The organism is Novosphingobium sp. 9, from assembly GCF_025340265.1.
Lineage (GTDB): Bacteria > Pseudomonadota > Alphaproteobacteria > Sphingomonadales > Sphingomonadaceae > Novosphingobium.
Genome location: NZ_CP022707.1, coordinates 57,672 through 171,610, shown reverse-complemented (window position 1 = coordinate 171,610; position 113,939 = coordinate 57,672). Strand labels below are relative to the sequence as shown.

Sequence of the window (113,939 nt, the reverse complement as noted above, 5' to 3'; positions counted from 1 at the left end):
GATTTCTCCGGCGTCGATCTCGACGATGAGGGCAAAGCGCACCTGCGGCATCACTTCGTCGGCGAACTGCCTCAGGAAAGACTTGGACTTCCACCATCCCGTCACGGGATGCACGGCGAGCAGATTACGCCTTGCAAGGTCGGACGCCTTACCCGTCAATTCGTCGATATGGAGCGAACCCACATCCCGACGGTCGCTGCCAAACGTCCAGTTGTCCTCCTCGCTCGTCGTTGGGCCGTTTACCTGTTCGGCAAGCTTGCTAATACGTGCCTTGAACTGAAGTGCCTTCTCCCCTGCGCGGTTGAGCTTGAAGCGCAGATTGTGCGACGCATAGCGATAGCGGTTGCCGCGCGCATTCTCCGATGGGTTGGGCGCCACGAAGGAACTCAGAGCGACCCGCAGCTTGATCTGGGCATCATTGAGTTTGCGAAGCGCTTCCACCGGCCAGGGTAAGGTAAAGAACTTCATCTCGTTGAGAACGTCGCTGCCACTATCGGAAAACCCATAGGGGCGGATCGTATCTTCGACCACCAGCGTAAGCGCATTGGAAGCGCTGCGACGCGCCCGTTCGAGGTCGGGAACCCCGTACCCGTAGCGCTGGAAAAGACGGGCGTAGCTGCCCTTGGAAGGTGAGTGCGGCAAATGCGAGCGCATCTGCGGCGTCCAGCGGGCCGACGAAACGTACAGGCCGCGGATCGTCTCAGGCCAGAAAGCCGGATAATCCGTCCAGAGCTCAGTGATTTGCTTGGCCGCAAGAGCGGTCGCCGCGCTCGTATCGAACGTGAACTGGAACGAGCGTTCCGGGTACAAGTGATGCGTCGTCAGCAACGATAGCCAGCCATGCCGCATCGGCGGCGGAGAACTCGCAACCGCCCAGTTTCCCCCTTCCATCACGATGTCGGGCTTAAGCGGCCATTGCGACGTCCACGACGCAGTCCGCGAGGCAGGCGAGAGGTCCCCAAACGGTGCGAGATGCGACAGGCTATCCGCCGCAGGTAATGCCGTCTTCTCGGTATAAGCGCCCACGCAGATCGCATTCCAGGCCTGCGCCGGAGACTCGATCTCATTGTCGGCGTGATCGCACGTCGCGAGATAATCTCCCGCACCAAACTTGAAGTTGTCCGTGTTGCCCGCAGAAACGAGGATCAGACGCTTGTGCGGGATATTGCCGGAGATGCCTGCGCAAAGCTGGTCCACCTCACTCGACCACGATGTCGGCGCTCCGTCATGCGGACTGTCCTCGCCCGTGGTGGTTGCCATCGTGAAGGTCCGCCGCCGCGGCCAAGTGACTTCGACCGCGTCAACCGCCTGACGCGTGACTGCGCCAAGCAGGTGATGCGGGTTCACGCCCGCATCAGGCAAGAGCTTGACCGACTCCAGTCGGTTGCGGACCGTCACCGGTCCGGATTGCTGCAGCGTAAAGGTGAGGTCACCGAACAGGGCGAGACCTGCAAGCTGCGTGCCGTGACCTTTCACGTCCTCGACCCCCCACGCAAAATTGGCCGCGAACCGGTCGTCCGGGTGGAGGGCCGGCTGCAGGAGCGGGTGCGCCCGGCTGACGCCGGTATCGAGCAGGGTCACAAAGCCCGGATCGGGATCGACGTCGTACTGCGTGCGCCTCGCCATCTCTCCCACCCACGCGGTCTGTTCCTGGACCGGAAGGCCATCGAAGAAGTCAGCGGTGGTCGCCGGGACCGCCAGCGCCCTTGTCCCCTGCGCGCGCCGGATCAGAAGCGCGAGGACATCGCGGGTGGCCTGCGCAAGGACCACGATGTCTTCCGGAAAAAGCAATCGCTCGGCTCCGATGGTCACCCCGAAGGCCGGTGCCTTTTCCACAAATGCAGCGGCGCACTCAGGATCGAGCCAAATTTCCCAGAACTGCGCCCCTTCATCAGCCGGAAAAGCTGCCGCAGGACTGCGCCACAGGCCTCGAAGTCCGGCCTCAGTGATGGCTCCAAGGCTTTGGACAAGGTCCGCGTTCTTGGGACGCCCGGGAATGATGACGCCGTCCTTCTCCCGATCCGGCATGTCTTCCGAACCAAATTGTTCCACCTTCTGCCGAAGGTTCGCAATACCCTTGGGCGTCGCGAACACCGTGGCCAGCTCGCGGTCCCCCGTCTCGGTGGACCCAGACTCAAATTTCAGGAGCGAAAGCCCGCTCGCATCAAGGCTTCCTCGCTTCAACGGCTCATTTGGCCGTCCGGCAATTTCGAGGTAAATTCCCGGCTCGCCTTGGCCCCGAAAATTCGGAAGAGCGTCGATTGCACTGAGCAGAGCTATCGCATGTCCAGCGCGGTCCGCGACGTCGCTGGGAGGCTTACCCCTGCCCGGAATTTTTGACCGGAACTTTTCGGGCGCGCCCCAGCCCTGAAGTTGGAAATGCGGCAGATTTCTCGGCAAACTCATCACCCCCTAATGCCTGAAGCGTGCGTCTGCGGACCAGCGCTTCAAGCAACCCCCCGGTTGCAATCGCTTCCTTGTCCGCGATGACCGCGCGCCTCGCTGCATCTTCCGCTGCCGAAACCACGTCGGCGGTCGAGAGGCCCGAGGCCAACTCGAGAACCTTCTCCCAGCGCACTCGGGACGTCGAGAACCCCACGAGGCGTCGCTCGATCGCTTGGCGGATGGCCTTGCAATCAGGCAATTCAAACGGCATGACCATGTCGAAACGGCGCAGAACGGCGCGGTCTAGAATTGCGGCCAGGTTCGTGGTTGCAACGACGATCGAAGGACCGGTATCCTCGTCGAGAAATTGCAGGAACGAGTTCAAAACACGGCGCGCTTCGCCCACATCGTTCCCGTCACCCCGCGCAGCGGCAAGTGCATCGATCTCGTCGAAAAGGTAAACTCCCCGGGTGGTCTTGATGGCGTCGAAGACCATCTTCAGTTTCTGCGCTGTCTCGCCCATGTACTTGGTGATGAGACCATGAAGCATTACGGAAAATAGCGGAAACTGGAGCTCGCCCGCCAGCGCCGAGGCGCTCAGTGTCTTACCGGTTCCTGGAGGCCCCGACAGCAGCAAGCGCCGGCGTGGCTTCAGCCCCTTCTCCTCGAGCTTTTCGCGCAGACGCGTCTCGACGACGATGTGGGCAAGCTCATCCTCGATATGCGATGGCAGGATGACATCGCCAAGGCGGGTGCCCGGATAGGATGCGACCAATAACTGCGCCAGATCACCGCGAGGCGCTGCAATCGGTGTCGGGACAGGAACCCGGCTTGCCGGGGCCTCCTGCCCAGCCTCGGCCCACTGCCTTAATTGCTCGGCGAGCCGCTTGTGCCCCTTCTGGTCCTCAGCCGCAGACAATTGCATCGCAAGATCGAAAAATCGATCGGCATCGCCTTCCGCGTGGCTCTTGACGAGACCTATGAGTTGCTGTGCCGATGCCATTATAAAACCTTCTGTACCGAGCCGAGCGGGCCGATACACCCCCAATTCGAAGCGAGCCTATGGCTTTTTGCGATTTATAGCCATCGATTTTCGTCAATCCACTCTACTTCCGTGGCCTCGCACAGACCGCTCCCGCCTGATCCGCTCGCTCGCCAGCCAACTCGAGCTAGTGGCCAACGGGCGCACCAAAATCATCCGGAGCCGGGCGCTGGACGTTATCGCTGACCTCACAGGACCCCATGCGCCGCACACTGCATGCGGCAAGGCTTTTATTGAGCTGACCAGATCAGACCCGGTCAGTGCCAACATCATTATCGAGGAGGCGTGGGCGGTACTGAAGCTTTAGGCGCCCGTCGATCGAACTGCGCCCAACTGAGCACTAGGCCGTCGGTGACTGAGCGGACGCGCATCGCGCATGCCAGTCCATCGTGATCCTAAGATGTTTTAGTCGGTGACCCATAGCATCGAAACATACAGTCTCGCCGTTCCAGGGTCCGCTATTGCCACTTTGGCGCTCCAAACCGGACCGAGCACAAAGTCCCAGTCCAGGCGTTGCGTTCTAGAAAAACTGACCTTTCTCCGACATTCAACCGCCGATGTTGCACGACCAGTCCTTATCATCGCCAGCCGCCGACACGGACGCCTCCCTAAGTGTTTTTTACACCTTCATTGAGTGGCTTTCTCCCCCACAAACCACCGGGAGAGAAGCCGGTTTTGGTTCTGTAACCGCAATTCCCTGATAGCCGTCATCGGCGATCTTGCGTGGTTTAGGGCTGCGGGCCGCCCTAGATTCCGAGCCAATCCCGAGAACAGCGGAAAACGCTGGCGGGTATTATGGAGGATCTGACATGGCAACCGCCCCGATCAATACTGACACGCGCAATCCGCGCAGCCGCTACCAATATCTCACCGACACCAATTCCGGCACGCTCGCAGGCGAGTTGCTGCGCCGCTACTGGCAGCCGGTCGCGCTGGTGACCGACCTGCCCGAAGGCGCCGCGCCGCTGCCCCTGCGCATCATGGGCGATGATCTCGTGCTGTTTCGCGATGGTTCGGGCAAGGTCGGAGCGCTCGATCGCAAATGCGCGCATCGCTGCGCCGATCTTGCGCTGGCCCGCGTCGAGAGCGACGGGCTACGCTGCCCTTACCACGGCTGGCTGTTCGATGGCGCCGGCAGCGTGCTCGATCAGCCCGCCGAAGCCTCGCCCACCGCGAAGCACCGCATCAAGGCCCGCGCCTATCCGGTGCATGAGGCGGCCGGCGCCTTCTGGCTCTATCTGGGGCCGGGCGAGGCGCCGCCGTTTCCCGATTTTCCGGCTCTGCGCGGCGATCAGGCCTATCGCTACACTTGCCGCTGGTTCGGCGAGTCCAACTGGTTGCAGGCCAGCGAGGGTAACATCGACCCGGTGCACACGTCCTATCTGCACCAGATCGAGCTTGGCAGCGCCGACATGCAGGCGCGCTGGGGCATCTTCTCGAACACCGCCCGCCCGCAAATCTCTGTCGAGGACACACGTTTCGGCATCCGCATCTACACCACGCGCGCCTTGTCCGAGGGTGGCAATTCGCTGCGTGTCACCAATTTCGTGATGCCCAATGCCTGCGCGGTGGGCGGCTTCGAGGGTGATCTTGGCGAGGGCGGCGCGACCATGTTGTGGGACGTCCCGGTCGACAACGAGCATCACTGGCGCTGGGAGTTCATCTTCCACCGCAGTGGCGAACTCGCCAAGGAGGCGCTGGATACCCAGTATCGCGCCGAAAAGCTGCCCGGCACCGATCGCATGACCCGGACCGCCGAGACGCTCTACGGCCAGGATCGCGCCTCGATGGAGGCCGGTTATTACCTTGGCCTCGGCCCGTGCTTCTCGGTGCATGACGTGGTCATCACCCAGAGCCAGGGCCAGGTGCACGATCAGAGAGACGAACACCTCTCCTCTTCGGACATCGCCATCGTCCGCGCCCGCCGTATGCTCGACGAGGGCTGCCAGGCCGTGGCCGCCGGCGAAGACCCGCGCGGCGTGTTCCGCGACGCGGCAGCGAGCGACCTGACCGACGTGGTGGTGATTACCGCCAACCTGGCAGAAGGCGAGAGCAAGGAGGCTTTCGTCGAGAAACTCGCGAAAGACCCAGCGCTTTTCGCGCTCGCGCCGCTCTGATGCATCCCGGGGCGCCGTGCCCGCGCGGCCGGCGCCCTACAGAACTGGAAATCCCATGAACACTACCCAGATACCGCTGCGCGTGGCACGCAAATGGGCCGAGGCGGACAACGTCTCCGGCTTCGAACTGGTCGCCGACGACGGCGCCGAATTGCCCGGCTTCACCGCCGGCGCCCATATCGATGTCGAAGCCGCGCCCGGACTGATCCGGCAGTATTCGCTGTGCAACGCGCCGGCCGAGCGCCACCGCTATGTCATCGCCGTGCTGCGCGAGGTCGCCTCGCGCGGCGGCAGCGCGAGCATGGCGGAAAAACTGCATGAAGGCGATGTCCTGCATGTGAGTGCGCCGCGCAACCATTTCCCGCTCGCCGCCGAAGCACCGCATCACCTGTTGTTCGCCGGCGGCATCGGTATCACCCCGATCCTCGCCATGGCGGAAACTCTGTCGGCACTGGGCACGCCTTTCGCGCTGCATTACGCCTGCCGTAGCCGGGCGAGCGCCGCCTTCCTCGACCGGATCACCGCGTCCCCCTTCGCGGAGCAGGCCCAATGCCACTTCGACGACGAGGCCGGCGGCCCGCTCGATCTGGCCGCGGCGCTGGCGGAGGCGCCTGAAGGCGCGCATGTCTATGTCTGCGGCCCGGCCGGCTTCATCGACGCGGTGCTAGGCGCGGCGCAGGCCGCCGGCTTCCCCGAGGCTGCGCTGCACCGTGAATTCTTCGCCGCGACAGCGCATGAAGCCACGGCGGCGGATGGCGCCTTCACCGTCGAGATCGCGAGCACCGGCCAGCGCATTGCGGTCGCCGCAGACCAGCCGGTGATCGACGCGCTGGCGGCTCAGGGCATCGATTTGCCGGTCTCCTGCGAGCAAGGCGTGTGCGGCACCTGTGTCACCCGCGTGCTCGAAGGCATCCCCGATCACCGCGACATGTTCATGACCGCGGCGGAACACGCGAGCAACGATCAGTTCACGCCTTGCTGCTCGCGCGCGAAGACGCCGCTGCTCGTCCTCGACCTGTGATCAGGCGGAGCCATGCCATGACCCAACCCGATTATCACGACATCCCCGATTATCACGACATCCCCGGCACCACCGTCTTCGACGGCGGACAGACGCGCCGGGGCTATCACCTCAACCAGTTCTGCATGTCGCTGATGGACCCGGCGGCTCGGACTCGTTTCCTCGCCGACGAGCGCGGCTATCTCGATACCTGGCCGCTGACCGAGGCCCAGAAACTGGCGGTGCTGGCCCGCGACTACAACGCGATGATCGCCGAGGGCGGCAACATCTACTTCCTCGGCAAGATCGGCGCGACGGACGGCAAGTCCTTTGTCCAGCTCACCGCCGGCATGAGCGGCATGACCCCTGAGGCCTATACCGCGATGATGGTCGCTGGCGGGCGGCCATGGCACGGCCTTCCTGCGCTCACCCCGCATGAGAAAGGAGCGAGTTGATGGCCCGCATCACCACCGGCATCGGTTGCAGCCACGTTCCCGCGATCGGCGCCGCGATCGATCACGGCAAGACCGCCGAGCCTTACTGGCATCCGCTGTTCGAGGGCTTCGCCCCGACCCGTGCGCGGATCGCCGAGAACACCCCCGATGTGGTCATCCTTGTCTACAACGATCACGCCTCGGCCTTCAGTCTCGACGTCATTCCCACTTTCGCGCTCGGCTGCGCGGAGCGCTATCGGCCCGCCGATGAAGGCTGGGGCCGCAGGCCGGTGCCCGATGTCGAAGGCGCGCCCGATCTCGCATGGCATCTGGCGCAGAGCCTGATCCTCGATGGTTTCGATATGACGCTGGTCAACCGCATGGATGTCGATCACGGGCTGACGGTGCCGCTTTCACTGATGTTCGGCACGCCCGATCGTTGGCCGGTGCAGGTGATTCCACTCGCGGTCAACGTCATCCAGTTTCCCCCGCCCACCGGCGCGCGCTGTCTCGCTTTGGGTGAGGCGATCGCACGCGCGGTCAAGGCTTTCCCCGAGGATCTCGACGTGCAGGTCTGGGGCACCGGCGGGATGAGCCACCAGCTTCAGGGCCACGCGCCGGCCTTATCAACCGCGATTTCGATATCGGCTTCCTTGATGCGCTGACGGCCGATCCCGCAGGCCTCGCTGCGCGCCCGCATGTCGATTACCTGCGCCATGCAGGCTCGGAAGGTATCGAACTGGTGATGTGGCTGATCATGCGCGGTGCCCTGGGTGCGGCGGCAAGCGAACTCTACCGCTTCTACCACGTGCCTGCCTCGAACACGGCGGTTGGCCATATCGTGCTGCGCCCGGACTGAAACGGGCGCCTGCCGGGTGATTCAGGCCACGCCGAGATGCGGCCGGTTCTGGATCACCCGTGCGACGATCCGGCGCAGCCATTGCAGGCGGGGATGCCCGTCATAACGCTTGTGCCAGAGCTGCTTGATCTCCAGCGCCGGCACCGCGAAAGGCACCTCGAAGACGCGCAATGCGCAGATCCGCGCGAACTGCTGCGCCAGCGGCTGTGGTACCGTAGCCACCAGATCGGACGCCTCGACGAGAAACGGCAGATTGATGAAATGCGGAATCTCCAGCGCCACCTCCCGGTGCAGATGCTGCGCGGCGAGCGTTGCCTCCACCACATCGCGCAGCCGCCCGGCCGGCGCCACGGCGATATGACGCGCCGCCAGATAGTCCTCCAGAGTCAAAGTCTTGCGGATCGTCGGATGGTCGTTGCGCACGATACAGGCGCTGCCATGGCGGAACAGCAGCTGCTGCTTGAACACAGCGGTGACCAGATCGGGGAAATAGCCGATAGCCAGATCGACCTCGCCTGCATCCATCATCGCCGCGAGATCCTGCGGATTGGCCACTACCGAGCGCAGCCGCGCGCCCGGCGCCTCGGCCTCGAGCAGGGCCAGCAGGCGTGGCAGGAACTCCAGCTCGCCTATATCCGAGAGGCTGAGCGTGATCGTGCCATGATAGGTCGATGGCGCGAAATCCGCCTGCGCCAGCACATCGCTGCGCACGGATTGCAGGATGCCGGTTATGGCGGGCCGCAAGGCCTGCGCGCGTGCCGTGGGCTGCATGCTGCCGCTCGCACGGATGAACAGCTCGTCCCCCAACTGGCTGCGCAGTTTGGCAAGCGCCGCGCTGATGGTGGGCTGGCTCAGCCGCAGCCTTTGGGCGGCGCGCGTCAGCGTGCCTTCCTCGAACAGGGCATCCATCACCAGTAGCAAATTCAGGTCGAAATCGCGCAGTTCCACCGCATCTGACCTCTCACTATCGCCGCGCGGGTGGTCCCGCGTCTTGCAGCATCCTCTTGGCCGGGCAAGCTAGGGGATCAGGCGTGGCAGCGTAAACCCGTTGTCGCGAATAATCACTATCTACTTTTTTCGGTTCTTTGGGCGTGGGAAAGGCCGTGCCAAGTCTCCCCCGCGCTGGGCAACACTCACGCCGGTACGGTGACCACCCGACTCTCGAGATAGGCTTCCAGCCCTTCCGGACCACCCTCGCGCCCTATACCCGATTGTTTCGTGCCGCCGAACGGCACGCCGGGCACGATCTCTAGCCCGTTGACGGTGACCGCGCCTGCGTCGATCCCCCGCGCGAAGGCGGCGCCGCGCGCAGGGTCCTCGGTGAACACCGTGCCGGTCAGGCCGTAATCCGTCGCATTGGCGATGCGCAAGGCATCGGCTTCGTCCTCATAGGCCATCACCACCACCACAGGGCCGAACACCTCCTCGCGGGCGATCCGCATGTCGGGGGTGACATCGGCAAAGACAGTGGGTGAGAAGAAGAAGCCGCGATCGAGACCCTTGGGGCGTCCGCCGCCACAGACCAGCCGCGCGCCCTCGCTCTGGCCGATGCCCACGTAATCGGAAACGCGCGTGAATTGCCGTGCATTGGCGAGCGGGCCGAGATGCGTGGTTTCGGCCCAGGGATCGCCGACCGTCAACCCCTGCATGACGCCGGCATAGGCCGCCACCACTTCATCATAGCGCGTGCGCGGCGCGAGGATGCGCGTCTGCGCGAAGCAGATCTGCCCCGAAAGCGGCATGGTGAAGGGCGCCAGCACCGGCAACACCTTGTCCAGTCGTACATCGTCCAGCAGCACCGCCGCCGACTTGCCGCCCAGTTCCAGCGTAAAACGCGCCATGCGCTCGATGCAGGCCCGCGCAACCGCCTTGCCCGCCGTGGTGCTGCCGGTGAAGCTGATCTTGTCGATCAATGGCGAGGCGACGATCCGCTCGCCCTCGGCGCGGTCGCCGGTCACTACATTGAGCACGCCTGCCGGCAGCCCCGCCGCGGCCGCTATCTCGGCAATCACCAGCGCTTCGAGCGGCGTCTCGACCGGCGCCTTGACCACCACTGTGCAGCCCGCCGCCAGTGCCGCTGCCAGCTTGAAGGACAGAAGCGGCAAGGCAGCGTTCCACGGCACGATCAGCCCGGCGACGCCCACCGGGTCGCGCCGGATATGGGCGGTGCCGGTCAGCGAGGGTCGGGTCTCCTCGAAGGCGTAATGGCCCGCGAGATCGGCGAAATAATTGAAGACCGGTGCGGCGAAGCCTGCAAACATCCGCGCAAAGCTAACTGGTGCGCCGATCTGCGCGGTCCACAGGCGGGCCAACAGGTCGGCGTGCGCGCGCAGGCCTTCGGCGATGCGGGCGATTACCTCGCCGCGCTCGGCGCCGCTCATGCGCGGCCAGGGACCATGGTCGAAGGCCGCACGCGCGGCGCGGATCGCGGCATCGACATCGTCCGGCCCGGCAAGCGGCAGGCGGAGCAGGCACTCGCCGGTATCGGGCGAAACGATGTCGACCTGCCGCCCTTCCTTCGGGGCCTGCCAGGCGCCATCGATCAAGAAACCGCCGCGCAGGGCTTCGCTAAGTTCGGCCTCGGGCCGGAATGGTGACATGATTATGCTCCTCTTGGCAGGGACAATGGGCTCGGCAGTCAGGGTCAGCCGGACATCATCAGATCGACGCCTTTGTCGGCGGCGGCCATCACCGTCGCATTGGTGTTGGCAGAAGGGATCACCGGCATCATCGAGGCATCGAAGACCCGGAGACCCTCGATGCCGCGCAGCCGCAGCCGTGCATCGAGCACCGCCATCGGGTCACCGTCACGCCCCATGCGGCAGGTGCCGACGGGATGATAATTGCTCTCGGTGCTGCTGCGGATAAAGGCACGCAGGCCCGCGTCATCGGTGACCTGTGGATCGGGCAGGCGCGGGGCGGAAATGATCGAGGCGAGCGGGTCGGTCGCGGCAATCTCGCGCAGATAGCGCAGTGCCCTGAGCAGCCGGTCCTCGTCCGAAGTGTCGCGCAACCAGCCCAGGTCGACCAGGGGGTCCTCGGCCGGATCGGCCGAGCGCAGCCGTACCGCCCCGCGCGAGAGCGGCTTGACCAGATTGGCCATCAGCGTCAGCCCCGGCTTCTGCTGCTCGGCGGCAAGGCCCGGCCACATCACGCCAAGGCAATAGAGCTGGATATCGGGATCGGCCGAGGGATCGGTCAGATTGACGAAACCCATCGTCTCGGCGCCGTTCGAGGCGATGGGGCCGCCGCCGAACAGGCCGTAATGCAGCAGGTTGCGCACAAGATTGCGCCCCTTGTCGGCACGGTAATACCCGTAATTTCCCCGCGTCTCGGCGGTGAGGAAGGTGACATTGTGATCCTGCAGGTTCTGCCCGACGCCGGGAAGATCGGCGGCGACCGCAATGCCATGCTCGCGCAGGTGATCAGCCGGGCCGATGCCGGAAAGCATCAGCAGCTTCGGCGTAGCGAAGGCGCCCGCTGCAAGGACCACCTCGGCTGAGGCGGTGGCGCGGTGCAGTTTGCCGCCCTCGGCATATTCGACGCCAATCACGCGGGAGCCCTCAAGCAGAAGCCGCGTCACCTGCGCCTTGCATACCAGCGTCAGCCGCGCGTCGCCCTGTACCGGGCGCAGGAAAGCGTCGGCCGCGCTGCACCGTTTCGCTCCGTCGATGGTGGTGGGGATATACCCGATGCCATGCAGGTCGCCACCGGCGAAGTCATCGCGGAAAGGCAGGCCCAGGCGCTGCATTGTCTTGAGGAACACACCGGCAATTGGCGCGAGGTAATTGGGATCACGCACCTTGAGCGGTCCCGATCCGCCATGCGCCACGTTGTCGAGCCGCACATGCCCCTCCTGCCGGCGGAAATAGGGCAGCAGCCCCTCCCAGTCCCAGCCTGAGCCACCGCCCAGCGCCTCGTCCCAGCGCTGGTAATCAAGGCGCGAGCCGCGCGTATAGGCCATGACATTGACCGAACTACCGCCGCCCACGACATTGCCCTGCGGCACCGAGACCGAGCGCCCTGCGAGTTCGGACTGCGGTACGCTGGCATAATGCTTGACGAAGGGGCTCGGCGCGAAAAGCATTTTGAAGCTGCCCGCCGGCATCCGGATAACGGCATGGCTGTCACCCGGCCCCTGTTCGAGCAACAGCACCCGCGCGCCATGCTCGCCGACCAGCCGCCCGGCGGTGACGCAGCCCGCGCTGCCGGCACCGACCACGATATAATCGAAGGCCCCGCTCATCGGCGGCACCCCGGCCCGATCGCCAGTCGGATGATGGCACGGGTTCTAGATAAGTCCGGTTTCAGCATCGCTCGTCCCTTTTGACCATCGCTTGGGCAATGGCGCCTGTTTTCGCTGCCCGATGCCTCGCCCGCACTACCGAAAGACGCAATGCAAGCCTGCCGATAGTCGCTATCGGCATTGGCCGCTCCCCTGCCATCCCAGAAATGCCGATAGTCATTATCGGGTCACGCCAGCTTGCGCGAAATCGCGCGCTACGGCTCATTTGAGCGAGACGATCGACGAGGGACAATATCTCGATCGACGCGCAAAGGCGGCCATGCAAGGCCGCAGGAGAGGGCTGCCGAAATGAAAAGGTCTTCCGATGGAATCCCGAGCCATGCCCTGATTGGCCGCGCCGGTGCGAAGGCAGCGATGCGGATCGGGGGGCGGTGCAAAAGCCGCAGGCTGGTGCTGGGCGGCATACTCGCCATTCTGCTGCCCACCGGCGCACAGGCGAGCGAGAACGGTCTCAGCCATTATCCCAACGGGGTGAACACCGTGCTGACTGGCATATTGCCAGCCCCTGGTGACCTCCAGTTCTTCAGCTACTCGCAATATTACGATGTCACCGGACTGCCCGGTGAAAATGGCAAGCCGGTGGTTCCCGATTTCAAGGCCGACATAAAGGTCGAAGCGCCGCGCCTCGTTTATACCTATCCGGTGAACATCTCGAAGAACATCCACCTTTCCAGCGGCATCATCACGACTTTCGTCGGCCAGAGCATCAATGCCGCGGGCCACCGCGACAGCGCCACCGGCTTTGCCGATATCGATATTGAACCGCTCTACGTCACTTATGCCAATGACCGGCATAATTTCTTCATCTACGGCGGGATGGATATCTGGGCGCCGACCGGCAGCTACAACAAGAATCGCCTAGCCAATCTCGGGTATAATTATTGGACCTTCGCGCCGGATATTTTCATGACCTGGTTCCCCAACCCGAAGGTCGAGATTTCCACGGCGATCGTCAGCGAGTTCAACACCACCAACAGTGCCACGCATTACCATTCGGGCTCGGCGATCAATATTGATCAGAGCGTTCACTTGCGTCCCTTCGACAGCCTGCCGAAGTTGCGGCTCGCGGTTCAAGGCTATTGGCACCAGCAACTCGGCGACGATACGGTCGATGGGATGCCTGTCGATGGCGGCTTCAAGGGGCGCGAGTTTGGCATCGGTCCGCAGATCGAATATGATCTATTCAAGAAGGGGGGAATCCTTTTCAAGTATGACCGCGAAGTCGGGGTGGTCAATCGCCCGGCGGGAAACCGTTTCTGGTTCGAACTGACCTTTCCCGTCGCCGGCCCGTGATGCCAGCGAGAAGCCTCGATAGGTTAGAACTACTTTGGCAGAAGTGTGATTTTAAGACTTGTATGAGGGGTATGTGTGCTTCACTAAGAGCTTACTTTTACGAAGGCTGGCAAAGGATGTGGATGGCAGCTGTATTCAATCCATGCATTTGGATCGGGAGAAAGCGGCCGCAGGGCATCTAGAAGTTTTGCTCGGAGTTGGCCAAACCCCAAAGCTCTCCTCGCGTTACGCAAGCGACTGATGGCGGTCTACCACCCGCTACTTTTGCCCCTGGGGAATTGAAGGTGTCGCTTTGCCAAGCAAACGAACTAAGGCTATCGAGATCACTAGCATCGTTCAAAATGACGATACTGGGAGGCGTTGCCGTTTTCAAGCAAGAGGCTTCTGCAGTTCCGTGAACGGCGGCTTTGCTGGGCCGGTTTTTCAGAAGCCGACTGTCGCGAATGTCCCAGCCTGGTTTATCGGCCAGAGCTCGCGGGAGCCGCTGAGCTCAACGCAGGGTAATCCGCTTCCTTTGACCCATGGGGCGTGATATTGACCTATACGTGAACCAAGCCATTCCCCACCGGTTTTTGATCGGCATCGAGCCTAGCGACATCGACTTTATGGGGCATGTCAACAATGCCAGCTACCTGAAATGGGTGCAGGCTGCAGTCATCGATCACTGGCGAGCCTTGGCTCCTGCCGAGGCGATCAGCCAGCATCTGTGGGTGGCGATCAAGCACGAAATTACCTACCGCAAACCGGCTTTTCTCGAGGACGATGTCATTGCAACCGTGCTTCTGGAAAAGGTTCAGGGCGCCAGAGCGTTTTACGAGACGGTGATCCGGCGCGGGGAAGAAGTTCTGGCTGAAGTCAAATCCAGCTGGTGTTGCCTCGATGCGGCGACCATGCGGCCAGCACGTCTCGCGAGGGATGTGATCAAGCGGTTTTTTGCGGCCGACGAAGCCAGCGAGTTGTGAGACAAAAGCCCAAGACTTCAAGGGATGGGGCCGTATCAGGGCAGGGCATAGCTCTCCTTCATGAGCCTTTGCGGATACGCACCGGGTGGTTTCTCGAAGTGATACACGATCGTTTTGATCGTGGCGGACACTGAAGCCATCGCCGGTCGCCTGCCGTCAGGGAGGTCTGCCATGGGGCGGTCGTCATGAGGACGGCCTCCATCAGATCGAGCATGCCTTCTGGCTGTCCGTCGATCTGACGCCGGCAAAGGCGGACAGTGAGCCTGAGTTTGCCGATCGTGCAAGTCTCCTTCAACGGGGCAATGGAACTTCAGCTTCAGGTGCCGAATTTCGGCCGCAATACCTCGGCTCCGTCCCTCAGCTTTGTCAGATAATCCGACCACCAGTGCGCCATGCGGACGCGCTCGTCCCAGTGGGCGCCGCGATGATAGGCGCCGCGCACCTGATCGCGTTCCCGATGAGCGAGCGAGCGCTCGATCGCATCGGGGTGCCATTGGCCGCTTTCGTTCAGCAGCGTGCTGGCGATCGCCCGGAAGCCGTGAGAGGTCATCTCTTCGCTGCTGAAACCAAGGCGGCGCAAGGCGACGTTCAGCGTGTTTTCGCAGATCGGCTTGAGCCAGGTCTTGTTCGCAGGAAACAGGAAGGTCCCGGAGTTTCCGAGTGAGCGAAGCTGCCTGAGCAGGGTGAGGGCCTGCGCGGAAAGCGGCACGGCGTGGAGTTGGCGCATCTTCATCCGTTCGGGCGGTACGCGCCAGATGGCGGCCTCGAAATCGATCTCGGGCCATTCCGCCTTTCGCAGTTCGCCGGGGCGCAGGTAGACGTGCGGGATCAGCTGGAGTGCGATCTTCGTCTCGATCTTACCGCCATAGCCGTCGATGGCGCGCAGCAGTTCGCCGACCTTGACGGGTTCCAATATGGCGGCGTGATGCTTGACCTTGGGTGTCACCAGCGCGCCGCGCAGAATGTCTGCGGGATTATGCTGCGCACGCAGGGTCGCGACAGCATAACGGAAGATCCGGCCCGCGAACGAACGCATGCGGATGGCCGATTCATGATGGCCTTTGCGCTCGAGCTTCTGGAGCGCCTTGAGAAGTTCGTGGGCAGTGATCTCGCTGATCGGGCGATGGCCGATGGCAGGTTCGAGAAGATCGCGGAACCATCGCGCTTTCTTGATTGTCGCGGGTGCCTTGCCTTCTTTTTCCATCTTCTCGATGAATTCGTCGGCGACGACCCGGAAGGTGGTGTGGGCGGCAAGCTCGGCCTCAAGCTTGGCCTGCAGGCGAATGGCCAAAGGATCGAGGCCCTCCGAAAGCTGCTGGCGTGCCTCTTCGCGCTTCAGGCGTGCATCCTTGAGGCTGAGGTCGGGGTAGCGCCCAGCGCCATCTTCTTCTCAATACCATGGAATCGGAATTTCACGCGCCACAGCAGCGATCCGGAAGGCGATACCAACAGGTACAGTCCCTTACCGTCAGCCACTTTGTAGGCTTTTTCCTTGGGTTTTAAGGCGTTTATCTGGATCGTTGTCAGCATTTGGGGGCCTCGACTCGAAATTGTCGAAAAGGCCCCCAATTCGGGGCCCCCAAATTGCCCGGATGTAGATGGATAAAGGGGGACGTCACCGGATGGCCGATGCCCGATTATGCCTGATTTCCGGGGATTTTTGGAGTAAAAAAGCGCTTGACAAAGGACGCAATGGTGCCGCTTACGTGACTCGAACACGTGACCCCATCATTACGAATGATGTGCTCTACCAACTGAGCTAAAGCGGCATGCCGGTTGCGTGCGGGTGATCGCATGCGGGGCAGGGGCGCCTTTAACGGGGGGCGATGCATCGCGCAAGGGAATTTGCATCGATCGTGACGGGTTGTGTGGCGATGAAGTGGTTTCCCGGATCGGACGGGCGGCGTCGGGCGGGGAAATGGGCCGGCGCGCGCGGCATCCGGCTTTATCGGGGGTATCGGGCGCCGGGGGCACTTCGCTTGCTGCTGCGCAACGAGCCGTCTAGCAGGTGCGCATGGAAAATGCCGCTCTATCCGTTCGTCCCATTGCCGCAGTCGAGCCGTTTCATGCGATGGCCATCGGTCGACTGGCACACGAACTGGCCGCCGCCGGGCGTTCGGTCATCCATATGGAATATGGCCAGCCATCGACCCCGGCGCCGGTCGCAGCGCTGGAGGCCGCGCGCGAATCGCTGAATGGCGCGCCGCGGGGCTACTGGGAAAGCACCGCGCTGCTCGATCGTATCGCCCGCTATTATCGCGAGGCCCACGATGTGGAGATCGATCGCGAACAGGTGATCCTAACCTGCGGCGCCTCGCCTGCGCTGGTGCTGGCGCTTTCCAGCCTGTTTGCGCCGGGCGCGCGGGTCGCGTTGGCGCGGCCGGGCTATGTCGCCTATCGCAACACGCTGCGCGCGCTCTATCTGGAGCCGGTCGAGATACCGTGCGGCCCGGACGAGCGATACCAGATTACCGCCGAGGCGCTGGCGGCGCTTGATCCGGCGCCCGAAGGGCTGATCCTGGCGAGCCCTGCCAATCCGACCGGTACGGTGATCGCGGCCGGGGAACTGGCGGCGATTGCTGGAGTCTGCCGGGCACGGGGCATCAGGGTGGTTTCGGACGAGATCTATCACGGCCTTGCCTATGGCGAAGGGGATGATGCGAAGCTGCACTCGATGCTGGAGTTTCTGGACGAGGCGGTGATCGTCAACAGCTTCTCCAAGTACTACTCGATGCCGGGATGGCGGCTCGGCTGGCTGGTGGTGCCGCCGCATCTGGTCGGCGCCGCGCGGGCGCGCATGGGCAATCTGTTCCTGACGCCGTCCGAGATGGCGCAGCATGCGGGCCTTGCCGCTTTCGATGCACAAGCGGAACTGGAGGGGCATGTCGCCAACTATCGGCGCAACCGGGAGATGCTGCTGGCGGCGATGCCGCGTCTCGGCCTCAGCGAGATCGCGCCGCCGGACGGAGCCTTCTACATCTGGGCGGACATCGGCCATCTGACGCAGGACAGCCTCGGCTTCTGTCGTGCATTGTTGCAGGATACCGGCGTCGCCACGGCGCCGGGAATCGACTTCGATCCGGTGGACGGACATCGCTTCATGCGCTTCAGTTTCGCCGTTTCCCCGGCGGAAGTGGCCGAGGCGATCGCGCGCATGGAGCCCTGGTTTGCACAGCGGCGGAAAGAGGCCGCGCCTGCTCCGTAGGCATGAAGAACTGGCGTTCGTCCCCTATCGTCCTGAGATATAAGGCGTGATCCTGTGATCGCGGGCGAGTTCCCGTTCTCGCGCAGCAATTGCAGACTGTCGCAACGCGGGACGGGTACTTAGGGGCCTATTTCTGCCCATTGACGATGATGCGATTCAGGCGTTCATTTCCGCCATTAAGGGACGCACAAGAACAAAGCGACGAAGACCATGAAGACCGCACACGAAGTGCAGGGCTGGACCACCAGTCTGGACGGTCTGCGCAGGGCATGCATGTCCTGTGCAGCCGGTGAGGAATTGCAACGCCTGCATGAGGCGCTCGATCTGTTGCGGCGCACACCCCGCGAACTGGGGCCGTCGCTGAGCCGGGCCGAGGCGGGCAAGATCGAGATCATGCTGGCCTGCGGAGCTGCCGAGAGCGCGGCGCTGCATCTGATCGGGCCGCAGACTTCCGTGATGATGTCACGCGGGAGTCACGGCCAGTGCCTTGCCAGCGCGGTGACGGAGCCGGATGGTCTGGAACTGATGTGCGAAGGGGCGACTGTCAGCCTCGCGGTTCTGGCGGCGCATCTCTCGATGGTGATGGAGGCGCTAGGCCTGCCCGAAGTCCAGATGGGCGAGCGGCTGGTTTCCGGCTGGGACGATCCGGTGACGCTGCACTGAGATTGCACCTCACCGGTCTGGAGATAGCCGGGGCTTCCTCCTAGGGCCTATCGACATTCAGCCCTGACAGCCTGCAAATGGCGATTTTCCGAGCTTCCGGTGCTCACGTACAGAAAGTACGCTGCGCTCCGGGTCTCGAAAAATCACCATTTTCGGCTCGCCATCATCTGAATGTCGATAGGCCCTAAAAGCGCTGTATAGCTTGCAGCTTGGCGGCAGGGAGGTGCGCGGGTGATCGATCGTCGGAACTTCACCTTGGGGGCAGGGGCGATGGTGCTGTCTGCCTGCGTCGGCGCACGGGCGCCGAAAGAGGACCCGGCGCTTCGCCTCAGGGCTCTGGAAAAGGCGGCCGGGGGACGGCTGGGCGCTTTCGTGTACGATACCGGAAGCGGGCGCAGCTTCGGCTGGCGTGTGGACGAGCGGTTCTGCCATTGCTCGACCTTCAAGCTCTCGCTGGCGGCGCTTGCCTTGCGTGAGAGCGATGCCAGGCGGCTGGACCTTGCCGAAAACCTCTCGTTCGGGCGGGCCGACATTCTGGGATATTCGCCGGTCGTGGAGGCGCATCTGGCGCAGGGCCATCTGACGATCAGGGCTCTGGCAGAGGCCGTGCAGACCGTCAGCGACAATGCGGCGGCCAATGTCCTGATGCATCGTCTGGGAGGTCCGCAGGCCGTGACGGCGTTCTGGCGCCAGATCGGAGACGGCGTGAGCCGGATCGACAGCTATGAGCCCGGCGTCAACGTGATCCCCGCCGGGACGCAGGAGAACAGCACCACGCCAAGGGCAATGGCACAGACGGTCAGGCGGATCGTGCTGGGTGACGTGTTGCATCCGGCCAGTCGGGACGTACTGCGCGGCTGGATGGCCGAGACGCAAAGCGGCTTGCAGCGGATACGCGCCGGCATCCCGCCAGACTGGCGCGGCCTCGACAAGACCGGCACCGGCATGCGCAAGGGCGTCGGCAACAAGACGAACGATCTGGCGGTGCTGATGCCGCCGGGCGGCAAGGCGCCGCTGATCGTGGTCGGTTACTTCGAAAATCCGGTGTTTTCGGAAGACGTGCATCCCGGTGACGAGGCGGTGCTCAAGGCGTTGGGCGATCTTGCGGTTCGCTGGGCAAGCTGACGCGGGGCAGCCTCTATGGCGCCTGCGATGTTCACGACACCAGCGATGCCTCGATGGCGATGCGGATTGCGTCCGAGGTGTGGTTGGCGCCCAGCTTGTTGAGCATGTTGGCGCGGTGGATCTCCACGGTGCGCGGGCTGATCGAGAGCTTTTCCCCGATCAGACGGTTGGAAAGCCCGCTGGCGACGCCGCCCAGCACTTCGCGTTCGCGCCGGGTCAGCCGCTCGATCCGGGCGCGGGCCATGACCTCGCGCAGCTTGGCATTGCCGATCTGGTCTGCGCGGCCCATCGCGCGGGTGAGGATCGTGGCGAGTTCGACCGGGCTGATCGGCCAGCCGACATAATCGATCGCGCCATCGAGAATGGCCTCGACCACGCGGCCGGTGGTGGCGTCTTCGGAAAAGGCGATGATCGGAAACCAGTCCCCATGCGCGGCCATGCGTTCCACCACATCGGCGATCGCGCCGGGGGCATCGTGGATCAGGATCACGCCCGAGCGCGGCCAGCTGCCCGACAGTTCCGACGTGCTTTCGAAAGGCTCCACATGGATGCCGGAAGACGACAGCGCGTGGCTGATCGCGGCGCGGCGGCGCATGTCGGCATCGATCAGAAGCAGATTCGAAAGACGCTCCACGGACATTCTCCCTATCGGTTTGTCCGTATGGGGTGCCTTTTAATTGTCCGGCATGCTTGCCCTACAAGGTCCGGTTCCGAGGCAAGTTACCGGTATGGCTGGTAAAGACATGGCAATCAGGGGTTTTGCGGTGCCGAAATGGTGGCGTATTCACTCTGAGTAAATGTTGTCAATTAACCCGCATGGCACTGGCGATTTCGAGAAAATCATCGCGCAATGCTCCGACGCGGTGGGCATCGAAAGCAATGGCACTGTCGAGAATTGTCCTGCGTGCGGATTCGTACATATGGCGCAGGGCTTCGGCGACGCCGCCTTCGCCGGACACCCCCATGCGCAGCGCGGTGATCGCGGTCAGCGCGCGGGTCATCGAGCGGCTTTTCAGGGCGTTGTCGCCGAGGCCCTCGGCATGGACGGCCGTGCCCAGCGCGCCGACGAGATGCTCGTAGCAGACGTGGACCAGCTCGGCCGGCGCGGCGCCGCGCACGCGGGCGTCGAAATCGACACTGCGATAGGCCTCGTGGACGGTGCGGTGACGGTGGATCATCGGCTCAGCTCGACTTGTTCCACTGCGCGATCTGGTTCGTCAGCATCGACATCGTCGACTTGATCGAACTGATCCGCGTTTCGGAGGCGGTGAACTGGGTGGCGAGGCGCGAGCGCAGCGCTTCCTGCTGTTCGGCAAGGTCGCTCTGGTCGGTGGCGATCTGCGTCAGCTGCTTGGTCCAGGTGCTGATCGAGGCGCCCAGCGAATAGGTGCCGGTGGTGGAGGTCGCATCGCGATAGACCTTGTCGACCGTGGCGAAGACGCCGTTGACGCCGTTGGTCCACATCGCCGCCACGCCTTCGGGATCGCTGGCCACGGTGGCGTTGAGACGGCTGGTGTCGAGCGCGAAGGTGCCGTCGCGCTGGGTCTTGAGGCCAAGGTCGGCCAGCGTGCGCGCGGTGCCGGTGGCATTGGGCATCACCGTCTGGCTGCCGATCGCCATCAGCGAGCGCTTGAGCGTGCGCGCGCCCGCATCGTTGGCAAGGTCTCCGCCGAGCGAGGTCGCGGTGTTGAGCGCGCCCATCACCTCGTTCAGCGCATCGACCAGATCCTGCATCGAGGTGCCGATGGAGGACGTGGGATCGGCAAAGGTGATCGTCGTCGGCGCGCCGACATTGGTCGCGGTCAGTTGCAGCTTCACGCCGTTGACGGCGGTGGAAACGCTGTTCGAGGTTGCGGTCATCGGCAGGCCGTCGACCTTGAAGGCGGCGTCCTGCGCGGTGGTCATCAGGGTGCTGCTGCCGGAGGAGGGGCTCCAGGCGAGCTTGGCAAGGCCGCTGCCAGAGGCCGCATCGGTTTCCAGCGTGAAGCCGTTGGCGGCGCCTTCTGTACCCTTCATCACCAGCTGCGCGCCGTTCACCGTCTGCGCGACATAGGCGCTGACGCCCGCGTTCGCGCCGTTGATCGCGCTGGCAACATCGGCCAGCGTTGCGCCTTCGGGGATGGAGATGTTGACCGCCGAATGGCTTGGGTCCTCCGCGAAGGACGAGCCCGAGGTTGTGCCAAACCGCAGCGTCAGTGTGCCCGCGCCGACCGTTTCGGTGCTTGCACCAAAGGCCGCGCTGGCCAGTGTCTGGTTCGCCGCCAGTTGCGAGACTTCCAGCGAATAGCTGCCCTTGGGCGCGGTTGCGCCGGTCAGCGTGGCGGTCGCGACAGCCGCATTGGCGACCGACGGCGTGCGCGCCAGATCGCCCGAGCGCACCAGCGTGCCCATCGAGGTGTCGAGGGCCAGCAGCATCGATTTGATGTTGGAGGCAGTGGAGACCTTGGTGTTGAGCGTGTCGGTCTTCGTCGAGAGCTGGCTGGTGCGGGCAGAGAACTGCGCGGTCGCCAGATTGTTGGCCAGCGCCAGCATGTCGACCCCGCTGCCGCCGCCGAGAAGGGTGGCGAGCGAGGTCGTGGTGGGCGAAGTCGTCGTCGTGGACGCAGAGGATGTGCTCGTGACCATGCCGGATAGAACGGCGGGGCAGGGAACGGTTTAAGAGTCTGTCTGGAAAATGCCGGTAAGGCATTTTCTGAAGCAGCACCGGCCCGCGCCCCACCCATCACCCGACAAGAGTATGCTGAACGGGTGGTGGGTGGGGGCGCGGGCCGGTGCCGCGCAAAATTCGGTCACGCCGAATTTTCAAACCTGAGCGATCTTACGCGAAACTGCCGGGGTCGGGGCGCCCTTCGGCATCGAAGCGCACCGTGACCGGCACCGAGACGTGGGGCCGCTCGCGCCGCTCGCCGCGCTTCAGCGACATCACGAAGGCGAGGATCGAGGCGACCGCGACATAATGCTCCTCGCGGATCATCTGGTTTTCGCGCGTGGTGTAGAACACCGAGCGGGCGAGCGCGGGATATTCGAGCATCGGCACCCCGTATTCCAGCGCCAGCGCGCGCATCGCGGCGGCCTTTTCGTCGCGCCCCTTTGCTAACAGCACCGGCGCGGGCGCCTTGAGCTGGTCGTAGGTGAGCGCGACGGCGAAGTGGGTGGGGTTGGTGAGGACGAACTGCGCCTCCTTCATGGCGGGGACGAGGCCGCCCATGGCGATCTTGCGCTGGCGGTCGCGGATGGCGGCTTTCTTCTCGGGCGAGCCTTCGCTTTCCTTGGATTCGTCGCGCACGTCCTGCAGCGTCATCTTCAGGCGCGACATGCGGCGCACCAGTTGCACCGGCAGATCGACGAAGGCGATGGCGAAGAGGCCGGCGGCGAGCAGGAACAGCAGCATGACCACCGCATGCCAGGCATAGGAAAGCTGGCCGCCAAGGTCTCCGCGCCCCAGCCGGGCGAAGGTCTCGACCCGCGTGCTGGCCCATACCCAGACGATAGTGCCGAGCAGCGCGACCTTGGCGAGGCCTTTGCCGATCTCGATCAGGCCGTTGGGGCCGAACATCCGCTTGAGCCCCTGCGTTGGGTCGATCCGCGAGGGCTTGGGGGCAAGGTTGCCGGGCAGCCAGCGCCCCTCGTCAAAGCCCAGTTGCGAGAGCAGCGACAGCGCGATCACGGGCAGGCCGAGCAGCAGGATCGGCGGCAGGGCGGCCCACATCGCGCGTATCAGCAGGGGGCCGGGCTCGAAGCTGTCAAGATCGGCGCGGCTGAACCGGAAACCGCCGCGCAGCACCTCTTCCAGCAGCCCGAACACCCACGGTCCGGCCATCAGCATCCACACCGCGCCGACCAGCATCGAGGCGGCGGTCGCCAGTTCGCGTGAGCGCAGGACGTCGCCGCGTTTGGCGGCCTCGCGCTTGCGCTTTTCGGTGGGGGCGAAGCTCTTCTCGCCGCTGCTTTCGCCGCCGCTCATTTGAGCACCGCGCCTGCATTGGCGATGGCGTCGGCGGAAATCCGGGTGACGAGATCGGTCAGCACCGGAGCGGAGATCACCAGCGCGGCAAGGCCCGCCAGCACGCCTGCCGGAAGCCCCAGCGCGAACAGGTTGAGGGAAGGGGCCGAGCGCGAGAGGATGCCGGTCGCCACCTGCATCACCAAGAGGATCAGGCACACCGGCAGCGCGATGGTGACGGCGGTGACGAACATCTGCGTGGCGTACCCGGCGATCAGCGCGAAGCGCTCCGGCCCCAGCCAGGTATGGCCCGGCGGAAACACGCGGTAGCTGTCCACCACCAGCGCGAACCATTGCAGGTGGGCGCCCAACGCCAGGAAGATCACGGTGACGACCACCGAGAAATACTGCCCCAGCGCGGGCGATTGCGTGCCCGAGTTGGGATCGACGGCGGTGGCGATCCCCATGCCCATCGCGCCGCCGACAAGCTCCGCCGCGATCACTGGCGCGGCGAACGAGAGTTGCAGCACGAAGCCCAGCGACAGCCCGACCAGCGCCTCCCCGGCAATCGCCAGCAGCCCCGGCAGCGAGAGCAGCGCGGGCGGTGTCGCCACTGGCGTCCACACGCAGACCAGCACGGCGACAGCGCCCGCCACGATCACCCGGATCTGCGCAGGCACGGCAGCATTGCCGAACAGCGGCGCGGCGACCAGCGCGGCGCCGATCCGCGTCATCACGAAGACCAGCCGCCAGAACTCGGCTTCCAGCGGGCCGAAGCCGAAGCTCATCTGGATCACGGCGCCACCTGCTGGGCCTGCGAGATGTTGGCGATCTGGGCAAAGATGTCCGAGGCGAAGTCGCCGATCAGCGTCATCATCGAGCTGCCCAGCACGATCAGCATGAAGGCGATCACCGCCAGCTTGGGCACGAAGGTCAGCGTCTGCTCGTTCACCGAGGTCGCCGCCTGCACCAGCCCGACGACAAGGCCGACCGCAAGGCTGGCCAGCAGGATCGGCCCTGCGACCAGCGCGGTCGTCCACAGCATCCGGTCGGCAAGGGCGAGCAGCCCGGTGATGTCATCCATCGCGCGCGGCCTCCCTAGCCGAAGCTCGCCGCCAGCGAGCCCATCAGCAGCGACCAGCCGTCGATCATCACGAACAGCAGCAGCTTGAAGGGCAGCGAGACGACGGTGGGGCTCATCATCATCATGCCAAGGCTCATCAGCGCAGAGGAGACGACGAGGTCGATCACCAGGAACGGCAGGAACAGCATGAAGCCGATCTGGAACGCGGTTTTCAACTCGCTGGTCACGAAGGCGGGCAGCAGGATCGAGAACGGCACATCGGCGCCCGAATTGAAGCGCGGCGCCTTGGCCATGTCGGCGAACATCGCCAGATCGCGCTCGCGGGTCTGGCGGATCATGAAGGCGTGAAACTCGCGTCCGCCGTTCCGGATCGCCTGCTCGGCGTTGATCCTGCCCGCCGAGTAGGGCTGGATCGCGGTCTGGTTCACGCGGTCCAGCGTGGGCGACATGACGAACAGCGAGAGGAACAGCGACAGCCCGATCAGCACCTGATTGGGCGGCGATTGTTGCAGGCCCAACGCCTGCCGCACGATCGCCAGCACCACCAGAATGCGGGTGAAGCTGGTCATCATCAGGATCAGGCTGGGCAGGATCGTCAGCAGCCCCATGACGAGCAGGAGTTGCAGCGACATGCTCAGGCTTGGCCCGCCCGGACCCGTGCCGCCGCCGTTCAGCGAGCCGAGCGCGCGGTCCAGCGCACCGGGCAGCGCGCCTCCGCCGGGCGCGCCCTGTGCCTGTGCGGCCACGCCTTGGGCATGGGCCAGCGTCGCCCCGGCAAACGACACGCACGCCGCGCCGAAAGCAGCCAGTCTGGCGAAACGTGCCCTCACGCGTCGTCCTTTCGGAAGGACGGCATCTCGAAGCCGGGACGGGGCGTGGGGGGAGTCTGCGTCGAAGGCACTGCAAATTCAGGCCTAGCCCGCGCGGGGGCTTCGGCGAGCCGGGTCAGCCCACCGCGCGAGGCCGAGACGAGGATCTCGCGCCCGTGAAACTCGATCACCGCCAGCTTGAGCGTGGGCGAAAGCATCGTCGTCTCGATCACCCGGACGGACTTCGTGCCGCTGCCGATCCCGGCCTTCTCCTGCATCCGGCGCGCCAGCTTCAGCGAGCCCCAGATCGCCAGCGCGATCAGCGGCAGCATGATCGCCAGCTTGAGAACATACCAGAGCATCAGAACCGGCCGACACCGGGCATCGCCGGGGCATCGCTGTCAGGGTCGTCGTTGCCCCCGGCCTCGCCCTCACCGATCATCTCGACGATGCGCAGGCCGAAGCGACCGTTCTGCGAGACGATCTCGCCGCGCGCCACCGGCTTGCCGTTCACCAGCACGTCGAGCAGGTCGTCGGTCATGCGATCGAGCGTGACAAGGCTCTCGGGGCCGAGCGCGAGCACGTCCTTCAGCTTCATCTCGGTGCGGCCCAGTTCGACAGACAGGCGCACATCGACATCGCGCAGGAAATCGAGCGTGCGGACAGGGGATGTCATGGTCTTTCGGTCCTTTCGGGGAAGGCGATCTGCACGGCGACGCGATCGTCGATCTCGCCGATGGTGCCGGTGGCGAACGTGCGGCCACCGATCTGCAGGGGAACGTGGCGCGCGACCGTGACCGGCAGCACGTCGCCCGGCTTCAGTTCGGACAGGCGCGCAAACGCTATCGGCATGTCGACCAGCACGGCGGTCAGCGCGATCGGCAGCGAGGCGAAGGGCTCGAGCGTGGGATCGGATGGGCCGGCATGCCGCTCTGGACGCAGGCTGGGGATGACCCTGCGGCGCGGCGGGGCGAGCAGCGCCGCCAGCGTGGGTTGCGGAAATGCGACCGGCAGGTGCCAGCGCTCGCCATCCAGATCGCGGACCTCCAGCGAGAGCACCAGCATTTCCTCGTGCGCCGGAAAGGCGTCGATCAGCCGCAGTTCGCTCTCGCGGCGCAGCGCCTGCACGCTGTCGCCCGCCACGCCCAGCGCCTGTGCCAAGGCGAGCGTGAGCACCTCTTCCAGCCGTGCCAGCAGCAGTTCGGCGGAGAGCGGCAGGGCAGGCCCGGCAGTGGTGTGCAGGCGCCCGCGTCCGCCGAACAGCCGGTCGATCATCCGCAGCAGCGCCGCGCCCTCGAACGAGGCGAGCGCGCGGTGCCCGGCCACGCCGATCGCCAGCTGGACGTGGATACCGGGCAGCGCGGGCGGCTCTACCAAGGCGGCGGCGGCGGCCAGATCCTGCATCCGCGCCTCGTGCGGCATCGCGGCGCGCACTTGCGCGGCGGCCCCGGCATCGAGCTTGGCCAGCCCTTCGGCAAAGGCGCGGGCCAGGCGCTCGCCCGCCATCGCCAGTGCGGGGGCGAGTTCGCCCAGCGAAGGCCCTTCGCCCAGCAGTTCGGGGCAGTGGCGGGCAGTGCGCCTGCCCGCGGCATTGCCGTGCGGGCGGCGGGGCGGCGGCGGGGGACTGGCAGCGGCGTTCATGGCAGGCACCGGGGCATCACTGGATGATGAAATTGCGGAAGTAGACCGCATCGACGCCGCCGAAGCCCTCGTTCTGCTTCAGCACCGTGTTGATTTCGGCGGTCATCCGCTTTTGCAGGCGGTCCTTGCCCTCGACGGTGGTGATCTCGTCCTCGGTGGTGTCGGCGAGGACCGCCAGCAGGCGCGAGCGGATCGCCAGTTCGTGCTTCTTCAGCCACATCAGCACGCGTCCGTCACGCCGGGTGGAGCAGGCGAGCGAGACCTGCACCAGCGCATCCGAGCCCTTGAGATTCGAGGTGAACTCGTCCGCGAAAGTGTAATAGGCGACGCGGTATTCGTCGCCGCCTTCGCCCTCGACTTCCGCGCCGCCGCCTTCCTCGCCGCCTTCGGCCTTGGGGGCATAGGGGTCTTCCTCCCCCTTGCGGATGAGCTTGGGAACGTCCGGTTCCTTGACCTTGCCGTGCTCGCCACCGCCCAGCAGCCCGACCTGCATCGCCCCATAGGCCCCGCCGCCGCCCACGCCGAGCAGGACGAGCGCGCCCAGCAGCAGCGGCAGCTTGCTCTTCTTCTTGGCAGGCTTGTCGTCCTGAGGGGCGGCGTCACTCACGATCGGTATCCTTCATGAAAAACAGGGGAGGTCAGGCGTAGAGGCCGCTGGCCAGCGGGCCGCTGCGGGGCGAAGACGGCGCGGTGTCGCTGCCGGGGAAGCCGGTGCCGGAGCCACCGTTGCGCGCCGGGCGGGTGTCCGCCGCAGCGTTCCCGCGCGCGGTGTCGCGCTGCTGCTGGCCGCTGTTCGAGGCGGCGGTATTGCCGGACGGGGCGCCGTGGGCGGACGCAGAACCGCCGCCGGAGGTCGCATTGCCATCCTGCCGTTGTTGGTTGCTCTCGCCGCGCGGTTCGCTGCCGTGGCGCGAGGGCGCCTGCTGCTGCGCCTCGCCCTGCATCCGCTCGCGCGCGGTATCGGCTCCGGCGGCGAGCGCGGCCTGAACGGCGGGCGCAAACGTCGGGTCGAGGCTGGCCATGGTGACGCTGAGCCCGCCGTCCTCGTGGCGCAGGGCCAGGTTCACGCGCCCGAACTCGGCATGGACCAGCGCGGTCTGCACGACCTGCGGCGTCACCGCCTCGCGCGCTTCGTTGAGCCTCTGGACCAGCGTGGCGAAGTCCTGCGGGGCTTCGGGCGAGGGGGCGATGGTCGTCGGTGCCGTGGTGGGTGCGAGAGTTGGAGCGGGGGCGCTTGCCAGCGGCGCCGTCGTGACGGGATCGGTGGCAGGTTCGGGGTCATGCGGGCGTGATGGCGCTGATGGCACGTCCTGTGTGGCCGTCGAGGACACCGACATCGGTGCGGACGGCGTCTGCGCTATCGGGGCATCGACGGGGGCTTCCGGCGCTTGCGGGACAGCAGCAGTAGTCACTTCCGGCAGGGGACGGGCGCCTGCCTTCAGCATTTCCGAGGTCGCGGTCATCGGGGCGGGACCCGGTGCGACGACCGGCGCGGTCAGCCGTACCTCCGGCATGTCCGCAGTACGGCCTTGCTCCATGGCGACAGGCTGTGCGGAAGGCGGAAGGCCGGTTGGTGCAGGGATGTTCGGAGCACGGCCTTCCGGCGGAGCCTCGGGCAATTGCAGCGGCAGGGCGACAGGCCCGGTATTCGCGGTAGGCACCACAGCGGGCACTGCGGCAGGCGGGGCCGCACGGATCGGCGACGGCGTGGAAGGGGACGTCGGAGCCGCCGTCGCGACCATGGGCGCGCGCGCGTTTCGGGTCTGAAGCAGCGCCAGCGCTCCTGCGGTCCCGGTGTTCGCGGCAGGCTGCGGATTTTCGGGGAGCGAAGGTTCCGGCACTGGGGTCGGCGTCTCGCTGTTCGCCATCTGCGGTGCGGCAATCGGCGTTTCGCCCGATATCCCGTGCGATATCTTGTCTGTCGTTTTGCCAGAGGGCTTCTCGGCGGACCTGTTCTGCTCCGCCTCCCGTATCGCGTTTGCCGCGACTTTTTCGCGCCCCGGCAAGATCTTGCCGCCCTTGCCGGAAGGCTCCGCAGGGCTTGCCTTCGGGGCCGCGCTTTCGGGGGCGGGGGCAGGCGGAATCTTCGCGGCAGGTTCGGCAGCAGGTTCGACGGGAGCGGCCTGCAAAGCATTGCCGCCGATCTTTGTCGGAGCCGGTGCGCTGGCGTCCAGAACCTGCGAAAAATCGAGCGGCGCGGTGCCTGCGGACGATCCTGCGGGCGCTGGAAGGCCCTCTGCCGGACCGGCTTTCACGCCTGCTTTCAGCAGATTGGCGCCGGGAAGGGACGGCAGGGCAGGCGAGGGCGAGGAGATCATGTGCGCACAGGTCCTTGGGGTCAGTCGAGACCGATGCTATTCACGATCCGTGCCAGATTCCTCGGCGCTGCTTTTACGCATGCCGCCCAGCACTTGCGGCTGGGTGGTGCGGGCGATCAGGCGGGCCTGAAGCTGGGCGCGTTCCTCCACGGCGGCACGACGGCGTTCCGCCTCGCCCAGCTGTTTCATCCGGGAATCGGCAATGTTCTGGGCGCGTTGCGTGTCGTGCTCGGTGCTTTTCACAAGCCGGTTCAGACCGGACACAAACGCCCCGAGACGCACCAGAGAAGCTCCGTCGGCCATGTCCGTGCGGCTGGCATAGCCTTGCGCCATGGCCTGCGTGCGTTCGCTCAGCGCGCGCAGCTGGCCCAGCGTGCCTTCCGCTGCCGCCGCCTCCAGCATGGCGGTCCGCTTGGCCACTGCGCGGACCTTTTCCAGCCGGTGCAGCCGGGCCAGCTTGGCGCGTGCCTCACGGCTCATGACAGCACCTCGTGCCAATGCATCATGACAGCAGCCCGGCGAGCTGGCTGGCGCTGGTGGCAAGATCGATCGTCTCGTCGGCATCCTGTTTCAGGAACTGGGTGAGGCTGGCCTGCATGGCGATGGCGCGGTCGAGCTGCGGGTCGGCCCCGGCGCGATAGGCGCCCATCAGCACCAGATCGCGGTTCGCCTCGTAACTGGCGGTGAGCGCGCGGAACGTGCCTGCAAGCCGCCGGTGCTCGACGGGTACGATATCGTTCATCACCCGGCTGAGCGAGGCGGCGATGTCCACTGCCGGGTACTGCCCGCGCTGCGCCAGTTCGCGCGAGAGCGCGATGTGCCCGTCGAGGATCGCGCGGGCGGTATCGACCACCGGATCGTCCTGGTTGTCGCCGTCCGCCAGCACCGTGTAGAGCCCGGTGATCGAGCCGCCGCTGGCTTTCGAGTTGCCCGCCCGCTCGACCAGCTTGGTGATCGTCGCCAGTGCCGAGGGCGGATAGCCCCGCGCCGCGCCCGGCTCGCCCAGGAGGAGCCCGATCTCGCGCGCGGCATGGGCGACGCGGGTGAGGCTGTCGAGGATCAGCAGCACGCCCTTGCCCTGCGCGCGGAAGTGCTCGGCCATGGCGGTCGCCAGCATCGCCCCGCGCAGGCGCAAGTTGGGCGCGTGGTCGGCAGGCACGGCGACGATGGCGGTCCGGTGGCGGATTTCGCCCTCCATGTGCCGCTCGACGAAATCGGATACCTCGCGCGCGCGTTCGCCGATCAGGCCGACGACGATCGCTTCGGCGCCCCTGGCCTTGGCGGCACCGCGCGCGATCATGTCGATCAGCACCGACTTGCCGACGCCCGATCCCGCCATCACCCCCACGCGCTGGCCGACGCCGAAGGTGATCATCGCGTTGAGCGAGCGCACCCCGGTATCGAAGGGAATGCGCACCGGGCTGCGATCGAGCGCGGAGGCGCGGATGCCGCCTGCGGGGGCCTCGTCGCGCCAGGCGATGGGCAGGCCGCCGTCGATCGGGTGGCCCTCACCATCGACCGCGCGGCCGAGGAACGCCTCGCCCACCGGCAGCATGCCGGGGCGGCCTTCGGGCACCACGCGGGCGCCGGGGCGCAGCGAGACGGTATCGCCCAGAAGCATCATCATCGTCTTGCCGCCGCGAAAGCCGATGACTTCGGCGGCCAGCGGCTTCTCGCGGCGATAGGCAACGCGGCAGATCGCGCCGACCGGCACCGAAATGCCCATCACTTCGAGCAGGCCGCCGTCGCAGGCGGTGACGACGCCGTAGCGGCGCGGGGCCAGATCGAGCGCGGTCTCGCCGATTTCGGCGAACAGGGTGCCGAGCATGTCGTTCTGAGAAGTGCTCAGCATGGGCGCGTATTCAGCACTGGTGGAGCGCTTCGCGGATCGCCTCGCGCCACAGGGCGGGGCTGTCCTCGACGCCGCCGCAGGCGGCCTCGACGCGCACGGTGCCGCGCTCCAGCGAAGGATCGGGCTCCACCTTCCAGTCGGGCGAGAGGCGCTCGGCCACCAGTTTCAGATCCTCGGGATGCAGGCGCACCACGCGCTCGTCGTCGGCGCGCGCCAGCATGCCTGCGGCCTTGGCGACGCGGCGGGAGAGCGCTTCGGGATCGAGGGTCATCGGCGCGATCGCGGCCTCGCACAGCGCGGCGACCGTTTCGCGCAGGCGCAGGCGCAGTTCCTCTTCCATCCGCGTGTTCATCCGCGCGAAGGCGAGGGTGAGCGCTTCGACCGCTTGCGCCGCCTCGGCCTGCTGCGCGGCGGCTTCGGCGGCGGCCTGATGGAAGCCCGCCTCGAACCCCTGCGACCAGGCATCGGCAACCGGATCGCTGAGCGGCGCAGGCGCGATCCCCGGCGGCAGCTGGCCTTCGGGCAGCGGGCGCGCTGTGGTGAAGCGCGGCGACGCATCGAAGCGGTTGTCGGCGCGGAACCCGCGCGAAACGGTAAGCTCGCCCGACAGCGAGACGGGACGGGGCGTGAAGCGGAACCCGAAGTCAGACATAGTCGTCGTCTCCCGAACCGAACACCAGCACGCCTTCGGTGGCGAGGCGACGGGCGGTGGCGACCACCGCTTTCTGCGCGGCGACCACATCGGCCAGCTTCACCCGGCCGCGCGCGGCGATCTCGTCCTTCACGCCATCGGCGGCGCGGCTGGACATGGCGCGGAAGAATACCTCGCGCTCGTCTTCGGAGACGCCTTTCAGCGCATCGATCAGCGTCTCGTTCGGGGTGTCGCGCAGCAGCGCGCCCATCGCCTGCGGATCGAGCACGAAGAGATGCTCGAACTTGAACATCTCCTCTTCGATCAGCCTGGCCAGCTTCTTGTCGGCCTTGCCGATCTCGCCCATCACCCGCTTTTCCACCAGCTTGCCGACGCCGTTGATGATGCCCGCGGCCTCGCGCACACCACCCATCGTCAGCGCCTGACGGCCATGGCACTTGGTGATGCGCCGGGTCAGCAGGTCGTCGAGCATGGCCAGCGCATGGGGGCGACCGGGCCGAGCGTGGCAACGCGGTGGACGATCTCGGCCTGCTCCGCCTCGGGCAGGGCGTGAAGCACTTGCGCCGCGATTTCGGCTTCCAGCTGCACCAGCAGCACGGCGATGACCTGCGGATGCTCGCCCACGATCAGCGGCACGATGGCAGACGGCACCAGCCAGCGCGCGAGTTCCAGCGGCGAGGTGCGCGGCGCCTCGGGGGCAATGCGGTGCATCAGGTTGTCAGCCTTCACCTCGCCCACTGCACGCGTCATCATCGTGTGGACCTGCTCGCGCCGGGCGTGCGCGGTGATGCCCATCGCCTCGCTGGTCTCGACGAAGCCGGTGATGGCGCCCGCGATCACGTCCGGTCCGATCTCGCCCAGCGCGACCATCTTCTCGCCCAGCAGCCGCAATTCGCGCGGGTCGAGTTCGGAGAGGATGCGCGCGGAATGCACCTCGTCCAGCAGCATCACCATGATCGCGGCTTTATCCGCCGTAAGGTCCGCCGTCAGCGCCGCCTGCTCGCTCATCGCGCACCTGCCGCCCCGGCATCGGCCGGGTCTTTCAGCATCTGGCGCAGCGCCTGCACCGCCTGCTCGGGCTTTTCGGAGACCAGCCGCTGGGCGAGGTTGACCTGCGCGCTCAGCAGATCGGCGCGCGAGACATCGACCTGCACGCCCTCGGTCGAGCGGACCGGCACAGCTTGCGGGGCAGAAAGTGCGGCGGCGGCGATGTCGGCGGGGTTGCTGCCTTTTGCCTGCTTCTTCGACGAACCATCGCCGCGCAGCGCCTTCAGCGCCGGGCGCACGCCGAGCAGCAGGACCAGCAGCACTGCCAGCAATGCGGCGACGTTGCGTACCACGATGGCGAACCACGGTGTCTCGTAGAACGCGGGCGCGACCGTCTCGTCCGGCTGGAAGGTGCGCATGATGACTTTCACCTGATCGCCGCGCTGGGTGTCTGCGCCCACGGCGGCGGAGATCAGCTGTTGCAGGTCGGTGACGTCCGTCGCCTTGCCGTTCTTCATCGCCTCGCGGCTGACCGCGACGGCCACCGAAATGCGCTTGAGGTCGCCGGGGTGGTTGTTGGTCACTTCGACCTGACGGCCCAGTTCGTAGTTGCGTGTCGAGCTGCTTTCGCCGTTGCTCGGAGGTGTGGCGCCGGGCGCAGGCGGAGCAGTGCCCTGAGGCGGGGCGGCTTGTACCTGGGTGGCGGGTGGAGGCGTGTTCGACAGCACGCCCGGCACGCCGCCTGTCTGTCCCGGCGCGCTGCTCTGCGACTGCTGTTGCGTTTCCGAGCGCACCACGCCGTCCTTGTCGTAGCTTTCCCGCGCCGAGGTGATCTCGTTCATGTCCAGCTGGACCTGGATCTCGGACGAGAAGTTGCCCTGTCCCAGCATCGGCGTGAGCAGCTGGTCCACCTGATCGCGCAGCTTGGCCTCCATGCGCGATTGCAGGTCGAACACGCTGTCCTTGCCAGCATCGGGATCGGACAGCAGGTCGCCGTGCTGATCGACCACGCGCACGGCCTCGGCGGTCAGCCCCGGCACCGATCCGGCAACGAGGTTGACGATCGCGCGCACCTGCCCATCGCTCAGAGTGCGGCCACGGGCCAGGCGCACCATCACCGAGGCGCTGGGCGGGGTATTGTCGCGCACGAACACCGATCTTTCGCCCTGTGCCAGATGGACGCGGACGGCTTCCACCCCGTCGATCTCCATGATCGAAAGCTGGAGGTCGTGCTCGCGCGCCGAGCGCAGCCGCTCACCCTCCAGCGTGCGGCTGGCGCCCATCGGCAGCTTGTCGAGCATGGCATCGCCGCTTTCGGGCGCGGCGAGCGCGCCGTCCGAGGCGACCAGCATGCGCGCCTTGTAATAGTCGCCTTCGGGCACGGTCAGCGCGCCGGACTGGTTGTCGATGATGTACGTGATCCCCGCCTGCTCCAGCGCGGCGGCAACGCTGGCGCGCTCGCTGTCGTCGAGCTGTGAATAGAGCGTGCGTTGCGGCGAGGGGCTCAGCATCGACCACGCCAGGAGCGCGCCGCCGATCGCGGCAAGGCCGACGAAGGCGGGCAGCATCTTCCTGACCGCAGGCTGCGCGGTGAAGCCCGAAACGCGCGTCAGTACCGAACCACCTCCGGGAAAGGAGATCGCGGGGCCGGTGGTGGCAGGAACGATATCGGCCATAGGGTCAGACGCCCATCCTCATGATGTCCTGATAGGCGGACAGCAGCTTGTTGCGGACCTGGAGTGTCACCTCGAACGCGACCCCGGCTTCCTGCCGGGCGAGCATGACCTTGGCGACGTCGGTCACTTCGCCGCGCTCGTAGGCGGTGGAGAGATCCTCGGCGCGGTTCTGCACGCCGCTGACACCATCGAGTGCGGATTTCAGCGAATCCGCGAACCCGCCGGAAGGGCTGGTGCCTCCGACGGATTGCGAGGCCCCGGCCTGTCCGGTCTGGCTGGCATCCTTGGAAGCATGCAACTGCTGGAGGAGGTCGGAGCGGGCAATGATCTGCTGGCGCATCGCCAGAATCTGCTGGATGCCGCCGCCCGCACCGAGCCCGCCTATTCCCGAAGTGCCGCTCATCGGGCGCTACCGGCCATGCGGCCGACCTCGATCCCGGCCTCGCGCATCGAGGCGAGGCGATAGCGCAGCGTGCGCTCGGAAATGCCCAGTTCGCGCGCGGCGCGCAGGCGGTTGCCGCCGCAGGCTTCCAGCACTTCGAGGATCACCCGCGCTTGCGAGGTCTGGACCACGCTGGCGAGGTTGTGATCCCTGCCGGTGTTGCTGCTTTCGGCGTTGGCGTGCTCGGGGCTGGCGGGAAGCTCTACCAGTGGCGCGGTGAAGGGCGAGGATGCGAAAGGCTGGACCAGCCGCGCCGGGCGGTCGAACACGATATGCTCGGGCTCGATCAGCGCGGAGCCTTGCGCCAGCAGCAGCGCGCGGCGGATGACGTTCTCCAGTTCGCGCACGTTGCCGGGCCACGAATGCAGCTTGAGCAATGCCAGCGAGGCTTCGGACAGGCAGGGGATGGCCTTGGGGTCATGCGCCCGATCCTGCGAATGCCGTAGCACCATCGCGCAGGCGAGCGGGGCGATGTCGTCCGCCCGTTCGCGCAACGGCGCCAGCTGGAGCGGGAAGACGTTGAGGCGATAGAACAGGTCGGCGCGGAACCGTCCTTCGGCGACTTCGGTGGGCAGGTCGCGGTTGGCGCAGGCGATGATCCGCACGTCCACCTTGATCGCGCGGCTGGCGCCCACGGGGACCACCTCCTGCTCCTGCAACGCGCGCAGCAGCTTGGCCTGAAGCGTCAGCGGCATCTCGGCGATCTCGTCGAGCAGCAGCGTGCCGCCGTCCGCCGCGCGCATGAAGCCTTCGGACGCCGCCGTCGCGCCGGTGAAGGCGCCTTTCTGGTGGCCGAACAGCATGGCCTCCAGCATCGTTTCGGGCATCGCGGCGCAGTTGACCGCGATGAACGGCTTGTCGGCGCGGGGGCTGCGGGCATGGATGAAGCGGCTGAGCACTTCCTTGCCGGTGCCGGTGGGGCCGTTGATCAGCACGGGAATGTCGCTGGCGGCGAGCCGCTCGGCCAGCGCGAAGACGGCAAGGCTCTGCGGATCGGCGGCGATCGGCTCCTGCGGCCCGGCGAGCGCGGCGAGCACGAGCGCGAGCGCGCCCTCACTGGCGGGGTCGGCATAGGTCAGCAGGATGCGGTTGCCGCCCTCGCGGGTAAGCGCCGGTTTCGATCCGCGCGCCAGACCGACCACGCGGCTGCGCGGGCGTGCCGGGCGGTGTTGTTCCGCGTCACGCAGGTCGATGGCGGCAATGTCGTAGAGCGAGGCGGCGATCCCCGCCGCGCGGCGGGCGAGCGGCCCATGCTCGCGCGAGATGCTCCAGGATTTTTCGGTGTCGAAGGCTGTATCGACCATAGTCCCAAGTCCTCGTTGGAATGTACCAGGTTCCGGACTCGGGTATGCGCGCGAATGGCCAATCTTTTGAAAACCCTACCCCTCGGGTTTGCCCGTAGGAGAAAGGATGCGCGCGCTTGCGGGTGATCGCGCGGGATGTTGGCAAAGGATTGCAGCGGCAGGGTTTTGCCGTTTGCAGGCGGCAGGATCGTGGAGGCCGTACAAAGGCGCATCGGGGCATCCTGCCAAAAAAATCGACCGACCCTGCTTAAAAACCGACGCGCCCTGCCGGTCTGGCTGGTGACGGTGCTGCCGGATGGTCCGGGGTCGCCGCGAAGCGATTTTCCAGACTTATCAAAGGGTAATTTATCATGTCAGTGATCAACACGAACATTTCGGCGATTCGGGCAAGCAATGCGTCGGCAGCGGCGGACAAGGCGCTGGGCACGGCGATGGAGCGGCTGTCGACCGGCAAGCGGATCAACTCGGCCAAGGACGACGCGGCGGGTCTGGCGATCTCCACCTCGATGACCTCGCAGATCAAAGGCATGAGCCAGGGCATCCGCAACGCCAACGACGGCATCTCGCTGGCGCAGACCGCCGAGGGCGCGCTGTCGGAAGTCACCAACATGCTCCAGCGGGTCCGCGAACTGGCGGTGCAGTCGGCCTCGGGCACCTATCAGGCCTCGGACCGCACGGCGATGCAGTCGGAAGTGACGGCGCTGACGGCGCAGATCTCGGACGTGATGACGCAGACCAAGTTCAACGGCAACGCGCTGTTCTCGACCACGGCAGGCACCGACAAGACCTTCGATATCCAGACCGGCGCCAATGCGGGTGAAAAGGTGACGCTGACCAGCACCGCGATCGACGGCACCAACCTGACCGCCGCCGCGCTCGACGTTTCGGACGCGACCAAGGCAGCCGCGACGATGACCAGCGTGGGCAACGCGCTCGACGACGTGAACGCCACCCGCGCCTCGCTGGGCGCAGGCCAGAACCGCCTCGAATCGGCGATCAACACGCTGACCAGCAACAGCACCAACCTCTCGGACGCGAAATCGCGCATCGAGGATGCCGACTATTCGACCGAAACCACCGCGATGGCCAAGGCCCAGATCCTCTCGCAAGCCTCCACCGCGATGCTCTCGCAGGCCAACCAGAGCCAGCAGAACGTCCTCTCGCTGCTGCGCTGACAGGCTGAAAGAGAGCCGCTTCGGGTCGCATCGAGGCGCTGCAAAAGCACGGCATACCAAAGAAGTACCCCGGCCTGCCGCAAAGCGGCGGGTCGCGGGCCGGGCGGGTTTCCCCAAACCCTCCCGGCCCGTTTGCATTGGTCCGAATGGCGGTGATGGCAAAGGGGCCAGCTGTTGCGCAATGGCAACTGCAAATCATTTTCGGATACCAGCCATTGAGAGGCGTTCTCAATAGCAGTAGGGGCGCCTTACGAATTTGTAACGGAAGGTATCCCGATGTCGAAGAATCTCGCCCGCACCCGGCTTCTGACCAGTGCGGCGGCCTGTCTCGCAACTTTCGCACTGGCTAGCCCGGCGCTGGCAGATGCCGCCGATGCCGCTGCGCCGGATAGCGATCAGCGCGAGTCGATCGTCGTCACCGGGGCACGCCCCATCACCGAGGCCAGTTCGAGCACCAAGACCGATCTGCCGATCGCGGAAACGCCGCAGTCGGTTTCGGTGATCGATTCCAAGCGAATCGCTGATCTGGGTATCCAGAACCTCAATCAGGCGCTGCGCTTCGTGGCCGGTGTCACGCCGGAAACCCGCGGTGCTTCGGCCGAAGTCTACGACCAGTTCAAGCTGCGTGGCTTTGACGTTGATACCTATCTCGATGGCCTGAAGCAGTACGGTAGCGCCACCGGTTACGCCGTGCCGCAGGTGGACATGTCGCGTCTCGATCGCATCGAAGTGATCAAGGGCGCGTCCTCGTCGCTCTATGGTGCATCGAGCCCAGGCGGACTCGTCAACGAGCAGAGCAAGCTGCCGATCGACAAGGAGTTCTACGGCGCCGTTGCAGGTTCCTATGGCACCTACAACCAGTACCGCGTCGATGCCGACGTGGGCGGCAAGATCGGCAACGGCGTGCTGTGGCGCCTTTACGGCAGCGCCAACGGTGCGGACGACCAGCAGACCATGGGCGAGGGCAAGCGCCGTCGCGAAACCGTGTCGGGCGCGGTCACGCTGGGCGCCGGCACCTCGACCGACTTCACGGTGCTGGCCGCCTATTCGCACGATCCGTTCAACGGCAACTACGGCGTGTTCCCGGAATACGGCACGCTGACCGCCAATCCGGAAGGCAAGATTTCGACGAAGTTCTACGGCGGTGAGCCGGACGACTACTTCAGCCGCGAGCAGTTCGGCCTGACGTACATCTTCAACCACGACTTCGGCGGTGGCTGGAAGTTCCGCTCGGCGGCGCGCTACCAGTATGTGAAGAGCGACCTCGGCATCGTCTACACGGGCGGCGGCTATCTCAGCGACACCGATTACACGCGCTATTCCTATGCGACAGCAGAGCAGTTGAACACGTTCACGTACGACAACCAGCTGACCGGCACCGTCAACACCGGCCCGGTTGAGCACAAGCTGCTGTTCGGTGTGGACCGGCAGGTCGCGCATTCGAGCGAGCTTTACGCCTTCGGCGGTGCGACGGACATCAACCCCTACGATCCGGTCTATGGCACCACCGCGACGCCGAGCGATCCGTACCATGTGCTGAATTACGACCTCGACGGTTACGCGACGCCGAGCCTGTCCAAGGCACAGCAGCGCCAGCAGGGCATCTATGCGCAGGACCAGATCTCGGTTGGCGGTCTGCGCGTGCTCGCCAGCGGTCGCTATGACTGGGCTCGCGGCGCGGTGCAGACGACCACCTCGGGCGTTACCACCTCCAGTCTCCAGCACGATCACAAGTTCACCTATCGTGTGGCCGCGCTGTACAAGACCAGCCTGGGCATTTCGCCTTATGTGAGCTACTCCACCTCGTTCCAGCCCAACACGAGCGTGCTGTCCGATCTCTCCATCGCCAAGCCGACCACTGGCAAGCAGATCGAGGCTGGTGCCAAGTATCAGATTCCCGGCACCGATATCCTGATGTCGGCGGCGTACTTCCACATCGACCAGAGCAATCTGGTCGTCACGGCCCCTGCGCCGACCAACTACGTCACCCAGAGCGGCAAGGTCCGTTCGCAGGGCGTCGAGGTCGAGGCTTCGGGCTCGCTGCCCTACGGCTTCGACTTCCATCTGGCGTTCAGCCGCCAGAGCGTGAAGACGATCAAGGACACCAACCCCGACAACGTCGGCAAGGGGCTGGCCGTCGTCGGCAAGGGCGGCACTTCGGCGAACATCAACTGGTCGGCACCGGAAGACAGCGTGCTGGCGGGCTTCAAGATCGGCGGCGTGGTCCGTCATGTCGATGAAGTCTATGCCGGAAACTCGATCTATACGCCGGGCTACACCGTGTTCGACGCACTGGCGCGCTTCAATCTCGGCAAGCTCAGCAACACCTTGCAGGGCGTCACGGTGGGCGTGAATGCCACCAATATCTTTGACAAGAAGTACCTGACCAGCTGCTACGCGGCCTATGGCTGGTGCTGGTACGGCCAGCGCCGCACGGTGATGGGCACCATCGGCTTCACCTGGTAAGCCTTCCGGCACTTCGAGTGACCGAAACGAGCGGCGGCGGATCGATACGATCCGCCGCCGTTTCGCGTTTTGAGGGGGCGGAAAATCAGTTCAGCCCGTGATTTCAGTTCAAAACGGTGATCGAGATGCGGCGGTTGCGCGGATCGTGCGGGTCGGCAGGGATCAGCGGTTCCATGTCGGCAACGCCTTCGATGCGGCGGAAGTGGTCGGCGCCCATGCCGTCGCGGATCAGCGCTTGCCGGGTCGCCTCGGCGCGGCCTGCGGAGAGCGACCAGTTGTTGCCGGTGAGGCCCGGCTTGTAGGGCAGCGCGTCGGTATGGCCGCGTACGGTCAGCTGGCCACCGTCGGGGCCGAGAGCCTGCGCGATGGCGCCCAGCAACGCGCTTGCCTCGCCGGTCAGCACGGTCGTGCCCATGCGGAACATCGAGAAATCGGCATTGTCGACCAGATCGACCCGCACGCCCTCGGTGGTGTCGACCAACCGCACCTGTTTGGCGAGGCGGCGCAGTTCGGGGGTGGAGGCGAGCTTGGTTTCCAGCCGCTGCTTGGCGCGGGCGGCGCGCTTGATCTTGGTGCCGCCCTCCAGCTTGCCGCCGGTGGAATCGCGCGGGATCGTGATCGTGCGCGTGCCGCTGCCGCCCGGATGCGGCAGGTTGTCCTTGTCCACCAGCGACGAGCCGCCGAGCAGGCCGTTGGCCGAGCCCGCGCTCTGCTCGCGCGTCTTGACGAGGGTGGGTGCGAAGTAGTCGGCAATGCCCTTGCGCTGTTTCTCGGTGGTGGCGCCGACGATCCACAGCAGCAGGAAGAACGCCATCATCGCGGTCACGAAATCGGCATAGGCGACTTTCCAGGCGCCGCCGTGATGCCCGCCTGCAACGATGGTGATCTTCTTGACGATGATCGGGCGCGGGGGCTCGTTCTTCTGCGTCGCCACCTCAGCGGCCTCTCATCGCGTCGAGCAGCTCGGAGAGGCCGGGGCGGAAGGCGTGGCCAAGGCCCGAGCGCGCGGATTCCACCACCAGCGGCTGCGGCCAGCCGTGCAGGCTTGCGATCACCACCTGCTTCACCGCGTGGAAGATCTGCTCATCCTGCTCGACGATCTGCTTCAACCGCCCGGCCATCGGCGCGACGATCCCGTAGGCCAGCAGCACGCCCATGAAGGTGCCGACCAGCGCCGAGCCGATCATCCCGCCCAGGATCGAGGGCGGCTTGTCGATCGAGCCCATCGTCTTCACCACACCCAGCACGGCGGCGACGATGCCGAGCGCGGGGAGCGCATCGGCCAGCCCCTGCAGCGCGTGCTGCGGCTCGTGCATCTCGTGGAAATGCGTCTTCATCGCATTGTCCATGACGTCTTCCACCGCGTTCACTTCCAGCGTGCCGGAAGAAACGACGATCAGCGTCAGCGTGTCGGCGATCAGGTGGACAAGCGCGTCGTTCCCCAGAATGCGCGGAAACTCGGCGAAGACGGCGGAGGCCTTGGGATCGGTGACATGGCTTTCCAGCGCCACCGGTCCTTCGGCGCGCAGGATCTTCATCAGCCGCGTAACCAGCACGATCACGTCGACATGATCCTGCTTGTTGTGGCGCGGACCCTTGAACACTTTGGCCATGCCTTTGCCCAGCGCCTTCAGCTCATGCATCGAGTTGCCGGTGACGATCGCGCCCACGGCGGCGCCGCCGATGATCAGCATTTCGTGCGGGATCGCCTCCATCACCGGGCCAAGCGCGCCGCCGGTGATGGCAAAGCCGCCGAACACCATCGCCAGCAGGATGACGATGCCGATGATTACGAACATGGTGCGGGGCTTTCTGTCAGGTGCCTGGCTGTCAGGTACTGGGCTGTCAGCTGATCTGGTCGAACAGGCTGAGCGAGGCGAGCTTGGCGAAGCTGGCCTGGCTGGCCTCCAGCACGGTCATCGTCTGCTGCAACCGGGTAACGGCATCGGCGATGTCGACCTGCCCGATGTCGCTTTCCAGCTGGGTGCGGGTGGTCTGGCTGGTGGTGCGCCGGTCGGTGGTGAGGTCGATCCACGCCATCCGCGTGCCGACCACGGTCTGCCCGGTGGTGAGGGCGTTCAGGCCACTGTCGAGGTCGGTCAGGCCCTTGCTGGCCGCTGCCACCGGATCGCCCGAGGTGGTGGACAGCGCATCGGCCAGCCCCTTCATCATCGAGAGCAGGTCGGTCTGGTTGCCATCGGCATCCTTGAAGGTGAGGAACTCCGGCCCGGTCATCGACGGGGTGACGGCTTGCCCTTCGCCCAGCGAGACCGGGCCAGCGCCAGTGCCGCCCGAATAGCTGGGCTTGCCTGCGGCATCGAGCGAATAGGCCGCCGAGCTGCCCTGTCCGCCGAACAGCGCGTTGCCCGAGGAATCCTTCGTATTGGCGAGCGAGAACAGCGTGTCATAGATGCTGCCCAGTTCCGAGCCGATCGCCTTGCGCTGGTCTGGCGAGAGCGTGCCGGTGGACGCCTGCACGGTCAGTTCCTTGGCGCGAGTCAGGGCATCGGCCATGTCGGACATGGTGGCATCGGCCAGTTGCAGGTCCGAACTCGCCTGAGAAGCGGTGGCAGTGTCGATCTTCGAGAGCGCATCGGCGCGCGCCATCAGCCGCAGGCGCGAGGCGGCGACCGGATCGTCGGACGAACGCGTCAGGCGGTTGCCGGTCGAGGCCTGCGTTTGCAGCGTCTCGGCCTGTGCGCGCAGGCTCTTCATGTCGCTGAGCGAACGGTCGTAGAAAGCGCCTGTCGCGGTTGTGACGCCGCTGCCGGGAATGCTGGTCATGGTCTCACCTGATGCCGAGAATGGTGTCGAAGATGTCCGAGGCGACCTGCATTACCCGGCCCGAAGCCTGATAGGCCTGCTGGTAGCGCACGAGGTTCGTGGCCTCCTCGTCGAAATCGACGCCGGTCTGCGCCTTGAGCGCTGCCGAGGTCGTGTCCGCGATGGATTGCAGCGTGTCGCGCGTCACCGTGCGACCGGCGACGGCGCTGGAAATGTCGAACAGCACCTGATCCATCGCCCTGGCGGGCGTGGCACTGTCCCACGCGCTGCGCAGCGCGGTGAGGTTGCTCGCATCGCGGCTTCCCGCAGCAGCCCCGGCAGGCGCGGTCGCCAATGCATCGCCGCCGCTTGCCACCATTGCCATGTCGCCCGCGCCGGTGCCGGAGAACAGCGGCTGGCCCGCGTTGCCCTTGATATCGACGCCTTGCGCTTGCGCGGCGTTCACCGTGCCGATCACCGAGGCGGCCACTGCGTCGAGCTGGCTGCGGGTACTGGCCAACGTGACCAGGGCCTGGCTCTTGCCCGCCAGCGCCCCGGCATCGAGCGTCACCGCCTTGCTGGTCCCGCCGTTCGTCACCGAGAAGGCAATCGTGCCGTCGCTGGCGCTGGTCATCGCCAGGGTTCCGGCACTGGCACCGTTCACCAGCGCCACGCCGGTCGCGCCGCCGAGGGTGACGGTCGCGGTCTTGTCGGCATTGATCGTGGTGGCGATCCCGGTCTGCTGGCTCATCTGTTCGAGCAGGGCGTCGCGCTGGTCGAGCAGGCTGGACTGGTCGCTTGATCCGTCGATGGCGCGCGACAGCTTCTGGTTGACCTTGGCGAGCGCGGCGGCGGCGCTGTTCACGCTGTCGACCCCGCCCTGTGCTTCCAGTCGCAGCCCTTCGCCCGCTGCATCGAGCCCTTGCGCGGCGGTGTTGAAGGTCTGCGCCATGGTGCGCGCCTTCTCCACCGTGGCAGCGCGCAACGAGCCATCGGTAGGCGAGGTGGCAAGCTGCTGGAGGCTGGCCTCGAAATCGACCACCGCATCGTAGGCGCCGGACTGTTCGACGGCGCTCTCGATGCCGGTCAGCCCGGTGACTTCGGCATCTGCGCGCGCGGCATCGGCGCCGGTGCGGCGCACTTCGGCCTGCCGGAAGGTGTCGGCATTGCGGGTGATCCCGGTGATCCGCGTGCCCGAAAGGCTGACGGCGGCCTGCGTCATCGACAGCGTGCCGCCGACCACTTCCACCGTAGTGACGCTGCGCCGGACATAGGTTTCCGAAGCGGCATTGGCGATGTTGCTGGCCGTCACGTCGAGCGCGGCGCGCGAGGCGCGGATGCCGCTCTTGGCAATGGACATCATGTCGGAGGACATCGCCGGTCAGCCTTTCGTGTCTGTAGGGTTGGGGGAGGGGGGAGCGCCCTTGTCGGCGTCGCCTGCGCTGTTTGCGGTATCAGCAGGCAGGAACCGCGCCATCTGCGCCTCGATCAGCGAGGCGAAGCCCAGCGTGCCGCTTTTCGCGGTGATGTCGGCAAAGTTGTCGTCCTGCATCTGGCGGAAGGTGTCGGTGCCGGGATCGGTGCCGAACACCGCGCCTTCATCGCTGCCGCTGCCGAAGTCGGTCTTGCGCGCGGCGCCCAGCATCTGGCGCAGGAACAGCGCCTCGAACTGCTGCGCCGTCTCGTGCAGCTTGTCCTGCTCGGTCTTGCCAGCGGTTTTGCCCAAGGCAGAGGTCTGGCTGGCTGCGGAGGTGGGAGGCAGCAGCGGGCTCATATCACCACCATCTCGGCCTTGAGCGCGCCTGCCTGCTTCAGCGCTTCCAGGATCGCCACGAGATCGGACGGGGTGACGCCCAGCATGTTGAGCGCGTCCACCACCTTGGACAGTGAGGCGCCGCCCTTGAACAGTGCCACCGCGTGCTTCTCGTCGTCCACCGAAATGGCGGAGTGCTGCTCGGTCTGCGTCTGGCCGTTGCCGAACGGGCGCGGCTGCGAGACGTGCTGGTCCTCGTCGATGCGCACCGTCAGCTTGCCGTGGCTGATCGCGGCAGGCGAGAGGCGCACGGCCGAGTTGATGACCACGGTCCCGGTGCGGCTGTTGACGATGACCCGCGCCTGCGTTTCGGCGGGGGCGACGTCGATCATCTCGATCGCCGCCATCATCGAGGCGCGTGAGTTGGGATCGGCGGGCAGGGTGAGCGCCAGCGTCACCCCGTCCTCCACCGTGGCGATGCCGGGCAGGCGCTGGTTGATCGCATCGCGCACCCGTGCGGCGGTGAGGAAATCGGCGTCGAACAGGTTCCAGCGCAGCACCGGCGCGGTATCGAACCCGGTGGCGACGGCGCGCTCCACCGAGGCACCCTCGGCAATGCGGCCCACGGTCGGGATATTGACGGTGACTTTCGAGCCGTCGCGCCCCGAGGCGTCGAGGCCACCCACGGCGAGGTTGCCCTGCGCCATCGCGTAGATCTGCCCGTCCGCGCCATAGAGCGGCGCCATGATCAGCGCCCCGCCGCGCAGCGACTTGGCCTTGCCGATGGTCGATACGGTCACGTCGATGCGCTGGCCGGGCTTGGCGAAAGCGGGAAGGTCCGCCGTCACCATTACCGCCGCGGCGTTCTTGAGGCCGGGGGAGACACCTGCGGGCAGCGTCAGGCCCATGCGGCCCGAGACGCCCTTCATCGCCTGCGTCAGATATTCCAGATTGTCGTCGCCGGTGCCGGGCAGGCCGACGACTACGCCGTAGCCGGTCAACTGGTTCGAACGCACGCCCTGGAACTGGCCGAGATCGCGCACGCGCTCGGCCATCGCAGTGCCGGGGCTGAGGATCGCGAGCGCAGCAACGGGCGCGAGCCACCAGTTCCCCTCTAGCCTGCGGGAGCGGAGAAGAGAGGCGAACGCTCGCGCGATCGGAGGTGTTGTCCGGGCCATCAGAACGGGGAGATCGCGTTGAAGAAGCGGCCCAGCCAGCCCTGCTTGCTGGCGGTCTGCAACGCGCCTTTGCCGGAATACTGAATATGGGCGTCGGCCACGCGGGTAGAGGCGATGGCGTTGTCCTCGTCGATGTCGGCAAGGCGCACGATCCCCGAAAAGCGGACCCATTCATCGCCCTGGCTCAGCAACATCTGCTTTTCTCCTCGAACCAGTGCGGTCCCGTTGGGGCGCACTTCGGCGATGGTGACGGTGAGCGTCGATGCCAGCGCGCTGGTCTGCGCCGCATTGCCCTGACCATTGAACGACGAGGACGAGCTGGCATTAAGGGCATTGGGGTTGAGAAACGACAGCAGCCCGGCGCTGGGCGGGGTGATCGAGGCGCCGCCGCCCTTCTGGCTCTTGGAACTGACCGCCTTGGACGCGGTGGTGCTTTCCAGCAGGACGATAGTAACCGGATCGCCCACCGCATGCGCGCGGGTTCCGGCATAGAGCGGTGCATAGCCCATCGTCGCCGAGAAGATGCCGCCGGTCGGCGCGGCTGCGACCGGCGCGGGCGCGGCGGGCAGCGTCGGCTCGTAGCCCGAAGGCTTGGGCGGCTTCTTCGCGGCGAGCGCTGGCAGCATGGGAAACCCTGCCAGCACCGCCGCCGAAAGCAGAAGGGTGATGCGCCGCTTCATGATCAGAGCGTCTGGTTCGCGTTCTTGAGCATCTCGTCGACGGCGGAGATCATCTTCGAGTTGATCTCGTAGCTTCGCTGCGCCTCGATCATGTCGACCAGTTCCTCGACGATGCTGACGTTCGAGGCTTCGAGCATGCCCTGCCGGATCTGTCCGCGCCCGTCCTCGCCCGCAACACCGATCTGTGCAGGGCCGCTGGCGGCGGTTTCGAGCATGAAGTTGTCGGACGAGGATTGCAGCCCCGCCGCATTGGTGAAGCTGGCGATAGTGATCTGGCCCAGCTGCGAAGGCTCGGACTGGCCCGAAAGCTGGGCCGACACCGTGCCGTCGGTCGAGATCGTGATCGAGGTCGCGCCTTCGGGAATGGTAATCGCGGGCTGCACGGGATAGCCCTGCGACGTCACCAGCTGGCCCTCTGCCGAGCGGCTGAAATTGCCCGCGCGGGTATAGGCCAGCTGGCCGCCGGGCAGCGCGACCTGAAAGTAGCCGTCGCCATCGAGCGCGAGGTCGAGGCTGTTCGAGGTGCTCTGGAGCGTGCCTTGCGTCTCCATCCGGCTGGTCGACTGGACGCCGACGCCGGTGCCGAGATTCAGCCCGGTGGCATAGGCGGTCTCGCTGGACGACTGGGCACCGGCGACGCGCGCGTCCTGATAGGCCAGCGTCTCGAAGTTGGCGCGGTCGCGCTTGAAGGCGGTGGTCGATACGTTGGCGAGGTTGTTGGCGATCACGCGCATGCGCGTGTCCTGCGCCTCAAGCCCGGTGCGGGCGACCTGTAGAGCGGAACTGGGCATCGGGTTATCCTCTTGTTGTGCTGCCGAACCGTTACGGCTCAGCCATCCATGCGCATCAGGCGGGCGCCGCTCTCGTCGAGCTGGCGGGCGGTCTCGACCATCTTGGTGCGCATATCGAACAGGCGCTGGGCAGAGATCATGTCGACCAAGACCTGCGAGGTGTTGACGTTCGACTTCTCCAGCGCGCCGGGCACCACCTTGGCGTTTTCGTCGACCGGAAGGACGCCGCCGTTTTTCACGCGGAACTGGCCGGCGAGGTCTTTCTCGATCTGGCTGCCTGTCGGAGATACCAGCTTGAGGCGATCAAGACGTTGCGGTGCCCCTCCGGGATTTGCCGGATCGGCGGCGAGCACCGCACCGTCGGGGCCGATGGTCACGCCCATCCCCGGCGGCACGGTGATCGGCCCGCCTTCGCCCAGCACCGGCAATCCGTCGCCGTTCTGGAGCAGCCCGCTGGAGGCGACCGAGAGATCGCCCCTGCGGGTATAGGCCTCGCTCCCGTCGCCGACCTGCACCGCCAGCATCGCCTGTCCATCCAGCGCAACGTCCAGCGGGCGGCCGGTCTGGGTGATCTCGCCCTGCTTCATGTTGGCGCCGCGCACTTCGGTGTCGGTCATCGCGCGCACCTGCAGTTGCGGGCCGTCCAGCGTCATGGGCGTGGCCTGAACCTCCTCGGCGCGAAAGCCGACGGTCTGGGCATTGGCCATGTTGCTGGCGATCACCCGTTCGCGCGTCATCGAGGCGTTCATGCCCGACACTGCCGTGTAGATCAGCCGGTCCATCGCGGGAGCCTTTTCGGTTCAGGCGCCGTCAGTTGCGCAGGTTGATGACGGTCTGCGAGATCTGCGTGGCGGTATCGATGGCCTTGGCGTTGGCCTGGAAATACCGCTGCGCGCTGATCAGATCGACCAGCTCCTCGGCGATATCGACGTTCGAGCGCTCCAGCGTGCCCGAATTGATCGCGCCGAAGGCGCCCGAACCCGGCGCGCCATAGCTTGCCGCGCCCGACTTGCCGGTGACTTTCCAGCTCGAATCGCCGGTCTGCTTGAGGCCGTTGGGCGCCACGAAGTTGGCCAGTGCGACCACGCCGACGGTGGTGTTGGTGCCATCGTCGTACGAGGCGACGACCTGTCCTTCCTGATCGACGGTCACGCTGGCGAGCGTCGAGCCCGCCGCATTGGTCGGCGCGGCCAGCGCATCCTGATGGCTGCTGGCATCGACCACGCCGTTCGTCATCGGGAACACCTGCAGGCGGCTGCCCTCGGCGTTCTTGATATAGCCGCTGCCATCGACGCTGAACGAGCCGTTGCGGGTGAACTCGGTCTGGCCCGAATTGGGCGAGACGATGGTGAAGAAGCCTTCGCCGCCGATCGCGAGGTCCAGCGAATTGCCGGTCTGCTCCAGCGCGCCGACCGAGAAGTTCTGCTTGATCTCGGCCACCCGCGATCCGATCCCGACCGTCAGCGCCGGGTCGGTGACGACCGAGGACGAGACGATATCGGCGAACTGGGTATCGCTTTTCTTGAAGCCGTTGGTCTCGGCATTGGCGATGTTGTGCGAGATGACGTTGAGTTCGGTCTGTGCGTTCTTCAGGCCGGTCAGCGAGGTATAGTAGGACATGGGTGTGGTCTCCGAAGGGAAAGGGGATCAGGTCGAGGAAGTTTGGGCGGCCACCAGCTTGGCGACGGCATCGGTGGTCGCGGTCTGGGCCGAGACCACCTGATCGAGCTTGTCGGCGATCGACTGCAACGTCTCGCTGCTCTTCGTGGTGTTCGCCAGCGAGGAGAACTGCGCCATCTGCGCCAGCATCTCGTTGTTGTCGGTCGGGTTCGTCGGGTCCTGCTGCTGGAGCTGGGTGGTCATCAGCTTGATGAAGTCCCCGGAATCGAGGTCCGACAGCGAGGTCTTGTCCTTGACGGCGGACGTCGCGGGCGTGGTGGACGTTACGGAAGAAATGGTCATTTGAGCCTCATCGTGTCGAGCATCAGCTGCTTGGCGGTGGAGAGGGCCTCGACCATGTTCTGGTACTGGCGCGAGGCTTCGAGCATATCGACCATCTCCGCGTTCTCATCGACGGGAGCGGTCCACACGTCGCCGTTGGCATCGGCGAGCGGGTGATTGGGATCGTGCTGGCGGATTGGCGCGGCGGTCTCGCGCATCACGCCCTGCACCGAGACGCTGGCAAGGCCGCTCGCCTTGTCGAGATCCTCGGAAAACACAGCGCGGATCGGGCGATAGGCCTGCCCCTCGCTGGAGGCGACCGAACCGGCATTGGCAAGGTTGGACGCTGCCGCGTTCATCCGCACCAGCTGCGCGGACATGCCTTTCTGCGCCAGCGAGAACAGCGTCATCGGGTTCCCGGCCATGCGCCTATTCTCCCCGCAGCGCGCGGGTCGTGGTGTCGACCCGGCCGCGGATGAATTCGAGCGTGGCGGAATAGCCGACCGCGTTTTCGGAAAAGGCGACCTGCTCGGTCTGCAGTTCGACCGTATTGCCGTCGAGCGAGGGCATCAGCGGCACGCGGTACTGCTCGGCGCCCTTGGCGGCACTGTCGACATCGGTGCCTGCCGCGCTGGCGCGCAGCGCGGCGGCGAAGTCGATGTCCTTGGCCTTGTAGCCGGGCGTACCGGCATTGGCGATGTTGGACGCCAGCAGGCCCATGCGCTGCGAGCGCAGTTCCAGAGCCTTGGCGTGGATACCGAAAAGATCGGACGACATGGGTTCTCTCAAGATGAAAGGGTTCGGGGCCGATCATCGCAAGGGGCGTGCCAAATGATCGAACGGCAGGAATCGAGTGCAGTTGGCGGGCAGGGGAAGGCGGCCTGCCGGGAGAGGCGGCAATCCTTTGCCGGTTCCGGCAGCGGGCCATTGCCGGTCCCGGCAAGCCTTCCGGCAAATGTCGGCGATCTGCGAAAAAGCCCTGAAAAAGCGAACCGCGCTGCCGTTCTGACGGTCTGAGGAGGACTCCTGATCCGATGCATTGGCAGAACCTGATCGACGGACCCAGCGCGCTGATCGTGGTGGGCGGCACGCTGGCGGCCACGCTGCTGCGCTGCGGCTTTGCGGACTGCGGCGCGGCGCTTGGCGGCTTGCGCGCGCTGTTGGCCCGCCGCTTCGACACCGAACGCACCCGCGCCGAACTCGCTTCGCATATTCGCGAAATCCGGCAGGACGGGCTGATCCGTGCCCAGCCGCGCCATCTGGGCGATGCCGAGATCGACGACGTGACCGACGCGCTGATCGGCACCCGCTCGATCGCGGGGCTCCAGCGCGCCCACGAAGCGCACAAGCAGCGCCGTGCCGAGGCCAGCGCACGCGCGGTGCGCACGCTCAACCAGGCCTCGGACCTCTCGCCGGTGTTCGGCCTGGCGGGCACGCTGGTCTCGCTCAGCCAGCTGTCGAGCGCGGGGGGCTCGATCAGGATTTCCGCCCGGCGATTGCGATGGCGGTGCTGACCACGCTCTACGGCCTGCTGCTGGGCAACATGATCTTCGCCCCGCTCGCCCGGATGATCGCGCGCGGCGCGGCGCATGAGGAAGAGGCGCGGCAGGACCTGCTCGACTGGCTGGAGGCGCAAGTCGCCGATGCGCTGCCCGGCATGGCCGAGGCCCCGATCCATCGTGCCCCGGTTCATCATGCTCCGGCCCAGCATGGGCGCGTGGCGCGATGAGCGGGCGCGGCGCAACCAACTGGCAGACCTCGCTGGCGGATCTCTCGCTGGTGCTGTTCATGATCGCCGCCGCCGCGATGGGGCGCCACGACAAGGTGAAGGCGCACCCGGTGCCGCCTCCGCCGTCAGTCCAAACGCCCGCGAAGCCCGGAAAGGTCGAGCGGTCCGAGCCGGTCGCGGTCTGGGTCGAGGCCCCCGGTGCGCCGCCGCTCGCACTGTGGCTGAAGCAGCAGGCGCCCGACTTGCGCCAGCGCCTGACCGTGGCCGCCTCCTATGGTGACGGGGCCTCGACCCGCGCCGAGGCCTTGGCCGAAGCGGCGCGGATCGCCGGGGCAGCGGATGCGGCGGGCTATGCGCCGCGCATCGTCGTCGAGCCCGGACAAGGGCCGGTGCGCGCGGTGCTCGCCTATGACAACGACGGCCCAACTGGAGCGAACTAGGCCCTAGCGGCAACTGGCACGGGGTTTGCGTAGATCGAGGCGATATTCGCCTTTCGATGGACGTGACGTACTCCCGATGTTTGCAGCTTCCGTTCTCGTCGCCCCCGTTCTCGCAAGCGTTGCGCTGCTCGCCAGTGCTACCGGTTTTGCCGATCTTGATGCGGTGGATCGGCAGGTCGCCGCCTTTACCGGCGCACCTGTCGGCCAGCCCGGCGGTGCCGCCGCGCCCGTCGACCGGCGCCTGCGTCTGCAACCGTGCCGTGCGGGCCTCGCGCTCGCATGGCGCACGGCCGGACATGACAGCGTGGTCGTCCAGTGCGGCGATCCCAACGGCTGGCGGCTGTTCGTGCCCGTGCGCCAGAGCCCGCAAATGGTCGCCGCGCAGGCGCCCAATGCGGTGACGCGCGGCGATGCCGTGGCGATCGCAGTGACGGGAGAGGGTTTCAGCGTCTCGCAATCGGGACAGGCGATGGAATCCGGGCCGGTCGGCAGCTGGATACAGGTCCGCCCGACCGCCGGAGGCATCGCGCGGGCCGAGCCGATGCGCGGCCAGATCGTGCGTCCCGGCCTTGTCGAAGTGCCTCTTCCATAAGGAGAAACCGCGTAGCCTTGCCGTTTGCCACAGGAATTTCCCATAGCCCCTTAAAAGCTGTGTCCCGGTGCCGTTCTTCGATGGGCAAACGTCAAGGAGCGGCACCATGCCACCATCAGATCTTGGCCCGGCAGCTGCCCTGAGCAGTGTCGGCGCCGTTACCGCCCGGCCCGTCGCGCGCGCCGCCGGGGATATTGCCATCGCGCCGGCCGATGCGGCCCAGCGCACCTCGAAAAGTTCGGCCATCGCGGTGGCCGCCGCGCCGTCTGTCGAAACCACCGCCGCGCTCGATCCGGGCGAGGCGCCGATCGATACCGAACGCGTCGCGACGATCCGCCGGGCCGTCGAATCCGGTAATTATCCGCTGGTCCCTGCGAAGATCGCCGATGCGATGATCGCGGCCGGCATGATCCTCAGGAGTCCCAAGCCGTGAGTGCAACTCTCCTTTCCGCCCACCCGCAGCGCGGGGCGCTTCAGGTCTCGGTGCGCGAGACGCTGCGGCAGATGCTTGCCGTGCTGGAGACCGAGCGGCAGGCGCTTGCCGGTCTCGATCTCGACACCATCATGGGCGCGGCGGGCGACAAGGAGAGGCTGTGCTTCCGGCTGGAGGCCGCCGACGGCTTCGTGCTCGACGACGAATGCCGGGCGATGCTGGAAGCCGCCCGGCGCCTCAACGAAGTGAACCGGCAGGTGCGCAACATCATCGCCGCCAACGTGACCACGCGCCTCAACGCGCTGACCGGCGCGCCGCAGGTCTATCAGGCCAAGGCAAGGGCGCACGGCTTCCTCAGATAAGGCCGTCACCATTCAGCCCTGACGGTCTGCCAATGGTGGCTTTCCGAGCTTCCGGTGCTCACGTACTGAAAGTACGCTCCGCTCCGCTTCTCGAAAACCCACCATTTTCGCCACGTCATCATCTGAATGGTGATCAGCCTCAGGCCGAACGAGTGCCTCACCCAAATGGCACGCTCCTTGCTGAAACCGCTTCCGGCAATTCCGCCAGCCGGAGCAGACCGTGAGCGAAGCCTCTCCATTCGGTGTCGTCGCCGCAGGCGCGCTACAAAGCGCGGGGCAGGGCGTCGATCGCGTGCGTTCGGCCATTGCCCGTGCGGCGCAGGCGACGGGTGTCGACTTCAACTACCTGATGGCGCAGGCGAAGCTCGAATCCGGGCTCGATCCGCAGGCGAAGGCGGGCACGTCCAGCGCGGCGGGGCTTTACCAGTTCACCAGCGGGACATGGCTTGGCGTGCTGGGCCGTCACGGCGACGAGCATGGCCTCGGCGCGGCGGCAGCGGCCACCGGCAATCCCGCGATGCGCCAGCAACTGCTCCAGCTGCGCTACGATCCCGAGGCTTCCGCCAGCATGGCCGCCGAACTCGCGGTGGAGAACAAGGCCTGCCTCAGTGCCACGCTGGGGCGCGAGCCGGACAATGCCGAGCTTTATCTCGCCCATTTCATGGGGCAGGCGGGGGCGACCCGCTTCCTTTCCGCCCTCAACGCCAATCCCGGCCAGAGCGCGCCGTCGCTGTTCCCGCGCGAGGCGGCGTCCAATCGCGCGATCTTCTTCGATGGCGGCGCCCCGCGCACGCTGGGCGGGGTGATGGCGCTGCTGCGAGACAAGGTCTCGCGCGCGATGGACGGGGCGGATGGCTACGGCGTCGGTGTTCCTGGCGGTATCCCCGGCGGGATCGACGCCATCGGTAGCGGCTATGCCACCGCCGCCTTCCTGCCCCGGATGAATTACGAGCCGTTGAGGGAACCCGTGACGGGCCCGATGGCCGCCGAGTTTCAGGCCGCCCGCGCCGAAGCTTCGGGCCCCGTCCGCTCGATGTCCGATACGCTGCGCGGCGCGTTCGGCGATGGCGCAGGGGAGAGCGGCAATGCCGGCGGCAAGGTGCTGCCGTCCCGCGTTGCCGCAGCCTATGAAAAGCTCGCGAGGTTCGGCCTTTGAACGCGCTGCTCAAGCGGATCGGCGATCCCGGCGCGGTGGCGCTGCCTGCCGGTATCCTCGTGCTGATCGTGCTGATGATCGTGCCGGTCCCGGCCTTCGTGCTGGACGTCTCGTTCACGCTCAACATCGCGCTGTCGGTGGCGGTGCTGATGGCGGCGATGAATGCGGACAAGCCACTCGATTTCTCCTCGTTCCCGTCCGTGCTGCTGTTCGCGACGCTGCTGCGTCTCGCGCTCAACGTCGCCTCCACCCGCGTCGTGCTGGTCCACGGGCATGAGGGCGAGGCGGCAGCGGGCAAGGTGATCGAGAGCTTTGGCGCCTTCCTGATCGGCGGTAATTTCGCGGTCGGCATCTTCGTGTTCCTGATCCTGATGATTATCAATCTGGTGGTCGTCACCAAGGGCGCGGGCCGCGTGTCCGAAGTCTCGGCGCGCTTCACGCTCGACGCGCTGCCCGGCAAGCAGATGGCGATCGACGCCGATCTGGCCGCAGGCCTGATGACGGCGGACGAGGCCAAGGCACGCCGCCGCGAAGTGGCGACCGAGGCGGACTTCTATGGCTCGATGGACGGCGCCTCGAAGTTCGTGAAGGGCGATGCTATCGCTGCGCTGCTGATCCTGGGCGTGAACATCGTGGCGGGGTTCTGCCTCGGCATGATCTCGCACGGATTGTCCGCGCAGGAGGCGGCGCAGGCCTATATCACGCTGGCGATTGGCGATGCGCTGGTGGCGCAAGTGCCCGCGCTGCTGCTGTCGATCGCCGCCGCGATCATCGTCACCCGCGTGTCCGACCAGCGCGGCCTTGCCGGGCAGATCGGCGGGCAGTTCGCGGGCGCCGGGCACCTGGTTGCCGGTGGCGGTGGTGCTGGGCGCCATCGGCTGCATCCCGGCGATGCCGCAAAGCGTGTTCCTGCCTGCCTCGGCGCTGGCGTTCTGGCTGTGGCGTAGCTTGCGCCGCCGCGCGCTGCGACCCGCACCGGTGGTCGAGACGAGCACCGCGCCCGAACCGGCTGACCCCGCGCGCATCGCGCTGGATGAAGTGTCCGACCACACGCTCGTCACCATCGAACTGGGCTATGGCCTGGTCCAGCTGGTGGACGAGCGACGCGGGGCGCCACTGGTGGCGCGCGTCACCGGGGTGCGCAAGCAGCTGAGCCAGTCTTTCGGGTTCATCGTCCCGCAGTTCCGCGTGCGCGATGCGCTGGATCTCTCGCCGCACGAATATCGCATTGCCCTTGGCGGGGTGCCGCTGGGCGGGGCGACGATCCGCCCCGACAAGGTGCTGGCCATCGATGCGGGCGAAGTGCGTCCCGGCCACACCTTGCGCGGCGAGCCGACGCTCGATCCCAGCTTCGGCTGCCCGGCGATCTGGATCGAGGCTGCCGCGCGCGATCAGGCCGTGGCAGAGGGCTTCCTCGCCGTCGATGCAGGCACTGTGATTGCCACGCATCTGAACCAGTTGCTGGGCGAGCGGCCGCAGGACTTGCTGGGGCCGGACGAGGTGAAGACGCTGATCGAGGGCCTCAAGGGTCACTCCGCCGGACTGGTCGAGACGGTCACGCCCCAGCCGCTGGGCCTCGCCGCCGTCACCCGGCTGCTGCGCGCGCTGCTGGAGGACCGCATCCCCATCGGCCATCCGCTGCCGATCTTCTACAGTCTTTCCCGTGCCTTGCAGCAGACGGTCGAGCATGATCGGCTGGTCGATCTGCTGCGCGCCGATCTCGGCTCGCTGATCGTCGGGCGCATCTGCCCTCCGCACGAGCGTCTGCCGGTGCTGACGCTGGAGGCCGGGCTCGAAGGCGCGATCGTGCAGGGCATGATCGACCCCAGCACTGGTCAGCCGGTGATCGAGCCGGACCTTGCGCGCATGATCGGCGAGCGGATCGCCGGACTGATCGCGGCGCGCGGTGTCCACGCCATTCCGCTGGCGCTGGTGGTCCAGCCGCGCGCGCGCCGGGCGCTGTCCGCGCTGCTGCGCCTGCGCGCGCCGGGATGCCTTGTCCTCTCCATCGCCGAACTTCCCGCGACCCAGCCGATCGAGGTGGTCGAAGTGATCGGCGCGGCTCCCCCGCAGCCCGTTCATCCGGCGCCCGGCCTGCCTTCCCCCTCCCTGCATGACGAACCCGAGAGCATGCCCGCATGAACCAGATGCACTCCCTGTTCGATGGCCCGACCTATTCGGTGGCCCCTTTTCCCGGCGGCTCGCTCGCCTCGGTGCGACGATCCGAGGTGGCGGAGCGGGTCAGGCGCTTCCTGCCGATGGTTCGCCGCCTTGCCTGGCATGTTCAGGGTTCGGGCGGTCGCGTCGGCATCGAGCTTGAGGACCTGATGCAGGCGGGGCTCGTCGCGCTGACCGAGTGCGCGCAGACGCATGAGGCGCGGTTGAGCAGCGGGTCGAGCGCCGGGGGCGTGGAGGACGGCTTTGCCGCTTACGCCAAGATGCGCGTGCGCGGGGCGATGGTCGACATGGTGCGCCGCGCGGTGCCGGGATCGCGCGGGGGCAGCGAGAAGCGCCGCCAGCTGGCCTCGGCGCAGGACACCTTGCGCACTGCGCTGGGCCGCGAGCCGACCGCGCGCGAACTGGCAGGGGCGATGCGGGTGGACGAGAGCGAGGTTCTCGCCCTGCGCGACGGCACGCGTCCGGTGCGCTTCGAATCCATCGACGAGAGCTATTCCGACCAGTCGATGGCCTTTGCCGACGATGCCCCCGACGCGCACGATCTGCTGGCCGATGCCCAGACCCGCGGCGCGCTGATCGAGGCCATCGGCGACTTGCCCGAGCGGCTGCGGCTGATCGTCCAGCTTTACTTCGTGGAGGAACTGAACCTGTCGGAGATCGCCGGTGTGCTCGACGTCTCGGTGCCGCGTGTCCATCAGTTGAAAGCGCAGGCGCTCGCGCAGCTGAAGCAGAGCCTTGCGGGGGTGGCGGACGTGTTGTGAGAGAGGGCGCGCGGGGTTTGGTATAAGCGCGTGAAAAACGAGACCTCCCACCTTCGTCATTCCCGCGCAGGCGGGAATCCAGTCGGCGCGGCCTCTCGGGGGCGTGCTGACAGGAGAGCTTAGAGCTGGATTCCCGCCTGCGCGGGAATGACGAAAAGTAATTACCCCGCTGCCAGTTCCGCCAGCAGGCCGGGCGTCAGCACTTGCGGCAGCTGGCGGGCGTGGCCCTGCCGGTCGTACCACATGTACAGCGGCACCCCCGCTGCGCCCTGTGCCGTCAGGTAGCGGGTGATCGCCGGATCGCGCCGGGTCCAGTCGCCGCGCAGCACGACGACACCGGCCTTGTCGAACGCGGCTTTCGTCTCGGTGCGTTCGATGGCGGCGGCTTCGTTGACCTTGCACGAAAGGCACCAGTCGGCGGTCATATAGACGAACACCGGCTTGTGCGCGGCTGTCGCCTTGGCGAGCGCGGCTTCGCTGAAGGGCTGCGCGGCGAGCAGCGAGGCTTCCGCTTCGGCAGGTGCTTTCGTCTGCGGCAGTGTCGCGACGGCCAGCGCCACCACGGCGAGCGCGATCAGGGTGTGCGACAGCGCGCTCTTGCCCCGGCGCTGGTTGCGCCCGGCAAGGCCGAGCAGCGCCAGCGTCAGCAGCGCCAGCACCGCGACGTAGCTGAGCAGCGCGCTGTTGCCCAGACGCCAGACCAGCCAGCCGAGCGCCAGCGCGGTCAGTGCCATCGGCACCGCCATCACCTTGCGGAAGGTCTCCATCCAGCCGCCGGGACGCGGCAGGCGTCGGCGCAGCGCGGGCACGAAAGCGAGCGCGAGGAACGGCAGCGCGATGCCAAGGCCGAGCGCGGCGAACAGCGCCATCGCAGCAGGCACCGGCAGCAGCAGCGCGGCGCCCATCGCGCTCGCCATGAACGGCCCGGTACAGGGCGTGGCGACGAAGGCGGCAAGCAGCCCGGTGGCGAAGGCCCCCTGCGGTGATCCGGCGCGGGCGAAGCCGGGGACGGCGAACTCGAACAGGCCGAGCAGGTTGGCGGTGATCGTGGCGGCGAGCAGGAACAGCAGCACGACGACCCACGGCTCCTGCAACTGGAACGCCCAGCCCACCTGTTGTCCCGCCGCGCGCAGGCCCAGCAGCACCGCGCCGAGGATCAGACAGGCGACGATCACGCCCGCCGAATAGGCAAGCCCCTCGATCCGCGCATGGTGCTCGCTCTCGCCCGCCCGCGCCAGGCTCAGCGCCTTCAGGCTGAGGATCGGGAAGACGCAGGGCATCACGTTCAGGATCAGCCCGCCCAGCAGCGCGGCGAGCAGCAGCCACGGCAGCGCGGGAATCGAGGCGGGCGAGGGCGATACGTCGGCGGTGTCGCCCGCCAGTGGCGTGCCTCCGCTCGGCACGGTGCCGGGTTTCGCGGTAAAGGCGATGCCGTTGCCGTCGCTGTCGAGCCGAAGCACACCGTCGAGGCTTGTCGGGCTGATGGGCGCGAATTTGGCGCGCGGGATCGTCACCGTCAGCATGTCGCCCTTGCGCGCGAAGTGCTGCGGCGCGGCATAGTCGACCACCTGATCGGCGGCCACGAAGACGTGCGGGTGGGCGAGCGGCGCCGACGCAGGCAGCGGGATCGCCAGATGCAGCGCCTGCGCGTCCAGCGCCATCGTCGCGGGCCGGTCGAGCGGGGCGGGCAGGCGCTGGATCCAGCCCTGCTCGATCGCGGAAGGGACGGGCGCGGGTGATCCGGCAGGGGCGATCGTCAGCGAGGCGGAGAGCGTGGCGCGTTCGGGCACGCAGATCGTCTCGGTACAGGCCAGCCACTGTGCCCGCACCTGAATGGCGCGAAGGCCGGGGGCGGTGTTCTTCGACGGGCGCACCGGCACCATCACCGCATAGGCGTGCTCGTAGACGTGGTTCATCAGCCCGCTGACCAGCAGCGTCTGCGGGACGGGATAGCGGGGCGCGCCGGTGATGACGTCCTTGGGCAGCGTCCAGTTCAGCGTCATGCCCTGACCCGCATCGCCGGGGTTGAGCCAGTAGCCGTGCCAGCCGGGCTGCGGTGTCATGTGGATCGCCAGCAGCCCCTCGCCGCCTGCCGGGACCGGCCCCGGCGCGACCAGTTCCGCGGTGATGTGCGTCGCAGCGCCTTCGGTCTGAGCAGAGGATACAGCAGGGATCAGCGCGCTCGCCGCGACGATCAGCAGGACATGACGCCAAAGTGTCATGAGGAACGGATAGCGGCGAGGGATCATCGGGCTCCGGGGGTGCGTATGGGCTTGCCATCGTGCAGACCCATGTCTCACACTGCCTAGTGCCCGCATCGCGCCGACATTTCAAGGAAACGCCGACCCTCATGCGCCCGCTTCGACCCGTTCTTATCGCCCCGGCTCTCCTCGCGCTGGCGACCGCACTGGCGGTGCCGACCGTCGCTCTCGCCGATGCCGCGCCTGCTTCGGCACCCGAGGCTCCGCCCGCAACGCCCCCGCGCCTGATCCTCGCGATCTCGATCGACCAGTTCTCCGCCGATCTCTTTGCGCAGTATCGTGAGCACTTCACCCACGGTTTTGCGCGGTTGCAGCAGGGCGCGGTATTCCCGCAAGGGTTCCAGTCGCACGCGGCGACCGAGACCTGCCCCGGTCATTCCACGCTGCTGACCGGCGTGCATCCGGCGCGCACCGGGATCGTTGCCAACGACTGGTTCGTGCCCGGCCTCGCCCGCGCGGATAAGGAAGTCTACTGCGTCGAGGACGAGACCAACCCGAAGAGCACGCCCGACGATCCGGTGGTGACGACGAAGCATCTCAAGGCGCCGACGCTGGGCGATCTGCTCAAGCGCAAGAACCCCAGGACGATCAACGCCGCCGTCTCTGCGAAGGACCGTGCGGCGGTGATGATGAGCGGGCATGACACCGATGCCGTCTACTGGTTCAAGGATCAGGGCTTCACCACCTTCGAGGACCGCAGGATTTCGAAAGCCGTTGTTGCCGAGAACGCGGCGATGGCGGCGCGCGTAAACGCAGGCGACGGCGATCTGGCCGCGCCGGACTGGTGCGGCACGCTGGACCGCGCGACGCAGATGGGCGGCTTCACCATCGGCACGTACAAGTTCCCGCTGAAGGCCGGGGACTGGAAGGCCTATGCCAACGGCCCGCGCATCGACGATGCCACCGGCGAAATGGCGCTGCGCATGGTCGACGAACTGGGCATGGGCAAGGATGCGGTGCCCGATGTGCTCTCGGTCAGCTTCTCGGCCACCGACAAGGTCGGCCATGCCTATGGCACCGAGGGTGTCGAGATGTGCATCCAGCTGGCGCGCCTCGATGCAACGCTGGGCCGTCTGTTCGACGCGCTCGATCAGCGCGGGATCGATTACGAGGTGGTGCTGAGTGCCGATCACGGCGGCTTCGATGCGCCCGAGCGGCTGGCGCAGCAGGGCTATCCCAGTGCGCAGCGCATCGATCCGGCGCTGACCGGCAAGGCGCTGGGGCAGGCGATTTCCGCCGAGACCGGGATCGCCGCGCCGTCCGGCCCGCTGCTGTTCGGTGGCGGTAGCTCCGGCGATATCTGGGTGGCGGCGGGGCTGACGCCCGACCAGCGCCACACGGTGATCGCGGCGCTGGTGAAGAAGCTCGCCGCTCACCCGCAGATCGCGGCGGTCTATACGGCGGACGAGCTGGCGAATATGCCGGTGCCGCAGGGCGCGCCGCAGGACTGGACGATGGAACAGCGCGTGCGTGCTTCGTTCGTCGCAGGCGTCTCGGGCGACGTGCTGATGATGACGAAGCGCGGCGTCGTGCCCGGCAAGCCGCGTCCCGGCGCGGTCGCGACGCATGGCAGCCCCTGGGATTACGACCGCCGCGTGCCGATGCTGTTCTGGCGTAAGGGCATGATCGGGTTCGAACAGCCCGATCCGGTGGAAACCGTTGATATCGCGCCGACCCTTGCCGCCACGGTGGGTCTGGTCGAGCCGAAGGGCACCTGGGACGGAAGGTGTCTCGACATTGCTGCGGGAGAGGCCGATAGCTGCGCGCGATGAGCGACTCTATCACGACTGACATCGCAGCGTCCGAGCGGCGCGACCTGATCATTCTGGGCGGCGGCCTCGTCGGCATGACGCTGGCGCTGGCGGCGGCCAAGGCGGGGATCACCAGCCATGTGATCGACCGCGCCGATCCGGCCGATCTGGTCGCGGAAGGCGCGGACGGGCGCGCTTCGGCGATCTCGACCGCCAGCTGGAACCTGTTCGCCAATATCGGTCTTGCCCAGAAGCTGGCGCCGCTGGGCTGCGCGATCGAGGCGATTGCCGTCACCGACGCGATGAAGCCGGGCCGCATCGATTTCCGGCCCGAACCGGGCGAGGGTACTCTGGGCCGCATGTTCGCCAACCGCGACTTGCGCATCGCGCTGTTCGAGGCCGCGCACGAGGAACCGGCCATCGCCTGGCACGTGAAGACCGAAGCGGTGCGTCGCGACCGTGGTCCGCATGGCGTCGAGGTGGAGCTGACCGACGGACGCGTGCTGAAGGGCTCGCTGCTGATCGCTGCCGAAGGCCGCCAGTCGCCCACCCGCGACGAGGCCGGATTCTCGATGGCGAAGTGGGATTACCACCACCGCGCGATGGTGACGGCGCTCTATCACGAAAAGCCGCACGAGGGCGTGGCCTGGGAAATCTTCTATCCCGCAGGCCCCTTCGCGCTGCTGCCGCTGCTCGACGATGAACAGGGCCGCCACCGCAGCGCGCTGGTCTGGACCGTCGCCGAAAAGGACGCAGCGGGCGCCATTGCGATGACCGATGCGATGTTCCTCAATGAAGTGGCCGAGAACATGCACGGCATCTACGGCGAGATTTCGCTGGCCGCCCCGCGCATGAGCTATCCCTTGCGCTTCCACCATGCGGTGAACGTGGTGGAGGACCGCCTTGCGGTGATCGGCGATGCCGCGCACGGCATGCACCCGATTGCAGGACAAGGCCTCAATCTGGGCCTGCGCGATGTGGGCGCGTTGGTGGAAGTGCTGACCGAGGGCATGCGTCTGGGCCTCGAACCCGGCGATGCGCAACTGCTCGCCCGCTACGAGAAGTGGCGCGCGCTCGATTCGGTCTCGGCCATGGCCGCCACCGATGGCCTCACCCGCCTGTTCGGCATCCCCGGCAAGACCGCCAGCGCGGTGCGTCGCCTCGGCATGGGCGCGGTCCAGCGCCTGCCGCTGCTCAAGACCTTCTTCATGGACGAGGCGCGCGGCATGTCGGGCAAGCTCCCGGCACTGCTGCAGGACTGAGGGGCGGAAAGCCTGCGTCTTGCAGGCCGCATCGACAAGGCGCATCCTGCCGGCATGATGAGATCATGGCAGCTTGCACTTTCGCCATTTGTCGCGGGCGTAGCCCTTGTTGGCACGACGTCTGCGCATGGTGCGTCGGCAGAGCAGGGGCAAGGAGCTGCCGCGTGCCTGCCGGTGGCGGATAGCGATGGATCGGCGATGGCCGAGCATGCGGCGCTGCGTGCAGCCTTGGGCGAGCCTATGCCGCAGTCCGGCACGATGGTCCTGCTCTATGGCAAGGGCGGGCATCTTGCGACCCGCGAGTACAGCATCGTCGTGGTACGCGGCGCGGACGGAATATGGCACGGCACTGGCGTCGGTCACAGCCAGATCTGGGTGCAGGACGCCCCGTACACGCCGCTTGAGCGGATGGAGTGGATACTCGATCCCGCCGATGGTCAGGCGCTGGATGCTGCCCTTGCCCATTCCTGTCCGCCGCCCGCTCCCGCCGCTCCGTCATCCGATCCCGGCCCACCGCCAAGAGGTTTCGGGTTCGAGAGAGTTGACGTTGTGATGCCGGGGCGCCCGACGCTGACATTCTCTTCGAGCGCGGGAGACGGCGCGATCGCAAATCTGATCCGCCCGCCGGAATAGGATCGTAAAAGCGCGATCCGTCGTTCAGTTCGCGGCCTGATCCACGTCAGGCTCGCCTGCATCGCCGAGATCGTCGTTCGCGGGCGCTGCCGGAGCCGTGGCCTGCGGCGGCGTTGCGGCGGGGGCCAGCGGGCTCGGCTGGTCGACCTGTCGGCCTTCGGAATCGTGCAGGCGGTTGGGTTCGAGCATCGCGGTCGTTTCCAGCAGGTCGAGCGCGCGCTGGACGGCGGCATAGCGCCGGGCGTCGCGGACCCAGACCTGCGCGGCCTCGGCGCCCGGCAGGCGCTGCACTTCATCGATGGCGTCCTTCACGCGGTGCGAGATCAGCATCAGCCGCGCGCGCTCCAGCCGGGCGTCGGGCGCGACCAGCGTGCTGTCGTCGCGGCGGATCACGAACAGGCCGTTCACCTCGCGCCGGAAGCGCGTCCACAGGTTGTCGTCGGGCGAAGTACCCGAAAGCTGCGGGCGCAGCGCTTCGAGGCGCGCGCTCAACTGGTCGAGCGTGACCGGGCTTTTCGAGAAGTTGATGATCGTCTGCACCGAATTGGGCTGGGCGTCGGCAAAGCGCAGGCGCAGCTGGTCGGTGACATAGTTGAGCGGCTGGCCCTGATCGATCATGCGGCGCGCGGCGAACGCGATCAGCAGGCCCTCGGCCCGCGCCGCATTGCCCGAGGCCGCGTTCGACTGGCTGTCGATCCGCGAGATGCGATCCTCGATCAGCGCCAGGCGCCCCTCGATCGTGCCGATTTGCGCCATCTGCTGCGGATCGGTCAGCGGGTGGAGGGCTGCACTGTCATCGGCGGGTGCCGTGCCGTAGTCCGTGGTCGCCAGCGGCGCCTCGGTATCGTTCTGCACCGTTTCCGTCGGGCTCTCGGTCGCGTCTCCTGTGGGCAGGAAACGGTTGAACAGGCCGTGCGACATGGCGAGGCCGACCAGCAGGCCGCCCAGCACGATCCCGACCAGCGCGGCCACGACCAAACCCATGCCGGAGCGCGGCGGGCGGGGGGCGGCGGAGTGTGAACGGCGGAATCGTCGGGCATCAGGGCCTTTTTTGTGTCTGGAAATGCGAGCCGGAGGCGATGTCTTGGCACATCCGAACCGCCAACGCCAGCAGTGCTGCATCGCTCGGCTCGCAAGCGGATTCGAGCCTTGCCCAGCCGGTTCCGAGGTGTGGGCGCAGGCGTTGGCGCAGGCGGGGGCCGATCAGCGCGAGCGAGAGGCGCGCGCGGTCCACCGAAAGGGCATCGCAGACCTCGCAGAATCGCGCTGCGGCTTCACCCGAATGGAGCAGCACGACAAGCGGACGGGCAAGGATTTCTGCGAGGTCGGCAGGCGGAGGGAGCGGCTCGGCGGCGTAGACCTCGCAGGTCTCGATCCGGATCGCGGCAGGTACGTCCAGTACGACCCGCTCACGCCCGGCAAGGCGTAGCAGGCGGGTATGGTTGGGCGCCACATCGCCCAGCACGCCCTGAAGTCCGCCGCTGCCGATACCCGCGATGGCGAGCCCTGCCGCGCGCGCCGCCTCGGCTGTCGCCTCGCCCACGACATAGGCCGGGCGGCCCCGCCAGCTCTGCGGCAGTGCTCCTGCATGGCGCAGCGCATTGGCACTGCCAAGCAGCAGCGCGTCCCACGTTGCCGGATCGGGCGGCGTCCAGTCCAGCTCGCGCACCGCGAACAGCGGGCGGGCGAGCGCGTCGAGTCCCAGCGTCTGCGCCCGTGCCAGTGTCGCCGTGGCGCCGGGCTCGGGCCGCAGGATCAGGACGCGCGACGTCACGGCCTGTCAGCCAAGGCCCGAGAAATGCGCGGTAATCGCGGGCGCGGCGCGGCCAAGCAGCTCGGCGGCCAAGCGCATCGGTGCGTCGAGGTCGCCGGGGGCAAAGCGGGCCTCGCCGTCCACGCGCTCGGCACCATCGGGGCTGAACAGCGCGGCGCGCATGACCAGATCGCTGCCGTCCGCCTCGCAGAGTACCGCGATCGGGCTGTGGCACGAGCCGCCAAGGCCGGTGAGCAGCGCGCGCTCGGCCATCACCTGCGCGCGGCTGGGCGCGTGGTCGATCAGGCGCAGGAAATCGCGGGTGCGCGCATCCTCGGCGCGGCATTCGATCAGGATCGCAGCCTGCGCGGGCGCGGGGAGCCATTCGTCTGCAGCGAGCGCATGGCCGGTGCCGGTTTCGCCCAGCCGGATCAGGCCGGCGGCGGCAAGGAAGGTCGCGTCGGCCTCTCCGGCGGCCAGCTTGGCGAGGCGCGTCGCGACATTGCCGCGAAATGTCACGACCTTGCAGTCAGGCCGGGCGTGGAGCAGCTGCGCGGCGCGGCGCGGGGCGCTGGTGCCGACGACCGCGCCTTGCGGCAGCGCGCGGATGCTCTCGGCGCCGACCAGCACGTCGCGCACATCGGCGCGTTCGAGCACGGCACCGATAGCGAAGGCCTCGGGGCGGATCGTCTCGACATCCTTGCCCGAATGGACCGCAAAGTCGATTTCGCCGCTCGCCAGCTGGGCATCCAGCTCTTTCGTCCACAGCGCTTTTCCGCCGATTTCGGCCAGAGCGCGGTCCTGGATGCGATCGCCGCTGGCGGTAACCGCCACGATCTCTATATGCGCGGGATCGATTCCATGAGCACGGGCCAGGCGCTCGCGCGCTTCTTCGGCCTGCGCAAGGGCCAGCGGGGAGCGGCGGGTGCCGAGACGGTAGGTGTGGGATTGCAGTGTCATCGGCGACTTGTGCTAGCCGTCAATGTGTTGGAGTGGAAGGCTCGTTCGTAAGTTGGATCGCGCGATGAAGACAGTTCTTGGCCTCGAAAGCTCGTGCGACGAGACGGCCGCCGCGATCGTGACCGATGGCCGGGTGATCCTTGCCCAGCGTATCGCGTCGCAGGACGAGGCGCATCGCCCGTTCGGCGGGGTGGTGCCCGAAATCGCCGCGCGCGCCCATGCCGAGCGCCTTGCGCCGCTGGTCGAGGCGGTGTTGGCCGATGCGGGCATGACGCTGGACGAGGTGGATGCCATCGCCGCCACCGCAGGCCCCGGCCTGATCGGCGGGGTGATGGTGGGCCTTGTCACCGGCAAGGCACTGGCGATGGCCAGCGGCAAGCCGCTGATCGCGATCAACCATCTGGAAGGGCACGCTCTTTCGCCGCGCCTTGCGGACGAGACGCTGGCCTATCCCTATCTCCTGCTGCTGGTCTCGGGTGGGCACTGCCAGATCCTGTTGGTCGAGGGTGTCGGCAAGTTCCGCCGCCTTGCCACCACCATCGACGATGCGCTGGGCGAGGCGTTCGACAAGTCCGCCAAGGTGCTGGGCCTCGGCTATCCGGGCGGCCCGGCGCTGGAGCGTCTTGCCGCCGAGGGCGATCCCAAGGCGGTGCCGCTGCCGCGCCCGCTCTATGGCTCGTCCGAACCGCATTTCTCGTTCGCGGGGCTGAAAAGCGCGGTCCTGCGCGCGCGCCAGTCGGGCGAACATGCCGATGCCGATATCGCCGCCGCGTTTCAGAAGGCCGCGATCGACTGCCTGATCGACCGGACCCGCCGCGCGCTCGACAGCGTGCTGGCCGAGGGTATCGCGCTCAACGGGCTGGTCGTGGCGGGCGGTGTCGCCGCGAACAAATCCGTGCGCGGGGCGCTGGAGGCGCTTGCGGCCTCGCGCGACCTCGCCTTCGTGGCGCCGCCGCTCTCGCTGTGTACCGACAATGCCGCGATGATCGCCTGGGCAGGTGTCGAGCGCCTCGCGCTGGGCCAGTCCGATCCGCTGGACGTCGCCGCAAGGCCGCGCTGGCCGCTGGACCCTGATGCGGCGCCGGTGCGCGGTGCGGGGGTGAAGGCATGACGGGCGCCGCGACCATCGGCGTGCTGGGCGCGGGGGCCTGGGGCACCGCGCTGGCGCAAGTGCTGGCAAGTGACGGCACGCCCGTCCGCCTCTGGGCGCGCGAGCAGGACCTGGCCGAGGCGATCAACGCCGACCACCGTAACCCGGTATATCTGCCCGGTGCCGTGCTGTCGGACGCCATCACCGCGACCAGTTCGCTGGAGGAGATGTCCGCGCTCGACACGCTGCTGGCGGTCGTGCCGTCGCAGTTCCTCGGCGGCGTGCTGGCGCAAATGGCCGATACGCCGCGCGATCTGGTGCTCTGCGCCAAGGGGATCGAGGCGGGCAGCGGGCGGCTGATGGCGGATGTGGCCGCGCAGGCGCTGCCGCAGGCGCGCATCGCCGTGCTGTCCGGGCCGACCTTCGCACATGAAGTGGCAGGAGGCCTGCCGACGGCGGTGACGCTGGCCTGTTCGGGCGGTGAGGAGCAGTGGCACCGACTGGCGCCGCAAGTCGCGCGCGCCGCCTTCCGACCCTATTTCTCCGATGATGTGACCGGCGCCGAGATCGGCGGGGCGGTCAAGAACGTGCTCGCCATCGCCTGCGGCGTGGTCGAGGGGCTGGCACTTGGCCAGAATGCCCGCGCCGCCCTGATCGCGCGCGGCTATGCCGAGATGCTGCGCTTCGGCCTTGCGCGCGGCGCACAGGCCGAGACGCTTTCGGGGCTGTGCGGCCTTGGCGATCTGGTGCTGACCTGCTCGTCCACCTCCAGCCGCAACTTCTCGCTCGGCCTTGCACTGGGGCAGGGCGCGAGCGCGGCCGAGGCGCTGGCAGGCAAGTCGAGCGTTGCCGAAGGCGCGGCGACCGCCCCGGTGCTGGCCGGGATCGCCGAGGCCGAAGGGATCGACATGCCGATCGTCACGGCGGTCAACCGCCTGCTTCAGGGCGAGGCTCCGGCGCGCGAGGTCGTCTCCGGCCTGCTGGCCCGGCCCCTGCGCGCCGAGCGGGAGCACCTCGCTTGAACGATATTCCGGCTCGCGACGCCCAAAGTCGCGAACAGCGTGATGGCGACGATATCGCGGCGCTCGCCAAGGGTGGCCGCACCAATTTCGTGGGCTTCTTCCTGCGCCTGATCGCGCGCATCCCGTTCCTGTTCATCGCCGGTCGCGCTGCCGTCTACGGACCCGACGCGCTGGGCCGTTTCGCCTCGTCGCTGGTGGTGATGGAACTCGCCTCGATGCTGTGCACGATGGGCGAAAAGCGGGGCCTTGCGCAGCGTCTGTCCGATACCGAGGGCAAGGTGCATCCCGCCAACGTGGTGATGGATGGCGCGTGGCTGGCGTTGCTGTCGAGCACGGCGGTGGCGATATTCCTCTATCTCGTGCCCGCGCCGATGTTTCCGGGCGGGGACTATACCGAGGCCGACCGGCTGATCGTGCTGGCGATCCCGCCGCTGACGCTGACCGAGATCTGGCTGGCCGCCGCCGCCTATCGCCTGCAGGTGGCGCCTACCGTCTGGGCGCGCTCGCTGGTGGAGCCGTGGACGATCTCGATCGTCGCAGGCGCGATGATCTTCATCGCCCCTGCCAGCGGCCTGTCGATCGCCTATACCGCTTCGATTTTCGCAGCGGCGGTGACGGCTTTCGTGCCGTTCCTGCGCATCTACGGCTTGCCGCGCGGCTGGCGTCCGCACCCGGTGTCGATGGCGCGCCTCGCGTGGAACTCGCTGCCGATCGCGCTGGCGGACGGGATCGAATGGGGCACGCGCCGCCTCGACCTGATGCTGCTGGGCTTCCTTGCGCCGCCCTCGGCCGTGGGTGTCTACTACGCCGCGCAGCAGGTCGCGAGCCTGCCGCAGAAGCTCAAGACCAGCTTCGAGCCGGTGCTCGGCCCGGTGATCACCCGCAAGCTGAAGGAGCGCGACTACGCGGCCATCGCGCGGCAGATCTGTCAGGTCGGCTTCTGGATCACCGCCGCGCAGGCGGGCATCGCGCTGGCGCTGGGCATTCCGGGCGCAGGCGTGATGGGGCTTGTCGGGCGCGAGTTCGTGGGGGGCACCGGAGCGCTGGCGTTCCTGCTCGCCGCCGAAGTGGTCGCCTCGCCCGCGGTGGTAAGCGAGGGCGCGCTGATCTACCTCGCGCGCGTGCGTAACATGAACGTTTCCATCGGGACGGTCGTGGTGCAGGCGGTGCTGACCTATGGCGGCATCCGTCTGATGCAGCATCTGGGGTACAACCCGCTCTATCAGGCTGCTGCCGCCGCGATCGCGCTGATGCTGGCGCTGGGGCTGACCTCGCTGGTCAAGGCGCGGATGCTGTCGGGCATTCTGGGCGAGCGGATCAGCAACTTCCGCTGGCCGCTGGTCTGGGCGGCGGTTCCGGCGATCGTGATCGGCTATCTGGCCAAGCGCTTCCTGCCCGAATGGGCGGAGCTGGCCTTCGGGATTCCGGCCATTCTGGGCAGTTACCTGCTGGTGATCTGGAAGAAGGCGTTCGGCCCGGAAGATCGCATGCTGTTCGCCAAGCGTCCGGTCGAAGAAGGCGAGCCGGGCGAACTGGCGACGGCGCTCGGCGTCGGCCCGAATCAGGGCTCTCAGCCTATGCCGATCTTGTCACGAGAAGGCTGACAGCCGCGTCGCGCTCGCCTAGGCTCTTTCGCATGAATGCCCGCCGCCTTGCCCTTGTCGCTGTCGGAGCCGCTCTCAGCCTCGCGCTGGCCTTGATGGCGACGCGCTGGGAGGGGCCGGTATTCGTCGCGGGCCTTGCGGCAAAGGCCGCTGCGGTGCGCGACGAGGCGGGCGGCAAGGGCATCGCGATCTCGTTTCGCGATCGCTACGGCGTGCTGACCCGGCACCCGACGCTTTCGGGTGGCAAGGGCCTCAGCCCCGATGTGCGCCGTCTGGTGGCGGAGCGCATCGCCGATGTGCCGGGGATCGGCGGCGTCAGCTGGGCGAACGACCCTGACGGCTCGCCGCAGTCGCTCCACTGTCAGGACGATGTCGAGGCGATCCTGCGCACCCGCTCGATCCGGTTCTCGCAGAACAGCGCGCATCTCGATCCCGCCAGCAACCGCCCGCTCGACGAGGTGGCCAAGGCGCTTCACCCGTGCGTTGGCAGCATCATCGCCGTGACGGGACATACCAATGCCACCGGCAACGAGGCGGCGAACATAGAGCTGTCCCGCGCGCGGGCCGAGGCGGTGCGCTGGTCGCTGATCGGGCGCGGCATTCCTGCCGATGGCCTGCGCGCGACGGGCATGGGCGCGGCGAGACCTTTGCCGGGGCTCGATCCGCTCGATCCCGCCAACCGCCGCATCGAGTTCTCGGTGATCGCCAGCGCGCCGGTGAAGCCGACGCCGATCGACACGCCGGGGCCGGGATGATGGCGGATCTGTTGAACGAACCGATTATGCAAACGAAAGGGCCCGTCGATGCCGATGTGGCTTGAAATGGGAGTCTCGGTGCTGCTGACTTATGCGGTCGGCTTCGGCATCGGTTGGCTCGTCTGGAACCGGAAGGGATAGAACTACGTGCTGGAGATGATTCAGGCGAACTGGCTGGTATTCGCCGCCGCGCTGGTGATCGGCCTGCTGATCGCCTGGTGGCTGTTCGGCCGCGCGACCAAGCCCAAGGCGCGGCACCACCGCCCCGATGTGCTCGACGAGGGCGCAGCGCCCGCACAGCGCAATCAGGCGCTGATAGACAGTCCGCCCGCCGCGCGGTTCGACGCGCCCGTCCATGTCGATCCTCCGGCGATGGCCGGGACGATGGCGGGCATTGGCGAGATCATCGCGGTCGCCGCGCAGGACGAGATCGACGCCGCAGAACCGCCGGTCGTGCCCGATGGCGAGGTGGAGAAGAACGCCGCGCCTTTAACGCCTTCAACGCCCATCGCTCCGGATTCGGCGGCCACCGCAGAGGGCGATGACCTGCGCCGGATCAAGGGCCTCGGCCCCAAGCTGGTCGCGCTGCTGCACGGGCTCGGGGTGACACGCTATGCGCAGATCGCCGCGTGGAGCGATGCCGATCTCGACGATCTCGACACGAAGCTGGGCGCCTTCGCCGGTCGCCCGCGTCGCGACAGCTGGGTGGAGCAGGCCAGGCTGCTCTCCGGCGGGGACACCGGCGCTTACGAGGCGAAGTTCGGCAAGCTCTGATACCAAAGCTCGATGAGCTTGTCTCATCGGGCTTTGGTTAAGCCCGTGTGGCGCTTGAACATTGCCAAGGCGTGATGCGTCAGCATCTCGGCGCCTTGGTATGAGAAGTCTTTCGCAGACAAACGAAAGGGCAGGAAACCGTAGTGGTTTCCTGCCCTTTCTCGTTTCAGCCAGTCGGAAAGCGCTTACTGCGCCTGCTGCTGGTAGCTGGCCATGATGTCCTTGCGCAGCATCGCGCCGCTGGAGGCGCGGGCGTAGAACATGTGGCCGCCGGGGTACATGTGCAGCTTGACCCGGTCCGCTACGCCGAAGCTGGGCATCTGCGCGAGGATCAGGCGCGAGGTCATGTAAGGGCACGACAGATCGTCCCAGCCGTGAACGATGTTCACCGTCATCTTCGGATCGATGGCGATCGCCTTGCGCAGGTCCGAGACCGGGCTGTCCGAATTGTCGCGGTCCCACTCGCGGTTCACCTCGAACGAGAGTGCCTCGTATGGTGCATCGATCTTCCAGCCGACCTGCCGGGTCACGAAGTCGACCATGGCCGACGTCGTCGGCGCGATCAGCGTGGTGAGCAGCGGGTCTTCGTACTGCGCATCGGCGCTGGCGGGGAAGGGGTCGTACTGAGTGTAGTTCGAATCGTAGACCGAGCCGATCAGCCCCTGATCGCGGCGGATTTCGCGAAGATACGTGCCGATATCTACGCGTCCGTTCATCCGGCGCACAAACGTGGGATCGAGGCCCGTCAGTTCGGCCACCTTGGCCGAAAGGCGGTCTGTCGCCTCCTTGTCGCGCGGGCCGGCCAGAAAGTCCTGCACGTACTGGGTACGGACGTACTGCTCGACAGGGGCCATAGTCGCCTCGTCAAGCGTCTTGCCCTCGCGCTCGAAATGACCGGCTGCCATGGCAGGCAGGTTGATCATCCAGGGCAGCGGCGAGAGCGCGTCGTCCTCGCCGATGGCGGGCGGGTCAAGATAGGGCGAAACCATCGTGATGCCCGAAATGCCCACGCCCATCTTGGTCTGCAGGTAATAGGCCAGACGGGGCACGCGGTAACCGCCATAGCTTTCGCCGACGAGATACTTGCGGTCGGTCAGGCGCTCGTTCTTGACGAGCCAGTCATAGACCACGCGGCTGAGGTAATGAATGTCGGCGTCCGAGGAGAAGAAGTCCTTCTTGGTCTTGTCGTCATCCTCACGCGTGCGTGAGAAGCCTGTGCCGATGGGATCGATGAACACCAGGTCGGTGAAATCGAGCCAGGAATTGGCATTGTCGTGCAGCACGGCGGGATCGGACGGGGAATCCCCCTCCGCGCCGAAGCGCACGGTCTTGGGGCCGATGGCGCCAAGGTTGAGGTAGACCGAGGCCGCGCCGGGGCCGCCGTTGAAGGCGAACGTTACCGGACGATGTACGCCGGTCATCGTATAGGCGGTGAACACCACCTCGCCGATCAGCTTGCCATCCTTGCCCTTGACGGGGATGGTGCCGACGGTCGCCGTATAGTTGACGGACTTGCCGCCGATCACTGCGGTCTGCTTGATTGATTTGTCAGCGGGGAGCGGGGCGAGATTGGTCTCGTCGCCGGCTGCCTTCTGATCTTCGGCCTTGGTCGGGGAGGGGGCCGGCTTGTCGGCCGCAATGGCCACACCGGACAGGGACGCGAGCAGTACGGCTGCGTACCCCATGATGAGCATTCGCATTGGTTCGAGCACCTTGCCTGAAAGGCCGGCGCGGGGAGAGAGGAGAGAGTGCGCCGGAATGGCGTGCACTGTATACGGGATATGTTGTAACACAAGTAGCCCCGCGCCGGTTCCGAAGACGCGGGGCTATTTTCATGGTTATCAGCGTGTTAGGGCATCATCGAGCCGGTATCGATGAAGCGCTGGTGCCACGAGAGCGCCTCGTTCGGCAGCATCGGGCTATATCCGCCGAACGAGCCCTTGAGCGCGCGCTGGTGATAGTCGTTCAGCATCGGGCGATAGGCGGGATGGGCACAGGTGCCGATCACCTTCTCGGCGCGCTGGCGCGGGGTCAGGCCGCGCAGGTCGGCGAGACCCTGCTCGGTGACGATCACCTGCACGTCCTGCACGATATGGTCGACATGGGCGACCTGCGGGACGATCGAGCTGATCGCGCCGCCTTTCGCGGTGGACGGGCTCATGAAGATCGAGACATAGCCGTTGCGCGCGAAATCGCCCGAGCCGCCGATGCCGTTCTGCATCTTCGATCCCATGATCCGGGTGGAGTTCACCGCGCCGTGAATGTCGGCCTCGATCATGCCGTTCATGGCGATACAGCCGAGGCGGCGCACAACTTCGGGGTTGTTCGAGATATCCTGCTGGCGAAGGATCATCTTGTCGCGATAGCGCGCCATGTCGGCATTCACGCGCGCGGCGCCATCGGGGCTGAGCGAGAACGCGGTGGCGCTGGCCATGCGCAGGCGGCCCGAATCGAGCAGGTCGACCATGCCGTCCTGGATCACTTCGGTGAAGGCCATCATGTCGTGGAACGGCCCGTCGACGAGGCCGGTCAGCACCGCGTTGGCGATATTGCCCACGCCCGACTGGATCGGCAGCAGCGAGGCTGGCAGGCGGCCCACCTTCACTTCATGCGCCAGGAAGTCCAGCAGATGCCCGGCGATCGCCAGCGCATTGTCGTCGGCAGGCGAGAACGGCGCATTGCGGTCGGGCGCATCGGTCTCGACGATGGCGACGATCTTGGCCGGATCGACGCGCATGTAGGGCTGGCCGATGCGCTGGTCGGCGCGCACCAGCGGGATCGGCACGCGGAACGGCGGCAGCGCCATGCCGTAGTAGACATCGTGCATGCCTTCCAGATCGGCGCTCTGCCAGGAATTGACCTCAAGGATCACCTTGTCGGCCAGTTCCAGCCAGGCCTTGTTGTTGCCCACCGAGGACGAGGGGATCAGGCTGCCGTTCTCGGTGATGCCGACGACTTCGATCACCGCCACGTCGATCTTGCCGAGCGCACCCTGCCAGGCAACCGGGGCGGCCTGCGAGAGGTGCATGTCGAGGTAGTCGATCGTGCCTTCGTTGATCTTGGTGCGGGCGATCGGGTCGGTATTGAACGGCAGGCGCTGGCCGATGCCGTCGACCTTGGCGAGCACGCCGTCGAGTTCGGGGCCGGTCGAGGCGCCGGTCCAGACGTTGACCTTGAACGGACGGCCCGCGTTATGCTCGGCCTCGATCCGGCTGGCGAGTGCGGTGGGCAGCACTTTGGGATAGCCCGAGCCGGTGAACCCGCTCATGCCCAGCGTCATGCCATGGTGAATGAAACCCGCCGCGTCCTCGGCCGACATGACCTTGGCGCGCAGCGCTTCGTTGTGGATCCTCATGGAACCTCTCCTGTATGTCCTGTGGGCGCATGCCTTGCCCTTCGCGCCGCGTAAAGACAGCGCAAAGGTGGACAGAAGAGTTGCGTTTAGCTCACGCGAGGCATGTCCCGGTTGTGGGACAGGTCACTTCCCCCACTTCTTCTGCTGCTTGCCGTAGCGGGTCTTGCGGGTGCCGGGCTTGCCTTCGTTGCTGCGGCCCACGAGGGGCGCCTTGTGTTCGCTGGGGGCAGGCCGAGTTCGGTCTGTTCCATGCGGCGGATTTCGTCGCGCAGGCGGCCGGCTTCCTCGAATTCGAGATCGGCGGCGGCGGCGCGCATGCGCTTTTCCAGATCCTCGATATAGGCGCGCAGGTTGTGGCCGACGAGGTTGTTGGCGCCGCTCTCGGTCTCGATCTCCACCGTCACGCCATCGCGCGCGGCGGTATCGGCGACGATGTCGGCGATGCGGCGCTTGATCGTCTGCGGGGTGATGCCGTGCTCGTCGTTGTAGGCCTGCTGGCGCGCGCGGCGGCGGTCGGTCTCGGCGATGGCGCGCTCCATGGAGCCGGTCATGCGGTCGGCATAGAGGATCACCCGGCCATCCACATTGCGGGCGGCGCGCCCGATGGTCTGGATCAGCGAGGTTTCGCTGCGCAGGAAGCCTTCCTTGTCGGCATCGAGAATGCAGACGAGGCCGCATTCGGGAATGTCGAGGCCCTCGCGCAGCAGGTTGATGCCGATCAGCACGTCGTAGACGCCCATGCGCAAGTCGCGGATCAGCTCGATGCGCTCCAGCGTCTCGACGTCGGAATGCATGTAGCGCACCCGCACACCCGCCTCGTGCATGAACTCGGTCAGATCCTCGGCCATGCGCTTGGTCAGCGTGGTGACGAGCGTGCGATAGCCGTTCGCGGCGGTCGCCTTGCACTCCACGATGCAGTCCTGCACCTGATCCTCGACCGGGCGGATATCCACCGGCGGGTCGATCAGCCCGGTCGGGCGGATGACCTGTTCGGCGAAGACGCCGCCGCTCTGCTCCATTTCCCAGCCGCCGGGCGTCGCCGAGACCGCGAAAGTCTGCGGGCGCATCGCGTCCCATTCGTTGAAGCGCAAGGGGCGATTGTCGATGCAACTGGGCAGGCGGAAGCCGTATTCGGCCAGCGTGATCTTGCGCCGGTGGTCGCCGCGCGCCATCGCGCCGATCTGCGGCACCGTCTGGTGGCTTTCATCGATGAACAGCAGCGCATTGTCGGGCAGATATTCGAACAGCGTCGGCGGCGGCTCGCCGGGGAGGCGCCCGGTCAGGAAGCGGCTGTAGTTCTCGATGCCGTTGCACGATCCGGTGGCGGCGATCATTTCGAGGTCGAAATTGGTGCGCTGCTCCAGCCGCTGGGCTTCCAGCAGCTTGCCTTCGGCGTTCAGCTCCTTGAGCCGCTCTTCCAGCTCGAACTGGATGGCGGCGCTGGCCTGCTTCATCGTCGGCCCCGGCGTGACATAGTGCGAGTTCGCATAGACGCGCACCGCGTCGAGCGTTGTGCCCTTCTTGCCGGTGAGCGGATCGAACTCGGCGATTTCCTCGATCTCGTCACCGAAGAAGGACACGCGCCAGGCCATGTCCTCGTAGTGTGAGGGGAAGATTTCGAGATTGTCGCCGCGCACGCGGAAGGTGCCGCGGGTGAACGCCGCATCGTTGCGCTTGTACTGCAGCGCGACAAGTTTGCGGATGATCTCGCGCTGGTCCTGATTTTCGCCCTTCTTCAGGTCGAAGATCATCGCCGAGTACGTCTCGACCGAGCCGATGCCGTAGATGCACGATACCGAGGCGACGATGATCACGTCGTCGCGCTCCAGCAGCGAGCGGGTGGCCGAGTGGCGCATCCGGTCGATCGCCTCGTTCACCGAGCTTTCCTTCTCGATGTAGGTGTCCGACCGGGGCACGTAGGCTTCGGGCTGGTAATAGTCGTAGTACGAGACGAAGTATTCCACCGCGTTGTCGGGGAAGAAGTCCTTCATTTCGGCATAGAGCTGCGCGGCCAGGATCTTGTTGGGCGCCAGGATCAGCGCGGGGCGCTGCAATTCCTCGATCACCTTGGCCATGGTGAAGGTCTTGCCCGAGCCGGTGACGCCCAGCAGCACCTGCGTCTTTTCATCGACGCGCGCGCCTTCCACCAGTTCGGCGATGGCGGTGGGCTGGTCGCCGTTGGGCTGATAGTCGGAAACGACGGTGAAGCGTTTGCCCGGCAGCGACTTTTCGGGGCGCTGCGGCTTGTGCGGCACGAAGGAGCCCGAGGTATCGGGTTCCTCCAGCCCTCTGCGGATCACGAGTTCGGCCATGTGGAACATATGGGGTATATCGCGCGTGGCTGCAATGGCCGGACTTTTCGCCCGATGCAGTCTCTCTTGGCACGGGAGGCAAGCTGTGTCAGGCGCTCGCGCTCTCGAATGTGGAGTCGCGCGGGTGATGGCAGGGTTTCGGACGGCAGGGGGCGTTTGCGCATTCGTCCTTGCAGCGATGCTCACAGGCTGCGGGCAGGGGCACAAGTCGGCGGACGACGTGCGCGCCGAAGTCGCCAAGCTGGAGCGGCCCTTGCCTGGTCGTTACGAGCAAACCTCCTCGATCACGCGCTTCGATGTGCCCGGCATGGACCCGGCCGCGCTCGCGCAGCTGCGCCAGATGATGGAGCGTACGCAAGTCCAGACGCTGTGCCTCACCAAGGCGCAGTCGGACGCCGGGTTCAAGGCGATGTTCGCGCGGCTGGAGCAGGGCGGCCAGTGCCATTACGCACACTTCACCGTGACTGGCGGCAAGATCGATGCACAGATGACCTGCAAGGGGCAGAACGGCGGTACAGCTGCCATAAACATGACCGGTACTATCGGCGCGCAGGGCTCGGACGTAACGGTCGCAATGGACCAGACCGGGCTGCCCGCGCCTGCCGAAACGGTGGCGATGACGATGCATATGGTCACGCGCCGGACCGGCGAGTGTGATAACGGTAAACCCTGAGCGGCGGCATCAGGGCACGACAACAGGAACGCGACAGGACCGGAACGGAACGGAACGGAACGGAACGAATTTCACGACAGGCCATGGCGAAGAGCAATCCGTACACCACTGACCGGATGACGGCTGCCGGAGGATCTCCGGGTGCCTCGGCGGACTGGCGCGAGGCGATCTCGCGGCGGGCGGCGCTGGCGCGTGAACGGCGTCCGTCCAGTGCACGGGCGCCTTCGCTCAAGCTGCTGTGGTCGGAACTCGGCTCGCTGCTGCGGCTGGAGCGTTCGTCGGCAGGGCATCTGGCCGGCGGGAAGCCCGTGCGGTCCACGCATGTCGCGGGCGGGGCTCGGCCGCAGCTTGTCATGCTGCTGCCCGGTTTCGGTGCACACCCCAAGCGGATGCGGCGGCTGCGTCTGGGGCTGGAAGCGGCGGGCCATGAAGTCCACGACTGGGGGCTTGGCGTCAATTTCGGGCCGAACCCGGCCAACTTCGCCTTCCTGATGCGCCGCGTGGGAACGCTGGCGCGGGCGCGGCGCCAGCCGGTGACGCTGATCGGCTGGAGCCTTGGCGGCTTGTTCGCGCGCGAGATCGCCCGGCGCGAGCCCGAGGCGGTATCGCGCGTCATCACCATGGGCACGCCGTTCTCGGGCGATCCGCGCAACAACAATGCTTGGCGCGCCTATCAGGTGATCACCGGGCATTCGGTGGACGCCCCGCCGGTAGACTGCGATTTCGCCACCAAGCCTCCGGTGCCGACGATCGCCTTGTGGAGCCCGCGCGACGGCGTGATCCACCCGCGCTCGGCCTGCGGCTGGCCGGGCGAGCGCGATCTGGCGGTGGCGGTGCGCTGCACGCATCTCGGCTTCTCGGGCGATCCGCGCGTGGTGGCCGAAGTGCTGCGCCAGCTTCAGGCGGCGATCTAAAAGCGCCGCTTCTCTGCGATGAGGCGTGCCGGGGCATCGCCCGTGTGCGTGCCTTGCCGGTTCGATGAACCGCTCCGCCAACCCCAGTTCAGCTACTCTGGGGTACAAGCTGAACGACATCGGGGGAGGAAAAGGAGCGACACCATGACCCGGACCCCGCTGTCCGATCCGACATCCGCCAGTGGCCCCAGCAACCGCAGCCGTTTGCGCCCGGTGCTGGCCACTGGATTGCTCGCGCTTTCGCTGATGCTGGCCTCCTGCGGCAAGTCCGATCGCGGCACCGAGGCGACGCCGACCAGCGGTTTCAGCGATTTTGCCTGGGGCGGGATCAACCCGGCAGGCGATGCACCGCTTCCGGACGCCCAGCCTATGCTTGATACACCGATGCTCGACACCGCGCCGCCGCCCGCGCTGGCTGCGCCCACGGGAGCCTCGCGCTATCTGGCCTCCAGCGGCCCCGCGCCGGTCCAGTACCTCCCGCAATATCGCGATTACCCCGCCGACGATGGCGGCTATGTCAGCGATCCCGATGCGGGGGCCTATGACATGCTCGCGCTCGCCTCGACGCTGGGGCTGTGTTCGGCTCGGCCCCGCCCGACTATGGCTTCGACTATGGCGACGAGCGCCCGTGGGCGTGGGAGACCGGCGACCGCTACGTGCGCTATGCCGAGCCGATCGATCAGGGCTATCGCTACTATTACTACGGCCCGGATTCCGACCAGCCCTATCTCGTGCGCGATCCGTGGTACAGCTATGGCTACCGCGACGGGCGGCTGGCGCAGATTTACGGGCGCGACGGGCGGGTGCTCGATGCGCGCCGGGCGCTGGTGCAACGGCGCATGGCCGACCGTTACTATGCCCGCGCTCTCGCCATGCGCCGCGCTGCCGAGAGCGAGCGCCATCAGGGTGTTTCGGCGCAGAACTGGGCGCGCCACCGCGTCGCCATCGCCCGCGCGCAGGATGACTGGGATCGCGATGCCGCACGCCGTCCGGGCTGGGAGCAGTGGAACGACCGCCACGCGCCCGTCGTCGCGGCGCGCTGGACGCAGGAGCGCGCCGTCCGCCGCTTCGCGGGCGATCGCTTCGCGCGCTGGCAGCAGGCAGGCTTTCGTGGGAAGTCGCCCGACTTCTACCGCGAGGCCGCCGACGATAGCCGGTTGCAACGCGACATTCGCACCCAGCGCCAGCAGGCGGTCCGGCAGGCTCAGATGCAGGCCCGGATTGGGGACGTCAGTCGGCAGGACAATCGCGAGCAGGACCGCCAGAGAGAGCGGCAGGCTCAGCGTGAGCAGGTCCAGCGCGAGCAGCAGCAACGCCTGATCGCGGCCCGGACGCAACGTCAGCAGATGCAGCAGCAGCGTCAGTCGCAGGCGCGTGAGGCGTCGATGCATCGCCAGCAGGCCGCGCGGATGCAGCAGCATCGCCAGTCGCAGGCGCGCGAGGCCTCGGACCATCGTCAGCAGGCGGCGCGGATGCAACAGCAGCGCCGGTCGCAGGCGCGTGAGGCGGCGGTCCATCGCCAGCAGGCTGCGCGGGTTCAGCAGCAGCGCCGGTCGCAGGCGCGCGAGGCCTCGGTGCATCGTCAGCAGGCCGCGCGGGTGCAACAGCAGCGCCAGTCGCAGGCGCGTGAGGCGGCGGTCCATCACCAGCAGGCCGCGCGGGCACAGCAGCATCGCCAGTCGCAGATGCGCGAGGCGTCGATGCATCGTCAGCAGGCCGCGCGAGCACAACAGCAGCGTCAGGCCCAAGCTCGTCAAGCCCAAGCTCGTCAGGCCCAATCGAGGCCGCATGGCGGTGGGCATGGCGGGCCGCGAGACGGGCACGGCGGCGGACATCCCGGCCATCCCTGAGGCCGGGACGGTGTGTGTCGGCTAAGGCTGAATGACGATCAACCCTGAGCCTTGTCTGCCGGGATGGCGGGAGGCGCGGCTGTGGTCGGCGTGCCGAGGTTGAGGTAGCCGGAATAGGCGTGGTCGCGGGTTTCCTTCAGGACCACGCCGCGCGGATAGCGCTTGTGCGATGGGCCAAAATCGCGGGCTTCGCAGGTGGGTGCAGGGGGGGAGTGTGCGTGTCGGCAAAGCACGACCACTGGGCGCCGCCATTGCCGCTGGCATCGAGTGTGACGGTGGCCTTGCCCGGCAGCCACCCGGCCATCGGCATGTAGCGCTGCGCGCCGAATGTCACCGGCGCGCGCCGGGCATGGACATTGCCGACCAGCGTCAGCACGAGGGCGCCGGGCTTTCCGGCGGATGATCCGAGGGCGTGCTCGACATGGGCGGCCATCGCCTTTTCGTAAGATTCCGGCGTGGGCGTTGGCGCCATCGGTTGCATGGCGACCACTGCCGTTACCTGCCCCTCGCGCCGCATCGTGAGCAGTCGCTCGATCAGGCCCAGCATGGCGACGCTGGAGCGGCCATCCCTGGGCCCGTCCTTCCACATGGGTTGCGCCAGCCAGGCCGCGCGGGCCTCGGCCCCGCCATCGGAGGCCAGATAGGCATCGAGCGCGGCCTGTTCGCTGTCCGGCAATTCCAGCGCGATCGTCAGCGGACGGCCTGTTCGCGCGGCCAGACAGGCGAGATCGCCGAAGGCCTGCGGCGTTTCCATCGTCCCATGCTGTTCGCCGACAACGATCCACTGCACCTTGCGATCGGTCAGCAGCGAGGCCGTGCCGGGGATCGGCGGGCAGGGCGCGGCCATGGCGGCGGCAGAGGTCAGCACGGACAGCACAGCATCCAGCATCGGTGTACTCTCCTTTCGTGTCAGTTGACGGGCGCCCGCCGACGATAGCTCAGCGCCTCGGCGATATGCACGCGTTTCACTGAGTCCGACCCGGCCAGATCGGCAATCGTCCGGGCGACCCGCAGGATGCGGGTATAGCCGCGCGCGGACAGGCGCATCGCCTCGGCGGCCTGCAACAGCAGTTTCTGGCCTTCGGCATCGGGGCGGCGTGGCGTTCGAGAAGCTCGCCGTCGAGTTCGGCATTGGTGCGCGTCGCGGTGCCTTCGTAGCGCCCGGTCTGGCGCGCGCGCGCCCTTGCCACGCGGGCGGCAACTTCGGTGCTGCCTTCCTTAGGCGGGGGCAGGGCGAGATCGACCGCGCGCACCGGATCGACATCGACGTGCAGGTCGATACGGTCGAGCAGCGGCCCGGAGATCTTCGCCTGATAATCGACCGCGCATTTCGGCGCGCGCGAGCAGGCGAGGGCGGCGTCCGTCAGATGTCCGCAGCGGCATGGGTTCATGGCGGCGATCAGCTGGACGCGGGCCGGAAACGTCACATGCGCATTGGCGCGCGCCACGCTGATCTCGCCGGTCTCCAGCGGCTGGCGCAGCGAATCGAGCACGGCGCGCTGGAACTCGGGCAGTTCGTCGAGGAACAGCACGCCCAGATGCGCCATGCTGACCTCGCCGGGGCGCACGCGCAGGCCGCCGCCGGTCAGCGCCGCCATCGAGGCGGAGTGGTGCGGGCTGCGGAACGGGCGCGCGCGGCTGATCCGCCCTTCCTCCAGCGTGCCCGCGACACTGGCGACCATCGAGACTTCCAGCGCTTCGGGCGCGGTCAGCGGGGGCAGCACGCCCGGAAGGCAGGCCGCCAGCAGCGACTTGCCTGCGCCGGGAGGCCCGTTCATCAGGAGGTTGTGCGCGCCCGCTGCGGCGATTTCCAGTGCGCGCTTGGCCGTTTCCTGCCCCTTCACCTGCTTCAGGTCCGGCCCCGGCGTCGGCGTCTCCACCGCGCCGGGAGCAGGGGCGGGCAGCACTTGCGTACCCTTCAGGTGGTTGATCAGGCTGATCAGGTTGGGGTGGCGATGACGGGCACTCCACTGGCCCAGCGCGCTTCGGAGCCTTGCGCGGCGGGGCAGATCAACCCCTTGTCGGCGCCGCTGGCGTGCAGCGCCGCCAGCAGCACGCCGGGCGAGGGGATCACCCGCCCGTCGAGCGCGAGTTCGCCCACCGCCACGTAATCCGCCAGTTGCTCGGCATCGAGAATGCCCATCGCGGCGAGCAGCGCCAGTGCCACCGGCAGGTCGTAATGCGAGCCTTCCTTGGGCAGATCGGCGGGCGAGAGGTTCACCGTGATGCGCTTGGCCGGCAGCGCCAGCCCCAGCGGGTCAGCGCGGCGCTGACCCGCTGGCGGCTTTCGCCCACCGCCTTGTCGGGCAGGCCGACGAGCGCGAAGGCAGGCATGCCCGGCGCGATCTGGCACTGCACTTCCACAGGCCGTGCCTCCAGCCCGAGATAGGCCACCGTCGATACCAGCGCGACCACCGGGGGCATGTCCTTTCCGGTCCGAAATTGCAGGAAATCCCGGCGGAATTACGGGCTTCCGGCGGGCGTTGAGGTTTCGGCAAGGAGTATCGGGTAATAACCCTAAGGTCTCGCGCGGAAATCATGCCTTACAGCGATTTAACCCTGTTCCTCACCGCTTCGGTAAGCGGTGCGGGCGCATGTTCCGACCATGCGCTACAGCTTCGCTCTTCTGGCCTTTTCGGCCCTCGGTACGGCCCCTTTGGGGGCTGTCGCCGCGCATGCCGAAGTCAGCGTGGCGCACGCGGAGCCCCAGGGGCCGGTGATCGCTTACGAAACGCTCGATCTCGATGCCGATCGCATCGTGCCGGGCGGCGAGCGTATGATGCTGCTGAGCGTTGGGCACCCTGGCGGTAAAGCCCCCGGAAGTGCCGCCTACGATTCGGGGCTGGGCGCGCCGAACTACGACAATCCCATCGCGATCCCGCGTGGCATTGCCCGCTACGGCCCGTTCCGCGTGCTCGATTCGCGACGGGCCGCGCTGGTCGATGTGACCGACGCGCGCAGCCCTGCCGCGTTCGCCGCGATGGTGCGCGATCATCCGGGGCTTGCCGAGATCGACATGATCGACTGCCCCGGTACCGAGGACGACGTCGCCAACTTGCGCCTTGGCCGGATGATCCGCGCGAGGGGCATGGCGACATATGTGCCGCGCGGCGGCTCGGTGCGCTCGGGCGGGGTCGAACTGTTTCTGGCGGGCGCCCGCCGCGCTGCCGATCACGGTGCCGAGTTCGCGGTCCATTCGTGGATGGACGATTCGGGTCGCGAGCCTGCGGACTATCCGCTGACCGCGCCTGAAAACCGTCGCTATCTCGATTACTACCGCGAAATGGGGATGAGCCGCGCCGAGGCCGTCGCGTTCTATGCGATGACCAATTCGGTGCGCTTCGATCAGGCCCGCTGGTTCGGCGCCGAGCAGATGGCCCAGTGGGTGATGCTCACCCCTGCCAAGGGCCTGAACGCCAGCGTCCTGCGCGCCCCGACCCTCGCGCTGGCGCGCTGAAGGCGACGAGAGCCTCTCGTCACTATCTCTTTTCCGTCGTCATTCCCGCGAAGGCGGGAATCCCGTTTCATCGCGCGTATCGCCTCGGGGCATGATTGGTAGAGTTGCCGGGGCCGGTTGCATGTGTCTGTCGGCAGGCGTAGCGGTGCGCGTGAGCTTTCCTGCGAGATCGCATGTCGTGCTCCCCGACCCCTCGCACGCTTCCTTGACTCTCCCGGCGGATTTGCGTAAGCGCGCCGTCTGTTTAGCGGCCTCTCGAAACGGGTGGCCTAGGTTATCCGTTTTTCGAGGTTTGTCATGAAGCGCACTTTCCAGCCCAGCCGCCTTGTCCGCGCCCGCCGTCACGGCTTCCGCGCCCGCACCGCGACCGTCGGTGGCCGCAAGGTTCTGCGTGCCCGTCGTGCACGCGGCCGCAGCAAGCTTTCGGCCTGATTTCAGCCAGCCTCCGGGCTGGTCATGATACCGGCCCGCGTTGCCTTTCCGGGGTTCGATGCGCTTCGTGCGCGACGAACCGGAGTGGCGGCGCGGGTCGGTCTCGTTTCCGGCCCTGCTGATTCGCGCCCGCTGATTCGCAGCTGCCTCCGGCCATGACCGCGCCTTACGCCACGATGACCCGCCGCGCCGATTTCGTCGCCGCGAATCGGGGCTTGCGAGTCGCGCGGGCGGGCTTCGTGCTGCTGGCCTATCCCAACGGCGGGCAGGGGATGCGCGTCGGGTTCACCGTCACCAAGAAGATCGGCAACGCCGTCGTGCGCAATCGCATGAAGCGGCGGCTGCGGGCGCTGGTGCGCGAGATACTGCCTGCGCATGGTCTGGCGAATACCGATCATGTGCTGATCGGGCGCGAATCGGGCATCGAGCGTGACTTTGCGCTGCTGCGCGAGGAGCTGCTGATGGCGCTGTCCCGCGCGCAGGCGGGCAAGGGCGATCCGCCGCGCCGGCATCCTTCGGGCAAGCGTTCGGGAGGCGGAAAGCGCCCCGGCGGCGGCAAGCCTGCGCAGAACTCGGGCAAACCGACGCCGACAGCTGGCGTGGACGGCACGCGGTGAAACCCGTGACAGCCCGCAGCCTTGCCTTTGTGCGGCGGCTTCCGGGGCTGCTGCTGATCGGCATCGCGCGGGCCTGGCAGCTGGGTCCTTCGCGCCTGATGCCGCCGACCTGCCGCTATACGCCCTCCTGCTCGCAGTACGCGATTGAGGCAGTCCGCCGCCATGGTGCGATTAAGGGTGGATGGCTGGCGTTCTGGCGTATATTGCGCTGCCAACCCTGGGGCGGGTGCGGCCACGATCCCGTGCCGGACTGACCTTGCGCCCCTATACATAGACGATTGAGTGGATGCGGCCTGCGTTTCTTGCGGTCCGCGACGGATCGAAGACGACAGGAAGCGACCCTCGGTGAACAATCAGCGCAACATGATCCTTGCGGCACTGCTGACAGTGCTCGTGCTGTTCGGATCTCAGTACGGGATGAACTACTTCTACCCGCAGCCCAAGGTGCCCGCGAAGGTCGCCGAGCAGCAGGTGGCAGACCCGGCAGCGGCGGCCAGCGCGATCAAGCCCACCCGTGAAGGCGGCATCCGCGATGCTGCCGATCAGGCGCTTGAGGCGAAGGATCTCAAGACCGAGCTGGCCACCGGCCCGCGCCTGCCGATTTCGGCGCCTGGCGTTTCGGGTTCGGTGAACCTGAAGGGCGCGGTGATCGACGATCTCGTGCTCAACCGTCACCGCGAAACCGTCGAGAAGAATTCCGGCCCTGTGCGCATCTATTCGCCTGCCGGCACGCCCGCGCAGGAGTTCGCGCAGTTCGGCTGGGTCGGCGCTGCCGGCACCACCCCCACCGGCGACACCCTCTGGACGGTTCCGGCCGGTGCCAAGCTGACGCCGCAGACCCCGGTGACGCTGACCTGGGACAACGGTCGCGGCCAGACCTTCGGCATCACGCTCAAGATCGACGACAACTACCTGATCACGGCCACGCAGACCGTCGCCAACCGCGCGGGCGGTCCGCTGCAGGTCCAGCCCTTCGCGCTGGTCAACCGCACCGACCTGACCGCCAGCCTCGACAGCTGGCAGGTTCATGCCGGGCCGATCGGCGCCTATGACGGTTCGGTCAGCTTCGGCACCAACTACAAGGACGTGGTTGCCGCCCAGCAGGTGAAGGAAGCAGGCCAGACCAACTGGATCGGCTTCACCGACGTCTACTGGATGAGCGTTGTCGCGCCTGTCGATGCCAAGGCGGCGGGTTCGTTCCGCGCGCTCGGCAACGACCTGTTCCGCGCCGATCTCGTCTACGACCAGAGCGTGTTGCAGCCGGGCCAGAGCCTGTCGCGTACCACCAAGCTGTTCGCGGGCGCCAAGGAATATGACGTCTTGGCCGCCTACGAGAAGCAGGGGCTGACCAACTTCGACCTGTCGATCGACTGGGGCTGGTTCCGCTGGTTCGAGAAGCCGATCTTCTGGCTGCTCAACAGCCTGTTCCACATGGTCAGCAACTTCGGCGTGGCAATCATCCTGCTGACGCTGATCGTGCGCGGCGTGATGTTCCCGATCGCCCAGCGCGGTTTCGCCTCGATGGCGGCGATGCGCGCGATCCAGCCGAAGATGAAGGCGATCCAGGAGCGCTACAAGGACGACAAGGCGCGCCAGCAGCAGGAGATCATGCAGCTCTACAAGCAGGAGGGCGTCAATCCGCTCGCCGGCTGTCTGCCGATGTTCCTGCAGATCCCGGTGTTCTTCGCGCTCTACAAGACGCTGACGCTGTCGATCGAAATGCGCCACCAGCCCTTCGTGCTGTGGATCAAGGATCTTTCGGCGCCCGATCCACTGCACATCATCAACCTGTTCGGCCTGATCCCGTTCGACCCGCCGGCCTACCTCGGCATCGGTATCCTGGCGCTGCTGCTGGGCGTGACGATGTTCCTGCAGTTCCGCCTGAACCCGACGCAGATGGACCCCGCGCAGCAGCAGATCTTCAACCTGATGCCGTGGTTCATGATGTTCGTGATGGCGCCGTATCCTGCGGGCCTGCTGCTCTACTGGATCACCTCGAACATCCTGACGATCGCCCAGCAGAAGTATCTCTACAGCCGCCATCCGCAGTTGAAGGCGCAGGCGAAGCAGGATGCCGAGACCGCCAAGGCCAAGAAGGGCGCCAAGGCCTGATCGGGCCGGGGCAGTACAGATGATGGATAACTTCAACCCAGACGATAACGGCGAACTTCAGGAACGCGCACGCAAGCTCTTTTCCGGGCCGGTGACGTTCCTGAGGAGCGCGCCGCAGTTGCAGTTCCTGCCCGATCCCACGGTGCCGGAGATTGCGTTCTGCGGTCGCTCTAACGTCGGCAAGTCCTCGCTGCTGAACGCGCTGACCGGGCGCAAGGCGATCGCGCGTACCTCGGTGACGCCGGGCCGCACGCAGGAGCTGAACTTCTTCGACGTGGGCGAGCCCTTGCAGTTCCGCCTCGTCGACATGCCCGGCTACGGCTTTGCCAAGGCGCCGCCCGCCGTCGTCGAGAAGTGGCGCCGTCTGGTGCGCGATTTCCTGCGCGGCCGCGTGGTGCTCAAGCGCACGTTGCTGCTGGTGGACGCGCGCCACGGCATCAAGCCGGTCGATGCCGACATGATGGAAATGCTCGACCAGTCGGCGGCGACCTATCGCATCGTCCTGACGAAGGCTGACAAGATCAAGGCGACCGAGCTGGACGCGGTCTATGCCGCGACCGTGGCAGAGGCGCGCAAGCACTCCGCCGCCTATCCGCAGGTCCATGTCACCTCCTCGGAAAAGGGGCTCGGCATCGAGGCCCTGCGCGCGGCGGTGCTGGGCGACTCGGAGCTGTAAGGCGATGGCGATGCGTCAGATCGCGGTGCTGCCCTATCGCGCGACCGGTCCCGGTATCGATGCGCCGGTGCGCATCCTGCTGGTGACATCGCGCGGCACGGGGCGCTGGGTGCTGCCCAAGGGCGGTCTGATGAAGGGCCTGTCGCCCCATGCTGCGGCCGAGGCGGAAGCGCTGGAAGAGGCAGGGGTGCTGGGCGCGGTGTGCCCGACGCCGCTGGGCTCGTTCCGCTATCGCAAGCGCCGCGATTCGGGCGCGTCGGTGTGGGCGGACGTCGATGTCTTCCCCTTCGCCGTGACCGAGGAACTCGATACCTGGGAAGAGCAGCACCAGCGCGAACGTCGCTGGTTCACGATGGCGCAGGCGGCCGAAGCGGTCGACGAGGAAGACCTGCGCGCGCTCATCCGTTCGTTCGGCGCGCGCGAATTCCGCGCCGCCACAAGTCCTGCCCGCTTCTTCGGAGCGATGGCCGACAAGACAGGGGTCAATACGATGTTTGCCTGGTTCCAGAAGCTGCTGCCGCAGCAGGGCAATTTCTTCGATCTGTTCGAGCAGCAGTCGCAGACGCTGGTTGCCGGTGCCGATGCGCTCGCCCGCCTGATGCAGGGCGGTCCGGGCCGCGCGCAGCATATCCGCGAGATCGAGGAGCGCGAGCATGACGCCGATAACGTCACCCGCGAAGTGCTCCAGACGGTGCGCCGCACCTTCCTGACGCCGTTCGACCGTTCGGCGATCTCGGACCTGATCTCGACGATGGACGATGCCATCGACGAGATGCAGCAGGTGGCGGGCGCGGTGAACCTCTATGACGTGACCGAGTTCGAGCCCGAGATGCGCGACATGGCCGCGATCATCGTCGAGGCCGCGCGCGTCGCTGCCGAAGCGATGCCGCTGCTGCGCAAGATCGCCGACAACGCCCATCGCCTGCACGAGCTGACCGAGCGCCTCGTGCGCATGGAAGGCCATGCGGATTCGATCCACGAGACGGGCCTCAAGCGTATCTTCCAGGCCAGCCAGGGCGGCGATCCGCTGCAGTTCATCGTCCGTCAGGAGATGTTCAAGCGGCTGGAGCGCGTGGTCGACCGCTTCGAGGATCTGGCGAACGAGATCGACGGTCTCGTGATCGATCACGCCTGACGGCGGCGGACCTCCCATGGACCACAGCCTTGCCTTTCCGCTGCTGATCGGCCTTGTCGCGCTCGCGCTGGCGTTCGACTTTCTCAACGGCCTGCACGATGCGGCCAATGCCATCGCCACGGTGGTCGCCACGCGCCTGCTCTCGCCGGTGCTGGCGGTGCTGTTCGCCGCTGCGGGCAACTTCGCGGCCTACTGGTTCGTCGGCCTCCATGTCGCCGAGACGGTCGGCAAGGGGATCATCAACGTCGATGCGGTGACGCCCGCCGTGGTGTTCGGCGCGCTGGTCGGTGCGATGTTCTGGAATGTCGTGACCTGGATCAAGGGCATCCCTTCGTCCTCCAGCCACGCGCTGATCGGTGGGCTGATCGGTGCAGGGATAGCCGCTGCCGGTCCCGGCGTTGTCGAAAGCTCGGGCACGATCAAGACGCTGATCGCCATCGTCGCCTCGCCGATCCTGGGCTTCATCATCGCCATGGCGCTGATGCTGCTGACCGCGTGGATGTTCAAGGGCTTCACCCCGCGCGGTGCAAACTCGGTGTTCAAGGTGCTGCACCTGTTCTCGTCCGCCGCCTATTCGATCAGCCATGGCGGCAACGATGCGCAAAAGACGATGGGCGTCATCGCCGTGCTGCTCTATTCCACCGACCATATGCAGGGCGCGTTCCACGTTCCCGAATGGGTGGTGATCTCGTGCTATTGCGCGATTTCGCTGGGCACGCTGTCGGGCGGCTGGAAGATCATCAAGACGATGGGATCGAAGCTCACCAAGCTGAACCATCACTCGGGCTTCTGCGCTTCGTCGGCGGGCGCAATCGTGGTGTTCGGCGCCAGTGCGATGGGCATTCCGGTTTCGACCACCCATGCCATCACCGGCTCGGTCGTCGGCACCGGCGCCGCGCGCCGCGCCAGCGCCGTGCGCTGGTCGGTCGCCAGCCGCGTGATCGTCGCCTGGGTGGTGACGATCCCCGCCAGCGCCGTGGTCGGCGCGCTGTTCTTCGAGATCACGCGGTTGTTTTGATTGTTCTTGTTCGAGCTGACGCTCGAATGCGGCACCGGCCCACGCCCTCACCCACCACCCGACGAGAGTATCCTGAACCGGGTGGTGGGTGGGGGCGTGGGCCGGTGCCGCAAGCCTCCTGCGGATGCAGGAGGCGTACTTAGCCAAGACTCCGGATCACGAACACTCGACACGCCCGCCCCCAGCTTCTAGGCCCTTGCTCCTGTAACGGAACCAACCGCAAGACCTGAACACTGGGGACGCGCGTGAAGCTGATTATCGGCAACAAGAACTATTCGAGCTGGTCGTTGCGCGGCTGGCTGGCGTGCAAGCAGTCGGGCCTCGCCTTCGAGGAAATCACCGTCCCGATCCTGGGCGACGACTGGGAGGAGCGCAAGCGCGCCTCGGGCGATCTCGCCCCTCGCAGGGGAAGGTGCCGATCCTGTGGGACGGCGAGGCGGTGGTGTGGGACAGCCTGGCGATCATCGAATACCTCGCCGACAAGGTCGGGCGCGAACGCTTCTGGCCCAAGGACGATGCCGCCCGCGCGATGGCGCGTTCGATGGTGGCGGAAATGCACGCAGGCTATCTGCCGCTGCGCCGCGCGCTGCCGATGAACATCCGCGCCCGCGTGACGCTGCAGGGGATCGACGACGAGGTGCGCGCCGATATCGTGCGCATCCTCCAGCTCTGGGCCGAGGCGCGGGCGCGCTTTGGGCAGGGCGGCCCGTTCCTGTTCGGTACCTTCGGCGCGGCGGACCTGATCTATGCCCCCGTCGTCAGCCGCTTCCTGACTTACGGCATCGGTGTGCCCGGCTTTGCGCAGGCCTATATGCAGGCGGTGTGGGAGCATGACTGGACGCAGGCCTGGATCTCTGCCGCCGAGTCCGAGGACTGGGTGATCGAACAATATGAAACTCCGGTGAGGTAAGCCCCCGATGCGTCGTTTCCTTCTGCTCATGGCCGCGCTCGTCGGCTTCTCCTCGCTCGCGACGCCTGCCATGGCCTGGGGCTATCTCGGCCATGCCACCGTGGGTGAGATCGCGATGGCCAACGTCAAGCCTGCGACCCGCGCGGCGATCCAGCGGCTGATGAAGTCGCAGTCCGGGCTCGATACGCCCGAATGCGCGATGACCTCGATCGACAAGGTGGCCACCTGGCCGGACTGCATCAAGGGCGAGAAGGGGCGCTGGGCTTTCCAGAGTTCGTGGCACTATCAGGACCAGCCGGTCTGCGGCACCTTCGACATCAAGGCCAACTGCCGCGACGGTACGTGCGTCACCGCGCAGATCGCGCGCAACGAGAAGCTGCTCGCCGACCGTAAGCTGGCGCCGGTGCTCCGCCTTGAAGCGCTCTCGTTCGTGGTCCACTTCGTGGGCGACGTGCACCAGCCGCTCCATGTGGGGGAGAACGAGGATCTGGGCGGCAATACCGTGAAGGCGCAGTACGGCGATGCGCCGGGCCGCAACCTCCACTCGATCTGGGACACCACGCTGGCCGAGCGCGCAATCACCTCGGCCCGCCCGCCGCTCGTGCGCGTTTACAGCAAGGCCGAGAGGGCCGAAATGTCGGGCGGTACGCCCGAGGACTGGGCCCGCGAAAGCTACGAGATCAGCCGCGACGTGCTCTATCCGCTGGCCTTCGGCGGCAAGCTGCCCTGCGGCAGCAAGGAACCCCAGAAGATCGTCTGGACCAATGCGGCGATCGAGCAGACGATCCCGGTCGTCGACAAGCGCATCCAGCAGGCGGGCCTGCGCCTTGCGAAGATGCTGGATGCCGCGCTGGGGTAAAGGATAGGCGCGCGGCCTATTCCTTCGCCGGATAGGCCGTGCCGTCGCGGTGGCAGTAGCCGCGCTCGTTCCAGATCATGTCGAGGTCGGGATATTCGCCGCCGCGATCGGTGCCCGCGCTGATCGCCACGAAGACGCAGTCGGCCTCGCTCTCGTTGATCAGATGATGCCCGTCCTCGACATCGGCGGGCCAGGCGCAGACGTCGCCGGGACGAATCATGGTACGGGTGCCATCCTCGATCAGCACCGCTTGGCCTGCGATCATCACCAGCAGCTCGTCCTCGCCCCGGTGCCAGTGGCGCTGGCTGGACCACGCGCCGGGTTTGAGCACGACATGGCTCGCGCCCATGTGGGTGAGGCCGCCCGCAGGGGCGAGGCGCTTCCACCAGCGACCTTCGACCTGCGCATCGTAGGGCGCGGGATAGCCTGTGGCGTTCGAGGGGGCGAGGGCGTCGATATCGATCCGGGGCATCGCTCTGTTATGTCCTGATGGGCTATGGTCATTGGCCGGTCGCTGTGCGATGGCGCAGGACATGTCCCAGATCACGCTGTCCGCCTCAAGCCCCGACGCCGCCGAGGTGATCCGCCTCGCCCATGACCTGATGGCTTGCGAAAGCGTCACGCCTGCCACCGGCAAGGTGTTCGACGTGTTCGAGAAGCAGCTCGCGCCGCTTGGCTTCGAGGTCCATCGCTTCGTGGCGGGAGAAGCGCCGGACGGCCCGGTCGAGAACATGTTCGCGATCCGCCGCGGTCCCGAAGGTTCGCGCCACTTCGCCTTTGCCGGCCACCTCGACGTGGTGCCGCCGGGCGAGGGCTGGACCAGCGAGGCCTTCGCCCCCGAAGTGCGCGGCGATCTGCTTTACGGTCGCGGTGCAGTCGACATGAAAGGCTCGATCGCGGCGATGGCAGCGGCCGTGGCGACGATCCCGGCGGACGCGGGCACGGTCAGCTTCATCATCACCGGCGACGAGGAAGGCCCCGCCGTCCACGGCACCCGCGCGCTGATCGACCACATGCGCGCGATCGAGACATTCCCCGATCTCATTCTCGTGGGCGAGCCAACCTCGGTGCATCGTCTGGGCGACATGATGAAGATCGGGCGCCGCGGTTCGGTCAATATCTTCCTCGATGTCGAGGGCGTGCAGGGCCACGTCGCCTACCCGCATCTGGCCGATAACCCGATCACCAAGCTGATGGCGATGCTCACCGAGCTGAAGGGGCTGGTGCTCGACACCGGGACCGACTGGTTCCAGGCATCCAACCTCGAAGTGACCGACCTCACCGTCGGCAACCCGGCGCACAACGTGATCCCGGCGAAAGCCTCGGCACGTATCTCGATCCGCTTCAACGATACCCATACCGGCGCCAGCCTCTCTGCACTGGTCAGCGAGATCGCCGAGCGCCATGGCGGTACCGCGCGTCCGCTGATCTCGGGCGAGGCGTTCCTGACCGAACCGGGCGAGTTTTCCGCCCTGCTGGCCGACGCGATCCGCGCCGAGACCGGGATCGAGCCGGAACTCTCCACCAGCGGCGGCACGTCCGATGCGCGCTTCCTCAAGGATGTGGCGCCGGTGATCGAATTCGGCCTGTGCAACGCGACGATGCACAAGCGCGACGAGGCCGTGGCCGTCCCCGATCTCGAAGCCTTGGTGCGCATCTACCGCCGCGTGACGCTGGCCGCGCTGGCGGCTCCTGAAAGCCTGTAACAAAGCGTTGCAGGGTAGCGGATCGGCGCGTCCTGATCGTTAAGGCAAGTTACACGAAGACCCTCGCGGCATAGCCTCGCGGGGGCGAAGGCACGTATCGGGCATTGCGGCGCGGGAATCGCGCTGTTACCATCGTGCGCAACATTATTGCGGGGGTCGCAACTTGGGTAAGCGTCTTACACTTTTCATCATCATCGGCATGGTGCTCGGCATCGTGGTCGGCTGGCTGCTCAACACCACGCTGACGCCTGCCGATCCGTCGCTTGCGAAGATCGCCGACTACTTCAAGTTGCTGCCCGACGTTTTCCTGAAGCTTATCAAGATGATCATCGCGCCGCTGGTGTTCGCGACGATCGTCACTGGCATCGCCAATATGGGTGACAGCACGGCGCTCGGCCGGATCGGCGGCAAGGCGCTGGGCTGGTTCATCTCGGCCAGCCTGATGTCGCTGGCGCTGGGCCTGATCCTCGTCAACCTGTTCCAGCCGGGCGTCGGCGTCGGCCTCCAGCCCACCGGCGACCTCGGCTCGCTGTCGACCGGCGAGCTGTCGTTCCGCCACTTCGTGCTGGAAATCTTCCCGACCAGCGCGTTCGACGCGATGGCGAACAACAATATCCTGCAGATCCTGGTGTTCTCGGTCTTCGTCGGCGTCGCGCTCACCGCCATCGGCGAGAAGGGCAAGATCATAGTCGAGGGTACCGAGGCGCTGGCTGACCTCATGCTCCAGATCACCGACTATGTGATGCGCTTCGCGCCCTTCGCGGTGTTCGGCGCGCTGACCAGCGTGATCGCCACCAAGGGCCTCGGCATTGTCGTGACCTATGGCGTACTGATGAGCGAGTTCTACTTCAGCATGGGCCTGCTGTGGGTGATCCTGTTCGGCATCGGCGCGCTGTTCCTGGGGCGGCGCATCTTCACGCTGGCCCGCTATATCCGCGAGCCGCTGCTGCTGACGTTCTCCACCGCCTCGTCCGAAGCGGGCCTGCCCAAGCTGTTCGAGCAGCTCGACCGTTTCGGCGTGCCGCGCCGCATCTCGGGCTTCATCCTGCCGCTGGGCTACAGCTTCAACCTCGACGGCTCAATGATCTACATGACCTTCGCGACGATGTTCATCGCGCAGGCCTATGGCATCCACGTCTCGATCGAGCACCAGATCATGATGCTGCTGACGCTGATGGTCAGCTCCAAGGGCATCGCCGGAGTGCCGCGCGCCAGTCTGGTGGTGATTGCCGCGACGCTGACCCAGTTCGGCCTGCCGGTGGAAGGCATCGCCCTGCTGCTGGGTATCGACACCTTCCTCGACATGGGCCGTTCGGCCACCAATGTCGTCGGCAACGCGGTGGCGACGGCAGTGATCACGCGCTCGGAAGGGATGCTCCAGCCGTCGGTGGACGATACGCCGGAGGATCGCCATTCGCCGCATCACTCGGCTTCCGAGGGACGCAAGGGGTTGAACGTCGATCCGGCTCAGGTTGAGGCGTAAGGCTCAGATAGAAGGATGATGCCGGGGCCTTGGGGCCCGGACCCCGTTACGTCTTCCGGCGCGAGTGTCGCTTATACACACACCTTCGTCATTCCCGCGAAGGCGGGAATCCAGTTCGACATTTCGGTTCGCGGAGCGTCTTGAGACTGGCGCTGCGCATTCTGGATTCCCGCCTTCGCGGGAATGACGAAGTGAGGGGGGTAAGTTATAGTCAGCGGTAGCGGCCTAGCCTTGGCAATACCCTATCGTCGGGAGACGTTCAGGGGGTGCAGGGGGGCTCTGCTCCCCTGCGTATTCCTTCCCCTAACTTTCAAACCTCAAGCTGCCGCAGCCCGCACCTTCGGCGCTTCGCTCTTGGGCTTGAAGCTGCACAGGTCGTCCACCGGGCAGCGCCAGCATTCGGGCTTTCGCGCCTTGCAGATGTAGCGACCGTGGAGAATCAGCCAGTGGTGTGCGCCGACCCGGAAGGGCTGGGGCACGTTCTTTTCCAGCTTCTTCTCGACCTCCAGCACGTTCTTGCCCTTCGCGAGGCCGGTGCGGTTGCCGACGCGGAAGATATGGGTGTCGACCGCGAAGGTCTCAGCCCCGAAGGCGCAGTTCATCACCACGTTGGCGGTCTTGCGCCCGACGCCGGGCAGGCCGACCATGGCATCGCGGTCCTCGGGCACTTCGCCGCCGTAGCGATCGACGAGGATCTGTGAGAGCGCGATGACGTTCCTGGCCTTGGTGTTGAACAGGCCGATCGTCTTGATGTGCTCTTTGAGGCCCTCTTCGCCCAGATCGACCATCTGCTGCGGCGTCTTCACCTCGCGAAACAGTGCACGGGTGGCCTTGTTGACGCCCACGTCGGTCGCCTGCGCAGAGAGCGTGACGGCGACCAGCAACTGGTAGGTGTTGCCGAATTCCAGCTCGGTCTCGGGCGAGGGGTTAAGCTCGGCGAGGCGGCGGAAGAATTCGAAGATCTCGGCCTTCTTCAAAGCCCCAAGACCTCGGGCATGGTGTAGCGACCGGGCGCCTTGCCCAGCAGCCACTGGCCCCCGCGAACCGCACCCTTTGCGAAGATCGAGCGGTTCTCGGCCATGTGCGAGAGGGCAAGGCGCTCGTTATCGCCGAGGAAATGCACGGTGTGATCGCCCGCCACGGTGCCGCCGCGCAGCGCCGCGAAGCCGATGGTGCCCGCCTCGCGCTTGCCGGTGATACCGTCCCGCCCGCGCACCGAGGCATCCGCCAGCGAAACGGCGCGGCCCTTGGCGGCGGCCTCGCCCAGCAGCAGCGCGGTGCCGGAGGGCGCGTCCACCTTCATGCGGTGGTGGCTCTCGACGATCTCGATATCCCAGTCCTCGCCCAGCCGCGCGGCGGCCTCGCGCACCAGATGCGCCAGCAGGGTGACGCCGAGCGAGGTGTTGCCGGTCTGGAGCACGGGAATTTCCTGCGCGGCCTGATCGATCAGCCAGTGGTGGCGTTCCTCAAGGCCGGTGGTGCCGATGAGGATCGGCACGCCCGCAGCCATCGCGGCATCGAGATTGGCTTCGAGCGCTTCGGGGCTGGAGAAGTCGATCAGCAAATCCGAGGCTTTTGCGAGCACCGTCACATCGTCGCCCCGCCCGGCGCCGCCTGCGAAGTCCTCGCCCACATCTGCCAGTGCGAGTTCGATCGCCTGTCCCATGCGCCCCTTGCTGCCCAGTATTCCGAATCGTGCCACTTGCCGTCTCCTGCAATCGCTGGTCTCATGGCGGCGATGGCAGCACACCGCAACATCCTGATCCTGACCGGCGCAGGGATCTCCGCCGAAAGCGGCATCGACACCTTCCGCGGGGGAGGTGGCCTATGGGAGCAGCACCGCGTCGAGGACGTGGCGACGCCCGAGGCCTTCGCGCGCGATCCCGATCTGGTGCTGCGCTTCTACGACATGCGCCGTGCCGCGATCCAGACCAGGGAACCCAACCCCGCGCATGCCGCGCTCGCCCGGCTGGAGCAGCTGTGGCCGGGCGAAGTGACGGTGGTGACGCAGAACGTCGACGATCTGCATGAGCGCGCCGGATCGCACAACGTGATGCACATGCACGGCGAGCATCTTTCGGCCTGGTGTACGGCCTGCGGCGAGCGGATGGGGTGGACCGGGCCATTGCTCGACCGTCCGCCGTGCCCCTCGTGCGACGAACCGTCGCTGCGCCCGGACATCGTGTGGTTCGGCGAGATTCCCTATCGCATGGAGGAAATCCACGCCGCGCTCGACCGGGCGGACCTGTTCGTCTCGATCGGCACGTCGGGCGCGGTCTATCCGGCGGCAGGCTTCGTGCGTCTGGCGCGCGAGATCGGCGCCGAAACGCTGGAGATCAATCTGGAGCCCTCGCAAGGCACCCACTGGTTCGACGAGGCCCGCCACGGCCCGGCGGGCAGGCAAGTGCCTGCATGGGTGGAGGAACTGCTGGCGGGGCTTTAGGGAGCCGCGTCGTAAGGATGGGGCATTGCATAGCCCTCTCCCTTCAGGGGAGAGGGGAGCCGCGGCCTAACCCCTCTCAACTCCGGCTAGTCAGCAAGCTGCCAAGCCTTCGTATCTCTCCCCTGAAGAGGAGAGAGGATACGTCCGCAACAGGGCGCGTGCAGACCTACGCGCTCTCGCCTGTCCGAAATGACGAACACAGCCACTCCAGTCTTGCCATGGAATGTTGCCCCTAGCCCCGCGTCTTGCGACGGATCAGGCCTTCCTGCGTCACGCTGGCGATCAGCTGGCCTTCGCGGGTGAAAACCGAGCCGCGGGTGAAGCCGCGGGCGTGTCCGGCCTGCGGGCTTTCCATCGCGTAGAGCACCCAGTCGTCGAGCGGGGGCGTCTCGTGGAACCACACTGCGTGATCGAGGCTGGCGAACTGCATGTCGGGCGTGAACAGGGTGACGCCATGCGGCAGCACGGACGTGCCCAGCAGTGCAAAGTCGCTGGCATAGGCCAGCAGGACCCGCGCCATGGCGGGGGAGGCGCCAAGCGGCGAGGCGAGGCGCAGCCAGGTGCGTTGGGCGGGAATGCCGCCGACCGGCTCGCACGGAGGGCAGGGGCGCATCTCGAAGGCGGCGAGGCGATCGACGAGACTGGCAGGCATTGAGCGCCCCACGGCAGCCAGCGCCTCCGCGAGCGAAGGGCACTTTTCGGGCGACGGTACGCGCGGCGTGTCAAGCTGATGCGCGAAGCCGGGTTCGGACCGATGGAACGAGGCGGCAAGGTTCAGGATCGGCACCCCGCCCTGCGTTGCGACCACCCGGCGATGGGTGAAACTGCCACCGTCCATGTCGCGCAGCACGCGGAAGATCACCGGGCGGGCGGTGTCGCCTGCGCGCAGGAAATAGGCGTGGAGCGAATGCGCCGGGCGCGAGCCGTCGAGATCGTGCCCCGCTGCGGCAAGCGCCTGTGCCACGACCTGACCGCCGAAGATGCGGGCGGCAGGGCCGGGTAGCGCGGGCGCGCGGAACAGGTCGGTGTCGATCGGCTCGACTTCCAGGAACGCGGCAAGGTCCGCCGGACGGGCGCGCAGGATGTCGGTATCGGTCATGCCTTCTTGCCCTCCGGCTGATCGCCCAGCCAGTCACGCGCCTGCTGCTCGATCAGCGCGAGTTCCTCCAGCGTCTGTTCCAGCGCGTGCTTCTGGCGGCGCAGTTCGTCCATGCGCTGGCTGACGCGGGACAGCAGCGCGCGCACCTGCTCCTGATGCTCGGGATCGACGTCGTAAAGGTCGAGGAATTCCTTGATCTCGCGGATCGAGAAGCCCAGCCGCTTGCCGCGCAGGATCAGCTGCATCCGGCCGATCTCGCGCCGGGAATAGATGCGCGTGGTCCCGGCCCGTTGCGGGGCGATCAGGCCCTTGTCCTCGTAGAAGCGCAAGGTGCGCATGGTGACGCCCAACTGCACGGCGGCTTCCTGAATCCCGAACATCTCGTCTGCAGGCGGAGTTGCCGCCTGCCGCGCGCCATCGTCGCGCGCCAGTGCCTGCGTCATGCGTCGTTGCCGGCGGCGCGCCGCGCGGCCTCTTCGGCGACCAGTTCCTTCTTCGAAAGCTTGCCGACCATGGTCTTGGGCAGGCTGTCGCGGAATTCGATGGCAGACGGCATCTCGATCTTGTTCAGACGGTCACGCAGGAAATCGAGCAGCTCGTTCTCCTCCAGCAGATCGCCGGGGTGCAGTGCAACAAAGGCCTTGGGCGTCTGGCCGCGATAGGGGTGCGGAATGCCGATCACCACGGCTTCGGCCACCATCGGATGTTCATAGAGCGCGTCCTCGATCACGCGGGGATATACGTTATAGCCGCCGCACAGGATCAGGTCCTTGATGCGATCGACGAGGAAAAGATACCCGTCTTCGTCCAGATAGCCAATATCGCCTGTGCGAAGCGCACCTGCAGCAAAGACCTGCGCGGTATCCTCGGGCCGGTTCCAGTAGCCGGACATGACCTGCGGGCCGCGCGCGCAGACCTCGCCCTTCTCGCCCGGCGGCATCAGGCGGTCCATGTTCTCCGGGTCGCGGATCTCGATCACGGTGCCGGGGAAGGCGGGGCCGCAGGAGTTGTCCTTGACCGTGCCCTCCAGCGGATTGCAGGTGATGATCGGCGAGGCTTCGGACAGGCCGTATCCTTCGACCACGCGCACGCCGGTCTTCTCCTCGAAGGCGCGGCGCACTTCCAGCGGCAGGGGGGCGCCGCCCGAAATGCACACGCGCACATCGTCGAAGGCGCCTGCCAGCGGCTGGTGGTTCAGCGCGGCATAGAGCGTGGGCACGCCGAAGAACTGCGTGGGCCGGGTACGGCGCGCGGTCGCCAGGAACGAGCGCATCTCGAAGCGGGGCAGCAGCACCATTTCGGCAGCCGTATCGACCGAATAGTTGAGCACGGTTGTCAGCGCGAAGACGTGGAACATCGGCAGCACGCCCAGCGTGCGCTCCTGTTTTTCGGGCATGTGGCCGACGTGCGCGATCATCTGCGCCGAATTGGCGGCCAGGTTCGCATGGCTCAGCATCGCGCCCTTGGGAATACCGGTGGTGCCGCCGGTATATTGCAGCACCGCCAGATCGTCGGGCGTCAGATCGACCGGATCGGGATCGTCATGCCGGGCGATCAGATCGTCGAACATCACATAGCGCAGATCATGTGGGACGGTGGCGATATCGGCGCGCTTGAACAGGCGGAAGGCAGTGGCCTTTACGCGGGGCAGGGCATCGGCGAAGGGGCACACGATTACCCGATGGAAGCTGCCCTTGCCGACCAGCGGCGTCAGTTTGGGCAACGAAAGTGCCAGATCGGTGGTGATCACCACGCTCGCCTGCGAATCCGTGACGAGTTGCTCCATCTCACGCGCGGTGTAGAGCGGGTTGAGGTTCACCACCACGCCGCCAACCCGCAGGACCGCGAAGTAGCAGATCACGTACCACGGCGTGTTGGGCAGGCACAGGCCGACGCGGGTGCCCTTGGTCACGCCCAGATCCTGAAGGCCGCGTGCGGCGCGGTGGGCGAGGTCGCCGATTTCGGCATAGCTCCAGCGTCGGCCCATGAAGTCGACCGCCGGCCAGGCGCCGTGGAATTCCACGGCGTGGTCGAGCAGGTCGGTGAGCAGCCGCGGTGCGATCGGCGGCATCTCCTCGCCGGCAAACGGGTTGGGCGACAGGCCCTCGATCGTCACCGCGGCCCCCATCAGAACGCCACCCGCGCGCCGAGCGAGAGCACCCAGGCGGATGCGTCCTGCAATTCGCCGTCGACGAGGATCGGCGTCTGCACCACGGTTCCGGCATAGGCTGCTGTCGTGCGGTTGATCGGCGCGTCCTTGAAGGCGATGTACGAGGCGGCTGCGTCGATCGCGATGCTCTTGCTCATCTGGTAGCTGGTGCCTGCCGAGAAGTTCCAGCGATCCGAATCGGGCACGCGGGCGTCACGCTCGGTGTTGCGTGTCGGCGTGCTGGCGTACTGGACACCGGCACGCAGGGTCCACTTCGGGTTGACGCGGTAATCGATGCCGCCCGCATAGGACCACGAATTGCGGTAGTCTTCGGGGATCGAGGTATTGAGCGGCGCGCCCAGATCGATGGTGTCGAACTTGCTCCAGCCATAGCGCACGACCTGCGCGTTGAGGGTCAGCGCTTCGGTGGCGCGATAGCGGATCGAGCCGACTGCCTGCCAGGGTGTGCTGAACTTGGCCTTGGCGTTGATCGTGCCGTTCTGCGCGGCGAGCGGCCCCAGCAGCCCGTCGATCGTGACGGAGCCTTTGAGCGTGTGCTCGATGCTGGACTTGTAGGCGAGGCCGATCTGCAGCGGGCCGGTCTGGTACTGGACACCGGCCGACCAGCCCACATCCCAGCCCTTGCCTTCCAGCGACTGGTGGCCGTCGGGCAGCGCGGAGGACAGGTTAGGCAGGTAGTTGGACAGCGTGGCGTCCACGTGCTCGACGTTCAGCCCCACGCCGATACGCAGGCCCGGCGTCGGCGCGAAGGCGACCGTGGGCTGAATATCGATGGTGCGCAGCTTGGTCTTGTCCGCCGAATAGCGCGACCAGCTGTCCGAGGCGTAATCGGTGGTGAACGAATAGGGCGAGGTCACCGAGACACCGAAGGCCAGCTTGCCCGTGCCCCAGGCGATGGCGCCCGAGGGCAGGACGCCGTTGTTGATCGGGTTCTTCGCGACAGGATTGCCGCCGACCGCTTCACCGGTGGTGCCGGGGCGCACGACAACCGTGCCGTTGTCCACCACCTTGCCGCGCGGCAGCACGGCGCTGGCGTGGACCGACGCCTCGCCGCCCTGGATTTCGGCGATCGAGGCCGGGTTCCACCAGATCGAATCGATGCCGGTATCGGCAGCTTCGCCCGAGAAGGCGCGGCCCTGTCCGCGTACCGACTGTTCCTGCAGATAGAATGCCTGCGCGTGGGCGGCGCCTGCGCTGGTCAGCGCCATCAGCGATGTGGCGCCTGCCAGAATCAGCCGCGTCGATTTCGTCGTCATCTTGTACTCTCCCATATTATCATGGCCTTGCTGGCCGTTTTATCGCGCCTGTTCAGCGTATCCGCGTCCAGGTCTGGGTCTTGCACAAGGGCCAGACGATGCAGCCCTTGAGCTTGAGCGTGTCGGCTCCGTCAGGCGTGATCGTTGCCTTGTAGGTGCCGCCATCCTCGGGATTGTAGATCGTGCCGCCGCTCCAGACGTTCCCCTTCGACGTGAAACCGCCGCCGAGAATCTGCAGGCCCTTGATCGCACGGCCACGCTTGGTCTGGTCCTTGTTGTTGACGTCGCGCAGGTCCGGGTTGGCCTTCAGGCCATCGGACTCCATCAGCCGACCGCAGATCGAGGCGCCGCATTTCACGATCTCGACCTGCCCGTGCTTGGTGGGGGTGCGCCATGTTCCGAGCACCGAGTCGGGGCTGGCTGCGGAAGCAGGTACGCTTAGCCCTGCTGTCAGCATCGTCAGGGCTGCAAGCCCCGCGATTGCGGGATTCCTGTAAGTCATGAACGACCTTTCCATCCTCTCTCACATCCTTCCCTTTTTCGCTGCGGACTTTGCCGGAGCGGGAAGTGACAAGACGAGGTCTGCCACAAAATTTACTTGACGTATAGGGAAACCTTTGCACCTTTAGGGGAAATAAAGGCTGCCGTTCGGGACTCGCCCGGCCACGGTGTCCGCCCATGGAGAGAGTGCATGAAATCTGTCGTGATCGCGGGCTATGTCCGCTCGCCGTTCCACCTTGCCAACAAGGGCGCGCTGGCCCGCACCCGGCCTGACGATCTGGCCGCGCAAGTGGTGCGCGGGCTGATCGCGAAGACCGGCGTCGCCGCGCAGGATATCGAGGATCTGGTGGTCGGCTGCGCTTTCCCCGAAGGCGAGCAGGGCTTCAACGTCGCGCGGCTGATCGGCCTGCTGGCGGACCTGCCGATCTCTGTGGGCGGGATGACCGTCAACCGTTTCTGCGGCTCGTCGATGAGCGCGATCCATTATGCCTTAGGCCAGATCCAGATCGGCGCGGGCGACGTGTTCGTCTGCGCGGGCGTCGAATCGATGAGCCGGGTGCCGATGATGGGCTTCAACCCGATGCCCAACCCCGAACTTGCCAAGCGCAGCGCCGCCTACATGTCGATGGGCGAGACGGCGGAGAACGTCGCCGAAAAGTACCGGATCGCGCGCACCGAGCAGGAAGCCTTTGCGGTGGAAAGCCAGAAGCGTGCCGGGGCCGCCCGTAGCGAGGGCAGGCTGGTGGACGAGATCGTGTCGATCGAGACCAAGGCCGGGACAGTGACCGAGGACGGCACCATCCGCCCCGAAACCACGGCGGAAGCTCTCGCCGGACTGAAACCCGCGTTCGATGCCAAGGGTTCGGTGACGGCGGGCACCTCCTCGCCGCTGACCGACGGCGCCAGTGCTGTGCTCGTCACCAGCGAGGACTATGCGCGCGCCCACGGCCTGCCGATCCTCGCCCGGATCAAGTCTGTGGCAGTTTCCGGCTGCGCGCCCGAGACGATGGGGCTCGGCCCGATCCTCTCCAGCCGCAAGGCACTGGAACGCGCCGGGATTTCTGCCGCCGATCTCGATGTGGTGGAACTGAACGAGGCCTTCGCCAGCCAGGCGCTCGCGTGTCTGCGCGATCTCGAACTCGATCCCGCCAAGGTGAACATCGATGGCGGCGCCATCGCCATTGGCCATCCGCTGGGCGCCACGGGCGCGCGTATCGTCGGCAAGGCGGCGTCGCTGCTCAAGCGGCAGGGCGGCAAGTACGCGCTCGCCAGCCAGTGCATCGGCGGCGGGCAGGGCATCGCTACCGTTCTGGAGGCAGCGGAATGACCCAGAAAATTCAAAAAGTCTGCGTAATCGGTGCAGGCACCATGGGCGCAGGCATCGCCGCACAGGTCGCCAATGCAGGTGTGCCGGTGCTGCTGCTCGACATCGTGCGTGATCCAGCCAACCGCAACGCCGTGGCAGAAGGCGCGGTGGCGAAGATGCTCAAGACCGAGCCCGCCCCGTTCATGAGCAAGGCTGCGGCCAAGCTGGTCGAAGTCGGCAATATCGAGGACGATCTCGGCAAGATTGCCGAGTGCGACTGGGTGATCGAGGCCGTGCTCGAACGGCTCGACGTGAAGCAGGACCTCTATGCGAAGCTGGAGGCGGTGAAGCGCCCCGGCACGGCGGTTTCATCGAACACCTCGACGATCCCGCTCGGAAAGCTGGTGGAAGGGCGCAGCGAGGCTTTTCGACGCGATTTCCTGATTACCCACTTCTTCAATCCGCCGCGCTACATGCGGCTGATGGAGATCGTCACCGGCCCGGACACCGATACCGCGCTGGCCGAAGCGGTCGAGCGCTTCGCTGACATTTCGCTCGGCAAGACGGTGGTCCATGCCAAGGATACGCCGGGTTTCATCGCCAATCGTATCGGCACGCTGTGGATTCAATTGGGCCTCAACGCGGCGTTCGATCTGGGGCTGTCGGTTGAGGAAGCCGATGCCATCGCGGGCAAGCCCATGGGCGTGCCCAAGACCGGCATCTTCGGTCTCGTCGATCTGGTCGGCATCGATCTGATGCCGCACTTGCAGGCGAGCCTGACCTCGACGCTGCCGGCCGACGATCCCTATCAGAAGATTGCGCGTAGCATTCCGCTGGTCGAGACAATGATTGCGGAGGGCTACACCGGCCGCAAGGGCAAGGGCGGGTTCTATCGTCTGGGCGAGAACCGCCGCCGCGAGGCGATCGATCTTGCCTCCGGCGAATACCGCGAGAAGGTTTCGGCACGCGCGCCGTCCGGTCCGGCAGGGAAGGGCGATCTGAAGGCTCTGGTCGAGGCGAAGGGCAAGGCGGGCGACTATGCCTGGGCCATCCTGGGCGGGACGCTCGGCTATGCGGCCAGCCTCGTGCCTTCTGCCGCCAGCGATGTGGTCGCGGTCGATGACGCGATGAAGCTGGGCTACAACTGGAAGGCCGGCCCGTTCGAGATGATCGACCGGATCGGCGCGAAGTATCTGGCCGAGCGCCTTGCCGCCGAAGGCAAGCCGGTGCCGGAACTTCTCACGCTGGCAGGCGATCGCACGTTCTATCGGATAGAGAACGGCAAGCGCCAGTCCCTCGGCCTCGATGGCGAGTACCACGATATCGTCCGCCCCGAAGGCGTGCTGCGTCTGGAGGACGTGAAGCTGGGCAGCAAGCCGGTGCTGAAGAATGCCTCCGCCGCGCTGTGGGACGTGGGTGATGGCGTCGCCTGCCTCGAATTCACCGGCAAGATGAATGCGCTCGACGGCGAGGTCATGAAGCTGATCGCCGAGGCGCTGCCGCTGGTCGCCAAGCAGTTCAAGGCGCTGGTGATCTACAACGACGGCGCGCATTTCTCGGCAGGCGCGAACCTTGGCCTTGCGCTCTTCGCGCTGAACATTGCGGCCTATGGCGAGATCGAGAAGCTGGTCGGTGGCGGGCAGATGGCCATCAAGGGGCTGAAGTATGCGCCGTTCCCCGTGGTGGGCGCGCCTGCGGGCATGGCGCTGGGCGGCGGCTGCGAAGTGCTGCTCCACTGCGATGCCATTCAGGCGCATGCCGAACTCTATGTCGGTCTGGTCGAATGCGGTGTGGGGCTGATCCCCGGCTGGGGCGGTAATGGCGAGATGCTGGAGCGCTGGCGCAATGCGAAGGGCATGCCCAAGGGGCCGATGCCGCCGGTTGCGAAGGTGTTCGAGATGGTCTCGACCGCGACGGTCTCCAAGTCCGCCGCCAATGCCCGCGAGTTGCAGATCCTGCGCGAGGGCGACGGCGTGACGATGAACCGCGATCGCCTGCTGTACGATGCCAAGCAGAAAGCGCTCTCGCTGGTCGATGGCTATAGCGCGCCTGCTCACCCCGAGTTCCGCCTGCCCGGCGCGAGTGGCCGCGCGGCGCTGTCGCTGGCCGCAGAGGGTTTCCACAAGCAGGGCAAGGCGACCGATTACGACATGGTCGTCTCCGACGCGCTGGCAGGCGTGCTGACCGGCGGCGAGGCCGATGTGGTCGATGTGGTGGGCGAGCAGGATCTGCTGCGGCTGGAGCGCGAGGCCTTCATGAAGCGGGTGCGCGACAATCGCACGGTGGCCCGGATCGAGACGATGCTCGCAACCGGCAAGCCGCTGCGTAATTGATAGATGCTGGTCGGCACCGGCCCTCTCCCCCACCCTGCCACCCGAAGATAGTACCCTATGGGTGGCAGGGTGGGGAGAGGGCCGGTGCCGACCCCCAACCAAAGAGGCGCGCGCCGGATGACGAGACGCGCGCCCGATCCGACGGAGAGTGACAATGCAGGTCTATGAAGCCCCCTTGCGCGACATGAAGTTCGTGCTCCACGAGCTTCACGAGGACGACGGGTTCGGCGGTCTGGAGGCTCTGGAAGAGTTCAGCCCCGATCTGGTCGACGCGGTGCTCGAAGAGGCGGCCAAGGTCGCCAAGGATGTGCTCCTGCCGCTGAATCGTAGCGGCGATATCGAGGGCTGCACGCTGGAAAACGGCGTGGTGCGCACGCCCAAGGGCTTCAAGGAAGCCTATGACATGTTCCGCGAGGGCGGCTGGTGTGCGCTCGCCTCCGATCCCGAATGGGGCGGGCAGGGCTTGCCTGAGACTGTCAACAAGATGACCGAGGAGATGATCTGTTCGACCAATCTTTCCTTCTCGCTCTATCCCGGCCTGACTCACGGCGCGACCACCGCGATCGAGGGTTATGCCAGTGACGAGCTGAAGCAGGCCTACCTGCCCAAGATGGTCGAGGGCACATGGTCGGGCACGATGTGCCTGACCGAACCGCACTGCGGCACCGACCTCGGCATGCTGCGCACCAAGGCCGAGCCGCAGGGCGATGGCTCGTTCAAGGTTTCGGGCGCGAAGATCTTCATCTCGGCGGGCGAGCATGACCTGACCGAGAACATCATTCACCTCGTGCTGGCACGGCTTCCCGATGCGCCCGAAGGCGTGAAGGGGATCAGCCTGCTGCTGGTGCCGAAGTACCTGCCCAAGGAGGATGGCACGCCGGGGCAAGCGAACGGCGTGTCGGTCGCCGCGATCGAACACAAGATGGGCCTCAAGGGCTCGGCCACCTGTCAACTCAACTTCGATGGCTCCACCGGCTGGCTGGTCGGCAAGCCCCACAAGGGCATGGAGGCGATGTTCACGATGATGAACACCGAGCGTGTCTCGGTGGGCGTGCAGGGGCTTGGCGTGGGCGAGGCGGCTTATCAGGCGGCGGTGTGGTATGCCAAGGACCGCCTGCAGGGGCGCTCGCTCTCCGGCGTGAAGAACCCCAAGGGCCCGGCCGACCCGATCATCGTCCACCCCGACGTGCGCCGCATGCTGATGACGATGCGCGCCTACAACGAAGGCTGCCGCGCGATCACCGGCTGGGTCGCCCGCGCGCTCGACGCCGAGAAGCACGCCACCGACCCGGCTGTGAAGCAGAACGCGCAGGACTTCATCGCGCTGATGACCCCGGTGGTGAAGGCGCTGTTTACCGACCTCGGCTTCGAGAGCGCGAACCTTGCGGTGCAGGTTTACGGCGGGCACGGCTACATCGCCGAGAGCGGTGTGGAGCAATATGCCCGCGATGCCCGGATCGCGATGATCTACGAGGGCACCAACGGCATCCAGGCGCTCGATCTGGTCGGTCGCAAGCTGCCCGCGCACATGGGGCGCTATCTGCGCGCGTTCTTCCATCCGGTTGCGGCCTTCATCGAGGCGCACAAGGACGACGAGGGCACCGAGCCCCTGTTCAAGGCGCTTGAGCAGGCGTTCGGGGCACTTCAGCTCTCGACCGGAACGATCGCCCAGAAGGGGCTGAAAGACCCCGAGGAAGCGGGGGCTGCGGCGACCGACTACCTGCGTCTTATGGGGCTTGTCGCGATGGGCCACTGCTTCGCCAAGTCGGTGGTGCTGGCCCGCGCGAAGCTGGCGGAAGGCAGTGCGGAGGCTGGTTTCTACAAGGCCAAGATCACGACGGCGCAGTTCTTCTTCGACCGTATCCTGCCGCAGGCGACGGCGGCCTTCCTGGCGATAAAGTCCGGCAAGGCCTCGATGATGGCCCTCGACGCCGACGAATTCTGAACGATCAGAACGCGCGGCGCAAAGTGATCCCGACGCTCGTCGTGGCGCCGGACTTGGCTTCGAAACTGCGGGTGGCAAACAGGTCCAGATAGAGCCTGTGCGTCACCTGCAGATTGGTGCTGGCACCCACCTCGAACCAGCTGTCGGCGATGTGGTTGCTGGAAATCAGCGTCGCGAAGCTGGTAGCGGTGGCATATTCGGTGGAGGAGTAGCGGATATCGGAGACGGCATTGCTGCTCCAGGCCCGTGTAACCGAAAGGCCGACATAGTTCTCGGCGTGATTTCCGAAAGCGCGATCGAGGCGAAGCGTGCCCGAGGCCGACCAGGTTGGCTCGTCTGTTTCGGCGTCGGTAAGGCCGGAATAGTCAGGCGCGGGGCGCAGCAGCTTGCCATGTGCGTAGGAACCGGTGACGGTGGCCGTCAGATACCACAGCTTGGCGAAGGGTATGATCTTGCCGAAATCGGCGCCGAAGGCCTCGTAATCGCTCGACTTGGCGCCGGTGCTGTCCCGGCTGCCCAGCGAGCTCGAAATCCTGCCGTAGTCCTGAATGCCGAAACTGCCCCAGACATCGGTGACCCAGTTGTGGAAGTTCCCGCCCGCGCCCAGCGTGCCGACGTAATAGGTGGAGGGCAGCGCGGTGTCGGATTGCACCAGCGTTCCTCGATAGCGCATGAACCCGGCCCGAACGTAGGCTTTGCCGACCTGACGACTCAGCGAGAGCGTCTGCCAAGAGCCGTCCGGACCGTCATCGCGCTGGCTTATGCCGCCGGAGGCTTCTGCAGACCAGAGCGGTGCAGCGGTATTGGAATTATCGGAGGCAGCGGGAACCTCGATCTGCCCGTCATCGTCCTTGGCTGGTGCCGCCGCCGCAGGCGCATTGCCCGTCGCCGTGACCAGGGGGGCGCCATTCTCGCTCTGCTGGGCGCAGGCGAGGCCTGGGCACAGCAGGGTGCCTGCCGCCAGAAGGGCGAAACGCGGGACGTGCATTGCGGTCATGCAGCCTTGCGCAGGACCGGTTCCGCCGGACGACGACGGGTCTGTTCGTAGGATGCCGGCAGCGACAGTCGGGCCACGAACCCGTCGCTGGTGTGCTGGAACGTGACGTCCCCGCCGTGCGCTCTTGCAATCGAGCGACAGACGGCGAGGCCCAACCCCGTACCTTTCTGTCCGGATTTGCGTGCGGCTTCGCTGCGATAGAACGGTTCGAACGCGTGGTCGAATTCCTCTTCGGGAATGCCGGTGCCGTTGTCGATGATCTCGACCACGGCTTCGCCGTTGCGCAGGCTCGCGCGCACGCGCACCGGCGTTGCGCCGTACTTGATCGCATTTTCGAGCAGGTTGCCGATCAGGCGCCGGATGCCGACGGGATCGACATCGACCGGAATGTGGGCATTGCGCTCCAGCTTGACGTCGCCGCCGACCAGTTGCGCGTCGTCGACGCTGCGGCTGATCAGGTCCGCGAAATCGAAACGTTCGCGGGGGCCGGGTGTCGAGGCGTCGCGGATGAAGGCAATGACCTGACTGATCATGGCTTCCATTTCGGTGACTTCCCGCAGCAGACCTTCGCGCTGCTCGTCGGGCACGTCCTCGATCCGGAACCGCAGCCGGGTCAGTGGCGTGCGCAGGTCGTGGCTGATCGCGCCGACCATGGCGGTGCGATCGTCAACGAAGGAACGGACCCGGTTGCGCATCTGGTTGAAGGCGTTGGCCGCGCGACCGATTTCGGCGGGGCCGGACAGCGGCAGGATCGTGGCGGAAGGATCGCGTCCCAATTGTTCGGCAGCGCGGGCGAATTCGCGCAAGGGCAGCACGATACGGCGCACGAACATCCATGCGAGGGGGCTGGTGATCAGCAGCGAGAGCGCGAACCACAGCATCACCCGCTTCTGCCAGGCGTTGGGGAACGGTTCCGCGCGTGGCGCAACCGCGATCCAGCGGCCGTCCGGCTGACGGGCGGCAGCGATGAAATCGCCTTCGATGAACGGCGGTGAGGCGAACGCGAACAGGCTCTCGTTCGAGCGGCGGAACGGGATCGGCTGCGGTGTGCCGGCCACAGTGGCATCGAAAGCGGCCTGTCGCGCCAGCGCGGCGCTGCGCTCGACAGAGACAGGATTGAGATCGTCGATCAGTCCGGCTGTCTGGGACGGAACGCTGCTTGCCATGGCGATCGGCGTGCGCACGGTTGGACGACGGATCATATCCGCGCTGTCATCGGCACGGTCAGCCGCTTTTGCTACAGGGCTGTCGATCACGAGCGGCCCTGACAGCCCAGCCGGTCGCGCAGCGTTCAGCGGTGCGGACACGAAGCCCGGAGTGTGTGCCGGGCCCATGCCCTGCGTGCCGACCTCGCCGCCGATGCCGTTACCGATCAGGGCTGAAGCAGGATTCTGTCCAAAATTGGGGATCTGCTGATAGCCGCGATCGGTCACGCTGGAACTGCCCGTTACAAGCGTGCTTTCCGGGCTGGTGCCGGTGAAGCCATTGCCGGGGGTGCGGGAGGGCATGGTGCCGTCCGGGTTCCGGGTTCCGGTCGGCTGGCCGCCGGGGGTAACGCTGCCGCCAGGAAGATGATTGCCGGGAAGGTGTCCGCCGGGGAACCGGCCGCCGGGCATGCCGCCGCCGGGCAATCGTCCGCCCGGCAAACGGCCGCCGGGAAACTGGCCGCCGGGGAAACGCATCGGGCTGGCGCTTTGCCCGATGCTGGGCGGTCCGCCGGGGATGGATTGGGCGTGGGCAACCTCGATCAGCAGCGAGGACAGGCCCAGCCAATGCGGAATGGCCGGACCCGTCGGCGCATTGTCGGCGAAATCGGACAGTGGCGAGCGGGCTTTGGCCGGAACTGCGACACCGCCGACAGGCAACTGGGTATAAAATGCCAGCACCACGTTGCGACGATCAACACCGAGCCGTTTGGCGAGCACATCGCGTGAGGATTCGGATACCAGCCATCCCTCGCCGCTCACATCGGGCGGCCCGGCCATGGTCTTGCGCTCAAGCCGGTCGGCCAGCTGCCGATTGGTGAGCGCATCGACGACCTCGTCGATGCTCCAGCGCGCGGTCGGGCTCGGCGGAAGCATGACCGTGAGGGCCAGCGTTACCAACTGTGCGGCGATGAGCGCGCAGACAAGCATCGCGATCATCTGCACCGCCAGGGGCAGACCTTTCAGGCGCGTGGTGGAAGGAGACTTCATGTGCGCTCCAATGCCACGATTCGGCGTCGAAAACGAGCGGTTGCGCAAGGTGTGTTTCGATCTCGGGCGTTTTGCGAAGCGGGCACAGGAGAGAGGGACACATCCCTCCTGAGCCCGCTCCGCGTCCCCGCCTGCCCGAAAGCGGTGCGGGAACGGTCACCTCGTAAAACCTTCAGGTCAGACCCGAACGTCGCAATCGAAGGCGCGATTCGTTTCGGGCCGACGGCCTGGAGCGGCATCTAGCCGATCCTTGTTGCAATTCCGAGGCCGTTGGAAAGCAGGGCGGGTGCGACAACAATTCCTGCTAAGCCAACGGCCTCGGGGCCGGCAGGGGTCTTGGCGGCAACCCCGGCGCCGGCGGTCTTGCCCGTTTCACAGAATGCCGGATCGTGCGGTATCTCGACGGGGGGCGCCGAAGTTGGTGCACGAAACATCCTGCATAACGGGCCAAGCCTTGCCTGACTGTTCATGCTGTTCTGAGTGCAGGGGGCAGTTTGCTGACCGATTTCAGGTCGGTTTCACACTGTTGCATGACTGTCGCGAGCTGTATCAATCGCTGAAATGCCGCTGGCACGCAGGCTTTCTATCTTGGGGTAATGAGCCTAGAAAATCCCGCGATGGACATGCAGACCCGAATCCTGATCGTCGATGACGACGAAGGTATCCGTTCGCTCATCGGCGAGTTTCTTGCCAAGCACGGGTACGACACCGTAACCGCCGCAGATCCGCCGGCCATGCGCGAGCATCTCGCGCAGGGACGTTTCGATCTGATCGTGCTCGACGTGATGATGCCGCGCGAAGACGGCTTGACCGCGCTTCGCCAGCTGGGGGCCGATGCGCCGCCGGTTATCATGCTGAGCGCGGTCGGCAGCGACGTCGATCGTATCGTCGGCCTGGAGATGGGGGCAGACGATTATCTCGCCAAGCCCTGCAATCCGCGCGAGCTTCTGGCGCGCATTCGGACTGTTCTGCGTCGTCGCGAGACCGGCGCGCCATTGCTCCATCTCGTTGCCGACAATACGATTTCCGCTTCGCCACGCTCAGGCGATAACGAGATCCACTCCGGCGAATGCCTCTATTTCGCCGGTTGGCGGATGGACCTTGGTCTCCGCCTTCTGTTCGATCCGGCGAACCGGCTGATCTCGCTGTCGGATGGTGAGTTCCGTTTGCTGCGCGCCTTTGCCGAGCATCCTCGCCGGGTGCTGACCCGCGACCAGTTGCTCGACTGGTCGCGTGGGGAAGACAGCGAACATTACGATCGCGCGATCGATGTGCAGCTCAGTCGCCTTCGTCGCAAGCTGTCGGATGGCGAGGGTGGTCAGGACATCATCCGCACCGTCCGCAACGAAGGGTATCTCTTCGTTCCCTCGGCATCGACCGAGCCGCAGCCGCGGTGATTCGATAATAATTGCAACAAATGGCCTGCCCGGTGGAAATTCGGGTGGGCCTTTTGGCGTCTTCCGGCCTCTCGCAAACTTTTGCGATGGAGTGGACGTCGCTCTATTTCACCAAATTGTCGCGATTTGTAGCAGTCGCCGTCGGGGCGGTAACAATGCGATGAACTGGTGAAATTTTCCGGCAAATGCCCATGGCCAAACCCCTTCCACCTTGCGGCTTTCCGCCGTGAGAAAGGGGAGGGTTTACCCAATGTACGGCTGTTCGATCGGCAGCGTCGCCATGACTGACATTGTCAGATGGCGAAGCGATCCCGAAGGGCTCCGGCATACCAGGGGACCATCCTGTCATCCGACGCTTGGGTCATCGCGACACTGAGCCTTTCGTCAGATACCATGGGGGTGCTGCGGCGTACCCCTGTTGCCAGACAGTAGAAAGCCAATATGCCCTCTCTCAAGACATCCTCGAGCCTCGGTGCGATGGTGCTGGCTCTTGCCGCCCATCCGGCGCTGGCGGCGACCAAGATCAGCGGCGATTCCACCACCGCGCAGACCACCTCGAGCACCGGCGACCTCACCGTCGCCGATTCCGGCACGCTGACCGTCAAGAGCGGCGCTGCCGTCACGGTAGACAGCAACAACGCAGTCACCAACAACGGCACCATTACGGGCGGCACCGGTGACAGCGCCAGCGCGATCTACGTGAACGCGGGCACCACCTCGACGATCAGCAATGCGGGCACGATTTCGGTTCTCGAGACGTACAACCCGGATGCGACGACGACGAACGTGACGGCCTCGGCCAGCGATCGTTACGGCATTTATGTTGCATCGGGTGCTACCAGTTCCGGGTCGATTTCGAACTCGGGTACGATCTCTGTCGATGGCAACGATTCGGGCGGCATCGTGCTTGCCGGCGACTACACCGGCGATGTGACCCAGACCGAAGACGGCTCGATCAAGGTTCTCGGCAACAACAGTGTAGGTATTTCCACCCAGGCGGTGGATGGCAACGTCGATATCGCAGGCGCCATCACGGCCATTGGCGAGGGAACCAGCGACGTTGCGATCAACGGTGATGTGACCGGCAGCGTGACGCTCGAAGGGACGATCACCAAAAGCTACAGCTACACCGACGATGATGGCTCAACGGTTGTTTTGGGACGTGAAGCCCTTAACGCAGGCACGGCGGCGGTATCGATTGCAGGCAGCGTTGATGGTGGCATCTACATTCCCGACGGTGATGACACGGATGATAACGGTAACGCTGGTTCGATCGTTAACTACGGCAATGGCGCCGCGCTGCTGATCGGTGGCACCAGCGATACCACCATCGGCGGTGTGGTGAGCGACACCGGTACGTATTCGCTGGCGATCGACGGCACTGTGACCAGCAGCTCGTACTACTCGCAGACCGATGCTTATGGCGTGGTCATCGGCGGGCAGGGCGGCAATGTCACGCTGACCGACGGTATCGGCGTCTCGGGCACGCTCACGGCTTCGACCGTGGACAGCAGCTCGACCGCGCTGCTGATCAACTCGGGTTCGACGGTGACCTCGCTGTACAACGAGGGCACGATCTCGGCTGCGGTCTCGGCTGGCGGCGAAGGTTCGGCAACCGCAATTCAGGATCTGTCGGGTACGCTGACCACGGTCAACAACACCGGCTATATCGGCGCGACCGGTACTTCTGGCGATACGCTGACGGCACTCGACCTGTCGGCCAACACCACCGGCGTCACGATCAACCAGTACCTCAACTCCACCGATGCCGCGACCAAGGCCAGCAACGAGGCCGATGGCACGACCGACACGACGGTCTACGCCAGCATCGTCGGCGATATCCATACCGGTTCGGGCGATGACACGATCAACGAAGAGACCGGCCTGATCAATGGCGATACCTACTTCGGTACCGGCAGCGACACGCTGAATGTCTCCAGCGACGCCGAATACGAAGGCGATGTCTACTTCGGCGGCACCGGCACGGCGAACCTCTCCGATACCGCCACGTACACCGGCACGATGGACTTTGCGGGCAACACCGGCACCGTCAACATTTCGGACAGCGCCAAGTACACCGGTAGCTTCTCCAATGCCGGAAATCTCACGGTCAACGTCGATGGCGGCAGCCTGATTTCGGATGCGACAGGCACCGTGAGCTTCAACACGCTCAACGTGACCAATGGCGGCACCTTGGCGATCTATGTCGATGGCGATACCGGAGAAAGCTCAACCTATTCGTTGACCAATGCCAACCTCGGCGACGGTACGCTGATCTCGGCCAATATTTCGAGCCTGGCCAATGCGGAAGGCACCTATACGGTGCTGACGGCGGACAACCTGACGACCACAGGTACGATCAGCTCCAGCGTGCCGTATATCTTCGACGGTACGGTCGCGGTCGATGGCAACAGCGTTGACCTGAC

Annotated in this window: 102 protein-coding genes, 1 tRNA gene and 8 pseudogenes (2 of these 111 cut by a window edge); 50 read left to right on the top strand and 61 right to left on the bottom strand. The window is 66.3% G+C overall.

Going from position 1 to position 113,939, the window contains the following annotated elements; all coding sequences use genetic code 11:
• A protein-coding gene (locus CI805_RS00795) for a S8 family peptidase (RefSeq protein ID WP_260925121.1) crosses the window boundary here: on the bottom strand, positions 1–2,184 show its 5' portion. Its footprint begins 75 nt before the window's first position; 2,184 of the gene's 2,259 nt are visible here — the first part of the coding sequence; the start codon lies at positions 2,182–2,184; its stop codon lies beyond the left edge, outside the window.
• A gap of 133 nt (positions 2,185–2,317) precedes the next feature.
• On the bottom strand, positions 2,318–3,388 hold the full coding sequence (locus tag CI805_RS00790; RefSeq protein WP_260925119.1) for an AAA family ATPase: 1,071 nt from the start codon (positions 3,386–3,388) through the stop codon (positions 2,318–2,320).
• A gap of 848 nt (positions 3,389–4,236) precedes the next feature.
• On the opposite strand from CI805_RS00790, the gene CI805_RS00785 reads away from it, so the two are divergent.
• From CI805_RS00785 to CI805_RS00770, 4 genes and pseudogenes are all read left to right on the top strand, one after another.
• Positions 4,237–5,544, top strand: a complete 1,308-nt coding sequence (locus CI805_RS00785; RefSeq protein WP_260925110.1) for a Rieske 2Fe-2S domain-containing protein — start codon at positions 4,237–4,239, stop codon at positions 5,542–5,544.
• A gap of 55 nt (positions 5,545–5,599) precedes the next feature.
• Positions 5,600–6,565, top strand: coding sequence for a PDR/VanB family oxidoreductase (locus tag CI805_RS00780; protein WP_260925108.1), 966 nt, complete (start codon positions 5,600–5,602; stop codon positions 6,563–6,565).
• Between the two features lie 17 nt (positions 6,566–6,582).
• Positions 6,583–6,999 (top strand): protocatechuate 4,5-dioxygenase subunit alpha, encoded by a 417-nt coding sequence (gene ligA / locus CI805_RS00775; RefSeq protein ID WP_260925107.1) that lies wholly within the window; start codon positions 6,583–6,585, stop codon positions 6,997–6,999.
• Positions 6,999–7,837, top strand: a pseudogene (locus CI805_RS00770) (class III extradiol dioxygenase subunit beta). The gene ligA and the pseudogene CI805_RS00770 overlap by 1 nt, the downstream one beginning before the upstream one ends.
• Before the next feature lie 21 nt (positions 7,838–7,858).
• Here CI805_RS00770 and CI805_RS00765 read toward each other — a convergent pair.
• The 3 genes from CI805_RS00765 to CI805_RS00755 all read right to left on the bottom strand — a co-directional run bounded on the left by CI805_RS00765 (position 7,859) and on the right by CI805_RS00755 (position 12,083).
• Positions 7,859–8,785: a LysR family transcriptional regulator gene (locus tag CI805_RS00765; protein ID WP_260925105.1), complete on the bottom strand. Its 927-nt coding sequence runs from the start codon at positions 8,783–8,785 to the stop codon at positions 7,859–7,861.
• 185 nt (positions 8,786–8,970) lie between these two features.
• Positions 8,971–10,437 (bottom strand): aldehyde dehydrogenase, encoded by a 1,467-nt coding sequence (locus tag CI805_RS00760; protein ID WP_260925103.1) that lies wholly within the window; start codon positions 10,435–10,437, stop codon positions 8,971–8,973.
• Between the two features lie 44 nt (positions 10,438–10,481).
• Positions 10,482–12,083, bottom strand: coding sequence for a GMC family oxidoreductase (locus CI805_RS00755; RefSeq protein ID WP_260925101.1), 1,602 nt, complete (start codon positions 12,081–12,083; stop codon positions 10,482–10,484).
• 237 nt (positions 12,084–12,320) lie between these two features.
• Between CI805_RS00755 and CI805_RS00750 the strand changes: the two genes are divergently transcribed.
• Complete coding sequence (locus CI805_RS00750) at positions 12,321–13,436, top strand: transporter (RefSeq protein ID WP_260925099.1); 1,116 nt, start codon at positions 12,321–12,323, stop codon at positions 13,434–13,436.
• A 545-nt stretch (positions 13,437–13,981) separates the two neighbouring features.
• Positions 13,982–14,398, top strand: a complete 417-nt coding sequence (locus tag CI805_RS00745; RefSeq protein WP_260925097.1) for an acyl-CoA thioesterase — start codon at positions 13,982–13,984, stop codon at positions 14,396–14,398.
• A gap of 316 nt (positions 14,399–14,714) precedes the next feature.
• On the opposite strand, the pseudogene CI805_RS00740 reads toward CI805_RS00745, so the two are convergent.
• Both CI805_RS00740 and CI805_RS00735 read right to left on the bottom strand, forming a co-directional pair.
• Positions 14,715–15,928, bottom strand: a pseudogene (locus tag CI805_RS00740) (tyrosine-type recombinase/integrase).
• 163 nt (positions 15,929–16,091) lie between these two features.
• Positions 16,092–16,167 (bottom strand) — tRNA-Thr (locus CI805_RS00735).
• Positions 16,168–16,412: 245 nt separating this feature from the next.
• On the opposite strand from CI805_RS00735, the gene CI805_RS00730 reads away from it, so the two are divergent.
• From CI805_RS00730 to bla, 3 genes are all read left to right on the top strand, one after another.
• Positions 16,413–17,603: an aminotransferase class I/II-fold pyridoxal phosphate-dependent enzyme gene (locus CI805_RS00730; RefSeq protein ID WP_260925095.1), complete on the top strand. Its 1,191-nt coding sequence runs from the start codon at positions 16,413–16,415 to the stop codon at positions 17,601–17,603.
• Positions 17,604–17,813: 210 nt separating this feature from the next.
• Positions 17,814–18,266: a hypothetical protein gene (locus CI805_RS00725; RefSeq protein ID WP_260925093.1), complete on the top strand. Its 453-nt coding sequence runs from the start codon at positions 17,814–17,816 to the stop codon at positions 18,264–18,266.
• Between the two features lie 231 nt (positions 18,267–18,497).
• Positions 18,498–19,391 (top strand): class A beta-lactamase, encoded by an 894-nt coding sequence (bla, locus tag CI805_RS00720; RefSeq protein ID WP_260925091.1) that lies wholly within the window; start codon positions 18,498–18,500, stop codon positions 19,389–19,391.
• A 31-nt stretch (positions 19,392–19,422) separates the two neighbouring features.
• Here bla and CI805_RS00715 read toward each other — a convergent pair whose 3' ends face one another.
• The 20 genes from CI805_RS00715 to CI805_RS00620 form a co-directional block, all read right to left on the bottom strand.
• Positions 19,423–20,031 (bottom strand): response regulator transcription factor, encoded by a 609-nt coding sequence (locus CI805_RS00715; protein ID WP_260925089.1) that lies wholly within the window; start codon positions 20,029–20,031, stop codon positions 19,423–19,425.
• Positions 20,032–20,194: 163 nt separating this feature from the next.
• Positions 20,195–20,569, bottom strand: a complete 375-nt coding sequence (locus CI805_RS00710; RefSeq protein WP_260925087.1) for a flagellar protein FliS — start codon at positions 20,567–20,569, stop codon at positions 20,195–20,197.
• Between the two features lie 4 nt (positions 20,570–20,573).
• Positions 20,574–22,016, bottom strand: coding sequence for a flagellar filament capping protein FliD (gene fliD, locus CI805_RS00705; RefSeq protein WP_260925085.1), 1,443 nt, complete (start codon positions 22,014–22,016; stop codon positions 20,574–20,576).
• A 193-nt stretch (positions 22,017–22,209) separates the two neighbouring features.
• A complete protein-coding gene (locus tag CI805_RS00700; RefSeq protein ID WP_260925083.1) occupies positions 22,210–23,355 on the bottom strand; it encodes a flagellar biosynthesis protein FlhB in 1,146 nt (381 codons plus the stop codon).
• Positions 23,352–24,122, bottom strand: coding sequence for a flagellar biosynthetic protein FliR (fliR, locus tag CI805_RS00695; RefSeq protein WP_409934960.1), 771 nt, complete (start codon positions 24,120–24,122; stop codon positions 23,352–23,354). The genes CI805_RS00700 and fliR overlap by 4 nt, the downstream gene beginning before the upstream one ends.
• A gap of 5 nt (positions 24,123–24,127) precedes the next feature.
• Positions 24,128–24,418 (bottom strand): flagellar biosynthetic protein FliQ, encoded by a 291-nt coding sequence (locus CI805_RS00690; protein ID WP_260925074.1) that lies wholly within the window; start codon positions 24,416–24,418, stop codon positions 24,128–24,130.
• Positions 24,419–24,432: 14 nt separating this feature from the next.
• A complete protein-coding gene (gene fliP, locus CI805_RS00685; protein WP_409934959.1) occupies positions 24,433–25,182 on the bottom strand; it encodes a flagellar type III secretion system pore protein FliP in 750 nt (249 codons plus the stop codon).
• 62 nt (positions 25,183–25,244) lie between these two features.
• Positions 25,245–25,589, bottom strand: a complete 345-nt coding sequence (locus CI805_RS00680; protein ID WP_260925072.1) for a flagellar biosynthetic protein FliO — start codon at positions 25,587–25,589, stop codon at positions 25,245–25,247.
• On the bottom strand, positions 25,589–25,903 hold the full coding sequence (gene fliN, locus CI805_RS00675) for a flagellar motor switch protein FliN (protein ID WP_260925070.1): 315 nt from the start codon (positions 25,901–25,903) through the stop codon (positions 25,589–25,591). Before fliN ends, CI805_RS00680 begins: the two co-directional genes overlap by 1 nt.
• A complete protein-coding gene (locus CI805_RS00670) occupies positions 25,900–26,868 on the bottom strand; it encodes a FliM/FliN family flagellar motor switch protein (protein WP_260925069.1) in 969 nt (322 codons plus the stop codon). The genes fliN and CI805_RS00670 overlap by 4 nt, the downstream gene beginning before the upstream one ends.
• Before the next feature lie 16 nt (positions 26,869–26,884).
• Positions 26,885–27,475 (bottom strand): flagellar basal body-associated protein FliL, encoded by a 591-nt coding sequence (fliL, locus tag CI805_RS00665; protein WP_260925067.1) that lies wholly within the window; start codon positions 27,473–27,475, stop codon positions 26,885–26,887.
• Between the two features lie 31 nt (positions 27,476–27,506).
• Positions 27,507–29,186 (bottom strand): hypothetical protein, encoded by a 1,680-nt coding sequence (locus CI805_RS00660; RefSeq protein WP_260925065.1) that lies wholly within the window; start codon positions 29,184–29,186, stop codon positions 27,507–27,509.
• A 36-nt stretch (positions 29,187–29,222) separates the two neighbouring features.
• The gene (locus CI805_RS00655) at positions 29,223–29,666 is read right to left on the bottom strand and encodes a hypothetical protein (RefSeq protein ID WP_260925063.1); all 444 of its coding nucleotides are present in this window, start codon (positions 29,664–29,666) and stop codon (positions 29,223–29,225) included.
• 22 nt (positions 29,667–29,688) lie between these two features.
• Complete coding sequence (locus CI805_RS00650) at positions 29,689–31,038, bottom strand: FliI/YscN family ATPase (protein ID WP_409934913.1); 1,350 nt, start codon at positions 31,036–31,038, stop codon at positions 29,689–29,691.
• A gap of 10 nt (positions 31,039–31,048) precedes the next feature.
• On the bottom strand, positions 31,049–31,690 hold the full coding sequence (locus tag CI805_RS00645) for a flagellar assembly protein FliH (protein WP_260925062.1): 642 nt from the start codon (positions 31,688–31,690) through the stop codon (positions 31,049–31,051).
• Positions 31,683–32,162: a FliG C-terminal domain-containing protein gene (locus CI805_RS00640; protein WP_260925061.1), complete on the bottom strand. Its 480-nt coding sequence runs from the start codon at positions 32,160–32,162 to the stop codon at positions 31,683–31,685. Before CI805_RS00640 ends, CI805_RS00645 begins: the two co-directional genes overlap by 8 nt.
• On the bottom strand, positions 32,144–32,698 hold the full coding sequence (locus CI805_RS00635) for a hypothetical protein (protein ID WP_260925059.1): 555 nt from the start codon (positions 32,696–32,698) through the stop codon (positions 32,144–32,146). Before CI805_RS00635 ends, CI805_RS00640 begins: the two co-directional genes overlap by 19 nt.
• Positions 32,695–34,353, bottom strand: coding sequence for a flagellar basal-body MS-ring/collar protein FliF (gene fliF, locus CI805_RS00630; RefSeq protein ID WP_260925057.1), 1,659 nt, complete (start codon positions 34,351–34,353; stop codon positions 32,695–32,697). Before fliF ends, CI805_RS00635 begins: the two co-directional genes overlap by 4 nt.
• Positions 34,354–34,357: 4 nt before the next feature.
• Positions 34,358–34,756 (bottom strand): flagellar hook-basal body complex protein FliE, encoded by a 399-nt coding sequence (fliE, locus tag CI805_RS00625; RefSeq protein WP_260925055.1) that lies wholly within the window; start codon positions 34,754–34,756, stop codon positions 34,358–34,360.
• A complete protein-coding gene (locus CI805_RS00620) occupies positions 34,753–36,099 on the bottom strand; it encodes a sigma-54 interaction domain-containing protein (RefSeq protein WP_260925046.1) in 1,347 nt (448 codons plus the stop codon). The genes fliE and CI805_RS00620 overlap by 4 nt, the downstream gene beginning before the upstream one ends.
• Positions 36,100–36,449: 350 nt before the next feature.
• Here CI805_RS00620 and CI805_RS00615 point away from each other — a divergent pair, with 350 nt between their 5' ends.
• Both CI805_RS00615 and CI805_RS00610 read left to right on the top strand, forming a co-directional pair.
• Positions 36,450–37,274 (top strand): flagellin, encoded by an 825-nt coding sequence (locus tag CI805_RS00615; RefSeq protein ID WP_260923104.1) that lies wholly within the window; start codon positions 36,450–36,452, stop codon positions 37,272–37,274.
• 276 nt (positions 37,275–37,550) lie between these two features.
• Complete coding sequence (locus CI805_RS00610; protein WP_260925044.1) at positions 37,551–39,740, top strand: TonB-dependent siderophore receptor; 2,190 nt, start codon at positions 37,551–37,553, stop codon at positions 39,738–39,740.
• A 103-nt stretch (positions 39,741–39,843) separates the two neighbouring features.
• Here the strand turns inward: CI805_RS00610 and CI805_RS00605 are convergent, their stop codons facing one another.
• The 13 genes from CI805_RS00605 to flgB form a co-directional block, all read right to left on the bottom strand.
• Positions 39,844–40,674, bottom strand: coding sequence for a flagellar motor protein MotB (locus CI805_RS00605; protein WP_260925042.1), 831 nt, complete (start codon positions 40,672–40,674; stop codon positions 39,844–39,846).
• 1 nt (position 40,675) lies between these two features.
• Complete coding sequence (gene motA / locus CI805_RS00600) at positions 40,676–41,539, bottom strand: flagellar motor stator protein MotA (RefSeq protein ID WP_260925040.1); 864 nt, start codon at positions 41,537–41,539, stop codon at positions 40,676–40,678.
• A 46-nt stretch (positions 41,540–41,585) separates the two neighbouring features.
• Positions 41,586–42,524, bottom strand: a complete 939-nt coding sequence (gene flgL, locus CI805_RS00595) for a flagellar hook-associated protein FlgL (RefSeq protein ID WP_260925038.1) — start codon at positions 42,522–42,524, stop codon at positions 41,586–41,588.
• 4 nt (positions 42,525–42,528) lie between these two features.
• On the bottom strand, positions 42,529–43,878 hold the full coding sequence (gene flgK, locus CI805_RS00590) for a flagellar hook-associated protein FlgK (protein WP_260925036.1): 1,350 nt from the start codon (positions 43,876–43,878) through the stop codon (positions 42,529–42,531).
• Between the two features lie 6 nt (positions 43,879–43,884).
• The gene (locus tag CI805_RS00585; protein ID WP_260925033.1) at positions 43,885–44,277 is read right to left on the bottom strand and encodes a rod-binding protein; all 393 of its coding nucleotides are present in this window, start codon (positions 44,275–44,277) and stop codon (positions 43,885–43,887) included.
• Positions 44,274–45,311, bottom strand: coding sequence for a flagellar basal body P-ring protein FlgI (locus CI805_RS00580; RefSeq protein WP_260925031.1), 1,038 nt, complete (start codon positions 45,309–45,311; stop codon positions 44,274–44,276). Before CI805_RS00580 ends, CI805_RS00585 begins: the two co-directional genes overlap by 4 nt.
• Positions 45,312–45,433: 122 nt before the next feature.
• Positions 45,434–46,114, bottom strand: coding sequence for a flagellar basal body L-ring protein FlgH (locus CI805_RS00575; protein ID WP_260925029.1), 681 nt, complete (start codon positions 46,112–46,114; stop codon positions 45,434–45,436).
• Positions 46,115–46,116: 2 nt separating this feature from the next.
• Positions 46,117–46,905 carry a flagellar basal-body rod protein FlgG gene (flgG, locus tag CI805_RS00570; protein ID WP_260925027.1) on the bottom strand — a complete coding sequence of 263 codons (789 nt, stop codon included), beginning with the start codon at positions 46,903–46,905 and terminating at the stop codon, positions 46,117–46,119.
• A 38-nt stretch (positions 46,906–46,943) separates the two neighbouring features.
• Positions 46,944–47,687 (bottom strand): flagellar basal body rod protein FlgF, encoded by a 744-nt coding sequence (locus CI805_RS00565; RefSeq protein ID WP_260925025.1) that lies wholly within the window; start codon positions 47,685–47,687, stop codon positions 46,944–46,946.
• A gap of 28 nt (positions 47,688–47,715) precedes the next feature.
• A complete protein-coding gene (locus CI805_RS00560) occupies positions 47,716–48,525 on the bottom strand; it encodes a flagellar hook-basal body protein (protein WP_260925022.1) in 810 nt (269 codons plus the stop codon).
• A gap of 27 nt (positions 48,526–48,552) precedes the next feature.
• The gene (locus CI805_RS00555; protein ID WP_260925020.1) at positions 48,553–48,867 is read right to left on the bottom strand and encodes a flagellar hook assembly protein FlgD; all 315 of its coding nucleotides are present in this window, start codon (positions 48,865–48,867) and stop codon (positions 48,553–48,555) included.
• Positions 48,864–49,271, bottom strand: coding sequence for a flagellar basal body rod protein FlgC (flgC, locus tag CI805_RS00550; protein WP_260925018.1), 408 nt, complete (start codon positions 49,269–49,271; stop codon positions 48,864–48,866). Before flgC ends, CI805_RS00555 begins: the two co-directional genes overlap by 4 nt.
• A 4-nt stretch (positions 49,272–49,275) precedes the next feature.
• Positions 49,276–49,623: a flagellar basal body rod protein FlgB gene (gene flgB, locus CI805_RS00545; protein ID WP_260925016.1), complete on the bottom strand. Its 348-nt coding sequence runs from the start codon at positions 49,621–49,623 to the stop codon at positions 49,276–49,278.
• A 54-nt stretch (positions 49,624–49,677) separates the two neighbouring features.
• On the opposite strand from flgB, the gene CI805_RS00540 reads away from it, so the two are divergent.
• The 10 genes and pseudogenes from CI805_RS00540 to CI805_RS00495 all read left to right on the top strand — a co-directional run bounded on the left by CI805_RS00540 (position 49,678) and on the right by CI805_RS00495 (position 56,497).
• Entirely contained in the window at positions 49,678–49,863 is a 186-nt protein-coding gene (locus CI805_RS00540) for a hypothetical protein (RefSeq protein WP_260925014.1), read from the top strand.
• A gap of 17 nt (positions 49,864–49,880) precedes the next feature.
• Positions 49,881–50,360 carry a hypothetical protein gene (locus tag CI805_RS00535; RefSeq protein ID WP_260925011.1) on the top strand — a complete coding sequence of 160 codons (480 nt, stop codon included), beginning with the start codon at positions 49,881–49,883 and terminating at the stop codon, positions 50,358–50,360.
• On the top strand, positions 50,348–50,575 hold the full coding sequence (locus tag CI805_RS00530) for a hypothetical protein (protein ID WP_260925009.1): 228 nt from the start codon (positions 50,348–50,350) through the stop codon (positions 50,573–50,575). The genes CI805_RS00535 and CI805_RS00530 overlap by 13 nt, the downstream gene beginning before the upstream one ends.
• The gene (locus CI805_RS00525) at positions 50,572–51,015 is read left to right on the top strand and encodes a hypothetical protein (protein WP_260925007.1); all 444 of its coding nucleotides are present in this window, start codon (positions 50,572–50,574) and stop codon (positions 51,013–51,015) included. The genes CI805_RS00530 and CI805_RS00525 overlap by 4 nt, the downstream gene beginning before the upstream one ends.
• A gap of 76 nt (positions 51,016–51,091) precedes the next feature.
• On the top strand, positions 51,092–51,607 hold the full coding sequence (locus CI805_RS00520) for a flagella basal body P-ring formation protein FlgA (protein ID WP_260925005.1): 516 nt from the start codon (positions 51,092–51,094) through the stop codon (positions 51,605–51,607).
• A gap of 106 nt (positions 51,608–51,713) precedes the next feature.
• The gene (locus tag CI805_RS00515; RefSeq protein WP_260925002.1) at positions 51,714–52,040 is read left to right on the top strand and encodes a flagellar biosynthesis anti-sigma factor FlgM; all 327 of its coding nucleotides are present in this window, start codon (positions 51,714–51,716) and stop codon (positions 52,038–52,040) included.
• On the top strand, positions 52,037–52,402 hold the full coding sequence (locus tag CI805_RS00510; protein ID WP_313958508.1) for a flagellar protein FlgN: 366 nt from the start codon (positions 52,037–52,039) through the stop codon (positions 52,400–52,402). Before CI805_RS00515 ends, CI805_RS00510 begins: the two co-directional genes overlap by 4 nt.
• Positions 52,403–52,622: 220 nt before the next feature.
• Complete coding sequence (locus CI805_RS00505) at positions 52,623–53,558, top strand: lytic transglycosylase domain-containing protein (protein WP_260925000.1); 936 nt, start codon at positions 52,623–52,625, stop codon at positions 53,556–53,558.
• Between the two features lie 5 nt (positions 53,559–53,563).
• Positions 53,564–55,700 (top strand): annotated as a pseudogene (locus CI805_RS00500) (flagellar biosynthesis protein FlhA).
• The gene (locus CI805_RS00495) at positions 55,697–56,497 is read left to right on the top strand and encodes a sigma-70 family RNA polymerase sigma factor (RefSeq protein ID WP_409934912.1); all 801 of its coding nucleotides are present in this window, start codon (positions 55,697–55,699) and stop codon (positions 56,495–56,497) included. The pseudogene CI805_RS00500 and the gene CI805_RS00495 overlap by 4 nt, the downstream one beginning before the upstream one ends.
• Before the next feature lie 161 nt (positions 56,498–56,658).
• Here the strand turns inward: CI805_RS00495 and CI805_RS00490 are convergent, their stop codons facing one another.
• Positions 56,659–58,719 carry a protein-disulfide reductase DsbD family protein gene (locus tag CI805_RS00490; protein WP_260924998.1) on the bottom strand — a complete coding sequence of 687 codons (2,061 nt, stop codon included), beginning with the start codon at positions 58,717–58,719 and terminating at the stop codon, positions 56,659–56,661.
• A gap of 128 nt (positions 58,720–58,847) precedes the next feature.
• Between CI805_RS00490 and CI805_RS00485 the strand changes: the two genes are divergently transcribed.
• From CI805_RS00485 to CI805_RS00475, 3 genes are read left to right on the top strand one after another with little or no spacing between them, the layout of a single operon-like run.
• Positions 58,848–60,530, top strand: coding sequence for an alkaline phosphatase family protein (locus tag CI805_RS00485; RefSeq protein WP_260924996.1), 1,683 nt, complete (start codon positions 58,848–58,850; stop codon positions 60,528–60,530).
• Positions 60,527–61,771, top strand: a complete 1,245-nt coding sequence (locus CI805_RS00480; RefSeq protein ID WP_260924994.1) for an FAD-dependent monooxygenase — start codon at positions 60,527–60,529, stop codon at positions 61,769–61,771. The genes CI805_RS00485 and CI805_RS00480 overlap by 4 nt, the downstream gene beginning before the upstream one ends.
• A gap of 54 nt (positions 61,772–61,825) precedes the next feature.
• The gene (locus CI805_RS00475; protein WP_260924991.1) at positions 61,826–62,404 is read left to right on the top strand and encodes a hypothetical protein; all 579 of its coding nucleotides are present in this window, start codon (positions 61,826–61,828) and stop codon (positions 62,402–62,404) included.
• Between the two features lie 24 nt (positions 62,405–62,428).
• On the opposite strand, the gene CI805_RS00470 is transcribed toward CI805_RS00475, so the two are convergent.
• Genes CI805_RS00470 through hemC form a run of 3 tightly spaced genes read right to left on the bottom strand, consistent with a single transcriptional unit; the run spans position 62,429 to position 65,117 of the window.
• Positions 62,429–63,388: an MICOS complex subunit MIC60 gene (locus CI805_RS00470; protein WP_260924989.1), complete on the bottom strand. Its 960-nt coding sequence runs from the start codon at positions 63,386–63,388 to the stop codon at positions 62,429–62,431.
• A gap of 55 nt (positions 63,389–63,443) precedes the next feature.
• Entirely contained in the window at positions 63,444–64,178 is a 735-nt protein-coding gene (locus CI805_RS00465; protein WP_260924987.1) for a uroporphyrinogen-III synthase, read from the bottom strand.
• Between the two features lie 6 nt (positions 64,179–64,184).
• A complete protein-coding gene (gene hemC / locus CI805_RS00460; protein ID WP_260924986.1) occupies positions 64,185–65,117 on the bottom strand; it encodes a hydroxymethylbilane synthase in 933 nt (310 codons plus the stop codon).
• Between the two features lie 64 nt (positions 65,118–65,181).
• Between hemC and tsaD the strand changes: the two genes are divergently transcribed.
• From tsaD to CI805_RS00435, 5 genes are all read left to right on the top strand, one after another.
• Positions 65,182–66,228: a tRNA (adenosine(37)-N6)-threonylcarbamoyltransferase complex transferase subunit TsaD gene (tsaD, locus tag CI805_RS00455; RefSeq protein ID WP_260924983.1), complete on the top strand. Its 1,047-nt coding sequence runs from the start codon at positions 65,182–65,184 to the stop codon at positions 66,226–66,228.
• The gene (locus CI805_RS00450; protein ID WP_260924981.1) at positions 66,225–67,229 is read left to right on the top strand and encodes an NAD(P)H-dependent glycerol-3-phosphate dehydrogenase; all 1,005 of its coding nucleotides are present in this window, start codon (positions 66,225–66,227) and stop codon (positions 67,227–67,229) included. Before tsaD ends, CI805_RS00450 begins: the two co-directional genes overlap by 4 nt.
• Positions 67,226–68,833, top strand: coding sequence for a lipopolysaccharide biosynthesis protein (locus CI805_RS00445; protein WP_260924979.1), 1,608 nt, complete (start codon positions 67,226–67,228; stop codon positions 68,831–68,833). Before CI805_RS00450 ends, CI805_RS00445 begins: the two co-directional genes overlap by 4 nt.
• 32 nt (positions 68,834–68,865) lie before the next feature.
• On the top strand, positions 68,866–69,588 hold the full coding sequence (locus CI805_RS00440) for an OmpA family protein (protein WP_260924977.1): 723 nt from the start codon (positions 68,866–68,868) through the stop codon (positions 69,586–69,588).
• Positions 69,589–69,744: 156 nt separating this feature from the next.
• Positions 69,745–70,362, top strand: coding sequence for a hypothetical protein (locus tag CI805_RS00435; protein ID WP_260928008.1), 618 nt, complete (start codon positions 69,745–69,747; stop codon positions 70,360–70,362).
• Between the two features lie 185 nt (positions 70,363–70,547).
• Here CI805_RS00435 and CI805_RS00430 read toward each other — a convergent pair whose 3' ends face one another.
• The 3 genes and pseudogenes from CI805_RS00430 to uvrB form a co-directional block, all read right to left on the bottom strand.
• Entirely contained in the window at positions 70,548–72,047 is a 1,500-nt protein-coding gene (locus CI805_RS00430; RefSeq protein WP_409934911.1) for a S10 family peptidase, read from the bottom strand.
• 164 nt (positions 72,048–72,211) lie between these two features.
• On the bottom strand, positions 72,212–73,717 hold the full coding sequence (locus CI805_RS00425; RefSeq protein ID WP_260924973.1) for an acetyl-CoA hydrolase/transferase family protein: 1,506 nt from the start codon (positions 73,715–73,717) through the stop codon (positions 72,212–72,214).
• Between the two features lie 123 nt (positions 73,718–73,840).
• Positions 73,841–76,029 (bottom strand): annotated as a pseudogene (gene uvrB, locus CI805_RS00420) (excinuclease ABC subunit UvrB).
• 178 nt (positions 76,030–76,207) lie between these two features.
• Here uvrB and CI805_RS00415 point away from each other — a divergent pair.
• From CI805_RS00415 to CI805_RS00405, 3 genes are all read left to right on the top strand, one after another.
• Positions 76,208–76,702 carry a DUF3617 domain-containing protein gene (locus CI805_RS00415; protein WP_260924972.1) on the top strand — a complete coding sequence of 165 codons (495 nt, stop codon included), beginning with the start codon at positions 76,208–76,210 and terminating at the stop codon, positions 76,700–76,702.
• Between the two features lie 83 nt (positions 76,703–76,785).
• Positions 76,786–77,616 (top strand): esterase/lipase family protein, encoded by an 831-nt coding sequence (locus CI805_RS00410; RefSeq protein ID WP_409934910.1) that lies wholly within the window; start codon positions 76,786–76,788, stop codon positions 77,614–77,616.
• A gap of 575 nt (positions 77,617–78,191) precedes the next feature.
• A complete protein-coding gene (locus CI805_RS00405) occupies positions 78,192–79,466 on the top strand; it encodes a hypothetical protein (RefSeq protein ID WP_260924970.1) in 1,275 nt (424 codons plus the stop codon).
• 136 nt (positions 79,467–79,602) lie between these two features.
• Here the strand turns inward: CI805_RS00405 and CI805_RS00400 are convergent, their stop codons facing one another.
• From CI805_RS00400 to CI805_RS21030, 4 genes and pseudogenes are all read right to left on the bottom strand, one after another.
• Positions 79,603–80,355: a hypothetical protein gene (locus CI805_RS00400; RefSeq protein WP_260924968.1), complete on the bottom strand. Its 753-nt coding sequence runs from the start codon at positions 80,353–80,355 to the stop codon at positions 79,603–79,605.
• A 20-nt stretch (positions 80,356–80,375) separates the two neighbouring features.
• A pseudogene (locus tag CI805_RS21040) lies at positions 80,376–80,585 on the bottom strand (ATP-binding protein); the annotation flags it as partial.
• Between the two features lie 75 nt (positions 80,586–80,660).
• A pseudogene (locus CI805_RS21035) lies at positions 80,661–81,310 on the bottom strand (ATP-binding protein); the annotation flags it as partial.
• Positions 81,311–81,405: 95 nt separating this feature from the next.
• Positions 81,406–81,800: pseudogene (locus CI805_RS21030) on the bottom strand (magnesium chelatase domain-containing protein).
• Between the two features lie 271 nt (positions 81,801–82,071).
• On the opposite strand from CI805_RS21030, the gene CI805_RS00390 reads away from it, so the two are divergent.
• The 10 genes and pseudogenes from CI805_RS00390 to CI805_RS00345 all read left to right on the top strand — a co-directional run bounded on the left by CI805_RS00390 (position 82,072) and on the right by CI805_RS00345 (position 90,682).
• Positions 82,072–82,923 carry an alpha/beta hydrolase gene (locus CI805_RS00390; protein ID WP_260924965.1) on the top strand — a complete coding sequence of 284 codons (852 nt, stop codon included), beginning with the start codon at positions 82,072–82,074 and terminating at the stop codon, positions 82,921–82,923.
• Between the two features lie 297 nt (positions 82,924–83,220).
• Positions 83,221–83,355, top strand: a complete 135-nt coding sequence (gene rpmH, locus CI805_RS00385; RefSeq protein ID WP_086494189.1) for a 50S ribosomal protein L34 — start codon at positions 83,221–83,223, stop codon at positions 83,353–83,355.
• Positions 83,356–83,510: 155 nt separating this feature from the next.
• Positions 83,511–83,972: a ribonuclease P protein component gene (gene rnpA, locus CI805_RS00380; RefSeq protein ID WP_260924951.1), complete on the top strand. Its 462-nt coding sequence runs from the start codon at positions 83,511–83,513 to the stop codon at positions 83,970–83,972.
• Complete coding sequence (gene yidD / locus CI805_RS00375) at positions 83,969–84,226, top strand: membrane protein insertion efficiency factor YidD (protein WP_260924943.1); 258 nt, start codon at positions 83,969–83,971, stop codon at positions 84,224–84,226. The genes rnpA and yidD overlap by 4 nt, the downstream gene beginning before the upstream one ends.
• 91 nt (positions 84,227–84,317) lie before the next feature.
• On the top strand, positions 84,318–86,084 hold the full coding sequence (gene yidC / locus CI805_RS00370; RefSeq protein ID WP_260924941.1) for a membrane protein insertase YidC: 1,767 nt from the start codon (positions 84,318–84,320) through the stop codon (positions 86,082–86,084).
• A 22-nt stretch (positions 86,085–86,106) separates the two neighbouring features.
• Positions 86,107–86,760 carry a ribosome biogenesis GTP-binding protein YihA/YsxC gene (gene yihA / locus CI805_RS00365; protein ID WP_260928006.1) on the top strand — a complete coding sequence of 218 codons (654 nt, stop codon included), beginning with the start codon at positions 86,107–86,109 and terminating at the stop codon, positions 86,758–86,760.
• Positions 86,761–86,770: 10 nt separating this feature from the next.
• Positions 86,771–87,895, top strand: coding sequence for a DUF47 family protein (locus CI805_RS00360; RefSeq protein ID WP_260924939.1), 1,125 nt, complete (start codon positions 86,771–86,773; stop codon positions 87,893–87,895).
• Positions 87,896–87,911: 16 nt separating this feature from the next.
• Complete coding sequence (locus CI805_RS00355) at positions 87,912–88,913, top strand: inorganic phosphate transporter (protein WP_260924937.1); 1,002 nt, start codon at positions 87,912–87,914, stop codon at positions 88,911–88,913.
• Between the two features lie 245 nt (positions 88,914–89,158).
• Positions 89,159–89,823 (top strand): annotated as a pseudogene (locus CI805_RS00350) (glutathione S-transferase family protein).
• Between the two features lie 7 nt (positions 89,824–89,830).
• A complete protein-coding gene (locus CI805_RS00345) occupies positions 89,831–90,682 on the top strand; it encodes a S1/P1 nuclease (RefSeq protein ID WP_260924936.1) in 852 nt (283 codons plus the stop codon).
• 16 nt (positions 90,683–90,698) lie between these two features.
• Here the strand turns inward: CI805_RS00345 and CI805_RS00340 are convergent, their stop codons facing one another.
• Complete coding sequence (locus CI805_RS00340; RefSeq protein ID WP_260924934.1) at positions 90,699–91,154, bottom strand: cupin domain-containing protein; 456 nt, start codon at positions 91,152–91,154, stop codon at positions 90,699–90,701.
• Positions 91,155–91,215: 61 nt separating this feature from the next.
• Here CI805_RS00340 and dapE point away from each other — a divergent pair, with 61 nt between their 5' ends.
• Together dapE and CI805_RS00330 are read left to right on the top strand one after the other, a co-directional pair.
• A complete protein-coding gene (dapE, locus tag CI805_RS00335; RefSeq protein WP_260924932.1) occupies positions 91,216–92,388 on the top strand; it encodes a succinyl-diaminopimelate desuccinylase in 1,173 nt (390 codons plus the stop codon).
• 163 nt (positions 92,389–92,551) lie between these two features.
• Positions 92,552–93,871 carry a dicarboxylate/amino acid:cation symporter gene (locus CI805_RS00330; RefSeq protein WP_260924930.1) on the top strand — a complete coding sequence of 440 codons (1,320 nt, stop codon included), beginning with the start codon at positions 92,552–92,554 and terminating at the stop codon, positions 93,869–93,871.
• A gap of 317 nt (positions 93,872–94,188) precedes the next feature.
• Here CI805_RS00330 and nth read toward each other — a convergent pair whose 3' ends face one another.
• The gene (gene nth, locus CI805_RS00325) at positions 94,189–94,848 is read right to left on the bottom strand and encodes an endonuclease III (RefSeq protein ID WP_260924928.1); all 660 of its coding nucleotides are present in this window, start codon (positions 94,846–94,848) and stop codon (positions 94,189–94,191) included.
• A complete protein-coding gene (gene dapB, locus CI805_RS00320; RefSeq protein WP_260924927.1) occupies positions 94,845–95,573 on the bottom strand; it encodes a 4-hydroxy-tetrahydrodipicolinate reductase in 729 nt (242 codons plus the stop codon). Before dapB ends, nth begins: the two co-directional genes overlap by 4 nt.
• 36 nt (positions 95,574–95,609) lie before the next feature.
• Between dapB and CI805_RS00315 the strand changes: the two genes are divergently transcribed.
• Complete coding sequence (locus tag CI805_RS00315; RefSeq protein WP_260924926.1) at positions 95,610–96,314, top strand: NAD-dependent deacylase; 705 nt, start codon at positions 95,610–95,612, stop codon at positions 96,312–96,314.
• 232 nt (positions 96,315–96,546) lie between these two features.
• Here CI805_RS00315 and CI805_RS00310 read toward each other — a convergent pair whose 3' ends face one another.
• From CI805_RS00310 to CI805_RS00290, 5 genes are read right to left on the bottom strand one after another with little or no spacing between them, the layout of a single operon-like run.
• A complete protein-coding gene (locus CI805_RS00310; RefSeq protein ID WP_260924924.1) occupies positions 96,547–97,413 on the bottom strand; it encodes an acyl-CoA thioesterase in 867 nt (288 codons plus the stop codon).
• Complete coding sequence (locus CI805_RS00305; protein WP_260928005.1) at positions 97,410–97,793, bottom strand: MerR family transcriptional regulator; 384 nt, start codon at positions 97,791–97,793, stop codon at positions 97,410–97,412. The genes CI805_RS00310 and CI805_RS00305 overlap by 4 nt, the downstream gene beginning before the upstream one ends.
• Positions 97,794–97,852: 59 nt before the next feature.
• Entirely contained in the window at positions 97,853–99,541 is a 1,689-nt protein-coding gene (locus CI805_RS00300; protein WP_260924922.1) for a long-chain-fatty-acid--CoA ligase, read from the bottom strand.
• Positions 99,541–100,839: an OmpP1/FadL family transporter gene (locus tag CI805_RS00295; protein WP_260924920.1), complete on the bottom strand. Its 1,299-nt coding sequence runs from the start codon at positions 100,837–100,839 to the stop codon at positions 99,541–99,543. The genes CI805_RS00300 and CI805_RS00295 overlap by 1 nt, the downstream gene beginning before the upstream one ends.
• A 52-nt stretch (positions 100,840–100,891) precedes the next feature.
• Positions 100,892–101,296, bottom strand: a complete 405-nt coding sequence (locus CI805_RS00290; protein ID WP_409934958.1) for a DUF2147 domain-containing protein — start codon at positions 101,294–101,296, stop codon at positions 100,892–100,894.
• 234 nt (positions 101,297–101,530) lie between these two features.
• Between CI805_RS00290 and CI805_RS00285 the strand changes: the two genes are divergently transcribed.
• The 3 genes from CI805_RS00285 to CI805_RS00275 all read left to right on the top strand — a co-directional run bounded on the left by CI805_RS00285 (position 101,531) and on the right by CI805_RS00275 (position 106,924).
• A complete protein-coding gene (locus CI805_RS00285; RefSeq protein WP_260924912.1) occupies positions 101,531–102,667 on the top strand; it encodes a thiolase family protein in 1,137 nt (378 codons plus the stop codon).
• On the top strand, positions 102,664–104,979 hold the full coding sequence (locus tag CI805_RS00280; RefSeq protein WP_260924910.1) for a 3-hydroxyacyl-CoA dehydrogenase/enoyl-CoA hydratase family protein: 2,316 nt from the start codon (positions 102,664–102,666) through the stop codon (positions 104,977–104,979). The genes CI805_RS00285 and CI805_RS00280 overlap by 4 nt, the downstream gene beginning before the upstream one ends.
• A 154-nt stretch (positions 104,980–105,133) precedes the next feature.
• The gene (locus CI805_RS00275; RefSeq protein ID WP_260924908.1) at positions 105,134–106,924 is read left to right on the top strand and encodes an acyl-CoA dehydrogenase C-terminal domain-containing protein; all 1,791 of its coding nucleotides are present in this window, start codon (positions 105,134–105,136) and stop codon (positions 106,922–106,924) included.
• 4 nt (positions 106,925–106,928) lie between these two features.
• Here CI805_RS00275 and CI805_RS00270 read toward each other — a convergent pair whose 3' ends face one another.
• Entirely contained in the window at positions 106,929–107,921 is a 993-nt protein-coding gene (locus CI805_RS00270) for an autotransporter outer membrane beta-barrel domain-containing protein (protein WP_260924906.1), read from the bottom strand.
• On the bottom strand, positions 107,918–110,116 hold the full coding sequence (locus CI805_RS00265; protein WP_260924904.1) for an ATP-binding protein: 2,199 nt from the start codon (positions 110,114–110,116) through the stop codon (positions 107,918–107,920). The genes CI805_RS00270 and CI805_RS00265 overlap by 4 nt, the downstream gene beginning before the upstream one ends.
• A 617-nt stretch (positions 110,117–110,733) precedes the next feature.
• Between CI805_RS00265 and CI805_RS00260 the strand changes: the two genes are divergently transcribed.
• Positions 110,734–111,513: a response regulator gene (locus tag CI805_RS00260; RefSeq protein ID WP_260928004.1), complete on the top strand. Its 780-nt coding sequence runs from the start codon at positions 110,734–110,736 to the stop codon at positions 111,511–111,513.
• Positions 111,514–111,954: 441 nt separating this feature from the next.
• Positions 111,955–113,939 carry the 5' portion of an autotransporter domain-containing protein gene (locus CI805_RS00255; protein ID WP_260924902.1) on the top strand. Its footprint extends 1,096 nt past the window's final position, so 1,985 of the gene's 3,081 nt are visible here — the first part of the coding sequence; it begins with the start codon at positions 111,955–111,957; its stop codon lies off the right edge, out of view.

Coding starts and splice junctions, on each gene's coding strand:
- CI805_RS00790 (WP_260925119.1), bottom strand. CDS start 3,388: ATGGCATCGGCACAGCAACTCATAGGTCTCGTCAAGAGCCACGCGGAA.
- CI805_RS00785 (WP_260925110.1), top strand. CDS start 4,237: ATGGCAACCGCCCCGATCAATACTGACACGCGCAATCCGCGCAGCCGC.
- CI805_RS00780 (WP_260925108.1), top strand. CDS start 5,600: ATGAACACTACCCAGATACCGCTGCGCGTGGCACGCAAATGGGCCGAG.
- ligA (WP_260925107.1), top strand. CDS start 6,583: ATGACCCAACCCGATTATCACGACATCCCCGATTATCACGACATCCCC.
- CI805_RS00760 (WP_260925103.1), bottom strand. CDS start 10,437: ATGTCACCATTCCGGCCCGAGGCCGAACTTAGCGAAGCCCTGCGCGGC.
- CI805_RS00755 (WP_260925101.1), bottom strand. CDS start 12,083: ATGAGCGGGGCCTTCGATTATATCGTGGTCGGTGCCGGCAGCGCGGGC.
- CI805_RS00730 (WP_260925095.1), top strand. CDS start 16,413: ATGGAAAATGCCGCTCTATCCGTTCGTCCCATTGCCGCAGTCGAGCCG.
- CI805_RS00725 (WP_260925093.1), top strand. CDS start 17,814: ATGAAGACCGCACACGAAGTGCAGGGCTGGACCACCAGTCTGGACGGT.
- CI805_RS00715 (WP_260925089.1), bottom strand. CDS start 20,031: ATGTCCGTGGAGCGTCTTTCGAATCTGCTTCTGATCGATGCCGACATG.
- CI805_RS00710 (WP_260925087.1), bottom strand. CDS start 20,569: ATGATCCACCGTCACCGCACCGTCCACGAGGCCTATCGCAGTGTCGAT.
- fliD (WP_260925085.1), bottom strand. CDS start 22,016: ATGGTCACGAGCACATCCTCTGCGTCCACGACGACGACTTCGCCCACC.
- CI805_RS00700 (WP_260925083.1), bottom strand. CDS start 23,355: ATGAGCGGCGGCGAAAGCAGCGGCGAGAAGAGCTTCGCCCCCACCGAA.
- fliR (WP_409934960.1), bottom strand. CDS start 24,122: ATGAGCTTCGGCTTCGGCCCGCTGGAAGCCGAGTTCTGGCGGCTGGTC.
- CI805_RS00690 (WP_260925074.1), bottom strand. CDS start 24,418: ATGGATGACATCACCGGGCTGCTCGCCCTTGCCGACCGGATGCTGTGG.
- CI805_RS00680 (WP_260925072.1), bottom strand. CDS start 25,589: ATGCTCTGGTATGTTCTCAAGCTGGCGATCATGCTGCCGCTGATCGCG.
- fliN (WP_260925070.1), bottom strand. CDS start 25,903: ATGACATCCCCTGTCCGCACGCTCGATTTCCTGCGCGATGTCGATGTG.
- CI805_RS00670 (WP_260925069.1), bottom strand. CDS start 26,868: ATGAACGCCGCTGCCAGTCCCCCGCCGCCGCCCCGCCGCCCGCACGGC.
- CI805_RS00660 (WP_260925065.1), bottom strand. CDS start 29,186: ATGATCTCCTCGCCCTCGCCTGCCCTGCCGTCCCTTCCCGGCGCCAAT.
- CI805_RS00655 (WP_260925063.1), bottom strand. CDS start 29,666: ATGAGCCGTGAGGCACGCGCCAAGCTGGCCCGGCTGCACCGGCTGGAA.
- CI805_RS00650 (WP_409934913.1), bottom strand. CDS start 31,038: ATGCTGAGCACTTCTCAGAACGACATGCTCGGCACCCTGTTCGCCGAA.
- CI805_RS00645 (WP_260925062.1), bottom strand. CDS start 31,690: ATGTCTGACTTCGGGTTCCGCTTCACGCCCCGTCCCGTCTCGCTGTCG.
- CI805_RS00640 (WP_260925061.1), bottom strand. CDS start 32,162: ATGCTCGACGACCTGCTGACCCGGCGCATCACCAAGTGCCATGGCCGT.
- CI805_RS00635 (WP_260925059.1), bottom strand. CDS start 32,698: ATGAGCGAGCAGGCGGCGCTGACGGCGGACCTTACGGCGGATAAAGCC.
- fliF (WP_260925057.1), bottom strand. CDS start 34,353: ATGGCCGATATCGTTCCTGCCACCACCGGCCCCGCGATCTCCTTTCCC.
- fliE (WP_260925055.1), bottom strand. CDS start 34,756: ATGAGCGGCACTTCGGGAATAGGCGGGCTCGGTGCGGGCGGCGGCATC.
- CI805_RS00620 (WP_260925046.1), bottom strand. CDS start 36,099: ATGGTCGATACAGCCTTCGACACCGAAAAATCCTGGAGCATCTCGCGC.
- CI805_RS00615 (WP_260923104.1), top strand. CDS start 36,450: ATGTCAGTGATCAACACGAACATTTCGGCGATTCGGGCAAGCAATGCG.
- CI805_RS00610 (WP_260925044.1), top strand. CDS start 37,551: ATGTCGAAGAATCTCGCCCGCACCCGGCTTCTGACCAGTGCGGCGGCC.
- motA (WP_260925040.1), bottom strand. CDS start 41,539: ATGTTCGTAATCATCGGCATCGTCATCCTGCTGGCGATGGTGTTCGGC.
- flgL (WP_260925038.1), bottom strand. CDS start 42,524: ATGACCAGCATTCCCGGCAGCGGCGTCACAACCGCGACAGGCGCTTTC.
- flgK (WP_260925036.1), bottom strand. CDS start 43,878: ATGTCCTCCGACATGATGTCCATTGCCAAGAGCGGCATCCGCGCCTCG.
- CI805_RS00585 (WP_260925033.1), bottom strand. CDS start 44,277: ATGAGCCCGCTGCTGCCTCCCACCTCCGCAGCCAGCCAGACCTCTGCC.
- CI805_RS00580 (WP_260925031.1), bottom strand. CDS start 45,311: ATGGCCGAGCGCGTGCGCGATCTCGGCCAGTTCCAGGGCGTGCGTTCG.
- CI805_RS00575 (WP_260925029.1), bottom strand. CDS start 46,114: ATGAAGCGGCGCATCACCCTTCTGCTTTCGGCGGCGGTGCTGGCAGGG.
- flgG (WP_260925027.1), bottom strand. CDS start 46,905: ATGCCCAGTTCCGCTCTACAGGTCGCCCGCACCGGGCTTGAGGCGCAG.
- CI805_RS00565 (WP_260925025.1), bottom strand. CDS start 47,687: ATGGACCGGCTGATCTACACGGCAGTGTCGGGCATGAACGCCTCGATG.
- CI805_RS00560 (WP_260925022.1), bottom strand. CDS start 48,525: ATGTCCTACTATACCTCGCTGACCGGCCTGAAGAACGCACAGACCGAA.
- CI805_RS00555 (WP_260925020.1), bottom strand. CDS start 48,867: ATGACCATTTCTTCCGTAACGTCCACCACGCCCGCGACGTCCGCCGTC.
- flgC (WP_260925018.1), bottom strand. CDS start 49,271: ATGGCCGGGAACCCGATGACGCTGTTCTCGCTGGCGCAGAAAGGCATG.
- flgB (WP_260925016.1), bottom strand. CDS start 49,623: ATGTCGTCCGATCTTTTCGGTATCCACGCCAAGGCTCTGGAACTGCGC.
- CI805_RS00540 (WP_260925014.1), top strand. CDS start 49,678: ATGATCGAACGGCAGGAATCGAGTGCAGTTGGCGGGCAGGGGAAGGCG.
- CI805_RS00535 (WP_260925011.1), top strand. CDS start 49,881: ATGCATTGGCAGAACCTGATCGACGGACCCAGCGCGCTGATCGTGGTG.
- CI805_RS00530 (WP_260925009.1), top strand. CDS start 50,348: ATGGCGGTGCTGACCACGCTCTACGGCCTGCTGCTGGGCAACATGATC.
- CI805_RS00525 (WP_260925007.1), top strand. CDS start 50,572: ATGAGCGGGCGCGGCGCAACCAACTGGCAGACCTCGCTGGCGGATCTC.
- CI805_RS00520 (WP_260925005.1), top strand. CDS start 51,092: ATGTTTGCAGCTTCCGTTCTCGTCGCCCCCGTTCTCGCAAGCGTTGCG.
- CI805_RS00515 (WP_260925002.1), top strand. CDS start 51,714: ATGCCACCATCAGATCTTGGCCCGGCAGCTGCCCTGAGCAGTGTCGGC.
- CI805_RS00495 (WP_409934912.1), top strand. CDS start 55,697: ATGAACCAGATGCACTCCCTGTTCGATGGCCCGACCTATTCGGTGGCC.
- CI805_RS00490 (WP_260924998.1), bottom strand. CDS start 58,719: ATGACACTTTGGCGTCATGTCCTGCTGATCGTCGCGGCGAGCGCGCTG.
- CI805_RS00485 (WP_260924996.1), top strand. CDS start 58,848: ATGCGCCCGCTTCGACCCGTTCTTATCGCCCCGGCTCTCCTCGCGCTG.
- CI805_RS00480 (WP_260924994.1), top strand. CDS start 60,527: ATGAGCGACTCTATCACGACTGACATCGCAGCGTCCGAGCGGCGCGAC.
- CI805_RS00475 (WP_260924991.1), top strand. CDS start 61,826: ATGATGAGATCATGGCAGCTTGCACTTTCGCCATTTGTCGCGGGCGTA.
- CI805_RS00470 (WP_260924989.1), bottom strand. CDS start 63,388: ATGGGTTTGGTCGTGGCCGCGCTGGTCGGGATCGTGCTGGGCGGCCTG.
- hemC (WP_260924986.1), bottom strand. CDS start 65,117: ATGACACTGCAATCCCACACCTACCGTCTCGGCACCCGCCGCTCCCCG.
- tsaD (WP_260924983.1), top strand. CDS start 65,182: ATGAAGACAGTTCTTGGCCTCGAAAGCTCGTGCGACGAGACGGCCGCC.
- CI805_RS00450 (WP_260924981.1), top strand. CDS start 66,225: ATGACGGGCGCCGCGACCATCGGCGTGCTGGGCGCGGGGGCCTGGGGC.
- CI805_RS00440 (WP_260924977.1), top strand. CDS start 68,866: ATGAATGCCCGCCGCCTTGCCCTTGTCGCTGTCGGAGCCGCTCTCAGC.
- CI805_RS00435 (WP_260928008.1), top strand. CDS start 69,745: ATGATTCAGGCGAACTGGCTGGTATTCGCCGCCGCGCTGGTGATCGGC.
- CI805_RS00430 (WP_409934911.1), bottom strand. CDS start 72,047: ATGGGGTACGCAGCCGTACTGCTCGCGTCCCTGTCCGGTGTGGCCATT.
- CI805_RS00425 (WP_260924973.1), bottom strand. CDS start 73,717: ATGAGGATCCACAACGAAGCGCTGCGCGCCAAGGTCATGTCGGCCGAG.
- CI805_RS00415 (WP_260924972.1), top strand. CDS start 76,208: ATGCTCACAGGCTGCGGGCAGGGGCACAAGTCGGCGGACGACGTGCGC.
- CI805_RS00410 (WP_409934910.1), top strand. CDS start 76,786: ATGGCGAAGAGCAATCCGTACACCACTGACCGGATGACGGCTGCCGGA.
- CI805_RS00400 (WP_260924968.1), bottom strand. CDS start 80,355: ATGCTGGATGCTGTGCTGTCCGTGCTGACCTCTGCCGCCGCCATGGCC.
- CI805_RS00390 (WP_260924965.1), top strand. CDS start 82,072: ATGCGCTACAGCTTCGCTCTTCTGGCCTTTTCGGCCCTCGGTACGGCC.
- rpmH (WP_086494189.1), top strand. CDS start 83,221: ATGAAGCGCACTTTCCAGCCCAGCCGCCTTGTCCGCGCCCGCCGTCAC.
- rnpA (WP_260924951.1), top strand. CDS start 83,511: ATGACCGCGCCTTACGCCACGATGACCCGCCGCGCCGATTTCGTCGCC.
- yihA (WP_260928006.1), top strand. CDS start 86,107: ATGGATAACTTCAACCCAGACGATAACGGCGAACTTCAGGAACGCGCA.
- CI805_RS00360 (WP_260924939.1), top strand. CDS start 86,771: ATGCGTCAGATCGCGGTGCTGCCCTATCGCGCGACCGGTCCCGGTATC.
- CI805_RS00355 (WP_260924937.1), top strand. CDS start 87,912: ATGGACCACAGCCTTGCCTTTCCGCTGCTGATCGGCCTTGTCGCGCTC.
- CI805_RS00345 (WP_260924936.1), top strand. CDS start 89,831: ATGCGTCGTTTCCTTCTGCTCATGGCCGCGCTCGTCGGCTTCTCCTCG.
- CI805_RS00340 (WP_260924934.1), bottom strand. CDS start 91,154: ATGCCCCGGATCGATATCGACGCCCTCGCCCCCTCGAACGCCACAGGC.
- dapE (WP_260924932.1), top strand. CDS start 91,216: ATGTCCCAGATCACGCTGTCCGCCTCAAGCCCCGACGCCGCCGAGGTG.
- CI805_RS00315 (WP_260924926.1), top strand. CDS start 95,610: ATGGCAGCACACCGCAACATCCTGATCCTGACCGGCGCAGGGATCTCC.
- CI805_RS00310 (WP_260924924.1), bottom strand. CDS start 97,413: ATGACCGATACCGACATCCTGCGCGCCCGTCCGGCGGACCTTGCCGCG.
- CI805_RS00305 (WP_260928005.1), bottom strand. CDS start 97,793: ATGTTCGGGATTCAGGAAGCCGCCGTGCAGTTGGGCGTCACCATGCGC.
- CI805_RS00300 (WP_260924922.1), bottom strand. CDS start 99,541: ATGGGGGCCGCGGTGACGATCGAGGGCCTGTCGCCCAACCCGTTTGCC.
- CI805_RS00295 (WP_260924920.1), bottom strand. CDS start 100,839: ATGACGACGAAATCGACGCGGCTGATTCTGGCAGGCGCCACATCGCTG.
- CI805_RS00290 (WP_409934958.1), bottom strand. CDS start 101,296: ATGCTGACAGCAGGGCTAAGCGTACCTGCTTCCGCAGCCAGCCCCGAC.
- CI805_RS00285 (WP_260924912.1), top strand. CDS start 101,531: ATGAAATCTGTCGTGATCGCGGGCTATGTCCGCTCGCCGTTCCACCTT.
- CI805_RS00280 (WP_260924910.1), top strand. CDS start 102,664: ATGACCCAGAAAATTCAAAAAGTCTGCGTAATCGGTGCAGGCACCATG.
- CI805_RS00275 (WP_260924908.1), top strand. CDS start 105,134: ATGCAGGTCTATGAAGCCCCCTTGCGCGACATGAAGTTCGTGCTCCAC.
- CI805_RS00270 (WP_260924906.1), bottom strand. CDS start 107,921: ATGACCGCAATGCACGTCCCGCGTTTCGCCCTTCTGGCGGCAGGCACC.
- CI805_RS00265 (WP_260924904.1), bottom strand. CDS start 110,116: ATGAAGTCTCCTTCCACCACGCGCCTGAAAGGTCTGCCCCTGGCGGTG.
- CI805_RS00260 (WP_260928004.1), top strand. CDS start 110,734: ATGGACATGCAGACCCGAATCCTGATCGTCGATGACGACGAAGGTATC.